This window comes from Sporolactobacillus nakayamae (assembly GCF_900113325.1).
GTDB lineage: Bacteria > Bacillota > Bacilli > Bacillales > Sporolactobacillaceae > Sporolactobacillus > Sporolactobacillus nakayamae.
The window spans coordinates 346,030-461,372 of sequence record NZ_FOOY01000003.1 but is presented as its reverse complement, the minus strand read 5'-3'; the positions used below and the strand labels follow the sequence as shown (position 1 = coordinate 461,372).

114 protein-coding genes and 1 pseudogene (2 of these 115 only partly in view) are annotated in these 115,343 nt (G+C 43.8%); 108 read left to right on the top strand and 7 right to left on the bottom strand.

Annotated features, from left to right (window positions below):
* The 3 genes from rsgA to spoVM all read left to right on the top strand — a co-directional run.
* Positions 1-334 carry the end of a ribosome small subunit-dependent GTPase A gene (gene rsgA / locus BM003_RS02260; protein ID WP_093669625.1) on the top strand. It extends 554 nt beyond the left edge of the window, so 334 of the gene's 888 nt are visible here — the last part of the coding sequence; its start codon lies off the left edge, out of view; its stop codon occupies positions 332-334.
* Positions 335-454: 120 nt separating this feature from the next.
* The gene (locus BM003_RS02255; RefSeq protein ID WP_093669623.1) at positions 455-1,096 is read left to right on the top strand and encodes a thiamine diphosphokinase; all 642 of its coding nucleotides are present in this window, start codon (positions 455-457) and stop codon (positions 1,094-1,096) included.
* Between the two features lie 100 nt (positions 1,097-1,196).
* Entirely contained in the window at positions 1,197-1,277 is an 81-nt protein-coding gene (spoVM, locus tag BM003_RS02250) for a stage V sporulation protein SpoVM (protein ID WP_010023251.1), read from the top strand.
* Positions 1,278-1,411: 134 nt separating this feature from the next.
* On the opposite strand, the gene rpmB is transcribed toward spoVM, so the two are convergent.
* Complete coding sequence (gene rpmB, locus BM003_RS02245) at positions 1,412-1,600, bottom strand: 50S ribosomal protein L28 (RefSeq protein ID WP_023508941.1); 189 nt, start codon at positions 1,598-1,600, stop codon at positions 1,412-1,414.
* Positions 1,601-1,856: 256 nt separating this feature from the next.
* Between rpmB and BM003_RS02240 the strand changes: the two genes are divergently transcribed.
* From BM003_RS02240 to BM003_RS01755, 98 genes and pseudogenes are all read left to right on the top strand, one after another.
* Positions 1,857-2,255, top strand: coding sequence for an Asp23/Gls24 family envelope stress response protein (locus tag BM003_RS02240; protein WP_093669622.1), 399 nt, complete (start codon positions 1,857-1,859; stop codon positions 2,253-2,255).
* Between the two features lie 15 nt (positions 2,256-2,270).
* On the top strand, positions 2,271-2,933 hold the full coding sequence (gene sdaAB / locus BM003_RS02235) for an L-serine ammonia-lyase, iron-sulfur-dependent subunit beta (RefSeq protein ID WP_093669620.1): 663 nt from the start codon (positions 2,271-2,273) through the stop codon (positions 2,931-2,933).
* Between the two features lie 33 nt (positions 2,934-2,966).
* A complete protein-coding gene (sdaAA, locus tag BM003_RS02230) occupies positions 2,967-3,869 on the top strand; it encodes an L-serine ammonia-lyase, iron-sulfur-dependent, subunit alpha (RefSeq protein ID WP_093669618.1) in 903 nt (300 codons plus the stop codon).
* The gene (recG, locus tag BM003_RS02225) at positions 3,866-5,914 is read left to right on the top strand and encodes an ATP-dependent DNA helicase RecG (RefSeq protein ID WP_093669616.1); all 2,049 of its coding nucleotides are present in this window, start codon (positions 3,866-3,868) and stop codon (positions 5,912-5,914) included. The genes sdaAA and recG overlap by 4 nt, the downstream gene beginning before the upstream one ends.
* 177 nt (positions 5,915-6,091) lie before the next feature.
* A complete protein-coding gene (gene fapR / locus BM003_RS02220; protein WP_093669614.1) occupies positions 6,092-6,667 on the top strand; it encodes a transcription factor FapR in 576 nt (191 codons plus the stop codon).
* An 84-nt stretch (positions 6,668-6,751) separates the two neighbouring features.
* Positions 6,752-7,696, top strand: a complete 945-nt coding sequence (gene fabD, locus BM003_RS02215; RefSeq protein WP_093669612.1) for an ACP S-malonyltransferase — start codon at positions 6,752-6,754, stop codon at positions 7,694-7,696.
* A 5-nt stretch (positions 7,697-7,701) separates the two neighbouring features.
* Positions 7,702-8,448, top strand: a complete 747-nt coding sequence (fabG, locus tag BM003_RS02210; RefSeq protein WP_093669610.1) for a 3-oxoacyl-[acyl-carrier-protein] reductase — start codon at positions 7,702-7,704, stop codon at positions 8,446-8,448.
* A gap of 166 nt (positions 8,449-8,614) precedes the next feature.
* Positions 8,615-8,857: an acyl carrier protein gene (acpP, locus tag BM003_RS02205; RefSeq protein WP_093669608.1), complete on the top strand. Its 243-nt coding sequence runs from the start codon at positions 8,615-8,617 to the stop codon at positions 8,855-8,857.
* A gap of 112 nt (positions 8,858-8,969) precedes the next feature.
* A complete protein-coding gene (rnc, locus tag BM003_RS02200; protein WP_093669606.1) occupies positions 8,970-9,698 on the top strand; it encodes a ribonuclease III in 729 nt (242 codons plus the stop codon).
* 146 nt (positions 9,699-9,844) lie between these two features.
* The gene (gene smc, locus BM003_RS02195) at positions 9,845-13,417 is read left to right on the top strand and encodes a chromosome segregation protein SMC (RefSeq protein WP_093669604.1); all 3,573 of its coding nucleotides are present in this window, start codon (positions 9,845-9,847) and stop codon (positions 13,415-13,417) included.
* Between the two features lie 45 nt (positions 13,418-13,462).
* Positions 13,463-14,464 (top strand): signal recognition particle-docking protein FtsY, encoded by a 1,002-nt coding sequence (gene ftsY, locus BM003_RS02190; protein ID WP_093669602.1) that lies wholly within the window; start codon positions 13,463-13,465, stop codon positions 14,462-14,464.
* 152 nt (positions 14,465-14,616) lie between these two features.
* Entirely contained in the window at positions 14,617-14,952 is a 336-nt protein-coding gene (locus tag BM003_RS02185) for a putative DNA-binding protein (RefSeq protein WP_093669600.1), read from the top strand.
* Between the two features lie 12 nt (positions 14,953-14,964).
* Positions 14,965-16,308, top strand: coding sequence for a signal recognition particle protein (gene ffh, locus BM003_RS02180; RefSeq protein WP_093669598.1), 1,344 nt, complete (start codon positions 14,965-14,967; stop codon positions 16,306-16,308).
* Positions 16,309-16,407: 99 nt separating this feature from the next.
* Entirely contained in the window at positions 16,408-16,680 is a 273-nt protein-coding gene (gene rpsP, locus BM003_RS02175; protein ID WP_093669596.1) for a 30S ribosomal protein S16, read from the top strand.
* 20 nt (positions 16,681-16,700) lie between these two features.
* Positions 16,701-16,931, top strand: coding sequence for a KH domain-containing protein (locus BM003_RS02170; RefSeq protein WP_093669594.1), 231 nt, complete (start codon positions 16,701-16,703; stop codon positions 16,929-16,931).
* Between the two features lie 98 nt (positions 16,932-17,029).
* The gene (gene rimM, locus BM003_RS02165; protein ID WP_093669592.1) at positions 17,030-17,557 is read left to right on the top strand and encodes a ribosome maturation factor RimM; all 528 of its coding nucleotides are present in this window, start codon (positions 17,030-17,032) and stop codon (positions 17,555-17,557) included.
* The gene (trmD, locus tag BM003_RS02160; RefSeq protein ID WP_093669710.1) at positions 17,547-18,293 is read left to right on the top strand and encodes a tRNA (guanosine(37)-N1)-methyltransferase TrmD; all 747 of its coding nucleotides are present in this window, start codon (positions 17,547-17,549) and stop codon (positions 18,291-18,293) included. The genes rimM and trmD overlap by 11 nt, the downstream gene beginning before the upstream one ends.
* Before the next feature lie 143 nt (positions 18,294-18,436).
* On the top strand, positions 18,437-18,778 hold the full coding sequence (gene rplS / locus BM003_RS02155) for a 50S ribosomal protein L19 (protein WP_093669590.1): 342 nt from the start codon (positions 18,437-18,439) through the stop codon (positions 18,776-18,778).
* Positions 18,779-18,894: 116 nt separating this feature from the next.
* Positions 18,895-19,764 carry a ribosome biogenesis GTPase YlqF gene (ylqF, locus tag BM003_RS02150; RefSeq protein ID WP_093669588.1) on the top strand — a complete coding sequence of 290 codons (870 nt, stop codon included), beginning with the start codon at positions 18,895-18,897 and terminating at the stop codon, positions 19,762-19,764.
* 68 nt (positions 19,765-19,832) lie between these two features.
* Positions 19,833-20,594, top strand: coding sequence for a ribonuclease HII (locus tag BM003_RS02145; RefSeq protein WP_093669587.1), 762 nt, complete (start codon positions 19,833-19,835; stop codon positions 20,592-20,594).
* Between the two features lie 24 nt (positions 20,595-20,618).
* Positions 20,619-22,139: a hypothetical protein gene (locus BM003_RS02140; protein WP_093669585.1), complete on the top strand. Its 1,521-nt coding sequence runs from the start codon at positions 20,619-20,621 to the stop codon at positions 22,137-22,139.
* Positions 22,139-22,423, top strand: coding sequence for an EscU/YscU/HrcU family type III secretion system export apparatus switch protein (locus BM003_RS02135; protein WP_093669583.1), 285 nt, complete (start codon positions 22,139-22,141; stop codon positions 22,421-22,423). The genes BM003_RS02140 and BM003_RS02135 overlap by 1 nt, the downstream gene beginning before the upstream one ends.
* 181 nt (positions 22,424-22,604) lie before the next feature.
* Positions 22,605-23,477 (top strand): DNA-processing protein DprA, encoded by an 873-nt coding sequence (gene dprA / locus BM003_RS02130; RefSeq protein WP_093669581.1) that lies wholly within the window; start codon positions 22,605-22,607, stop codon positions 23,475-23,477.
* A gap of 167 nt (positions 23,478-23,644) precedes the next feature.
* Entirely contained in the window at positions 23,645-25,729 is a 2,085-nt protein-coding gene (gene topA, locus BM003_RS02125; RefSeq protein WP_093669579.1) for a type I DNA topoisomerase, read from the top strand.
* A 47-nt stretch (positions 25,730-25,776) separates the two neighbouring features.
* Positions 25,777-27,084 carry an FADH(2)-oxidizing methylenetetrahydrofolate--tRNA-(uracil(54)-C(5))-methyltransferase TrmFO gene (trmFO, locus tag BM003_RS02120; protein WP_093669577.1) on the top strand — a complete coding sequence of 436 codons (1,308 nt, stop codon included), beginning with the start codon at positions 25,777-25,779 and terminating at the stop codon, positions 27,082-27,084.
* A 490-nt stretch (positions 27,085-27,574) separates the two neighbouring features.
* Positions 27,575-28,351: a GTP-sensing pleiotropic transcriptional regulator CodY gene (codY, locus tag BM003_RS02115; RefSeq protein WP_093669575.1), complete on the top strand. Its 777-nt coding sequence runs from the start codon at positions 27,575-27,577 to the stop codon at positions 28,349-28,351.
* Positions 28,352-28,722: 371 nt separating this feature from the next.
* Positions 28,723-29,103 carry a flagellar basal body rod protein FlgB gene (flgB, locus tag BM003_RS02110; protein WP_093669573.1) on the top strand — a complete coding sequence of 127 codons (381 nt, stop codon included), beginning with the start codon at positions 28,723-28,725 and terminating at the stop codon, positions 29,101-29,103.
* Position 29,104: 1 nt separating this feature from the next.
* The gene (gene flgC / locus BM003_RS02105) at positions 29,105-29,551 is read left to right on the top strand and encodes a flagellar basal body rod protein FlgC (RefSeq protein ID WP_093669571.1); all 447 of its coding nucleotides are present in this window, start codon (positions 29,105-29,107) and stop codon (positions 29,549-29,551) included.
* Between the two features lie 9 nt (positions 29,552-29,560).
* On the top strand, positions 29,561-29,860 hold the full coding sequence (fliE, locus tag BM003_RS02100) for a flagellar hook-basal body complex protein FliE (RefSeq protein ID WP_093669569.1): 300 nt from the start codon (positions 29,561-29,563) through the stop codon (positions 29,858-29,860).
* 37 nt (positions 29,861-29,897) lie between these two features.
* The gene (fliF, locus tag BM003_RS02095) at positions 29,898-31,490 is read left to right on the top strand and encodes a flagellar basal-body MS-ring/collar protein FliF (RefSeq protein ID WP_093669567.1); all 1,593 of its coding nucleotides are present in this window, start codon (positions 29,898-29,900) and stop codon (positions 31,488-31,490) included.
* 13 nt (positions 31,491-31,503) lie between these two features.
* A complete protein-coding gene (fliG, locus tag BM003_RS02090; RefSeq protein ID WP_093669565.1) occupies positions 31,504-32,520 on the top strand; it encodes a flagellar motor switch protein FliG in 1,017 nt (338 codons plus the stop codon).
* Positions 32,513-33,271: a flagellar assembly protein FliH gene (fliH, locus tag BM003_RS02085; protein WP_093669563.1), complete on the top strand. Its 759-nt coding sequence runs from the start codon at positions 32,513-32,515 to the stop codon at positions 33,269-33,271. The genes fliG and fliH overlap by 8 nt, the downstream gene beginning before the upstream one ends.
* Positions 33,268-34,596, top strand: coding sequence for a flagellar protein export ATPase FliI (gene fliI / locus BM003_RS02080; protein ID WP_093669561.1), 1,329 nt, complete (start codon positions 33,268-33,270; stop codon positions 34,594-34,596). Before fliH ends, fliI begins: the two co-directional genes overlap by 4 nt.
* Positions 34,586-35,023, top strand: coding sequence for a flagellar export protein FliJ (gene fliJ, locus BM003_RS02075; RefSeq protein WP_093669559.1), 438 nt, complete (start codon positions 34,586-34,588; stop codon positions 35,021-35,023). Before fliI ends, fliJ begins: the two co-directional genes overlap by 11 nt.
* Before the next feature lie 17 nt (positions 35,024-35,040).
* Positions 35,041-35,649, top strand: coding sequence for a MotE family protein (locus BM003_RS02070; protein ID WP_093669557.1), 609 nt, complete (start codon positions 35,041-35,043; stop codon positions 35,647-35,649).
* Positions 35,650-35,684: 35 nt separating this feature from the next.
* On the top strand, positions 35,685-37,223 hold the full coding sequence (locus tag BM003_RS02065) for a flagellar hook-length control protein FliK (RefSeq protein ID WP_093669555.1): 1,539 nt from the start codon (positions 35,685-35,687) through the stop codon (positions 37,221-37,223).
* A 1-nt stretch (position 37,224) separates the two neighbouring features.
* Positions 37,225-37,695, top strand: coding sequence for a flagellar hook capping FlgD N-terminal domain-containing protein (locus BM003_RS02060; RefSeq protein ID WP_093669553.1), 471 nt, complete (start codon positions 37,225-37,227; stop codon positions 37,693-37,695).
* The gene (locus BM003_RS02055; RefSeq protein WP_245733986.1) at positions 37,688-38,086 is read left to right on the top strand and encodes a TIGR02530 family flagellar biosynthesis protein; all 399 of its coding nucleotides are present in this window, start codon (positions 37,688-37,690) and stop codon (positions 38,084-38,086) included. Before BM003_RS02060 ends, BM003_RS02055 begins: the two co-directional genes overlap by 8 nt.
* A gap of 74 nt (positions 38,087-38,160) precedes the next feature.
* A complete protein-coding gene (locus tag BM003_RS02050; RefSeq protein ID WP_093669706.1) occupies positions 38,161-38,964 on the top strand; it encodes a flagellar hook-basal body complex protein in 804 nt (267 codons plus the stop codon).
* A 60-nt stretch (positions 38,965-39,024) separates the two neighbouring features.
* Positions 39,025-39,261, top strand: a complete 237-nt coding sequence (locus tag BM003_RS02045; protein WP_093669551.1) for a flagellar FlbD family protein — start codon at positions 39,025-39,027, stop codon at positions 39,259-39,261.
* Positions 39,240-39,674: a flagellar basal body-associated FliL family protein gene (locus tag BM003_RS02040; protein ID WP_093669549.1), complete on the top strand. Its 435-nt coding sequence runs from the start codon at positions 39,240-39,242 to the stop codon at positions 39,672-39,674. Before BM003_RS02045 ends, BM003_RS02040 begins: the two co-directional genes overlap by 22 nt.
* 31 nt (positions 39,675-39,705) lie before the next feature.
* A complete protein-coding gene (gene fliM, locus BM003_RS02035) occupies positions 39,706-40,704 on the top strand; it encodes a flagellar motor switch protein FliM (protein ID WP_093669547.1) in 999 nt (332 codons plus the stop codon).
* Positions 40,697-41,890 (top strand): flagellar motor switch phosphatase FliY, encoded by a 1,194-nt coding sequence (gene fliY, locus BM003_RS02030; protein WP_093669546.1) that lies wholly within the window; start codon positions 40,697-40,699, stop codon positions 41,888-41,890. The genes fliM and fliY overlap by 8 nt, the downstream gene beginning before the upstream one ends.
* A gap of 102 nt (positions 41,891-41,992) precedes the next feature.
* Entirely contained in the window at positions 41,993-42,355 is a 363-nt protein-coding gene (locus BM003_RS02025) for a response regulator (protein ID WP_093669544.1), read from the top strand.
* 6 nt (positions 42,356-42,361) lie between these two features.
* Positions 42,362-43,051 carry a flagellar biosynthetic protein FliO gene (locus BM003_RS02020; RefSeq protein WP_093669542.1) on the top strand — a complete coding sequence of 230 codons (690 nt, stop codon included), beginning with the start codon at positions 42,362-42,364 and terminating at the stop codon, positions 43,049-43,051.
* Positions 43,048-43,722, top strand: coding sequence for a flagellar type III secretion system pore protein FliP (gene fliP, locus BM003_RS02015; RefSeq protein WP_093669540.1), 675 nt, complete (start codon positions 43,048-43,050; stop codon positions 43,720-43,722). The genes BM003_RS02020 and fliP overlap by 4 nt, the downstream gene beginning before the upstream one ends.
* Before the next feature lie 15 nt (positions 43,723-43,737).
* Complete coding sequence (gene fliQ, locus BM003_RS02010; RefSeq protein ID WP_093669538.1) at positions 43,738-44,007, top strand: flagellar biosynthesis protein FliQ; 270 nt, start codon at positions 43,738-43,740, stop codon at positions 44,005-44,007.
* An 18-nt stretch (positions 44,008-44,025) separates the two neighbouring features.
* The gene (fliR, locus tag BM003_RS02005) at positions 44,026-44,799 is read left to right on the top strand and encodes a flagellar biosynthetic protein FliR (protein ID WP_093669536.1); all 774 of its coding nucleotides are present in this window, start codon (positions 44,026-44,028) and stop codon (positions 44,797-44,799) included.
* A gap of 4 nt (positions 44,800-44,803) precedes the next feature.
* On the top strand, positions 44,804-45,892 hold the full coding sequence (gene flhB, locus BM003_RS02000) for a flagellar biosynthesis protein FlhB (RefSeq protein WP_093669534.1): 1,089 nt from the start codon (positions 44,804-44,806) through the stop codon (positions 45,890-45,892).
* A gap of 18 nt (positions 45,893-45,910) precedes the next feature.
* Positions 45,911-47,944 (top strand): flagellar biosynthesis protein FlhA, encoded by a 2,034-nt coding sequence (gene flhA, locus BM003_RS01995; protein ID WP_093669532.1) that lies wholly within the window; start codon positions 45,911-45,913, stop codon positions 47,942-47,944.
* Positions 47,941-49,044 carry a flagellar biosynthesis GTPase FlhF gene (gene flhF, locus BM003_RS01990; RefSeq protein ID WP_093669530.1) on the top strand — a complete coding sequence of 368 codons (1,104 nt, stop codon included), beginning with the start codon at positions 47,941-47,943 and terminating at the stop codon, positions 49,042-49,044. The genes flhA and flhF overlap by 4 nt, the downstream gene beginning before the upstream one ends.
* Positions 49,037-49,924: an AAA family ATPase gene (locus BM003_RS01985; protein ID WP_177184580.1), complete on the top strand. Its 888-nt coding sequence runs from the start codon at positions 49,037-49,039 to the stop codon at positions 49,922-49,924. Before flhF ends, BM003_RS01985 begins: the two co-directional genes overlap by 8 nt.
* Positions 49,921-51,003, top strand: a complete 1,083-nt coding sequence (locus tag BM003_RS01980; protein WP_093669526.1) for a protein-glutamate methylesterase/protein-glutamine glutaminase — start codon at positions 49,921-49,923, stop codon at positions 51,001-51,003. Before BM003_RS01985 ends, BM003_RS01980 begins: the two co-directional genes overlap by 4 nt.
* Positions 51,004-51,005: 2 nt before the next feature.
* A complete protein-coding gene (locus BM003_RS01975) occupies positions 51,006-53,090 on the top strand; it encodes a chemotaxis protein CheA (RefSeq protein ID WP_093669524.1) in 2,085 nt (694 codons plus the stop codon).
* 13 nt (positions 53,091-53,103) lie between these two features.
* A complete protein-coding gene (locus BM003_RS01970) occupies positions 53,104-53,577 on the top strand; it encodes a chemotaxis protein CheW (protein ID WP_093669522.1) in 474 nt (157 codons plus the stop codon).
* Between the two features lie 3 nt (positions 53,578-53,580).
* Positions 53,581-54,195: a chemotaxis protein CheC gene (locus tag BM003_RS01965; protein ID WP_093669520.1), complete on the top strand. Its 615-nt coding sequence runs from the start codon at positions 53,581-53,583 to the stop codon at positions 54,193-54,195.
* A complete protein-coding gene (locus BM003_RS01960) occupies positions 54,192-54,674 on the top strand; it encodes a chemotaxis protein CheD (RefSeq protein ID WP_093669518.1) in 483 nt (160 codons plus the stop codon). The genes BM003_RS01965 and BM003_RS01960 overlap by 4 nt, the downstream gene beginning before the upstream one ends.
* 30 nt (positions 54,675-54,704) lie before the next feature.
* Complete coding sequence (locus BM003_RS01955; protein WP_093669516.1) at positions 54,705-55,475, top strand: FliA/WhiG family RNA polymerase sigma factor; 771 nt, start codon at positions 54,705-54,707, stop codon at positions 55,473-55,475.
* A gap of 22 nt (positions 55,476-55,497) precedes the next feature.
* On the top strand, positions 55,498-56,088 hold the full coding sequence (locus BM003_RS01950) for a hypothetical protein (protein WP_093669514.1): 591 nt from the start codon (positions 55,498-55,500) through the stop codon (positions 56,086-56,088).
* 155 nt (positions 56,089-56,243) lie between these two features.
* Positions 56,244-56,996 carry a 30S ribosomal protein S2 gene (rpsB, locus tag BM003_RS01945; RefSeq protein ID WP_093669512.1) on the top strand — a complete coding sequence of 251 codons (753 nt, stop codon included), beginning with the start codon at positions 56,244-56,246 and terminating at the stop codon, positions 56,994-56,996.
* Between the two features lie 94 nt (positions 56,997-57,090).
* Positions 57,091-57,972 (top strand): translation elongation factor Ts, encoded by an 882-nt coding sequence (tsf, locus tag BM003_RS01940; RefSeq protein WP_093669510.1) that lies wholly within the window; start codon positions 57,091-57,093, stop codon positions 57,970-57,972.
* Positions 57,973-58,134: 162 nt separating this feature from the next.
* Positions 58,135-58,860 carry a UMP kinase gene (gene pyrH / locus BM003_RS01935; protein WP_093669508.1) on the top strand — a complete coding sequence of 242 codons (726 nt, stop codon included), beginning with the start codon at positions 58,135-58,137 and terminating at the stop codon, positions 58,858-58,860.
* A gap of 3 nt (positions 58,861-58,863) precedes the next feature.
* Complete coding sequence (gene frr, locus BM003_RS01930) at positions 58,864-59,424, top strand: ribosome recycling factor (protein WP_093669506.1); 561 nt, start codon at positions 58,864-58,866, stop codon at positions 59,422-59,424.
* A gap of 100 nt (positions 59,425-59,524) precedes the next feature.
* The gene (locus BM003_RS01925; RefSeq protein WP_093669504.1) at positions 59,525-60,313 is read left to right on the top strand and encodes an undecaprenyl pyrophosphate synthase; all 789 of its coding nucleotides are present in this window, start codon (positions 59,525-59,527) and stop codon (positions 60,311-60,313) included.
* Positions 60,310-61,101 carry a phosphatidate cytidylyltransferase gene (locus BM003_RS01920; protein ID WP_093669502.1) on the top strand — a complete coding sequence of 264 codons (792 nt, stop codon included), beginning with the start codon at positions 60,310-60,312 and terminating at the stop codon, positions 61,099-61,101. The genes BM003_RS01925 and BM003_RS01920 overlap by 4 nt, the downstream gene beginning before the upstream one ends.
* A 13-nt stretch (positions 61,102-61,114) precedes the next feature.
* Complete coding sequence (locus BM003_RS01915) at positions 61,115-62,263, top strand: 1-deoxy-D-xylulose-5-phosphate reductoisomerase (RefSeq protein WP_093669500.1); 1,149 nt, start codon at positions 61,115-61,117, stop codon at positions 62,261-62,263.
* A gap of 19 nt (positions 62,264-62,282) precedes the next feature.
* A complete protein-coding gene (gene rseP, locus BM003_RS01910; protein WP_093669498.1) occupies positions 62,283-63,545 on the top strand; it encodes an RIP metalloprotease RseP in 1,263 nt (420 codons plus the stop codon).
* A gap of 61 nt (positions 63,546-63,606) precedes the next feature.
* Entirely contained in the window at positions 63,607-65,250 is a 1,644-nt protein-coding gene (locus tag BM003_RS01905) for a proline--tRNA ligase (RefSeq protein ID WP_093669496.1), read from the top strand.
* Positions 65,251-65,399: 149 nt separating this feature from the next.
* A complete protein-coding gene (locus BM003_RS01900; protein WP_093669494.1) occupies positions 65,400-69,710 on the top strand; it encodes a PolC-type DNA polymerase III in 4,311 nt (1,436 codons plus the stop codon).
* 121 nt (positions 69,711-69,831) lie between these two features.
* Entirely contained in the window at positions 69,832-70,302 is a 471-nt protein-coding gene (gene rimP, locus BM003_RS01895) for a ribosome maturation factor RimP (RefSeq protein WP_093669492.1), read from the top strand.
* A 33-nt stretch (positions 70,303-70,335) separates the two neighbouring features.
* A complete protein-coding gene (gene nusA, locus BM003_RS01890) occupies positions 70,336-71,490 on the top strand; it encodes a transcription termination factor NusA (RefSeq protein WP_093669490.1) in 1,155 nt (384 codons plus the stop codon).
* A 13-nt stretch (positions 71,491-71,503) separates the two neighbouring features.
* Positions 71,504-71,788 carry an RNase P modulator RnpM gene (gene rnpM / locus BM003_RS01885; protein WP_093669488.1) on the top strand — a complete coding sequence of 95 codons (285 nt, stop codon included), beginning with the start codon at positions 71,504-71,506 and terminating at the stop codon, positions 71,786-71,788.
* Complete coding sequence (locus tag BM003_RS01880; RefSeq protein WP_093669486.1) at positions 71,778-72,095, top strand: YlxQ family RNA-binding protein; 318 nt, start codon at positions 71,778-71,780, stop codon at positions 72,093-72,095. The genes rnpM and BM003_RS01880 overlap by 11 nt, the downstream gene beginning before the upstream one ends.
* Positions 72,096-72,099: 4 nt before the next feature.
* Positions 72,100-74,358: a translation initiation factor IF-2 gene (gene infB, locus BM003_RS01875; RefSeq protein WP_093669484.1), complete on the top strand. Its 2,259-nt coding sequence runs from the start codon at positions 72,100-72,102 to the stop codon at positions 74,356-74,358.
* A complete protein-coding gene (locus tag BM003_RS01870) occupies positions 74,355-74,636 on the top strand; it encodes a DUF503 domain-containing protein (protein ID WP_093669482.1) in 282 nt (93 codons plus the stop codon). Before infB ends, BM003_RS01870 begins: the two co-directional genes overlap by 4 nt.
* A 17-nt stretch (positions 74,637-74,653) precedes the next feature.
* Entirely contained in the window at positions 74,654-75,001 is a 348-nt protein-coding gene (gene rbfA / locus BM003_RS01865; protein ID WP_093669480.1) for a 30S ribosome-binding factor RbfA, read from the top strand.
* Between the two features lie 73 nt (positions 75,002-75,074).
* Entirely contained in the window at positions 75,075-75,992 is a 918-nt protein-coding gene (truB, locus tag BM003_RS01860; protein WP_093669478.1) for a tRNA pseudouridine(55) synthase TruB, read from the top strand.
* A gap of 47 nt (positions 75,993-76,039) precedes the next feature.
* Complete coding sequence (locus BM003_RS01855; RefSeq protein WP_093669476.1) at positions 76,040-76,990, top strand: bifunctional riboflavin kinase/FAD synthetase; 951 nt, start codon at positions 76,040-76,042, stop codon at positions 76,988-76,990.
* Positions 76,991-77,586: 596 nt separating this feature from the next.
* The gene (rpsO, locus tag BM003_RS01850; protein ID WP_010023317.1) at positions 77,587-77,856 is read left to right on the top strand and encodes a 30S ribosomal protein S15; all 270 of its coding nucleotides are present in this window, start codon (positions 77,587-77,589) and stop codon (positions 77,854-77,856) included.
* Between the two features lie 123 nt (positions 77,857-77,979).
* The gene (pnp, locus tag BM003_RS01845; protein WP_177184588.1) at positions 77,980-80,121 is read left to right on the top strand and encodes a polyribonucleotide nucleotidyltransferase; all 2,142 of its coding nucleotides are present in this window, start codon (positions 77,980-77,982) and stop codon (positions 80,119-80,121) included.
* Between the two features lie 333 nt (positions 80,122-80,454).
* Positions 80,455-81,690, top strand: a complete 1,236-nt coding sequence (locus BM003_RS01840; RefSeq protein WP_093669472.1) for a M16 family metallopeptidase — start codon at positions 80,455-80,457, stop codon at positions 81,688-81,690.
* Positions 81,691-81,867: 177 nt separating this feature from the next.
* Positions 81,868-82,764 (top strand): dipicolinic acid synthetase subunit A, encoded by an 897-nt coding sequence (gene dpaA, locus BM003_RS01835; protein ID WP_093669470.1) that lies wholly within the window; start codon positions 81,868-81,870, stop codon positions 82,762-82,764.
* A complete protein-coding gene (locus BM003_RS01830; RefSeq protein WP_093669468.1) occupies positions 82,761-83,360 on the top strand; it encodes a dipicolinate synthase subunit B in 600 nt (199 codons plus the stop codon). Before dpaA ends, BM003_RS01830 begins: the two co-directional genes overlap by 4 nt.
* Positions 83,361-83,500: 140 nt before the next feature.
* Positions 83,501-84,559, top strand: a complete 1,059-nt coding sequence (gene asd / locus BM003_RS01825) for an aspartate-semialdehyde dehydrogenase (protein WP_093669466.1) — start codon at positions 83,501-83,503, stop codon at positions 84,557-84,559.
* A gap of 91 nt (positions 84,560-84,650) precedes the next feature.
* Entirely contained in the window at positions 84,651-85,898 is a 1,248-nt protein-coding gene (gene dapG, locus BM003_RS01820; RefSeq protein ID WP_093669464.1) for an aspartate kinase, read from the top strand.
* Between the two features lie 5 nt (positions 85,899-85,903).
* Entirely contained in the window at positions 85,904-86,803 is a 900-nt protein-coding gene (dapA, locus tag BM003_RS01815; RefSeq protein WP_093669462.1) for a 4-hydroxy-tetrahydrodipicolinate synthase, read from the top strand.
* A gap of 76 nt (positions 86,804-86,879) precedes the next feature.
* The gene (pcp, locus tag BM003_RS01810; protein WP_093669460.1) at positions 86,880-87,521 is read left to right on the top strand and encodes a pyroglutamyl-peptidase I; all 642 of its coding nucleotides are present in this window, start codon (positions 86,880-86,882) and stop codon (positions 87,519-87,521) included.
* A 139-nt stretch (positions 87,522-87,660) separates the two neighbouring features.
* Complete coding sequence (locus BM003_RS01805; RefSeq protein WP_093669458.1) at positions 87,661-89,328, top strand: ribonuclease J; 1,668 nt, start codon at positions 87,661-87,663, stop codon at positions 89,326-89,328.
* A gap of 272 nt (positions 89,329-89,600) precedes the next feature.
* The gene (locus BM003_RS01800; protein WP_093669456.1) at positions 89,601-91,910 is read left to right on the top strand and encodes a DNA translocase FtsK; all 2,310 of its coding nucleotides are present in this window, start codon (positions 89,601-89,603) and stop codon (positions 91,908-91,910) included.
* 29 nt (positions 91,911-91,939) lie between these two features.
* Positions 91,940-92,668, top strand: a complete 729-nt coding sequence (ymfI, locus tag BM003_RS01795; protein WP_093669454.1) for an elongation factor P 5-aminopentanone reductase — start codon at positions 91,940-91,942, stop codon at positions 92,666-92,668.
* Positions 92,669-92,804: 136 nt separating this feature from the next.
* Positions 92,805-93,005, top strand: a pseudogene (locus tag BM003_RS18185) (DUF3243 family protein); the annotation flags it as partial.
* A 209-nt stretch (positions 93,006-93,214) separates the two neighbouring features.
* Positions 93,215-93,997, top strand: coding sequence for a DUF3388 domain-containing protein (locus BM003_RS01785; protein WP_093669704.1), 783 nt, complete (start codon positions 93,215-93,217; stop codon positions 93,995-93,997).
* Between the two features lie 15 nt (positions 93,998-94,012).
* On the top strand, positions 94,013-94,891 hold the full coding sequence (locus BM003_RS01780; protein WP_093669450.1) for a helix-turn-helix domain-containing protein: 879 nt from the start codon (positions 94,013-94,015) through the stop codon (positions 94,889-94,891).
* A 122-nt stretch (positions 94,892-95,013) separates the two neighbouring features.
* Positions 95,014-95,592: a CDP-diacylglycerol--glycerol-3-phosphate 3-phosphatidyltransferase gene (gene pgsA, locus BM003_RS01775; RefSeq protein WP_093669448.1), complete on the top strand. Its 579-nt coding sequence runs from the start codon at positions 95,014-95,016 to the stop codon at positions 95,590-95,592.
* 85 nt (positions 95,593-95,677) lie between these two features.
* On the top strand, positions 95,678-96,925 hold the full coding sequence (locus BM003_RS01770) for a competence/damage-inducible protein A (protein WP_093669446.1): 1,248 nt from the start codon (positions 95,678-95,680) through the stop codon (positions 96,923-96,925).
* 92 nt (positions 96,926-97,017) lie between these two features.
* On the top strand, positions 97,018-98,067 hold the full coding sequence (recA, locus tag BM003_RS01765) for a recombinase RecA (RefSeq protein ID WP_093669444.1): 1,050 nt from the start codon (positions 97,018-97,020) through the stop codon (positions 98,065-98,067).
* 710 nt (positions 98,068-98,777) lie between these two features.
* Positions 98,778-100,346: a ribonuclease Y gene (gene rny / locus BM003_RS01760; protein ID WP_425441031.1), complete on the top strand. Its 1,569-nt coding sequence runs from the start codon at positions 98,778-98,780 to the stop codon at positions 100,344-100,346.
* A 223-nt stretch (positions 100,347-100,569) separates the two neighbouring features.
* On the top strand, positions 100,570-101,367 hold the full coding sequence (locus tag BM003_RS01755) for a TIGR00282 family metallophosphoesterase (protein WP_093669442.1): 798 nt from the start codon (positions 100,570-100,572) through the stop codon (positions 101,365-101,367).
* 155 nt (positions 101,368-101,522) lie between these two features.
* Here BM003_RS01755 and BM003_RS01750 read toward each other — a convergent pair whose 3' ends face one another.
* Positions 101,523-101,783 (bottom strand): stage V sporulation protein S, encoded by a 261-nt coding sequence (locus tag BM003_RS01750; RefSeq protein ID WP_093669440.1) that lies wholly within the window; start codon positions 101,781-101,783, stop codon positions 101,523-101,525.
* A gap of 506 nt (positions 101,784-102,289) precedes the next feature.
* On the opposite strand from BM003_RS01750, the gene BM003_RS01745 reads away from it, so the two are divergent.
* Together BM003_RS01745 and BM003_RS01740 are read left to right on the top strand one after the other, a co-directional pair.
* Positions 102,290-102,466 (top strand): type II toxin-antitoxin system antitoxin, encoded by a 177-nt coding sequence (locus tag BM003_RS01745; RefSeq protein WP_093669438.1) that lies wholly within the window; start codon positions 102,290-102,292, stop codon positions 102,464-102,466.
* A gap of 83 nt (positions 102,467-102,549) precedes the next feature.
* Positions 102,550-103,011, top strand: a complete 462-nt coding sequence (locus BM003_RS01740) for a CBS domain-containing protein (protein ID WP_093669436.1) — start codon at positions 102,550-102,552, stop codon at positions 103,009-103,011.
* 126 nt (positions 103,012-103,137) lie between these two features.
* Here the strand turns inward: BM003_RS01740 and BM003_RS01735 are convergent, their stop codons facing one another.
* Complete coding sequence (locus BM003_RS01735) at positions 103,138-104,409, bottom strand: MFS transporter (RefSeq protein ID WP_093669434.1); 1,272 nt, start codon at positions 104,407-104,409, stop codon at positions 103,138-103,140.
* 289 nt (positions 104,410-104,698) lie between these two features.
* Between BM003_RS01735 and miaB the strand changes: the two genes are divergently transcribed.
* The 3 genes from miaB (at position 104,699) to cotE (ending at position 107,254) form a co-directional block, all read left to right on the top strand.
* Complete coding sequence (gene miaB / locus BM003_RS01730; protein WP_093669432.1) at positions 104,699-106,183, top strand: tRNA (N6-isopentenyl adenosine(37)-C2)-methylthiotransferase MiaB; 1,485 nt, start codon at positions 104,699-104,701, stop codon at positions 106,181-106,183.
* Positions 106,180-106,557: a YlbF/YmcA family competence regulator gene (locus BM003_RS01725; protein WP_093669430.1), complete on the top strand. Its 378-nt coding sequence runs from the start codon at positions 106,180-106,182 to the stop codon at positions 106,555-106,557. Before miaB ends, BM003_RS01725 begins: the two co-directional genes overlap by 4 nt.
* 142 nt (positions 106,558-106,699) lie before the next feature.
* On the top strand, positions 106,700-107,254 hold the full coding sequence (gene cotE, locus BM003_RS01720; RefSeq protein ID WP_093669428.1) for an outer spore coat protein CotE: 555 nt from the start codon (positions 106,700-106,702) through the stop codon (positions 107,252-107,254).
* 89 nt (positions 107,255-107,343) lie between these two features.
* On the opposite strand, the gene BM003_RS01715 is transcribed toward cotE, so the two are convergent.
* The 4 genes from BM003_RS01715 to BM003_RS01700 form a co-directional block, all read right to left on the bottom strand.
* Positions 107,344-108,555: an MFS transporter gene (locus BM003_RS01715; protein WP_093669426.1), complete on the bottom strand. Its 1,212-nt coding sequence runs from the start codon at positions 108,553-108,555 to the stop codon at positions 107,344-107,346.
* A 98-nt stretch (positions 108,556-108,653) separates the two neighbouring features.
* On the bottom strand, positions 108,654-109,865 hold the full coding sequence (locus BM003_RS01710; protein WP_093669424.1) for a hypothetical protein: 1,212 nt from the start codon (positions 109,863-109,865) through the stop codon (positions 108,654-108,656).
* Positions 109,858-111,054, bottom strand: coding sequence for a DUF58 domain-containing protein (locus BM003_RS01705; RefSeq protein ID WP_093669422.1), 1,197 nt, complete (start codon positions 111,052-111,054; stop codon positions 109,858-109,860). Before BM003_RS01705 ends, BM003_RS01710 begins: the two co-directional genes overlap by 8 nt.
* Positions 111,051-111,995, bottom strand: coding sequence for an AAA family ATPase (locus BM003_RS01700; protein ID WP_093669420.1), 945 nt, complete (start codon positions 111,993-111,995; stop codon positions 111,051-111,053). Before BM003_RS01700 ends, BM003_RS01705 begins: the two co-directional genes overlap by 4 nt.
* A gap of 187 nt (positions 111,996-112,182) precedes the next feature.
* On the opposite strand from BM003_RS01700, the gene mutS reads away from it, so the two are divergent.
* Positions 112,183-114,810, top strand: a complete 2,628-nt coding sequence (gene mutS, locus BM003_RS01695) for a DNA mismatch repair protein MutS (protein ID WP_093669418.1) — start codon at positions 112,183-112,185, stop codon at positions 114,808-114,810.
* Positions 114,811-114,832: 22 nt separating this feature from the next.
* Positions 114,833-115,343, top strand: partial view of a DNA mismatch repair endonuclease MutL gene (gene mutL, locus BM003_RS01690; RefSeq protein WP_093669416.1) — the 5' end (the start) only. It continues 1,355 nt past the right edge of the window; only the first 511 of its 1,866 coding nucleotides appear in the window; it begins with the start codon at positions 114,833-114,835; the stop codon falls past the right edge of the window.

The following is a 115,343-nucleotide window of genomic DNA, read 5'->3' as shown; positions in this document are numbered from 1 at the left end:
TGAAACGCAAGCCATCTCGCATGCTTTAGGAAGAGGCAAGCATACCACAAGGCATGTTGAGCTTATCCCGGTTTCTGAGACAGGTTATGTTGCTGATACACCAGGTTTCAGTTCGCTGGAACTTCCGGACCTTGAACCAATTGAGTTAGAACGCTGTTTTCCTGAATTCGACGCGTATCGTGCAAGTTGTCGCTTTCGTGGCTGTACGCATTTAGCTGAACCGAATTGTAGGGTAAAGCAAGCACTTGAAGAAGGGGAAATTGATCAGTCCCGTTATGAAAACTATAAGGTTTTTTTTCATGAACTAACTGAAAGACTGCGCAACAAATACTGACCGTTTCGTTCATCTCTCACCCATTCAGAATACCAATGATGACAGGACTGACTAAAATGGAAGATACACAAATAGATGATGTGTATCTGATTGAATACATTATAGAAAGCAGATGTATCAATGAACTTAGCAATTGTTGCCGGCGGACCTGAAGAACTCGTGCCCGATTTAAATGCGCCGGAGTATGCGAACTACGAATGGATTGGGGCCGATCATGGCACCATTGTCTTGTTAAAAAATCAGATTATACCGACGCGTGCATTTGGCGATTTTGACTCGCTCTCTGAACAAGAGCGCGACGAGGTGGACGGAAAAGGATTGAAGCTCTGCAGCTATCCACCGGAAAAAGATAAGACCGATCTTGAACTGGCGCTTGATTGGGCACTCAGTCAGAATCCGGATCATTGTCTTTTGTTTGGTGCAACGGGTGGTCGGATGGATCATGCGCTTGCTAGTGTTCAACTGTTGATGAAAGCTGTAGAACGGCATGCAGAGCTTGAGATTATCGACCGGAATAATCGAATCACTTTATTAACTCCGGGCGCATACCCTATAGAGAAAAATCCATCCTACCGTTATCTTTCATTTCTTGCTATGACTGAAAAGGTGACCGGGCTGACTCTGTCTGGTGTGAAGTACCCGCTTCATGATGCGGTATTGCCTCTTGGATCAAGCCTTTGCATCAGCAATGAAGCTGAGGAAAACCTGTTTACTGTCAGCTTAAACCAAGGGTATTTGCTGATGATGCTCTGTCGTGACTAACTTGGCCGTAATGGCTGGTCATAGTTTCCGTCATCGTCTCATATATTCTAGAAGCACGTGATAAAGGATGACGGCGCTTGAGACAAGGAGGAGCAGTGCAATGAAATTTTATACGATTAAATTGCCAAGATTTCTGGCCAGTATTGTGAGAGCCCTCCTCGGTTCGTTTAAGAAGGGGTAAGCTAACTCGCATGTCAAAAAAGACATCTTTTATGGGGTGTCTTTTTTGAATGTGCCACAAAAAACACCCCCCTTCACTGAAGGGGGGTGTTTTTTGTGGTTCACGTTTAGTCAAATCCATTGGTTGAGTACGCGTTAAACGCGTTCAACTTTACCTGCTTTAAGCGCTTTTGTTGATACATAAACGCGTTTTGGTTTTCCGTCAACAAGAATACGGACTTTTTGCAGATTTGCTTTAAACGTTCTTTTCGATTTATTTTCAGCAAATGAACGGTTCTGACCGAACTTAGTTGTTTTGCCGGTAACAAAGCATCGACGTCCCATTTAGATGACCTCCCTGACCATGCAATTCATTAACACAATAGTTTTATACTAACACGTTCGGTGCCCGCACGCAACTAGATGTCATCTGAAAAATGAATCGGCAGGCGTAATTTTGTGCGTCGCTTTAAAATTAAGGATAGCTAGTGTAAAATAACGATAAGTCGACTATGTTTACGGATAGAGAATAATCGTTTATCGCATTGCCAATTCTTCTGTGCCCTCACAAAAAATGAAGTTTATTCAGGAGGTTTTATACATGTCTGTTTCAATTAGCAATAACTATGGACAAATCGATATATCTATTGACGTTATCGCCAAAATCGTCGGCGGCGCGGCGATGGATTGCTATGGGATCGTTGGCATGGCTTCGAAAAATCAATTAAAAGACGGTTTTGCAGAACTGCTGAAAAAAGATAATTTCAGCCGCGGAATCATTGTCCGATTTGACGATGATCAGAATCTGCTCATTGACATGTATATCATTGTCAGCTACGGAACGCGTATTTCAGAGGTAGCGGGAAATGTTCAAACAAAGGTTAAAGAAACCCTGAATGAAATGCTCGGGTTAAACGCGGCATCAATTAATATTTTCGTGCAAGGCGTTCGTTTAAATGATGAAGAAGTGTCACCTGATGATCAACCATTACAAGCATAAGGGGCGTGTCGCATTATGAAATATCGGAGCGTCTTTGATATTATCGGGCCGGTTATGGTTGGACCATCGAGTTCGCATACTGCTGGTGCTGCAAAAATTGGGCGTATGGCTAGAAAATTGCTAGGAACCGCACCAGTACGTGCGAAAATAACGCTTTATGGATCTTTCGCCGAAACATATCGCGGACATGGAACCGATGTCGCCATTGTTGCCGGTCTCCTTGATTTCGATGAAAGTAACACAAGTCTTCCTGATTCACTTTCAATAGCGAAGCAGAAGGGCATGGATATTGAGTTCTTCATCGACAAAGAGACTCCGATGGAGCAGCCGAATACCGCGCGTATTTTTTTATCGAGCGGCAGCAACGAACTTGAATTAGTCGGTGTATCCATTGGTGGAGGAAAAATTGAGATTACGGAAGTCAATGGTTTCTCGATATCCTTGTCCGGGAGCAATCCCGCACTTCTTGTGCTGCACCATGATAAATATGGTGCGGTTGCTGAGGTAGCGGGCTTGATTGCTAAATATGAAATGAATATTTCCTATATGGAAGTTTCTCGTCAGGATAAGGGGCGTTTAGCCCTGATGGTTATTCAAACGGATGAAGAAATTGGTGAAGGACTTGCTGCCGAAATTTCCGGACTTCCCAATATCTTAAATGTCGCTGTTTTATCCTAAAAAAGCAATTATTCCGGAAAAGGAGGTGCCTTTATGTTTCAGACAATTAAGGAATTAGTAGACATCGCAAATAGTCGGAAGCTTCCAATCTCTGAGGTAATGATCCAAACCGAGATGGAAACCACAGGGAAAAGTCGGAAGGATATTTTAGATAAAATGTCCGGACAATTAGAAGTTATGGAAAAGGCTGTAGAGAGAGGCATTCGTGAAGACATAAAGTCGCGCTCAGGCATGTCCGGCGGGGATGCCCGACTTTTGCGGAATTACTTGGAACAAGGAAATACATTATCAGGTTCGGTACTGTTGGATGCGGTGAGTAAGGCAATGGCGACGAATGAAGTAAATGCGGCGATGGGAACCATTTGCGCCACACCGACTGCCGGTTCAGCAGGTGTCGTGCCGGGGGTTTTGTTTGGCTTGAAATCAAAACTGAAGCCGAACCGAGATCAAATGGTCGCTTTCTTGTTTACCGCAGGTGCTTTTGGATTTGTCGTCGCCAATAATGCCTCGATTTCCGGTGCGGCAGGCGGCTGCCAGGCAGAAGTGGGTTCGGCGACAGGAATGGCTGCGGCTGCGGCGGTTGAAATGGCAGGCGGTACACCGGAACAATCAGCACATGCGATGGCCATTGCGCTCGGTAATATGCTTGGATTGATTTGCGATCCTGTGGCAGGGTTAGTAGAAGCACCTTGTGTGAAAAGGAACGCAATCGGCGCTTCAAGTGCAGTTGTTGCGGCAGATATGGCGCTCGCAGGAATTAAAAGCATTATCCCGTGCGATGAAGTGATTGAGGCCATGTACCGTGTCGGACGCATGATGCCTGCTGCTTTAAGAGAAACCGCGCTTGGCGGTCTTGCAGATACAAAGACCGGTCGTGCACTGAAAAAGAGAATTTTCGGCTCGGATGCGCAGCCATCCATGATAAAAGAACGATGAGAGAATCCTACTCGCTTTTACCAATTACAGAACTTAAAGGCGTCGGGGCCAGACTAGCTGAAGAACTCGAACAATTAGGAATCGCGACGGTTGATGATTTATTTGCCTATTTTCCTTATCGGTATGACAACTATGAATTAAGAGATCTCACTGATGTACAAGATCAGGAACAGGTGACGATTTTAGGAAAAGTGCAAAGTGAGCCATTATTGAATTACTATGGGAAGAAAAAATCGCGCTTGACCGTGCGCGTATTGTCCGGGCGATATCTTATTACAGTTATCTTATTTAACCGTCCTTATCTCAAAAGAAGTTTAAAGCTTGAGGATACAGTGACCGTAACGGGAAAGTGGGATCGGAACCGTGCGACACTGACCTCGTCTGATTTTCATATAGGCCAACCTGATCAGAATGCTCAATGGGCTCCTGTCTATCCTGTGAAGTCGGGTGTATCCGTGAAAAAATTAAGAGTGCTGATTAGCCAGGCGTTCACCCAATTTCCTAATCGCATCAAAGAGAATCTACCAAAGGAATTGCTTACATCTTATAAACTAATTGGCCGGGAGCAAGCGATTCGAACGATTCATTTTCCAGATGGCCAAGCGAACCTGCACCAGGCAAGAAGGCGGCTCGTCTATGAAGAGTTTCTAATCTATCAATTGAAAATGCAAGCCTATAAACGAATGAAACGTTCGTCGTCTGATGGAATCCGCATTCCCTTGGATCAAAAACGGATTCGCGAGTTTGTTGGCTTGCTTCCTTTTTCAATGACACATGCGCAAAATCGAGTGATTGATGAAATTCTAAAGGATATGGCCTCATCTTCACCAATGAATCGCCTGCTTCAAGGCGATGTCGGATCGGGGAAAACCATAGTGGCTGCCATCGCCTTGTATGCCGCTGTTTCAGCGGGCTATCAAGGAGCTCTGATGGCGCCTACTGAAATTCTAGCCGAACAGCATGCTGAAAATCTTCATAATCTGTTCCAGCCATTTTCAATTTCTGTCGGACTATTGACAGGAAGCGTTCGCGGAAAAAAGAGAAGAGAACTTCTGGAAAATTTATCGAACGGTAAAGTTCATATTCTTATTGGCACGCACGCGTTAATCCAGCCGGAAGTGGTGTTTCAGAATCTTGGTCTCGTTGTGACGGATGAGCAGCATCGCTTTGGCGTAGGGCAGCGGGGAGCATTACGGCTCAAGGGGAAGGAACCGGATGTTCTGTACATGACCGCCACACCAATTCCGCGCACGCTTGCGCTGTCGGTTTTTGGGGACATGGATGTGTCGACTATTGATGAACTTCCCGGTGGAAGAAAACAAATCAAGACTTACTGGGTCCAGGAGAATATCATAGATCGTGTGATTCAATTCATGAAGAAAGAACTTGACCAGGGAAGACAGGCATATGTTATTTGCCCGTTGATTGAGGAATCCGAGCAGCTCGATGTCCAGAACGCGCTTGATGTTCATGCGCAACTTTCACAAGCGCTTCCGGGTTATACAGTCGCCCTAATGCACGGAAAGCTGACGCCTGAAGAAAAAGATGAGGTCATGAATTCATTTAAAAAAAGGGACGATCAAGTGTTGGTCTCCACTACAGTAGTTGAGGTTGGAGTCAATGTTCCGAACGCTTCGTTAATGATCATATACGATGCGGATCGCTTCGGGCTGTCTCAATTGCATCAGCTGCGCGGTCGTGTCGGCCGTGGTAACGCCCAATCTTACTGCATCCTGCTCTCAGACGCTAAATCGGAGACAAGCAGAGAAAAAATGCGGATGATGACTGAGACCACTGATGGATTTAAATTATCCGCTTATGACCTTAAACTTCGTGGCCCGGGTGACTTTTTTGGAAAGAAGCAGAGCGGGCTGCCTTCTTTTAAATTGGCAGATATCGTTCATGACTATCGCACCTTGGCAACAGCCAGAGATGATGCGGCAAGGCTGGTGCAATCTCCTCAATTTTGGCAAGAAGATCGTTACGAGCAATTGCGCAAACCATTAATTGAATCAGGGCTTACACAGACACTGCATTTGGATTGAAAAATGAAACCGTAATAATGGACACCTCGTATGTTATGGGTCGTGTATGCGATTCTTGAACATAAATCACCCAAGCTACCCGTTGAAGGTAAGTTATGATATACTAACTAATATTACCTAGTCTTAATTGCTAAACTTAGCAATTAGTGACGATCACAAGACGGCGGTGTCCAGTTTATGAGGAAAAGCAAGAAGGACAGACAGGCCTCCCTACATCAGACAATTGATGAGAATCCATTTATTACAGACGATGAACTGGCGAAAAAGTTCTCAGTTAGTGTTCAAACGATCCGGCTTGACCGGCTGGAATTATCCATTCCTGAGTTGAGGGAACGAATTAAACATGTAGCCAAACGGCAATTCGATGATGTCAAAGCGCTCCATAAAGAAGAAGTAATTGGGGATATTCTTGATCTTCAATTGGATACGAGCGCGATTTCTATTCTTGAAATAACACCGGATTTTGTTTTTTCAAGAACCGGAATTGCCCGCGGCCATCATTTGTTTGCACAAGCGAACTCGCTCGCAGTGGCTGTAATTAATGATGATCTCGCCTTAACATCAAAGGCTGAGATCCAATTTATTCGTCCGGTTAAGTCTGGTGAGCGAGTGGTTGCGAAAGCGAAAGTTATGCGCAAGGAACGGGTGCGCACAATCGTTGAAGTGGACAGCTATTCTGGACATGATCATATTTTTACAGGTGTGTTTACGATGTATCGAGCGCACGGAGGAAAAGATAAGTCGGAAGTATGAGCGGCGACGTGAATTGCCTCCGCCTTTTCTTTAGACATTTTCAAAAACTAGTGTATTGAATTAGGTCGCGGAGGTTGATGTATTTTGGGTAAGATCGCATTTGTTTTTCCCGGACAGGGCTCTCAGACAGTTGGTATGGGCGCAGATCTGATTGAGGCTTATCCTGAAGCAAAAAAAATGTTTGAAGCAGTGGATCAGCGCTTGGCTTTTCCGTTAACAGAACTGATTATGAACGGTCCCGATGATGCGCTGAAGAAGACAGAAAATACGCAACCGGCGTTGCTGACAGTAAGTGCTGTGCTTTGCACGTTGCTGGAGAAGCAGGGGATTAAGCCGGACTATCTTGCCGGACATAGTCTTGGTGAGTACAGCGCATTATTTGCGGCTGGTGTGCTTGGTTTTGAAGATGCGGTATACGCGGTACGTAAAAGAGGAAAACTGATGGAAGCAGCAGTTCCTGCCGGAAAAGGCACGATGGCGGCAGTGCTGGGGCTGGAAGCAGAACAGTTGAAAGCAATTTGCGCCAATGTCTCTGAACAAGGCGATTCCGTACAAACCGCGAATCTAAATTGCCCGGGGCAGATTGTCATTTCCGGAACGGTTGCCGGAGTGGAGCAGGCATCACAACGTGCCTCTGAAGCGGGTGCGCGCCGAGTGGTTCCACTTGCAGTAAGCGGACCTTTTCATTCATCATTGATGAAACCTGCTGCCGAGAAAATGAGGACGGTGTTGCAGGCGTTGTCTGTCCGTAATGCCGACATTCCCGTAATCGCGAACAGCACGGCTCAAGAAGAGCAGACGGCTGCAGAAATTTGTGATCATTTAATTGAACAACTCTATTCGCCTGTTCGCTGGACTGAATCCGTGGAACGGCTGATTGAACTTGGTGTCGATACTTTTGTTGAAGTCGGCCCCGGTAAGGTGCTCTCAGGATTAATTCGTAAGATTAACCGGAAATCTACAGTTTTTCAGGTCAATAATGTACAGAGTTTGATTGATGTGTCTGAGAAGCTGAAGGAGCGTGTATAATACTGATGGGACTCGAAGGAAAAACAGCACTGGTCACCGGCGCTTCCAGAGGAATTGGACGCTCCATTGCCATTAAGTTAGCTCAGTTAGGTGCCTCTGTAATTGTAAATTATTCAGGCAATAAAGTTCGTGCTGAAGAAACAGCCGCTCAAATCCAATCGGTTGGGAGCGAAGCACTTATTTGGCAGTGCGATATTTCTGATGAAAAAGCAGTTCAGGAAATGGTGAAAGAATCAATCGCTCATTTCGGAAAACTAGATATTGTTGTGAATAATGCGGGCATTACACGTGACGGTTTGCTGATGCGCATGAAAGAAGAGGACTGGGACGCGGTGCTGAATACAAACCTCAAAGGTGTATTTCTGGTTACGAAAGCGGTTCTTCGTCCAATGATGCGGCAAAAAAAAGGTAGAATTATTAATGTGGCTTCTGTTGTAGGTATATTAGGTAATCCGGGTCAAGCCAATTATGTAGCTGCCAAAGCTGGTGTGATCGGATTGACAAAAGCGACCGCGCGGGAAGTGGCATCCCGAGGAATCACAGTAAATGCGGTTGCTCCAGGTTTCATTGTTACGGATATGACCGATCAATTGTCTGATGACGTGAAGAATAAAATGAAACAGGAGATCCCGCTTGGACAACTGGGATCACCTGATGACGTTGCCGGCGCTGTCGCATTTCTAGCTTCGGATGACAGTAAATACATGACCGGACAAACATTAAGTATTGACGGCGGTATGTCAATGCAATAAAATAGTCTAGGTATGCTTTGAATAGAGGCTTTTCGCTAAGTGCACGATTTTTTGCCAAAGATGCACGATCAGTGAAAATTTTCTTAAGTATTTTGTTCCTTCTTACTTTTGAAGGGCGAATGAGCTTTTTTACAAATTGTAAATACCCTCGAGAGGAGGTGAAGACATGGCAGATGAAGATGTTTTGACACGTGTCAAGAAAATCGTTGTTGACCGATTGGGCGTAGATGAAGCAGATGTTAAACTTGAAGCTTCGTTTAAAGAAGACTTGGACGCAGATTCTCTTGACATTGTAGAACTTGTCATGGAACTTGAAGATGAATTTAATTTGGAAATCTCCGATGAAGATGCGGAAAAGATTCAGAGCGTTGGTGACGTCGTATCTTACATAGAGAACCACAAATCCTGACAATCTAACCATGAGTCCCGTTTTTATAAATCCGTTTATAATGACGGGACTTCTTATTTATTTGGGGATATATGGAAAAATGGATTTTGGTTTAGTTAGCGGAGGTGCAGGCATGACAGGTTCAAAGAAAGTACAAGATCAAGAAGTAGTTGTTACAGAGAGGCTTCATCAATTTCTTAAAGACTTCTCTTTTTCATTTAAAAATGAAGAATTGTTAAAACAAGCATTCACTCATTCATCTTATGTGAATGAGCACCGTCGCGAATCAAAAGATGACTATGAGCGGCTCGAATTCCTCGGAGATGCCGTACTTGAACTGCTTACGTCACAGTATCTGTTCAAGCATTATCCGGATCTGAGTGAAGGGGATATGACCAAGCTTCGTGCGGCAATTGTCTGCGAGACCGGATTGTATCAATTCGCTTCCTCATTATCCTTCGAGGACAAGATTTTTCTGGGACGCGGAGAAGAAGTAACTGGAGGAAGACAACGTCCTTCGCTTTTGGCCGATGTGTTTGAGGCCTTTATTGGTGCCTTGTATCTCGATCAAGGCTTGTCGGAAGTCGACCGGTTTTTGACAACCGTTGTCTACCCGAGGATCAGCGACGGTTCTTTTTCCCATGTGATGGATTATAAAAGTCAGCTGCAAGAAACGATTCAGCGAAATAATTTGGGTGAACTCGATTATGAGTTAGTTACTGAAAAAGGACCAGCTCACCAACGTGAGTTCACGTCAAACGTGTTGCTGAACGGCGAAGTGATCGGAATGGGAAAGGGACATTCAAAGAAAGACTCGGAACAAAGCGCCGCACGCAAAGCGCTAAAGAATCTCGCCGAGTAACAAAAGCAGCCGGGGCTCTCGGCTGTTTTTGTTACTCGTCTTGCTACGCTCAACGTTGAGCGCAGCAGCCAAAAGTGAACGAACGAAGATCAATATATGGAACGATCATGATGAACGAACGATAGGTATGAAACGGAGGGAATGGGATGTTCCTCAAACGATTAGATGTCTCAGGCTTTAAGTCATTTGCCAACAAAACATCTGTAGAATTCGTCCCTGGTGTGACCGCTGTTGTCGGCCCTAACGGAAGCGGAAAAAGCAATATTACAGAAGCGATCCGCTGGGTGCTTGGTGAGCAGTCGGCGAAATCATTGCGCGGCTCAAAAATGGAAGACATCATATTCTCCGGAAGTGACGCGAGAAAAGCGGTTAATATGGCCGAGGTGACGCTCACCTTGGATAATAGCGACCGCTACATCGCTATGGATTTTAGTGAAATCAGCGTCACGCGACGAGTGTTTCGCTCGGGTGAAAGCGAATTTCAGCTGAATCGCCAAAGCTGCCGATTGAAGGATATCGTAGATTTGTTTATGGATTCCGGATTAGGCAAAGAAGCCTATTCAGTCATTGGTCAGGGGAAAATCGATGAAATTTTAAACAGTAAAGCAGAGGATAAACGTAAAATATTCGAAGAAGCTTCAGGCGTGCTCAAATACAAATTGCGCAAGCAGGCTGCTGAAAAACAATTGAATGAATCTGAAGACAACCTGAATCGTGTCGAAGATATTCTTCATGAGCTAGAAGCTCGGCTTGATCCATTGGAACAACAGGCATCGATCGCCAAAGACTATTTGGAGAAAAAGGGCGAGCTGGAGGAAGTTGACATTGCTCTGCTTGCACATGATATAGACGACCTCCATGGTCAATGGGAAGAAAAAAAGAAACGCGTGGAAGCATTGACTCTTAAGAAAAAGATGCTGACCGATGAAATTGAGCAGTTTGATCAAGAATATCGTTCCAAACGATCAGCACTTGAAGAACTTGACCATTCAATTGAAGTGAGACAAACGGAATGGGCAGAATCTGCGGAACAGCTGGAGAAGCTGCTCGGAACAAAACAAGTGTTGAATGAGCGTAATAAGCACGCACAAAGCAATGCGGAGGAATTAAGAGAAAGAATTGCTCACTTAGGAGAGCAGTTAAACCAAGAACAACGCATACGTGCAGAGGCGCTCAAAAACGAACTAACCGAAAAAAGCGCATTGACGAAAATACGGCAAAATCTAGTAAAAAAGCAAAAAGAGTTTGGTAGTTTTGAGCAAAATTTGGATGAATTGATTGAGCAATTGAAAGAGGACTATATTGAAGTTTTAAATCAGCAAGCATCGATGCGAAACGAGCGACGTTATTTATCTGATCAAGAGAAAATATTGGAGTCCAAAAAAAAGCGTATTTGGACAAACACTGAAGAAATGAAAACTGCGGCAGAAAAAGCGGGCGAGCAAAAAAAAGCGCTCACGTTGCAGCTTGAGAAAATAGGCGCCAATGGGAATGTGTTGAAAGAACGCTTTGAAGCATTTCAATCACGCTCGGAGGAAGAGAGAAATCGCTACGCAAAGGAAAAAGACGCAGTTGATAAAATTAATCATTTTATCGAGCAGGCGCATTCTCGAAAGGAACTGCTGGAGGCGTTAAAGGAAGATTATGCCGGTTATTATCAAGGAGTCAAGATGGTGCTGAAGAACCGGAAAAGACTCTCTGGAATTCACGGCGCCGTCGCGGAACTGATCCAAGTTGCTAAAGACTATGGAACAGCGATTGAAACGGCTCTAGGCGGTTCTTCGCAGCATGTAGTCGTGTCTGATGAGTCTGCGGGAAGGCAGGCCATTCAGTTTTTGCGCCGGAATAAAGCAGGGCGTGCGACGTTTTTACCTATTTCTGTAATCAAGCCCAAATCGATTTCTCCGGCGGAACGCAGCCGTTTACAGAGACATTCTGCTTTTATCGGTACAGGATCCGAGTTGCTTACCTGTGATCCGCAGTATAAACAGATCGTTGCTTTTTTACTGGGATCAGTTATCGTAGCGAGAAATTTGGAAGGTGCTAATGAAATTGCCCGTCAGATCAATTACCGCTATAGAATTGTTACCTTAGAAGGTGACAGTGTTGCCCCAGGCGGCGCGATGACTGGAGGCAGCACGAAGCAGCATCAGGCAAGCTTGATTGGTCGAAGCACTGAGATCGATGAACTGGATCGGCAGCTCAAGGAAATGCGGGAGAAAAGGGCGCAGCTTCAGCACGATTTCTCGAAGCTCAAGAATCAAATTGCGGCCGATGAAATGGAAACAGAGAAAGTGCGTCAGGAACTGCAAGAAACGCTGAATCAATACCGCGAGATTGAAGCACAAAAACGAGAGGCTGAAACTAAAGAGACAGCAAGTCTTGAGAAATATCATTTGTTCACACGAGAGAATGGCGATTTCAATGCGGAACAGGAAAAAATAACAGCACGTCTCCGCGAAATTGATGGCAAAGTTTCCGAAAATGAGAAGAAGGGAAAGAGCCTCACAGATCAAATCAGTCGCCTGACCAAGAATAGAGAGGATATTGATTCGTCGAAAGAGGCACTTCAGGCTGAAATCACATCGCTAAAAGTAAAGGTAGCAGAGCAAAGTCAAATTGTGGCGCACCAAGAAGAAAAAGCGCTGCAATCCAAGGCGAGGGTCGGTGAACTTGAATCATCACTTGAGGCGCTTCGATCATCGGCAAACGGAATTGATTCTGAAATTGAGAACCAACATGAAAATGTTGAACAACTTGATCAACGTATTCATGATGCTCAGTCAAGAAAAGAAATACTAATGGATGAACTGATGAAAATGCGTACATCCCGCCATGACCGGCAGCACGCGCTTTCAGACGAGGAAACCAGAATGTCAAAGCGCCGCGCTGAATTGAACGAGGTTAGTATAGCGTATCAGGAAGAAAATGTGGTTCTTGGACGGATGGATGTTCAGCTTGACCATCTTTTGGATACATTAAGAGAAGACTATAAATTGACAATTGAAGCGGCGAGAGAAAATTATCAGCTGACAATGGAGCTAATGGACGCGCGCAAAAAGGTGAAATTGATTAAAATGGCTATCGAAGAGATGGGAACAGTGAATCTTGGTGCCATTGATGAGTACGAAACCGTTCTTGAACGCAAGAATTTTCTCTCAACGCAAAGAGCAGATCTTTTAAAAGCCCGAGATACATTGAACCATGTTATGTCAGAGATGGATCAAGTCGTTGAGCAACGGTTCACCGAAACCTTCAATAAAATACGAACACATTTTCAAAGTGTCTTTCGCGAATTGTTTGGAGGCGGAAGAGCCGACCTTCAACTCATTGAACCCGAGAATATGCTAACAAGCGGAGTAGACATTCTGGCCGAGCCTCCAGGTAAAAAGCTGCAGAGGCTGTCTCTTTTGTCTGGTGGCGAACGGGCACTGACAGCTATCGCGCTGCTCTTTGCTATTCTAAAAGTCCGACCGGTTCCCTTTTGCGTTTTGGATGAGGTGGAGGCAGCTTTAGACGATGCGAATGTCGACCGATATGCAGCTTTCCTAAAAAAATTCAGCCTTGAAACTCAGTTTATTGTAGTCACTCACAGACATGGAACGATGGAGCGTTCTGATGTACTCTATGGTGTCACGATGCAGGAATCAGGTATCTCACGACTTGTATCTGTGCGCTTGGAGGAGACAACAGATTTGCTGACCGCAGGTAATGGTTGATGAGCAGTAATAGTAGGTTCAGTCTAAAAGATAGGGGATGAACAAATGAATTTCTTTAATAAACTAAAGGATCGGATTACCGGAAGTACAAATACTGCTACAGACAAGTTCAAAGATGGTTTGTCAAAGTCGAGAAAGTCATTTGCCGAACGCATGAATAATTTGGTCAAGCGCTATCGGAAAGTAGACGAAGATTTTTTTGATGAATTGGAAGAATTGTTGATTGAATCTGATGTCGGCATGACAACGGTTATGGATCTGGTTGACAGGCTTAAGAATGAGTCACGTACGCGTAATATCAAAGATACCAACATGTTAAAGGACGTCATTGTCGAAGTCCTATCTGAATTTCTGACGAAGCATAAAGAAGAAACCCGGTTGAATTTAAATCCATCCGGACTCACAGTCATCCTTATGGTAGGCGTCAATGGTGCTGGTAAGACAACGACAATCGGCAAGCTTGCCGGCAGATTAAAGAATGAAGGGAAAAGCGTATTACTTGCGGCGGCCGACACATTTAGAGCCGGCGCAATTGATCAATTACAGGTTTGGGGCGATCGAACAGGTGTCGATGTGATCAAGCATCAGGAAGGTTCTGATCCGGCCTCAGTTGTCTTTGACGCAATGCAAGCGGCGAAATCACGTAAAATAGATGTACTGCTTTGCGATACAGCGGGACGATTGCAGAATAAAGTTAATTTAATGAAAGAATTGGAGAAGATCAAACGTGTAATTTCTCGTGAATGTCCCGGCGCACCCCATGAAGTACTGCTTGTTTTGGATGCTACTACGGGGCAGAATGCGTTAAGTCAGGCTAAACTATTCCGACAGGCATCAGAGGTCACTGGTATCGTCCTTACCAAATTAGATGGTACAGCAAAAGGAGGCATCGTACTTGCGATTCGCAATGAATTAGACATACCTGTTAAATTAGTAGGCCTAGGCGAACAGCTTAACGATCTGCAAACTTTTGATGCGGATGCCTTCGTTTACGGACTGTTTTCGGAGTTGTTCCAGACTGACGAGCAAGGAGCGAATCTTGAATAACGAATGGAAGACGATATCGATTAGAATTTGGACATTTATGAAGCTTTTCTTTTACTGTTTTCGGCATTTGGGGAATAACTTGACACATGCGAGAAAAACCTGTAATATTTATCGCGTAAAGTAAAATGCCTTTACAACCAAGGGGATTTGCTATGCTTGAGAAGGTTTTGAGAGTTAATGCCCTATACGATTTTTATCAGCCGCTTCTCACCCCAAAACAGCAAGAGTATTTGAACCTTTACTATCTCAATGACTTTTCTCTTGGTGAAATTGCGGAAAGAAGTCAAGTTACAAGACAAGCTGTTTATGATAACCTGAAACGGGCTGAGAGCGCTCTTGAGGCGTTCGAGGATAAGTTAGGGCTGTTTCATAAATACGAGATTCGACTTTCTGTTCTTTCAAAAATGAGAGATCTTTCTGATCATATGAGTAGTGAAGAAAGCCAAAAACTAGATTCTTTTATCGATGAACTGGAGAATTTAGATTAGGAAGTGAGAAGTATGGCATTTGAAAGTCTGTCGGATAGACTGCAGGCGACGATGAAGAAGATTCGCGGCAGAGGCAAGGTCTCTGAGAACGATGTCAAGCAGATGACGCGTGAGATTCGTTTGGCACTTCTTGAAGCGGACGTCAATTTTAAAGTGGTAAAATCGTTTGTCAAAAGTGTTCAGGAGCGTGCCATCGGTCAGGATGTCATGAAAAGTCTCACTCCGGGACAACAAATTATTAAAGTTGTTCAGGAAGAACTGACCGAGCTGATGGGCGGCGAGCAAACGAAGCTGAACCTCGCTCTGAAGCCGCCGACTGTTCTGCTCTTTGTCGGACTGCAAGGTGCCGGTAAAACGACATCCGCTGCTAAGCTTGCCAATTATATTCGAAAAACCCATAATAAGAAGCCGCTGATGATCGCGGCCGATATTTATCGGCCTGCAGCGATCAAACAGCTGCAAACCTTAGGCGGCCAATTGAATATTCCTGTTTTCTCACTTGGGGATCAAGTAAGCCCGGTCGAGATTGTGCGTCAGGGGATGGAGCAGGCCAGGGCGGATCATCATGATCTGATTTTGATTGATACCGCCGGGCGTCTTCATATTGACGAAGGACTCATGGAGGAACTTGATCAAATCAAGGCTGTCAGCCATCCGGATGAGATCTTTCTTGTTGTCGATGCGATGACTGGACAAGACGCGGTGAACGTAGCCACCTCATTTAATGAGCGGCTCGACTTGACCGGTGTCATCATGACAAAACTTGATGGCGATACGCGCGGCGGTGCTGCCTTATCTATCCGCTCCGTTACCGGAACCCCAATTAAGTTTGTGGGTATGGGCGAGAAGATGGATGCACTTGAACCTTTTCATCCGGATCGTATGGCATCGCGCATTCTAGGCATGGGCGATGTGCTTTCTCTCATTGAGAAGGCTCAGGCGACGATTGATGAAGAGAAAGCGCAGGATATGCAGCAAAAGTTGCTTTCCGCCAGTTTCACGTTGGATGACTTTCTTGATCAAATCGGACAGATCCGTAATATGGGACCGTTGGAAGATTTGCTTGCAATGATGCCTGGGGCGAATAAGTTCAAAGGTATGAAGAACATGCAGGTTGACGAGAAGAAAATCGGGCAAATTGAGGCGATTATTCGCTCCATGACATCCCAAGAAAAAAACGATCCGGATATCATCAATGCGGGCCGGAAAAAACGGATCGCACTTGGCAGCGGCACATCTGTCGCCGATGTCAATCGATTGCTCAAGCAGTTCAAAGACATGAAAAAAATGATGAAACAGTTTATGGGCAAGACAAAGGGCAAGAAGCGCAATCCTTTTAATTTACCATTTATGTAAAACCATTTAGAAGAGTATTCTTGAAAAATGGGATAAACGTTCATTCCCAACTTTTTGAACACCCTCAAAAAAAACATTAAATTTAGGAGTTGTTTTACTATGTCAGTTAAAATTCGTTTAAAGCGCATGGGCGCAAAGAAACGTCCTTTTTACAGAGTTGTTGTTGCCGATTCACGTGCACCTCGTGACGGCCGTTTTATTGAAGAAATCGGCACGTACAATCCGGTTGTTACACCAAAAGCATTCACTGTTGATGAAGAAAAAGCGCTCGATTGGCTTCAGAAAGGTGCGCAACCGTCTGATACGGTGCGCAACCTGTTCTCAAAGCAAGGTCTTATGGAGAAATTTCATCTTTCTAAGCTGCAAAAATAAGAGCAAAGGGCGGCAGATAAATGGAGGAATTAATCAAAGCCATTGTATTCCCGCTCATTGACGATCATGAACATGTTCAGATTGAGAAACAGGAGATCCCTGGTCAGGTTACCTATATTCTGACTGTGAACAAACCGGATATGGGGAAAATCATCGGCAGACACGGTCAGGTGGCCGAAGCAATACGGACGGTCATTTCTGCCACGGGTCATGCTAAGAGGGTTAAAACACGTTTCTTAGTCCGCGAATAACATAAAAAAGAGAAGGGGGATCTTTTACCCTTCTCTTTTTCAGCTTACATAGCTATGCGGATGAAGATGATGTGATTCATGAATAAGGAGGTTCTAGGATGACTGAACAGTGGCTTTACGTTGGGAAAATTGTGAATACCCAAGGAATTAGAGGAGAGGTACGAGTAGTGAGTGTCACAGATTTTCCGGAAGAGCGCTACGCGAAAGGAGCGGTCCTATATGTACGGGATCAGAAGAACAGTACATATGAACCACTTAAGGTCGCAAGTTATCGCCGTCACAAACAATTTGATTGTCTGATGTTTGAAAACTATAACTCAATAAATGATGTAGAAAAGTACAAGGGTTGCTCACTTTTCGTCACAAAAGAACAATTGTCCCCACTTGAACAAGGCGACTTCTATTATCATGAAATCATTGGTGCACAGGTAGTCACTGACACTGGCGCGAAAATGGGAACTGTTAAAGAAATATTATCTCCGGGTGCGAATGATGTATGGGTTGTGGACACAGGAAAAAAGGATGTTCTTATCCCGTACATTTCCGACGTCGTGAAGAACGTTGATGTTGTGCATAAAACGGTGATTGTTCACCTGATTCCGGGGTTGGTCGATGATGAAGATTGATATTCTATCTCTGTTTCCAGAGATGTTTGAAGGTGTTCTGAATACATCAATACTAGGAAAAGCGGCTGAGAAAGGCGCTGTTTCATTCAAGGTCACCAACTTTAGGGACTTTACAACCAATAAGCATAATAAAGTAGATGATTATCCATTTGGTGGTGGCGCAGGGATGGTATTGATGCCTCAGCCTTTGTTTGATGCGGTCGATGCCGTCCGTAAAGAAGAAAACGCCAAGCCACGCATCATTCTTACCTCGCCGCAAGGAAAGCCGTTTAAGCAGCAGGACGCGGAGATGCTGTCAAAGGAATCCAGTCTGATTTTTATCTGCGGTCATTATGAAGGATTTGATGAACGGGTACCGGAACATTTGGTCACGGATGAGTATTCCATAGGAGATTTTGTCATGACTGGCGGAGAACTGGCGGCAATGTCGATGATCGACAGTATTGTCCGATTGCTTCCTGGTGTTCTTGGTAATGATACATCTGCAGTTACGGATTCATTTTCTACCGGCTTACTTGAACATCCACACTACACACGACCAGCCGATTTTCGCGGCATGAAGGTACCGGATATTTTACTGTCGGGAAATCATGAAAAGATCGCTGAGTGGCGCCTTCGAGAATCACTGAGACGTACTTATGAACGCAGGCCGGATTTATTGATTGATCTTGAACTGAGTGAACAGGAAAAGAAATGGCTCAACCAATTTGAATGTGAGTCGGAAGAGAAACACTAGTTGCTTTGGCGTAGCCGAAAAAGCTTGCATCAAAGCGTTTAAATGTGGTAAGATATTCTTCGTGGCAATTGCCAGTGAATACGATGTTCCGCTGTGTTCCTTGGGAATGTAAGAGCATTTGTACGGAAGGAGGCCATTCTATTATGTCTAATATCATTGATGAAATTACCAAAGAACAATTGCGTACGGATCTTCCGGATTTCAGACCTGGCGATACGTTAAAAGTGCACGTGAAGATTACTGAAGGTTCACACGAGCGTATTCAGGTATTTGAAGGCGTTGTGATCAAGCGTCACGGCGGCGGAATCAGCGCAACCTTTACGGTACGAAAGATTTCTTATGGTGTCGGTGTTGAACGCGCATTCCCTGTTAACTCGCCGAAGATCGATAAGATCGAAGTGGTACGTCACGGTAAAGTGCGTCGTGCGAAACTGTATTATCTGCGTGCACTGCGTGGTAAGAAAGCGCGTATTAAGAGCAGATAAGCATGATTTGAAATTAAATGTACGCAGTAATGAAAAGGAGGGGCTTGGGATGACCAAGCCCCTTCCGTTTTTTTTATGCGGAGAATCCATATATGGAATGAAATGAGGAAATCATTATGACGATCCAGTGGTATCCCGGTCATATGGCGAAGGCAAAGCGGCAAATGATTGAGAAGATTAAACAGATTGATGTTGTCATTGAACTTGTGGACAGCAGAATTCCTTCTTCTTCAAGAAATCCACTTGTCGAAGAAATATCTTCAGGTAAGCCAAGGCTTATGATCTTGAATAAAATCGATATGGCAGATCGTAAGGCGACCAAGCTGTGGAAAGAGAAATTCGAAAGTGATGGATTGAAGGCACATCTCATCAACAGTCAAACAGGACAAGGTGTTTCAACGTTGCCTGATGCGGTACATGAGTTGACAGCCGCACGACGAAAAAGAATGGAAGATAAAGGGTTCCGTCCTCATGCAGATCGCGCGCTGATTTTAGGTATTCCGAATGTCGGCAAGTCAACATTGATTAATCGTCTCGCAGGAAAAAAGATTGCCAAAATCGGTGATCGACCAGGTGTCACTAAAGCCCAGCAGTGGATTAAAGTTGGGACAACAATGGAATTGCTCGACACACCGGGAATTCTTTGGCCAAAATTTGACGATCCGCGTGTGGGACTTTGCCTTGCCGCAACCGGTGCGATTAAAGAAGAACTGCTTGATTTTCAAGAGATCGCTTTTTTCTTATTAAAAACCATGTTGAACTACTACAGAGAGTCCTTGGTCAAGCGCTATAATCTAACCGAACTTCCCGTGCTCACAGGCACAGAGGAAGACCAGCAGCTGCTGATTGGATTATTTGATCAGATTGGTAAAAAAAGAGGTTGCTTGATGAGCGGCGGATTCATTGACTATGACCGGGTATCGGAAATCATTTTACGTGATTATCGCAGTCAGAAACTTGGTCCGCTCACGCTCGAATGGCCGTAATGTATGTGTAAACGTTAAATTCAAAAAAATAATAATTGCACCGATATAAATAACAGGGGAAGAAGAGTATGAAGCAAGCGACAATTGCCGAAATAAAAGCGAAACTATCTGAAGTGACGTGCTTGTCTGAACAGGAACGGGAACAGTTCGAATCAGATTCACGGATCGGTGTCCGCCGATTGCTCCACAGGTGGGAGGCGCGTAAAGCCCATTTACAGGAGCTTGTTGATAAATACCATGTGATGAATCAGTTTGAGGATGAGTTGCGGCTTGCTGGAGCACAGCATGTTGCCGGTATTGACGAGGCTGGAAGAGGGCCGCTTGCCGGACCTGTTGTTGCGGCTTGCGTCATTTTGAAGTCGGATGCAGTGATTCCGGGAATTAACGACTCTAAGCAATTATCCGCAGGAAAGCGCGACTATCTATTTGACAGAATTCGTGAATTGTCAGTTGCGTGCGGAATAGGGATCGTCTCAGCCCACGAGATTGACAGGATAAATATCTATCAAGCAGCGAAAAGGGCGATGGTACTCGCGGTTAAACAGTTAGATGTCCAACCGGATCATCTTCTGATTGACGCAATGGAACTACCGCTTGATATTCCACAAAATTCTTTAATCAAAGGAGATGCGCGAAGCAATTCAATTGCTGCCGCATCTATCTTAGCAAAGGTGACACGTGATCGCATGATGTGCGATTTAGATCAAATTTATCCAGGCTATAATTTTGCTTCACATAAAGGCTATGGTACTGAAGCGCATCTACAGGCGATTGAACGATTGGGCACTTGCCCGGAACATCGAATGACCTTTGCGCCCCTGAAAGCTTGAAAAGACGCTCAAGAAGGTGATCATGTGAATTTTCAACCTTACGCGATCAATCAGAGTCAACTTATTGGCACATACGCTCCGGAACAGATTCTTCGCGGGAAAGTACTTGATATTTTGCCGGACAGGACAGCGCTTGTGCAGCTTGGTGCAAAGCAGGTAGTAGCTAAAGTGGCTTCTGTGGACCCGCCTCTAAAAGTTGGTCAGGATTATTTGTTTCAAATCCAACAAGGCGCAAATCCACTCCTTGCAAAGCTGGTTGATCGAAAACCGGCCAACAGCGGATCTATGCCAACGATGGCCGATGACGTCTTAAGTACGCTTCAATTAAAAAATGATTCATTGAATAAGCAAGTGATTCAAGCGTTTCTTGATCATGGTGATCCTATTTCGCGCGAGTCTATCCTTAATGCGCGCGCATTGTTAAAAATGAGCGGCGACTTTTCAGGAGATATCCAGACGATACGCTGGATGATGAACCGACAGCTTCCTCTTACGGAACCTTTTTTCAGGTTGGCAAAAGATGTTAAAACATCCGAACATCTAGGCTCTCAATTTGGCTCAATGCTTCTTGAAATTCAGCGCTCAGGTGCTCAAACGGAAACAGTAGAGCGATTGAAAACTGCGCTGAATACTTTTTCTCAATCGCAAAATGCAACAGGTCTCACTTCTCTTGTTCATGGAATGGGTTCTAAAAAAAACGCTGAACTACTGCGTTCATTCTTTGACACGCATATTCCCAATCTTCCGGAGAAGAGTCAGCATAAGGTCGACAGCTTTCTGTCGAGTTCGATGTCGCTGAAGGATGTTGCGATTTTGTTAAAAGACTTGAAAATAAATCGCTCATCACAAGCGTTTATCAATGAAGTAAAAACCTTTGCTGCGGAACAGATTGCAAATGCCGGATCCCGATTAAATGAGACTGAGCACTCGAATTTATTTCTTAAAGCATTGAAAAAATTGGGTTTCGATTATGAATTTCAAATTAGCGATTCTGTAAAGCATGGAACATTAGCAGCGAAACCATTTGATTCATTAAAAGGGCACCTGCTCGCTGTTGTTCAGGATCAGGGCGCGCCGCCTACAGTGCGAAAAATGGCTCATGAAATGGTTCAAAAGATTACTGGAGAACAAATTCAGATGGCTTCCGCTGATCCGTTTGTGGCGCAATTTTCATTGCAAATTCCCATTGCCTTTCAAAAAGAACTAACCAATGTATCCGTGTATTGGGAAGGAAAGAGAGACCGAAAAGGATCTCTGGATCCGAATTCTTGTACGATCGTTCTTTGGCTTGAGCTGACTCATTTAAAAGAAACATTGGTGAATATTCGCGTTCAAAATCGTTCGGTGACACTGAATATTCAGAATAAACAGATGGATTTGCGTAGATGGATGAAATCCGGAGAATCTATTCTTAAAAAACACCTTGCTGAAATGGGTTATGATCTTGTCTCGCTTTCGCAATCGGAAAAGATTGACCGTAATCTTATGAAGAAAGCGACCGATCCACTTACTGAATCAAATTACCGTATGGATGTGAAGGTATAATGAATTCTGAAAAGAAGAAAAAAGCTGTCGCGTTAACGTACATGAACGGTATTGATCAAGCCCCTTATGTTACCGCAAAAGGGGAAGGCTTAATTGCTGAAAAAATTATTTCACAGGCGGAGCAGCATAAAATCCCGATTCAAGAGGATCCTGCACTCGTTTCGATGCTTGGAAAACTTGATTTGAACCAGATCATTCCGCCTGAACTTTACCAAACAGTTGCGGAAATCTTTGCATTTATTTATAATATTGACAAACAAGTTGGGAAAAATATCCCCAAGTAGATTAGACAATTCCACTTGATCTAGCTTCCTCTATACCCAGCTACCCGTTGTTCCATTCCAACGATCAAAGTATCTTTAGTCACACTCCATTTGTTTGATCACGATTTCCGCTTTTGCTGTTATAACCAAATAGCCTAGATAGGTATAAGCAGTCAACACTATGAACTGAAGAGGTGAATCTATGGATCACTTTATGCTTCAATTAATGCTGCTGAATCATTGTCGCGGCATAAGCAGACGTACCATTTGGAAAATGATCAAGATAGATCCGTCGCTGACTCGTATTCAAAATTATTCGCTTGAAGAATTGCAAGTCGGATTTCATCTTACATCAGTCAATGCAAAGCTTTTCATTGAGGATCGTCAAAAAATCAACCCTCAAGCGCTGTTCGAAGCTTGTCAGGCTGAAAAGATCACGCCAATTTCCTTTCACCACCCAATGTATCCTCAATTATTGAAGAACATTTATGATCCACCCTATCTAATTTATACCAAGGGAAAACTTTCGCTCTTAAAGGAAAAGAAGATGCTTAGCGTGGTTGGAACAAGACATCCAAGCGCAGAAGCGGCAGGAGTCCTGAGACGCATCCTTAATCCTTTGATTGAGGACGGATGGACGATTGTCAGTGGGATGGCCATGGGCATTGATGGGATGGCACATCGACTTGCTTTGAATGGTCGAACCGTCGCGGTTTTGGGTTCCGGATTAAATCGCCCTTATCCAAATCAGCATGGTCAGTTATTTAAACAATTATGCGACTCACAGCTTGTGATCAGCGAATATCCGCCCACGGCCCCACCGGAACGTTGGCGGTTTCCGGAGCGGAATCGAATAATAAGCGGGCTGACATTGGGTACATTAGTTATTGAAGCGAAAGAGAAGAGCGGTTCCTTGATCACTGCTGATCAAGCTTTGGAACAGGGCAGAGAGGTACTCGCAGTTCCAGGATCAATTCTAAGAGAAACAAGTGGAGGGACGAACCGTTTGATCCAGCAAGGCGCTAAACTAGTGTACGACTGGCTGGATGTGGTTCATGAGCTGATGCAGGGTTAGGAGCGGAGATGAAGAAACACAATTAAAGAAAATAATTTTTATTACGCCTTATTTCGGTGTAAATAGATTTATTATCTGCCATTCTATTTGTTAAGGTTTGACAAAGCTTTCATCAATCATTAAGATTAGTGAAGATTTGAATATTCACAGAAAGGGGGAGAAACATCATGAATGATTATTTAGTCATTGTGGAATCTCCCGCTAAAGCAAAAACCATAAAACGTTATCTTGGTCCGAAATTTGACGTTAAAGCATCAATGGGTCATGTCCGAGACCTGCCTAAAAGCCAGATGGGCATCGATGTTGATGATCACTATAAACCACGCTACATTACAATTCGTGGTAAAGGACCCGTTCTTAAAGAACTAAAAAGCGCGGCCAAAAAAGCGAAAAAAGTCTACCTCGCAGCTGACCCCGATCGTGAGGGAGAAGCTATTGCATGGCATTTGGCACACAGTCTTGATATTGATGACCATTCGGCATGCCGGGTAGTTTTTAACGAAATCACGAAACCAGCAATAAAGGACGCGTTTAAAACACCACGGAGAATAAACATGGATTTGGTAGATGCGCAACAAGCGAGGCGTGTCCTTGACCGACTTGTTGGCTATAACATCAGTCCGCTCTTGTGGAAGAAAGTAAAAAAAGGGTTGAGCGCCGGACGTGTACAGTCCGTTGCATTGCGAATGATTATTGAACGTGAGAAGGAAATTAAGGCATTCATCCCAGAAGAGTATTGGTCAATTAACGGTAAGTTCCGTGTTGATAAGGAAATCTTTGAAGCTGCGTTTTACGGTTTAGACGGGAAGAAGAAGGCACTTAAGACTGAGAGTGATGTTAAAGATGTTCTCGCTAAACTTACAAGCAAAAATTTTACTGTTCAAAACGTGCAAAAAAAAGAGCGTTTGAGGTATCCGGTTGTTCCGTTCATTACTTCCTCATTGCAGCAGGAAGCAGCTCGAAAGCTGAACTTCAGGGCGAGAAAAACAATGATGATTGCGCAGCAGCTTTATGAAGGCATTGCACTTGGAAAGCATGGGAGCACCGGTTTAATTACCTATATGAGAACGGATTCAACGCGTATTTCCGACGTCGCAAAGGCTGAGGCCAAGGGTTTTATTCTTGATAACTATGGTGATCGTTATTATAATAACCACCCACATAAAGCAAAAAAAACGGAAAATACGCAAGATGCGCATGAAGGTGTGCGTCCGACCTCTGTGCTCAGGCAGCCGAAAGAAATTAAAGAATATCTGAGCCGCGACCAATTTAAGCTTTACAAACTCATCTGGGAGCGTTTTGTCGCAAGTCAAATGGCCCCTGCAGTCTTGGATACGGTACGAGCGGATCTTGAACAAAACGGGGTGATCTTCAGAGCTTCAGGATCAAAGGTTAAGTTCCAAGGATTTATGAAAGTGTACATTGAGGGAAACGATGATCAAAAGAAAACAGATTCAGTGTCTCGAGAAAATTTCCTGCCTGAACTTGAAAATGGGATGACAGCGGTTCAAGATCAAACGGATCCAAAGCAGCATTTCACGCAGCCGCCGCCACGCTATACTGAAGCGACGCTTGTGAAATCAATGGAGGAAATTGGAATTGGACGGCCATCGACTTATGCGCCGACGATTGATACGATACAAAGGCGCAACTATGTGACAATGGATGCGAAACGTTTCGTACCTACTGAATTAGGCGAAGTGGTATTGAATCTGATTGTGGAATTTTTTCCGGAAATCATTAATATTGATTTTACCGCACGAATGGAAACCGATTTAGATGAGGTTGAGGATGGCAAGAGAAATTGGATCACGTTGATTGATCTATTCTATCAAGATTTTTCAAAACGTTTAGCCACAGCTGAAAAAGAAATGCAGTCCGTCTCAATTAAAGATGAACCTGCAGGAATTAAATGTGAAAAATGCGGCCATGAAATGGTTTACAAAATGGGCAGATTTGGTAAATTTCTCGCTTGCTCCAATTTTCCGGAATGCCGCAACACGAAACCAATTTTAAAAAAGACCGGTGTGCCATGCCCGAAATGCGGCGAAGGAGAGGTCGTAGAACGTCGCAGCAAAAAGCACCGCATTTTCTACGGTTGCGACAGGTATCCTGATTGTGACTTCGTTTCGTGGGATAAACCTATTCAGCGAAAGTGTCCTAAGTGTGATTCTTATCTTGTGGAGAAGAAAACAAAAGGCGGAAAAACCGTTGAATGTCCGAAATGTGATTATAAAGAAGAGCCGCAATAAGTTGATTTATGATAAATTGTTTTTTAGGAATGAGGAGAGGAAAAGAAATGGCAGGACATTCGGTGAATGTAATTGGTGCGGGACTTGCAGGGAGTGAAGCGGCTTGGCAAATTGCCAAACGTGGTATTTCAGTCACTTTATTTGAGATGAGACCGAAGAAACAGACACCTGCACATCATACCGATCAATTTGCGGAACTCGTATGCACGAATTCGCTGCGTTCGAACAGCATAACGAATGCAGTAGGCATATTAAAGGAAGAAATGCGTCGGCTTAATTCGCTCATTATGAAAGCTGCAGACACAGCATCCGTTCCGGCAGGCGGAGCACTCGCTGTTGACCGTCATGATTTCTCTGCAATCGTCACGACGACACTTAAAGAGATGCCGAATGTAACGATTATTGATGAGGAGGTTGACTGTGTCCCCGAGGGTCCGACAATTATTGCGACCGGACCGCTCACATCGGAAGCGCTCTCAAAGAATCTCCAACAATTAACCGGTGAGGATTACTTCTATTTTTATGATGCGGCGGCACCCATCATATCTGGTGAAACCATTGACCGAGACAAGGTTTATTTGAAATCTCGCTATGATAAAGGGGACGCGGCTTATCTGAATTGTCCCATGGATAAAGAGGAATTTGAATCCTTCTTTCATGCGCTGACGACTGCAGAAACGGCTCCGTTGAAAGACTTTGAGCAAGAGAAGTATTTTAGCGGGTGCATGCCTGTTGAAGTGATGGCACGGCAGGGGGCAAAAACACTCTTGTTCGGACCGTTGAAACCTGTTGGGCTAGAAGATCCGAAAACCGGAAAACGTCCTTATGCTGTCGTACAGCTTCGACAGGATAACACTGCGGGCACGCTCTTCAATATCGTTGGTTTTCAAACGCATCTAAAATGGGGTGAACAAAAAAAGGTATTTCAAATGATTCCCGGACTGGAAAATGCGGAAATCGTTCGGTATGGTGTCATGCATCGCAACACTTTTTTGAACTCACCTTCGCTGCTAGAACCAACTTACCAAACTAAGTTTCGACATGACTTGTTTTTCGCTGGGCAGATGACCGGCGTTGAGGGGTATGTTGAATCCGCGGCGTCAGGCCTTATAGCGGGTATCAACGCCGCCCGTTTAGTTTCCGGTGAGCATCCGGTGGTTTTCCCTGAGGAAACGGTGATTGGCAGCATGTCCCATTACATCACAACTGCAAACGCTAAGAATTTTCAACCGATGAATGCTAATTTTGGTTTGTTGCCCCCGCTTAATCATCGAATCAAAGATAAAAAGGAGCGTGCGGAGCACTATGCAGTACGCGCTCTGGACGCAATTCAGAATGTTGTTATAAAATTGTAAATATTATTGCTACTTCAGATCACATGTGCTAACATAGATGAGCAGGACGAACCAAACCGTTCATGTTGTCAAGAAGGATGATTGTAATAAAATATGAATCAATTTTTTAGGATTAAATGGGTGAATCATTAAAAAATTCGGCTTTTTTTACCGACATATTAAGTGAAGAGGCTCAGAACGATGCTGCTCAATCGTACTGCAGCTTTATTTTATGAACATGTATAAAGATCTAATATTCTGACGATAATGCAGGCAACACACTTGATTCTTGCATATCTTGTCGGCATCGGATAATCTTGGTAAGAGAAAGGTTACATACAATTTTGGGAAAATTGCTTAAAATTTGCCCATTTGAGGCAGGCAACCGATCATTAGTAACAAAATGAGTTGCTTGATTTGTGGACACTTTAGTTTACAATCGTTGTACAAGCCATAATCTTAACCAGTTTATTTATAAATATGAAACTTATGTTTCGCAGGAGGTACACTAATGACATTATTAGAAAAAACAAGAAAAATTAATCAATTGCTTCAAGGAACAAAAACACAGGTAGATTTCAACGAAATGGCGCAGACATTGCGCGATGTTATTCAAACGAATACATTTGTTGTTAGCAGGCGTGGAAAAATTCTTGGTCTGTCACTAAAACTTGAATTTGAAAATGAGCGTATGCAAGAGATGTTCGAAAGCAGACAGTTGCCGGATTCGTACACACAGAACTTGTTCATGGTCGCTCAAACATCTCCAAATCTTGATGTTAACAGTGATTTCAGTGTTTTTCCAGACGAAAACAAGGACTTGTTTGCCAACGGATTGACAACGGTTGTTCCAATTGTCGGCGGCGGAGAACGATTAGGTACATTAATTCTCTCTCGTTTAAATGATACATTTACAGATGAAGATTTAATTCTAGCGGAATACGGAGCGACTGTTGTAGGCATGGAGATTCTCCGCGAAAAGACGGATGAAGTTGAAGAAGAAGCGCGTGAAAAGGCAATTGTACAAATGGCCATCGGTTCTCTCTCCTATAGTGAACTTGAAGCGATTGAACATATTTTCGAAGAGTTGGATGGCAAAGAAGGTCTGCTTGTTGCAAGCAAAATTGCTGATCGAGTAGGCATTACCCGCTCTGTGATCGTCAATGCACTTAGAAAGTTGGAAAGTGCCGGTGTCATTGAATCTCGATCACTTGGCATGAAGGGAACCTATATTAAGGTACTTAATGACAAATTTCTGTATGAACTGAATCGTATCCAAGGCGAATAAATACCCGAACAGGATAATCGAAATATAAAAAAGGACTTTTGGTCACTGACTTTGTGACTAGGAGCCCTTTTTTTGCAACCTTTTTTGTCTCATTGATCGATTCTATTTATTAATTTCTAAATGATAGTTCTCATGACCTGTTTTTTATATATGTAATAATAATGTATCCGATTACAATTAGCGGTAATTAAGTTTTCGATTAGGAAATACTGAAAAATTATGGGACTAAATAACTATCACGAAGATGAGAATAAAGTTGAAACAAGTCGAATCCTGTATATCGACGTAGACAATGGTCAAAAAGTTGATAAAATAGACTTAGGTACCTAAGATGAGTTAAGCGCTATTTGGTAAAGAAAGGATGTCGATCATTGTATTCAATAACTCCGTTAACAGCTATTGAACGTGCACTGAATGGATCGATGGCACAGCAAAACGCGATCGCTCAAAATATAGCAAATGTCGATACGCCTAATTACAAAGCAAAAAAGGTCGTTTTTAATGACGTCCTGCAGAATGAACTGAAAGCTAATCGTACCAACGAACGGCAGGTCAATTTTTCATCTTCCGATCATTCCGGTTTTAAAAGCGTAACGGATACCTTTGGCACAGTTCAGAATAATGGTAATAATGTTGATGTTGATCACGAAATGTCCGAATTGGCTCAAAATCAATTACTCTATCAGGCACTTAGTCAAGCGGCAAGCGACCAATTTCAAAGATATAACATCGTGCTAGGAGGATCAAGATAATATGGGAATGTTTAACGGACTAGATATTTCCGCTTCCGGGTTAACTGCGCAGCGATTTCGAATGGATGTTGTTTCGTCAAACATCGCGAATCAAGATACAACGCGCGGACGTTTCGTTGATGGAAAATGGGTGCCGTATTCACGAAAAGTGGTCAATCTGAAAGCAATTGGTTCAAACTCGTTTGATTCACTATTACAAAGATCGCTAGGCACTTCATCAGGGGGAGTTGAAGTTTCTTCTGTCAGTGAAGATCCTACGCCTTTTCCGGTTAAATACGATCCGCAGAACCCGGATGCGGATGAGAACGGTTATGTTCAACAATCTAACGTTGATCCACTTAAAGAAATGGTTGACTTAATGGATGCTAACCGCTCTTATGAAGCTGGGGTTACTGTTATGAATGCGAACAAAAACATGCTGACACATGCTCTAAGTATAGGAAGGTAGGTTTAGGCGTTGAACATAAATTCCATCAATTTTAAAACGGCAGCTGATGCGATTTCATCTGGAAAACAAACGGTTGCTCAAACACAAGACGGGTTTTCTGAAGCACTAAAAAATGCTTTAGGGGCAGTTAATTCGTCACAACAGTCGGCCGATCAGATGGTCACCCAGCTGGCGAATGGAAGCAGTAATGTTGACTTACATAGCGTTATGATTGCCATGCAGAAAGCCGATGTGCTGTTAAAAACTACTGTTCAAGTTCGTGACCGGGCGGTTGAAGCCTACCAAGAAATCATGAGAATGCAAGTTTGATTGGTTACCGGCGTGTCAATGAACGGGGGAAACAGCAATGAAAGAACGGTTATCATCATGGCTTAATCGAATAAAGATTTTTTGGACTCAATTGCCGAAAAAAAATAAAGCTTGGATTATCGGGGGAATAACAGCGATTCTCATCGCTGTTATCCTTATTGTTCTGCTTACGAATGTGAAGCACTATACACCATTGTACAGTAATCTATCCGAAAGTGAGGCAGGTCAGATCACTGATACACTGGACAGCAAGAAAGTTTCTTATAAACTTTCGGATGGCGGAACAACGATCAGCGTACCTAAGGAGCAAGTGGATCAGCTTAAGGTCGAACTAGCTTCACAAGGTCTCCCGAAGACCGGTCAGATTGACTATTCCTTTTTTGGTCAGAACGCAGGTTTTGGTATGACGGACAAGCAGTTTGATGTACTCCAACGAGCCGCAATGCAAACAGAACTTGCCAATCTCATAACCAATACAAAAGGAGTAAAATCCGCTAAAGTTATGATCACTTTACCAGAGAGTGATGTTTGGGTGAGTGATCAGGACAAGAAGAACTCAGCTTCCGCATCAATTGTGCTCAATATTTCGCCAGGCAGTCAGCTTAGTTCCGACCAGGTGGATGGTCTTTATCATTTGGTATCGAAGAGCGTTCCTAATTTGTCTGTTACTAATATCGCGATAATGGATCAGTATTATAACTACTATGACTTTAAAAATAATGAAACGAACGGATCGACCTTATCAGCATACGATCAACAACAATCAATCAAACGAGACATTGAAAGTAATGTGCAGCGTCGTGTCACACAAATGCTGACAATGATGATGGGTGAAGGAAAAGTCATGGTTAATGTTACCGCTGATGTTGACTTCACACAATCAAAAGAAAAGCAGGATCTGGTAGAGCCTGTGAATCAGCAAACAATGGAAGGTCTTCAAACCAGTACGGAACATATTACTGAAACGTACACTGGTCAAGGAGCCGCAGGTCAGGCAGGCACCACCACAAATGACGTGCCAAGCTATCAAGCAGGAACAGATGGCAACGGCTCATATAAGAAGGTGGAAGACCGCGTCAATAATGAATTCAATAGAATCCATCGAGAAGTAGTCAACAGTCCATATAAGGTGACAGATCTAGGCATTCAAGTGATGATCGAACCGCCGACCGCAAACAACAATAATTCATTATCGGCACAGCGTGTCAATGATGTTCGTCAGATTCTTAATTCGATTATCAAAACATCGATATCAGATAAGCAAGGTCAGGAATTGACAAATAATGTAATAAACCAGAAGACTGCGGTTACGGTTGGCCGTTTCAATGGAAAGGCTGCTGTTCAAACTCAAAGCGGTGGATTTAATTGGTGGTACCTCATCGGCGGTGTCCTTTTGGCACTAGTAATTGGTCTAATTGTTTGGTTGGTACTGCGCAGAAGAAAGAATGCGGATGAACTGGCTGATGAGCAGACTGTTGTTCAGGACATACCGCAACAGGAAGACTACGAAGACATGCTTAATAAAGAAAATCCGGAACAGAAAAAATATCATGAGCTTGAAAAAATGGCGAAGCAAAAGCCGGATCAATTTGTTAAACTTTTGAGAAGCTGGATGGCTGAAGATAAGTGAGGGGTTGGCCGTTATGCCTGAACGAAAAACCAAATTAAGTGGAAAACAAAAAGCAGCTATTCTGATGATCGCGCTTGGGACGGAAGTATCCGCAAATATATTTAAACAATTTACGGAACAGGAAATTGAAGACATGACATTGGAAATCTCTAATGCCCGAAAAATAGATCCTGAAACCAAGGCACAAGTGATCGACGAATTTTTTCAGACCGCATTAGCTCAAGAATACATATCTCAAGGCGGAATTGGTTACGCCAAACAAGTCCTAGAGAAAGCGTTGGGATCTGATGAAGCAAACAAGGTGATCCAAAGGCTGACTTCGACCCTTCAGGTTAAGCCGTTTGATTTCATGAGGAAAAGTGATCCACAACAAATTTTGAATTTTATCCAAAACGAGCATCCGCAGACCATTGCACTCGTTTTGTCGTATTTAGATCCTGATCAGGCAGGCGCTGTTCTGTCGGCATTGTCTGTTGAATCGCAAGCTAATGTGGCACGTCGAATTGCGCAGATGGACCGTACATCGCCCGAAACGATCACGCAAGTTGAAAGGATTCTTGAGAAAAAGATCTCCAGTTCTTCGGTGAACGAAGATTACACGCAGACCGGTGGTGTTGCTTCAATCGTAAGCGTGCTGAACGGAGTTGATCGAACGACTGAACGCAACATTTTAGAGAAACTTGAGAAAAACGATCCTGATCTTGCAGAAGAGATCAAAAAAAGAATGTTTGTCTTTGAAGATATCATTGTTTTGGATGATCGTGCGATTCAACGCGTTATTCGCGAGAGCGAGAATGAAGACTTGATTCTCGCAATGCGGACTGCGAGCGATGAAGTAAAAGAGCTGTTGTTTAAAAATATGTCGGAACGTATGGCCGCAAGCTTCAAAGAAGAGATGGAATACATGGGGCCGGTTCGTTTGCATGACGTTGAAGAAGCGCAAACCCGAATCGTCAATACAACAAGAAAACTGGAAGATGCGGGAGAGATTGTGATTGCGCGCGGCAAGGGGGACGACGTGATTGTCTAACCTGATTAAACAAGTACAGTCGGATGGAAAGGCAAAAGTCGTGCAACTTTCAGCTGTAATTGACCCTCGCCTTGATGCATTAAATGACAAAATGGATCAAGAAGCCATTGAAAAAACGCTCCATGAAAAAATTAATGACGCGAAATACGAAGCGGATCGCCTTGTCAGAGAAGCTGAAAAAAAGTGTGCTGAAATGAATCTTCAGATTGCGAAAGAGGAAGAAGAGGCAAAACATAACCGAGAAGCAGCGTATGAGACGAAAGTCAAAGAAGGGTACACAACCGGTTTTAACAACGGGACAGCAGCAGCAAAGGAACATTTTGCCTCCCTTATCGAGCAAGGCAATCGATTTGTCGATCAGGCGAAAAACTATTTTAATGATTCAATCAAGCAGGCTGAACCTGAAATTTTGAAACTTGGAATGGCGGTAGCAGAAAAAATTATCGGCACATCAGTTGCACTTGATGAAGATAAATGGTTTGCACTTGTGGCAAAGGCGGTTCGAGAAGTCAGAGATCAAGAAACAATAAAAATTACCGTTGCGCCGATTCATTTTGACCACTTGAATCAGCATCGGCCGGAATTCGATCAGCTTGTTCAGGATGCCAAGATCTTCATTTACGCAGACAGTGATTTTTCAGATACCGATTGCACGATTGAGACGTCATTTGGAAAAATAGATGCCGGTGCAGCAAGTCAATTACAGGTGGTTAAGGAAAAATTAACTGAATTGATGGAGGAAAAAGGATGAACGTGGATCAGTTGATTGATGAACTTGCAACAATCGACAGCTATCGGCGTTATGGAAAGATCAATCGGGTTGTAGGGCTCTTGATTGAATCCAAAGGACCTTCAGCCTCTGTCGGTGATGTTTGTCTTATACATATCAAAAACGGACGAAAAAAAGTAATGGCTGAAGTTGTCGGTTTTAAAGATGAGAACATATTGCTGATGCCCTATACATCGGTAGCACAAATTTCACCGGGATGTTTGGTCGAGGCGACAGATAAACCGTTAGAGGTAAAGGTCAATGATGAAATGATTGGTGAGGTCTGTGACAGTTTAGGTCGCCCAGTTTCCGGCATGAACTTCACCAAGCCGGTAGACAGTGTGTTAACGAATCAAGAGCCTCCTGATCCAATGACACGGCCGCGAATATCTGATCCGATTGAGCTGGGCATCCGGTCGATCAACGGATTACTCACTGTTGGAAAAGGACAACGCGTTGGAATTTTTGCCGGCAGCGGTGTTGGCAAAAGTACATTGATGGGTATGATCGCGCGAAACACTTCAGCTGACTTGAACGTCATTGCTTTGATTGGTGAACGTGGCCGCGAGGTCAAAGAATTCCTTGAAAAGGATCTCGGGTCAGAGGGTATGAAGCATTCCATTGTCATTGTGGCAACGAGTGATCAACCGGCATTGATGAGAATTAAAGGAGCACTTGTGGCGACGGCAATTGCCGAGCATTTCCGGGGAAAAGGAAAAGATGTGCTGCTGATGATGGATTCATTGACACGTGTTGCAATGAGTCAGCGTGAAATTGGACTCGCGATCGGTGAACCTCCGACAACGAAAGGCTACCCGCCTTCCGTATTTGCCTTGCTTCCAAAACTTTTGGAACGTACCGGAACCGACGCTAATGGAACGATTACCGCATTTTATACCGTTCTTGTTGATGGCGACGATCTTGATGAACCGATTTCCGATACGGCACGAGGCATTCTTGATGGTCACATCGTTCTTGATCGAGCTTTGGCGCAAAAAGGGCAGTATCCAGCGGTTAATCTATTAAAAAGTGTCAGCCGAGTCATGAATGAAATTTGCGTCGCGGATCATTTGCACGCAGCACAAAAATTTCGTTCCATGTTGTCTCAATACACAGAATCTGAAGACCTTATCAATATTGGCGCATACAAACAAGGAAGTTCATCCTCGATTGACGCGGCGATTCATTATCATCCCAAGATACTCAGCTATCTGCGTCAATCCGAAAAGGAACGTGTAAATCTGCACGATTCAGTAAGCCAATTGATTCATGACTTCGGACAGGAGATGAACGCGAATGGCATTTGACTATCGATTTGAACGCGTGATGAAGCTAGCCGAGAGTGAAAAACAAAGTCTTGAAGTGCAGTACAAAAAGCTATTTGACGATTTCGAGAACCTTGCACACATTCTGATCAACATGGTTGAAGAGAAGCAAAGAGTGCAGACGGAGCTTCAGGAACAGATGAGTCAGGCGATAACAATCGATCAAATGAAGATGGGATTCTCAGATGTTGATAAAATTGACTTTCTCATTAGCGAAACAAACAAAAATTATTTGAATGCAAAAGCTCGTCTCGAAGTCTTTCAGGCCAAGCTGCAAGAAAAAGCAATTGAAGTTAAGAAATATGAAAAAATGAGAGAAAAACAGCAAGTTATCTATCACAAGTTAATCAATAGGGCTGAAACGAAACAGATGGATGAAATTGCGGGACAACGAACGATAAACCATTAAAAGGAGAATCGAGGTGTATGGATGAGACAAAAAGAACCGGTTTTGGTTTGAAACTGCTCAAGGTTAGTTTAGCTATTCTCGTTCCGGTTGTTTTCTTAGTACTTCTGGCTGCTTTATTTCTAAAGTTGTCCGGCCTTGATCCTGTAGAGGAAGCAAAAAATCTTGTTTTCCAAGACAAAACCTCTTCTCAGAATCAGCAAGCGGCATCCGGCTCCTCACAAATTGCTCAGTTGAAGCAGGAGAATACTGATCAAAAAACTCAAGTTAAGCAGCTTCAAAGTGACAATAATAAGTTGAAAGATCAAGTCGCCGAATTGAAAAACCAATTGAAGCAAGCGCAAAATGACGCCAATGAAAAAAATAGTCAGGCGAAAAGTCAGACGAAGGCGGCACGCCAGGCGGTTTACGCCCAAACTTATAAATCAATGGACTCAGCCAAGGCTGGCGCAATCTTTGACAAATTGTCAGTGAAACAAGCAGCCGAATACATAAATTTGCTTGATGATAAAACAAAAGCAGCAATTCTTGAAAATATGGATGTCGAGAAGGCTGCAGCTTTGACACCATTATTGAAAGCACACGCAACGAGTACAGAATCATCATCAACAGCACCGACAACGCCTTAATCCGATAAAATCTGCATTGAAAGGAGGTGAGAAACATGAGCACGAACGTGAGCACTATTAAATCTAATAATGCTGAGCAGGTACTTTCTGGGAATAATTCGAAGAAAAAGAAAAAGGGAGCGAAACCAGAAGACTCTTTTTTGTCGGTCATCCATTTGATTCAACATTCGGGTAACAATCCGATTACGTTAAATGTAGAAAATGGGCAAAACAAGCGTTTAGTGACGGATCATTCGTTGACAGCAAGTCCTGTTCACCAAACAAATATGGAATCTCGTGAAGCCATAACAGCACAAAAAATGGAATCTCTGGTTAAAAAGGCGCAGTCTTTAGCAGCACAATCAGGCAAGACGAAAGTTAACGGCGTGTTTGAGACTAAGGCCATTGATCCGTTGAAGCCAATTGGTGATTTAATGATCACTAATAAAACAAACATATCCGAAAAAGGTATCACGGATCATTTTGTCCATCAGCTGCATGAACCTTTACGCGCGGATAGTCAGCAGAAAAATCAATCGATTCATATGAGTAAACAAAGAAGAGTCGGCCAAACTTTTTCAAATAACGTTAACCAATCATTGGGTGAATCGTTGCTTCAGCATACGGATGATCATACACACAAATTAAACGCAGTTCAGGGCAGACAATTGGTGGTCAGTTCGCAGGTTGTCGAGGATCCAATAAATGTGACTGAACAGCAATCCGAGCTGCTCACTCGTGTTGGTGGTAAGCAGAACTCAGATAAAGGTCGGTTACCTGACTATCTAAATGATGTTCAGCCATTAACTTCGAGATCTTCTTTGGGTAATCAGAAAGGGCTAGGTGAACCGCTGTCTTCTCAGGCAAATGGATTTGAGCAAGCCTTATCAAGATCTTCAGAAACGCGCTTAATACGCCAAGGAAATCAAGCGTCTCCAAAGGCAACGCCCGGTCGTCTGACCGATCACGCCGCTGACAGTGAGGAGACATCGTTTAAAAAAATGATTTCATCCGAGGAGCGCAATTCAACTAACCAAACACGTCCGGATCATCACCGTGCGGTCTCAGGACAAATGAATAAATTGGAACTATGGGCAACGTTCCAATCAGAGAAAAATCCTGGAAAGCAAGCTTCTTTGCACGAGCAGGTTGCTGATCATCTAAATGAATGGTTAGGAAAGTCATCATTTAAACTTGATAAAAATGGCGTTCAGTCCTATACAGTTACCCTTTATCCTGAGCATCTGGGCAAGCTTGTCATTTCTGTAAGCCGCGGTGAACAAGGCTTGACTGCTCAATTAACTGCGGAGACGCAAAAGGCGAAAGACCTACTTGAAGGCAATTTAGGACAGCTGAAACATGATTGTGCGGGTCGCGGAATACCCTTGACCCAGATTGATGTCAATCGACAACTTCATCAGGCGTCTGTTGACAATAGCCAGTATCAGGGACAGGATCAAAGCGCATTTCAGCAAAATACTGATCAACAAGAGGAAAATCAAAAGCAGCATCGGGAAAATCATCATTCCTCAGCTCCGGATCAAGACCAACAGGAACATTCGTTTAGTGAATGGATGACAGGAGGCGTGATTTGAAATGAGTATTACGGTAAACTCGGGATCAACGGCAACTAATAGTTCGACTTCTTCAACGTCAAGTGTTAATAGTGCGCTTGACAAAAATTCTTTCTTGAAACTGCTCATTGCCCAGCTAACAAATCAAGATCCGACATCGCCGATGGACAGTGCTCAATTTGTTTCACAAATGGCAGACTTTACAACATTGGAACAGACTCAGAATATGAGTAATGCTATTGATAAACTAGTAGCGAGTCAATCGGACCAATCGCTTTCTGAACAGGCATCCATGATTGGAAAACAAATTAGTTGGAGCGAAACAAGTACAGATAGCAATGGAACGTCGAACACACACTCGATTAGTGGAGTTGTACAGGCAGTGAGTCTGAAAGATGGGGCGGTTACTTATCAAACGGATAATGGATATGAAGTAGATCCTTCTTCGATTAGCGAGATCAGCAATTCTGAAGAGGCGGGTCAGAGTGACTAAGATAAACACTTTTTCCTATCAGCCATTACCGCGGGTGCCGTCGAAACAAGTAAAGGGCGATCCTACTAAGAAGAAGGAAGAAAGGCCGCATCTATCCTTCTCTCAAAATCTTAGGAATGAATGTGACAGGTTGCCTGTGAAACTATCAAAACACGCGCGTGAACGTATGGATGTACGCAATATTCACATATCGCAGAGTGAATGGCAGTTGATTCATACGAAAATGCAAGAAGCAAAAAAAATGGGAATTAATGACTCACTCGTTTTAACCAAGGACGCGGCGTTGGTGGTCAATACATCAAATCAAACGGTTATTACGGCAATGGGCATCGATGAAGCGCGAACAAGAATTTTCTCAAATATCAATGGGACAATCGTGATTAATCAGTAAACCAGCTGGACCTTTTTAAGGAGAGCTGAGGCTGTGGAATGACTGAAGCAGTCAAACAAAAGGAGGAAATCATTATGTTATTACGCTCATTAGGATCAGGTGTTTCAGGATTGAAGAACTTCCAGACAAGCTTGGATGTCATCGGAAACAACATCTCCAACGTCAGCACAACCGGTTATAAGAAAGCAAGAATCAACTTTGAAGATTTGTTTAATAACAACATCCAAGGCTCAAGTACAAATAAAAATGCCGTTCAGGTTGGTCTTGGCGCGCAAACAGGCTCCATTGACAACATTGTGACAAACGGTGTGGTGAATCCGACAGGAAATCCTTATGACGTAGCAATTAATGGTGAAGGTTATTTTCAGGTAACTGATGGGACGAATACCTATTACACAAGAGCCGGTGATTTGAAATTGAATACTGCCGGTACACGATTAGTTACATCCCAAGGAATGCAAATTACAATGGTTAATGAAAATACAACGTATGATTTAACTGATTGCAGCGCGTTTACTATTAACGGTCAGGGGGAGATCATTGGTACACTTAATAATGCCATTGATAACGGCGACGGCACGACAACTTCCAGTGTAAACTTAGGACGAATCGAAGTATTTACATTTCCTAATCCGGCTGGCCTTGAAAAAATTGGCAATTCGCTTTTTCAACCAAGCCAAGCATCAGGGAACTATAGAGTCGATCCAACTACAAACGGTCAAGGCAAGATTGTTCAAAATGCTCTTGAAGGTTCGAACGTTGATTTGACGGATGAAATGACTGCATTGATTGAAGCGCAGCGTGCGTACCAAGCGAATGCACGAACGGTAACAACAGCGGACCAGATTCTTCAAGAATTAGTGCAGTTGAAACGATAAATAAATAGAGGAGATGAATGAGCTGGGCGGTCTCGTTGCCCAGCGCATTTTGTGGCGAGGATGATTCAATTAACCCATTTTAATAACCAATCCTTTGTACTTAACCCATTTTTAATTGAGCAGGTGGAATCGCTTCCGGATACAACGATCACATTGACAAACGGGAAGAAGCTGATTGTCAAAGAATCTCCGGAGGAAGTCAGCCAGATTGTGATTAAATTTCTAAAAGAAATCTCTTTACTGTCGGGCTTGAATGCAGAAGAAGGTGTGTTTAGATGTTCAAAAGCCGAGGAATGAATGTACTCTTTATTTTAATGGTCCTTATGATCATCGGAACGATCGCAGCCTTCTTCATTATGTCAAACTTAGGTCGTGGTAGTGAAGTGGAGAAAGATCCGGATATTGATGAGATTGTAAAAAATCTTACAGTTGCTACCGGAGAAATCACCACCAATATAAAAGGTGATCACTTCATCAAATTGGATTTTAATATTCAGGTCTCAAGCAAAGAAACGAAAGAAGAACTTGAAAAACGATCGTATCAAGTGAAGAACGCAGTTATTTATACCGTTTCAGGAATGTCTCCGAGTGATTTACAGGATCAGCAAGGCATATCCAATTTGGAAGACATGGTAAAAAAAAGAATTAATGCGTTCCTTAAGAGCGGCACAGTAGTTCATGTATATACGACAGAAAAAATTGTGCAGTAATCTCTGGCGAAATTGGAGGTGGTGAAGAAAAATGGCCGACGTACTTTCACAATCTGAGATTGATGCGCTGCTCTCCGCACTGTCAACAGGCGAAATGGATGCAGAAGAATTAAAAAGCGAGGAAAAAAAATCAAAAATACGTGTTTACGATTTTAAACGCGCGCTTCGCTTTTCGAAGGATCAGATTCGCAGTTTGACACGCATACATGAGAATTATGCGCGGTTGCTGACTTCCTATTTTTCGGCACAGCTGAGAACTTATGTTCAAATATCTGTTGCTTCGGTTGACCAATTGCCCTATGAGGAATTTATTCGCTCAATTCCATCCGCGACAGTCCTGAACATTATTGAGGCACCGCCGCTGGAGGGGCATTTGATCGCTGAAGTTAATCCGAACATCGCTTATGCAATGCTTGATCGATTGCTTGGCGGAAGCGGCGAAAGCATGAACAAAATTGAAAATTTAACTGAAATCGAAACAGATTTGATGAAGGGGCTTTTTGAAGGCAGCTTACCTGCCTTAAAAGAAGCATGGTCCTCTGTTGAGCACGACATTGATCCTATCTTGATTGAACTTGAGACCAACCCTCAATTTCTTCAATTGGTTTCACCGAATGAAACGGTGATTGTTATCTCACTATCCGCAATGATTGGAAAATCAAGCGGAATGATTAATCTTTGTCTGCCACATGTGGTACTTGAACCGATAATACCTAAATTGTCTATGCATTATTGGATGAGCGAGAAGAAAAACGATATCACAACGGAAGAATATCAATCTCTGAAAAAGAGTGTGGAACATTCATACGTCACATTGACTGCAAATCTTGGTCATTCACAAATAACGGTCAATGAGCTATTAAACTTAAACGTTGGGGACGTCATCAAATTGGATCAGCATTTAAATCAGCCGTTGAGGATTGATGTCGGCGAATTCTCTAAATTTATTGCACAGCCGGGAAAACGTCAAAAAAGAATTGCTGTCCAAATCATAAAAACCATAACAGAGGAGGATGACGTCGATGAGTGACGGACAACTTTCGCAAGAAGAAATTGATGCGCTTCTTGGAAACAGTCAGAGCCAAAATTTAGAACAAATGAACGCATCTGAGTCAGATACGCAACTGGATCGCAAAATTGTAGAAGATATGTCCGATTTAGATGAAGATGTACTTGGTGAAATCGGTAATATTTCTTTCGGTAGCGCGGCAACTGCATTATCCACCATATTGAATAAGAAAGTCGAAATCACAACACCGCAAGTACATTTAGTTAATCGTAATAATTTGTCTGAAGAGTTTCCCGTTCCACATGTTTCTGTGCTTGTAAATTATACGGAGGGCTTTCAGGGTTCCTGCATGCTTGTCATTAAGACACGTGACGCCAGTGTCATCGCAAACCTAATGATGGGTGGAGATGGAACGAATCCAGCCGAACAGATCAGTGATATGGAAATGAGTGCGGTACAGGAAGCAATGAACCAGATGATGGGCTCTTCGTCTACCGCTATGTCGACCGTTTTTAATCGGCGAATCGATATTTCACCACCAAAGTTGAGTCTGATGAATGTTAAAACGAATCAAGGAATTGAAAATCTGCCAAAGGATGAGATTATGTTTGAAATCTCATTTCAATTAAAGATTGGCGATCTTGTGGATTCACATATCATGCAGTTGATTCCAATTGATTTTGGTAAGCAACTCGTCAATTTACTTGTTAAAGAAACGGGTGGACAAAACTCCGTACCTAATGAGCCAAGCGAACGTGCAGAAGAGATGATACCAGCTATGTCCAAGGACATGAGCAACGATTCAGCTCGAAAAGAGGCGGCTGTGGCTTTGGCCCCTGAGGCGCCTGCGGCGAGTCATGCTCAGGAGCGTGCAATACCTCATGAGGACGTCCATCCCGTACGCTTTTCCGATTTTAATGAAGAACCTCCGTCAAGAGAACAACCGATGCCGAGAAATCTTAATCTGTTGATGGATATTCCACTTGACGTTAGTGTTGAACTTGGCCATACAAAGAAAACAATTAAAGATGTTTTGGAACTTGGTCCCGGTTCAATCATTGAATTAGACAAGCTCGCCGGTGAGGCGATTGATATCTTGGTTAATCAAAAGTATATCGCAAAGGGCGAAGTTGTCGTGGTCGACGAAAATTTCGGTATCCGCATTACAGAGATACTTGACCAAAGCGACCGAATTAAAAATCTGTAAGACGAGCATGGAACTGTTTGTATCGCTTTTTTTCCTGGCAGATTCGCTTATGCGCTCTGGCAGATTAATATATTTCTGATAAATGAAACCGGAGGGATTAACGTGGCAGGACGCATACTTGTTGTTGATGACGCTGCTTTTATGAGAATGATGTTAAAAGACATTTTAACCAAAAATGGTTATGAGGTTTGCGGCGAAGGAGCTAATGGTAACGAAGCGGTAGCTAAGTACGAAGAATTTAAACCTGATTTGGTGACTTTGGATATCACGATGCCTGAAATGGATGGGATCAACGCGCTTAAGAAAATAAAAAGCATTGACCCTAATTGCAAAGTAATTATGTGCTCCGCCATGGGTCAGCAGTCAATGGTTATTGACGCGATCCAAGCGGGTGCGAAGGATTTTATCGTTAAGCCGTTTCAACCTGACCGTGTCATCGAGGCAATCAAGAAAGCGATTGGATGAGTATTTGTGAAGAGAACTCATTGGTTTAAATTAGCGCTTGCTTTTTGCTTGATCTTATTCTTTTTAATCGATCCTATTTCGATCTCCCATGCGGAATCAGAGGATAATACGGTAAAAGAGTGGATTGAAAATGGGCAAAAAACTCAAAAAACAGACAATCAACCGACGAGTAACAGCACGAGTACTCAAAAGACAAAATCGGTTAATTATGGAAACTCAAACCTATTTGTAACCTTTATCAAATTGTTCTTTGCTTTGCTGATCGTACTCGCATTGATTTACTTACTTTACCATTTTGTTGTGAAACGCACCGGGAAATTCACTCAAGTTCATTCGCTGAAAAACATGGGCGGTGTCTCATTAGGAGCAAATCGCTCCTTACAGCTCATTCGCGTTGGTGATGAGGTTCTTGTTGTCGGTGTTGGTGAAACCGTTCAGTTACTTAAGGAAATCAAAGATCCAGATGTGATTCAATCGCTGACACGTCATTCTGATTCTCCCGATCCATTTGAAGAGAATGTGCTCAAAGCACTCAAATGGACGACTGATCACGCACTACGCCGTTCAAAATCAACAACCGATGGACAAGACAGAACGACACCGGTACAAAATGAATTTCAAAAACAGCTCGATGTACTGAACAAAGAGCGTTCCAATCAATTAAGTGCTTTGATTCAGGAGGTCAGGAAAAAATGAATAGCATACCTGGTATTCCTGCCGACTTTTTCACGAGTCAGCCTCAGGATGTGGCAACAACACTGCAATTATTGCTTGTCCTGACGGTGCTCTCACTCGCGCCGGCGATTCTGGTACTCATGACCTGTTTTACCCGAATCATTATTGTACTTTCTTTTGTGAGGACATCGTTGTCAACCCAGCAGATGCCTCCTAATCAAGTGTTAATCGGTCTCGCTTTATTCCTTACTTTCTTTGTTATGGCGCCGGTGTACGGTCAAATTAATACTGATGCCATTCAGCCTTATATGAAGAAAGAAATTTCACAAAAACAGGCATTGTCGAAAGCGCAGATACCGATAAAGGAATTTATGGCGAAGGAAACACGGGAGAAGGACTTGCAGCTGTTTCTCAGTTACGGAAATTATAAGTCTCCGAAAAAGGTGAGCGAGATTCCGTTAACGGCGCTTATTCCGGCTTTCACAATAAGTGAACTGAAAACTGCTTTTCAGATGGGATTTATGATTTTTATCCCGTTTCTCGTCATTGATATGGTGGTGGCCAGTATCTTGATGGCGATGGGTATGATGATGCTGCCGCCGGTAATGATTTCACTTCCATTTAAAATCTTACTCTTTATCATGGTGGATGGCTGGTACCTAATCGTTGAGTCTTTGCTTAAGAGTTTCTGAGAAAGGTGATACCGAATGAGTTCTGAAATGATTTTATCGATCGCCGATCAAAGTGTCATGGCCGTCTTAATGATTGGCGGTCCTATACTGGTCCTGTCACTAGTCATTGGACTGATCGTCAGTATCTTTCAGGCGGCGACGCAGATTCAGGAACAGACGCTGGCCTTCATTCCGAAGATTGTCGCAGTACTCTTCGGATTGATCCTGTTCGGACCATGGATGCTTTCAAAGATGCTCGCGTTTACCGAGAATATTTTTGCGAATCTACCGAACTTCATTCGATAGAAAGGGAATAGATGAATCTTGTCATTATTTAATGCACTTCCCTTATTGTTATTAATCTTTGCACGACTGATCAGCTTCATTGCCACCATGCCAATCTTCTCATATCGGACGATACCCGCACCGGTGAAGATTGGACTTGCGGCTGTGCTTGCTTTGTTAGTTGACGTGACGATGCTTGAGAGTCAGACTGTCCCGCTTGACGGACGATTTGTTCTACTTTTGCTCAAAGAGATTCTTGTTGGTTTGTCCATGGGATTTGTCGCAGGAATTATCACTTATGGAGTCCAGCTTGCCGGTGCGTTTATCGATATGCAGATCGGATTTGCTATTGCAAATGTTATTAGTCCGGAGAGTGGTGTTCCAACACCCTTGACCGGTCAGTTCTTGTATCTGTTGCAATTGCTCTTTTTTCTTGGTGTCAATGCGCACCACATGCTGATTAACGGGATCTTATCAAGCTTTCAAATGATTCCTGTCAATGATTTAAGTGTTGCATTCGGATCAGGAGCAACTGCTGAATTTGTCGCTCGAGTAACCGCGCAAATGTTCTTGATTGGGGCACAGTTGGCACTGCCGATCGTTGGCTGTCTCTTTTTAGTCGATGTCGCAGTAGGTCTCGTTGCGCGCACTGTGCCACAGGTCAATGTGTTCGTGGTTGGGCTGCCGCTCAAAACACTTGCGGGCTTTGCAGTTTTGCTGGTTGTATTTCCATCGCTTATTGGGCTGTTTCGGGTTATTTTTGAATCCATGACCTCAATTTTTAGCGACTTTATGCGTTTGTTAGGGAGTTAAGATGATGACGAAGCTGCGCTATTCGCTTGATCTACAATATTTTGCGGGAGAGAAAACGGAGAAAGCGACTCCACATAAACGCGAGGAAGGAAGGAAAAAGGGACAAGTCTTTAAAAGTGCGGATTTGTCGACAGCAATCAGTATGCTTGCTTTTTTCCTTTATTTTCGACTTGCTGGCGGAGGAGTTGTGAAGCAGCTGGCTGAAATGATGGGGCAATTTTATACGATGAATTTGGGTATGTCGGTTACTGAACTTAATTTACATCGAATGCTGTCGGACTTATCTGTTCAGGTACTTAAACTATTGCTCCCCATTCTCATCATCGCATTGGTTGTAGGGGTTGCGACTCAGATTTTTCAAGTCGGATTCATGTTCTTGCCGGAAACACTCTTATTTAAAGGTGAACGGATTGATCTGCTTAAGGGATTGAAAAGAACCTACTCGTTACGGGCAATCGTTGAACTGCTGAAATCAATGCTTAAGATTATTTTTATCGGACTCATTGCATTTTCAATTCTTTGGATGAATCGCCAATCCATTGCTCAATCTGCGAGTCAGCCCATTTTAGAGAGCATTCGCTCACTGTCGCAAATCATGCTCAATATGGGGATCGCCGTTTCAATCGCTTTGATTGCGCTATCCCTGCTCGATTATCTTTATCAGAAATATGATTATGAGAAAAACATGAGGATGTCCAAGCAAGATATTAAGGACGAGTTCAAAACAATTGAAGGTAATCCGCAAATTAAATCCAAGGTGAAGGAACGCCAAAGACAAATGGCATTAAACCGCATGATGCAGGAAGTACCCAATGCGGATGTTATCATTACAAATCCGACACACTTTGCCGTTGCACTGCACTATGACGCAGAAGAAATGAATGCGCCCATAGTCATTGCCAAAGGCGCGGATCTCATTGCTCTTCGAATTAAAGAGATTGCCAAAGAACATCAGATTGTCATTGTTGAAAAAAAACCGCTGGCGAGAGCACTCTATCATTCTCTTGAAATAGGGGATAGTATCCCGGAAGAATTCTTCAAGGCGGTTGCTGAACTATTGGCATATGTTTATCGGTTGAAAGGAAAAGCATGATTGGAAAGGAGGAATACGATGAAAACGAGAGATTATATTGTGATGGTTGGTGTCGTTTTAATTGTTATGATGCTGATCATCCCGTTACCTGCAGCATTGCTTAGTTTTCTAATCGTCATGAATATATCGCTCGCTCTTGTTATTCTTCTTGTCACACTGAACGTCACGGAATCTCTCGAATTCTCTGTCTTTCCTTCGTTACTTTTGATTATGACTTTATTCCGTATCGCTTTGAACGTGTCGACAACCCGACTGATCCTTTCTGAAGGTGATGCGGGCCGCGTCATTGAAGCGTTCGGACAATTCGTTGTTGGAGGAAATATTATTGTTGGTCTTGTGGTTTTCTTAATCCTTATTATCGTTCAGTTTCTTGTCATCACAAAAGGCGCGGAACGGGTAGCGGAAGTGGCAGCCCGCTTCACGCTTGATGCGATGCCGGGAAAGCAAATGAGTATTGATGCAGACATGAACGCTGGATTAATTAACGATCAGGAAGCCAAAAAACGTCGAGAGAAAATAACGCGTGAAGCTGATTTTTATGGCGCTATGGACGGTGCCAGCAAGTTTGTCAAAGGTGACGCGATCGCCAGTATGATCATTGTCGCGATAAATTTAATCGTCGGCATGATCATCGGGGTGGCGCAGCAAGGAATGGATCTTGCAGATGCGGCACAGAATTTTAGTTTGCTTTCTGTAGGTGATGGAATTGTCAGCCAGGTCCCGGCACTTCTCATTTCGACGGCAACCGGCATTATTGTCACACGATCATCTTCAGAAAACAATATGGGTAAAGAAGTATCGGATCAGTTACTCTCCTATCCGATCATGCTCATTATTGCAGGATGCGTCATTTTTATTTTAGGGCTGACACCTATTGGTATGATGGCAACTCTGCCAATTGCGCTGATTCTGGTGATCGCCGGTTTTATGATTCGAAGAAGACGCGGAACAGAGCAGCAGGATGTTGCGGAGGAAGAGAATAAGAAAGCGGAAGAGTCCTTTAAAAGTCAGGAGAACGTGATGAATCTCCTGCATATGGATCCGGTTGAATTTGAATTCGGCTACGCGCTTGTTCCGCTTGCCGACAGTTCACAGGGCGGAGATCTTCTTGATCGAATCGTAATGATTCGCAGGCAACTTGCACTGGAACTTGGTTTTGTGCTTCCGGTTGTGCGAATCCGTGATAACATTCAGCTCGAACCAAACAGCTATCGAATTAAAATCAACGGCAGTGAAGTTGCCAAAGGTGAATTGCTCCCCGATCATTATCTCGCGATGAGTCCGGGAATTGAAGATTCGTCAATAAAAGGAATTGAGACAGTTGAACCAGCATTTGGCCTTAAAGCACTTTGGATCGATGAGCAAACAAAGGAACAAGCAGAACTGTCAAGTTATACGGTTGTCGATCCCCCGTCCGTTGTATCAACCCATCTGACTGAGGTGATGCGGCGACACGCCTATGAACTGGTTGGCAGACAAGAAACTCAGCAATTAGTTGATCACTTGAAAGAGCAGTATCCCGCCCTCGTTGACGCAGTGATTCCGGATCCTTTGACGGTTGGCGATATACAAAAGGTTCTTGTGAATTTATTGAAGGAAAATCTGTCCATTAGAAATTTACCGATTATCTTTGAAACATTGGCAGATTACGGACAAATGACCAAGGAAACCAATTTGCTCACTGAATACGTCCGGCAAGCGCTCTCGCGTCAGATTACAGAGCAGTTCACAACGCCTGGCGAAACATTAAAGGTCTTGACGCTCAGCCCTGATCTTGAACGAAAAATATCTGATTCCATTCAGAAGACAGAGCATGGGAACTTTCTCGCTTTAGATGGTTCGACCACATCACAAGTATTGAAAAATCTTTCTTCTTCTGTTGAAAAATGGGCGGATTTGGAGAGTGATCCAGTTATTCTCTGTTCACCTGCCGTGCGCATGTACGCGCGTCAATTAACCGAACGATATTTTCCAAATATTAGAATTCTATCTTATAATGAACTCGAGACAAATGTTGAAGTACAAAGCATTGGGGTGCTGAGCGCGGCATGAAAATGAAGAAAATTATTGCGCCTACTATGGCTCAGGCAATTGAAAAAGTGAAACAAGAACTGGGCAGCGATGCGGTCATTTTTCATACGAAAAAAGTGACGACCGGCAGATTTTTTAATTTGTTCAAAAAAGAAAATGTTGAAGTTCTTGCTGCCAGTGATCCTGAAATTAATGCGCCATTAAAAAAAATAAGAAAAAAAGCCGAAGAACAAAATGAGGCTATTCGGTTCAATCATCATTCGGTTGCGACTAACAAAATGCCCTTCAGACGTGTAAGTGAAAAGGTTGATCAACTTTTTTCCGCACCTCAATTAGTTCAAGAATTTCGCGATAAACTATTGAGTCAGGGAATGCTGCGCGAGGACACGGATCCCTTGGTACAAAAATTAATCAAGAAGTGGTATCAGAGCGATGAGCACATGAACCAAGAAGAAATGAAGCGTGCTTTGAAGGAAGAACTTGTTCAAAGTCTTGATCCGACTCGTTTTATGCCCTCGGTTCTGCACGAGCATTTTGTTATGTTGGTTGGCCCAACTGGCGTCGGCAAGACGACGACTTTGGCAAAGATCGCAAGTCGTGCCGTTCTAAATGAAGGAAAAAAAATAGCGTTTATCACTTCAGATACGTATCGAATAGCGGCGATCGATCAATTGAAGATGTATGCCAATATCCTAAATGCACCAATTGAAATTGCTTACACAGAACACGATTTTCATGAACTGATTCGAAAGTTCGCGCATTTTGATCATGTTTTTATTGATACGGCAGGGCGAAATTTTCAAGACAATTCCTATATAAACGAATTGATCAAACTGATTGATGGCGAGTCTCAGATTGGCTTGTATTTAGTTTTATCCGCAACATCAAAATTGGAGGATATGGACATGATCATTAATCAATTTGAGGCATTACACCTTTCACGAGTCATTCTCTCGAAAATTGATGAAACCTTATCCTTTGGCGCGATTGTCAGCATTTTGTTGCGCCATCGACAATTGAGTATTTCATACATAGCAAATGGGCAAGACGTTCCTGATGATTTACGTCATCCTAATGTACGCGAGCTCATTAATCGGCTATTTGGTGATTCACATGGCTAATGATCAAGCAGAACAACTAAGATTACGTATACTTCAAGGAAAAAATGAGGAGCGCTGCGCCCAAATTGTTGGCATTGCCAGTGGCAAAGGTGGCGTTGGCAAATCTGTTTTCTGTGTCAACTTTTCTCTAGCACTGGGCGAAATCGGCAAAAAGGTACTGATTATTGATCTCGATGTCGGTATGGGGAATGTTGAACAATTAATGGGGAAGTCGGCTCAATTAAATATTGTGGATGCAATTGTCAATGAGGTTAATTTTCAGAACGCTTTGGTAAATGTTACATCAAATGTTTCGTTTATCGCGGGAGGAACAGGTCTTTCCTCCTTGTTTCATCTAGATCATGGCCATTTATCTTTTTTTATAGAACAACTTAGTTTAATTAAAAGAGACTATGACTTTATCATTTTTGATTTTGGCGCGGGGGCATCAGATGACATGTTCCACTTTATGCTTGCGGTAAATCGTTTGATTCTCATTACAACGCCAGAACCGCCTGCGATGGCAGACAGTTATTCATTAATAAAAATGGTGTATGCGATGAAAAAAAACCTTGATATATCTTGCGTTGTCAATCAGACATTTGGTCGCAAAGAAGGCTGGGCAACTTGGCAACGGTTATCATCGGTATCAGAGCGGTTTTTGGGGGCGTCCCCGTCATGGCTTGCTTCATTACATAGAGACAACGATCTTTTAATGTCCGTGCGAAATCAAATACCTTGCATGCTGAATCGTCCACAAGCTAAGTACTCTGTGGAAATGAGAATTCTTACTCGCGCTTTTCTTGCTCAATGCGGGGAGCAGGTTGCACGCAGACATCAATCATCATTTGGAGATAAAGTTAGAAAATATTTAAAATTGACAAGGAGGGATGAGGAATGAATCCGATCAAAGTACTCGTGGTTGATGATTCTGCTTTCATACGTCAAACCATAAAAGCGATGATTGAAGAGGATTCAAGACTTAAAGTGGTAGCGACGGCACGAGATGGTAAGGATGCACTAGAAAAATTATTTCGCTATCAGCCGGATGTCGTAACACTTGACATCATCCTTCCGGGAGACAAAGATGGGCTCGGTGTTTTACACGACATCATGAGTTTTCAACCCACGCCCACGATAATGGTCAGCGGGGCTTCTGATGAGAACGCAAATTACGTTATTGAAGCGATAAGCAGTGGGGCGTTCGATTTTATTTTTAAACCATCAGGCAGACCATCTGATGTTGAGCGAATTGAGCATGAACTTCAACAGAAGATTAAACAAGCGGCAGTATCAAAGATTAAAGTGGGAGACAACAAACAAATTTATGAAGGAAAACATGAGCGGGCTGAACCTGCAAGGCAACCCGTTCATCCTTCACTAATTAATGCTCGGATTGTGCTCATCGGTACATCCACCGGTGGACCGAAAGCCTTACAGACCGTAGTTCCTGGGCTGAGCAAGCAGTTGCCTGCTCCTATTCTTATCGTGCAGCATATGCCGTCTCGTTTTACGAAATCGTTGGCGGAACGTCTGAATCGCTTGTCAACGATAACTGTGACTGAGGCAAAAGAAGGAGAAATCCTTGAAAAGGGGCATTGTTATGTTGCTCCCGGCGGTATGCATATGTGTATTGAAAGCGATGAGCAAGCCCGCCTCAGGTGTCATTTATCAAATTCTGCTCCGGTAAACGGTGTTCGGCCTTCGATCGATGTGACGCTGCGATCACTTGCCAAGCTTCACGGATATTCCTATGTAGTATCTATTTTGACAGGAATGGGAAAAGACGGCGCACAAGGCGTTATCGATTTATGCGCGGCAGGGAAGAATGTGCACACCATCGCTGAATCTGAAGAGACATGTACAGTGTTTGGTATGCCAAAAGCATTGATTGAAACTGGAAAAGTGAATGATGTTCAACCTTTATATCATATTGCCAAAGCAATCTGCGGCGAATTCGGATTACAGGGAGATGAATGACCATGGATATGAGTCAATATTTGGGCGTATTTTTGGATGAAGCACGAGAACATTTGCAGAATCTGAATGATAAACTGATGACTCTAGAGCAAAATGCCGAAGATCCTGAATTAATTAACAGTATTTTCAGATCTGCACATACACTGAAAGGAAGCTCGGGTCAGATGGGCTTTCAAAACATGATGGAACTCACACATATCATGGAAAATGTATTTGACGCACTCCGACATCAGAGTATCAAAGTCAGCTCAGAAATGATTGATGTTCTTTTCGAGGGCTTGGATCATCTCGAAGCGATGGCTGACACCATCGAACAAAATGGGAGTGATGTTCGTGAAGTGTCTGGAACCATAAAGAAACTTCAAACGCTCACTACAGATGGCACACCGGATAATGATGCTCCTTCGAGCGACCAAAAAGTCACAGTATCAACTGTCTCAGAACCAGTGAATACGAAAGCCATGGAACTTACGGACTATGAAAAAGAATTTATTTCCCAGGCGCAGTCGCAAAAACTCCATGTATTTGAAACGGTTGTGAATCTCAACAAAGATTGCGTGCTCAAAGCGGCTCGAGCGCTGATGATTTCAAATGCCTTGGAAGAATCCGGAACAATAATCGGGACAAGGCCATCAACTGAAGAAATTGAAAAAGAAGCGTTTGATCAGCAACTGGTTTTTCTGATTGCAACAGAATCCGAAAATCAGGAGATTCAGAATAAAATAAATCAAATTTCAGAAATCGAGAACGTTACTGTTTCCCCCATAAATAATTTAGAAGAGAATTCACCAGTTGTACAGAGGCAACAGGCGCAGGATATAGGTCCGAAGAAACAAGCTCAGAAAGAAAACGAGCCGAGCAAACCGGCTGCCGCTCATCCGGCTGTCACCGTGGCTAAGACAATTCGTGTAAATCTGGATCGAATAGATCAACTTTTGAACCTTTTTGAAGAATTGATTATTGATCGCGGACGACTTGAGAAAATCGCATCCGATATTGATAATACGGACCTGAAGGATACAGTAGGAACGATTAAACGTATTTCCAATCAATTACAGGAAACCATTCTTAATTTGCGCATGGAGCCAATTGAGCAGGTCTTCAACCGATTCCCAAGGATGGTCCGCAATCTCTCAAAGGAATTGAACAAGAAAGTTAATTTTGTAATCAATGGAGCGGAAACCGAACTGGATCGTACGGTAATTGAAGAACTGGGCGACCCGCTCATGCATATGATTCGGAACTCCATGGACCATGGAATTGAGACACCTGAAGTTCGAAAGGCGAAGGGAAAAGATCCCGAAGGTACGTTGTCCCTTAGTGCATATTACAGCGGAAATCATGTCATTGTTGAAATTGTGGATGACGGCGCAGGCATCAACAAAGAAAAAGTACTTGCGAAAGCGATTGAGAAGAATGTTGTAACCAAGGAAGCTGCACAAAAGCTTACCGACAAAGACATCTACCATTTACTTTTTGCCTCGGGGTTCAGTACCGCTGACAAGATTTCGGATATATCGGGACGAGGAGTCGGACTCGATGTCGTTGAAAGTAAAATTCATTCGCTCAGCGGAAGCGTCGAGGTAGATTCCGAGCGGGATAAAGGATCGAAGTTTACAGTGAGACTGCCTTTGACGCTCTCCATCATCAATGCTTTGCTCGTTCAGTGCAGTAAGGAAATTTACGCGATTCCAATCAATTCCATTGCTGAAACAGCGCTGAGGCGTCATATTGAGGTGATGAGCATCCATAACCGGAATGTGATGCAGTATCATGGACAAGTTGTCCCTATTATTAATCTCAGCGACTACTTGTCGATTACCTCTGCAGAAAAGAACAACACTAATGAAGTCGATCAAGGGAGTTCCGTTGTGATGGTTAACCATGGTGATAAGATTGTTGCATTAGTCGCAGATAAACTGCTTGGCTATCAGGACATTGTCGTCAAACCGCTTGGCAACTATTTGAAAAATGTGTCTGGTTTTTCTGGTGCAACGATTCTCGGCGATGGCAAGGTTGCGTTAATTATCGACTGTCAAGCGATCATCACGACACAGAAAAAACTATTCTTAAAAGAACAGGCTTGAGGAGGAACACATGATGACAAATCAGAAAGAAACAAATATGAAGGTCATTTTGTTTGAAATAAATTCTGAATCATACGGTGTGCCGGTTGAGCAGGTATTGTCAATCGAGAAAGTAGATGACATTACTCGTCTTCCTAACGCTGCCTCATTTGTCAAAGGGGTAATGAATCTGCGTGGGTTGATCGTCCCAATTATTGATGTCCGCAATCGGTTCCAGATGGGCGAATCTGTCGTGACAAAAGAAAGTCGGATCATTGTCGTCGATGTGGAGGATATGAAAGTAGGATTACTGGTCGACTCGTCCAAAGAGGTCTTGGACATTGAATCAGCTAAGATCGAAAAAGCTCCTGAAATCATTGGCGGGCCGTCAGCGAACTATTTGAATGGTGTCGCACAAATCGGAGACAATGAACTGCTTCTTTTGCTCAATCTTGATCGGGTACTGAATCAAGATGATGTTGCCGACTTACTGAAGATCGAGGGATGATTTATGAACAATTTAAAGGAATTACGTGCCTCACATCTTGATTTACTAAAGGAATCGGGCAACATCGGCGCCGCTCATGCCGCCTCGTCATTATCCATGCTGTTAAATAAGTCTATTGATATGAACATACCCTCTGTGCGTGTGCTGCCGATTTCAGATTTAATTGACAAGGATGCGGAAAGGCAGGTTGCCGCTTCTTATATCCAAGTAGATGGCGGACTCAAAGGCTTCTTTTTCATGATGTTTGATATGGAGCAGGCTAATGCATTGATTCAAGAACTAGTACCCAATGGGAATGTCCTTGATGACGAAATGGGAAAATCAGCATTTTGTGAAATCAGCAACATCCTTTGCGGCTCTTATTTGTCAGCACTAGCTGCTTTTCTCAAAATTTCATTAACGCAAGCTCCGCCAAATTATGCAGTGGATATGGCGGGGGCAATTCTAAGTGAGGGACTCGTTGAACTCTCGCTTTACGACGAATCAGCTTTGCTAATCGATGCTGTTCTTTTTGATCGTCAGAAGGGGAACAGGCTAAATGGCGAATTTTTATTTCTTCCATTCCCTGATTCTCTTGACGTTATCTTCAACATCGCTGAAGGGAAGTCTTTCCATTGATTCACGTCGGTCTTTCAGAGATTAAATTTGCCGAATCGCCGGAGACATTGAAGACACTGGGTCTTGGATCATGCGTGGGCGTTGTGATCTATCATGCACAAAGGAAGGTTGCGGGAATGGCGCACGTGATGCTGCCTGATTCAGCGCTTGCGAGAACGATGACGTATCCGCTTGGCAAATATGCGGATACAGCCGTTCCAGAGCTGGTAAAGAAGATGACAGAGTATTATTGTTGTCCTCTATCCCAGCTCAGGGCAAAGATCGCAGGAGGTGCCGAGATGTTCAAGTCAACGCGAACACTACCTTTAGGGAGCATTGGAAAGAGAAATGTCGAGGCTGTAAAAGACCAACTGACCAACTATCATATACCGCTCATCGCAGAAGAGACTGGTGCAGATTATGGACGCACTATAGAATACTTCATAGACAGCTGCGAGTTGACGATTCATGCTATATTTAAAGGGAAAAGTGTTATTTAAGTTTGGCTTGTTACAAAGGAGGGGAGACAATTGGGAAAATCTGAAGCCGTAGAATCGAAATATTGGGATCACTGGATTCAGTCTCATGATGTAGAAGCAGCAAATTGTCTTCTCGAAATTTATATGCCACTTGTCAATTACCACGTGCAGAGAATTGGGGCAGGATTGCCCCGAAATATTGATCGAGGAGAGCTTCAAAGTTATGGGTTGCTTGGTCTCTACGATGCACTAGAAAAATTTGATCGTAAGAGAGATTTGAAATTTGATACATATGCATCGTTTCGAATTCGCGGAGCGATTTTAGATGGATTGCGGAAAGAAGATTGGATGCCACGCTCAATGCGGGAGAAGAGTAAAAAGATTGAAAAGGCTGCCGAGAAAATTGAGCAAGAACAAATGCGCTCCGCCACAATTGATGAGGTCGCCGCAGCTTGTAAATTGTCTCCTGAAGATGTTTCACAAATATTGTCTGAAAGCCTGCTATCTAATTTACTCTCACTTGATGACAGTGCTTCGAGTATGAGCAGTGAATTTCCGGCCGCCATAATCGAGGATGTTCGAGCTGTTTTGCCGGAGAAAAGGTTAGTGGATCAAGAAAATAGAGCCCAACTCGCCAAAGAAATTGACAAACTAAGTGAAAAAGAGCGTCTTGTCGTGTCACTTTTCTATTTTGATGAACTTACTTTGACTGAAATCGGACAGGTGTTAAACCTTTCAACATCACGGATTTCCCAGATCCACAGCAAAGCGCTTTTTAAGTTGAGACAATACCTCAACGCTACTGAAAGTAAATCTATATAACTTGAGAAGCGAGGTGAACGTTTTGTCAGCTTTTTGGATTACGCTTAATTTTGTATTAGTGCTTTTAGCCTTATATCTTACTGTGCATCTTTATCAGAGAATCCGACTGCTTCAACAGAAAGGCTCAGGACAAAGCGCTCAAGAAGCGCAGCAGCTTCTTGCTGAACATATTGAGGCAGTTCGCTTGGAAAATGAACAATTTTTGGCAGAAGTACGTGGATTATTGGCAAAACAGGCGATCGAAATTGAGAAAGCATCTACATCGAAACGTACTGAGAAAATGAATGCACAAGTAAAAGCAACTGAAAAAAAGACAGAACCCGAAGCTGTGAGCGGCAATCATTCTTTTGCAGACACGCTCAACGATCAAAAAGAACAGTTACATAAGGCTGTGAAAAGCAAGCCGCCACTATCTTCAGTATCTGGAACGGAAATACCTGAGAATGAATGGATGCCGCCAATTGACAATGTTAAGGATCAAGTGGAGGAATCTCCCTTTTTACACGCGATGAAATTGAAAGAAAAAGGATATTCGACTACCGAGATAGCGAAAGAAATGAATCGAGGAAAAGGCGAAATCGAACTATTACTTAAATTACATGGAAAAGTTTAATTCGAATCTTGCCATGCCGTTTAGAGTATGGTATATTTACGTTTGGTGTCAATCACACACGTCTGTTGATTTATGCGCGGGTGCTGAAGCAATTCAGCCGCACACGAAAATGATGCAGGCGGAGGGAATAAAACCAAACTAGGAGGAATTTTTTAATGTCAGTTATTTCAATGAAACAATTATTGGAATCCGGCGTTCATTTCGGTCATCAGACCCGTCGTTGGAATCCGAAGATGAAGCCGTATATCTTTACGGAAAGAAATGGTATCTACATTATCGATCTGCAGAAAACCGTAAAAAAAGTTGAAGAAGCTTATAATTTCGTCAGAGATATTGCTGCTGACGGCGGTAAAGTTCTATTTGTAGGTACAAAGAAACAAGCTCAAGAGTCTGTAAAAGCAGAAGCGGAACGTTCCGGCCAGTATTTTGTAAATCAACGTTGGCTCGGCGGAACGCTCACTAATTTCGAGACAATCAGAAAGAGAATCAAACGTCTTAAAGACATTGAAAAAATGCAAGCAGACGGAACTTTTGATGTTCTTCCTAAGAAAGAGGTTGTCGGTCTTAAGAAAGAATGGGCGCGTCTTGAAAAATTCTTGGGCGGTATCAAGAATATGGAAAGCCTTCCTCAAGCGCTTTTTGTTATTGATCCGCGTAAAGAAAGAATTGCGATCGCTGAAGCACATAAGCTGAATATTCCGATCATTGCGATCGTTGATACAAACTGTGATCCGGATGAAATCGATGTTATCATTCCTGGTAACGATGACGCGATCCGTGCTGTTAAATTGCTGACAGGCAAGATGGCTGACGCTGTTTTGGAAGCAAACCAAGGCGAAGAAACGGAAGAAGTAGCAGAACCGGAACAGACTGAGGCTGCTGTTGAAGTGCCAGTTAAAGCAGAATAATTTTGAATTAAAGCATGACACGGGGTGATAAGGGGCTTGCCCTTTATCACTCTTTTAGCGAAAACTTTGGAACGACATAAAAGGAGGACTCCTATTGGCTGCAATTAGCGCAAAACAAGTAAAAGAATTACGTGAACTGACAGGTGCAGGTATTATGGACTGCAAGCGAGCACTCGCTGAAGCGGAAGGTGACATTAAGAAGGCTATCGACGTACTCCGTGAAAAAGGCATGGCAAAAGCCGCAAAGAAATCCGGTCGTATTGCTGCAGAAGGCTTAGCGGAAATCAAGACCGATGGTAATCGAGCTGTTGCACTTGAAGTCAACTCAGAAACCGATTTTGTGGCAAAGAATGCTGAATTTAAGGCTTTGATTGACACACTTGCACAACATCTTCTTGACAACGAACCTGCTACTGTAGAAGAAGCACTTAACCAGAAAACAGCAGCTGGTGAAACCATTGCAGATACCATCACTGCAGCTATTTCTAAAATTGGTGAAAAAATCACTTTGCGTCGATTCTCAATTGTTGAAAAAACAGATGACGAAGTATTCGGTGCTTATCTGCATATGGGTGGCCGTATCGCTGCTTTGACAAAACTGTCGGGCACGGATGAAGCAACGGCAAAGGATATCGCGATGCATGTGGCAGCGATTCGCCCTCAATATCTAAAGGAAGATGAAATTCCTGCTGATGTTGTCGCACATGAAAAAGAAGTTCTTACTCAAGAAGCACTCAGCGAAGGCAAGCCAGCAAACATCGTTGAAAAGATGGTTGTCGGCAGAATAAAAAAATTCTTTAAAGAAATATGCCTCGTTGATCAGCCTTTTGTTAAAGACGGCGATGTGACTGTTAAAGAATTCTTGAAGAGCAAAAACGCTGATGTTCTTGCATTTGTGCGTTTTGAAGTAGGCGAAGGTATCGAAAAGAAGGAAGATAACTTCGTTGATGAAGTAAAAGCACAAATGAAACACTAATTGCGCCTGTAACGTGACTGTTGAAAGACGATAATGATAAATAACCGTCACATAGCCGTTTTGCGGTTTTCAACACCTGATGAAACAGAGCAAGGAATCACAATGGGGCACGGGTCACGTGTCCCATTTTTTAAAATAATCCAATGTGAGGTGCGGTGGAATATGCCGGAAAAGGCGAACTATAAGCGGGTCATTTTAAAACTAAGTGGAGAAGCACTGGCGGGCGCTGGCGGTTTTGGAATCGAGCCAAGCATTATTCGTTCGATTACAAAACAAGTCAAAGAGGTCGTGGATCTAGGCGTAGAAGTTGCAATCGTTTGTGGTGCCGGAAACATTTGGAGGGGCAAGGCAGGCAGCGAAATGGGAATGGACCGGGCACAAGCTGACTACATGGGTATGCTCGCTACTGTGCTTAACGCTCTCGCACTGCAGGATTGTTTAGAAGGTATCGGTGTCGAGACACGCGTTCAGACATCCATTGAGATGCGACAAGTTGCTGAGCCCTATATTCGCAGACGCGCAATTCGTCATTTGGAAAAAGGACGTGTGGTCATTTTTGCTGCGGGAACCGGTAACCCTTATTTCTCCACGGATACGACGGCTGCACTGCGTGCCGCGGAAATTGAAGCGGATGTAATATTAATGGCGAAAAATAATGTCGACGGCGTTTATTCAGCGGATCCTAAGGTTGATAAAACGGCGAAAAAATATAAAGAAATATCCTATCTGCGTGTTCTGAACGAAGGGCTTCAAGTGATGGATTCCACAGCGTCTTCACTAAGCATGGACAACGATATTCCGTTGATTGTTTTTTCACTATCAGAAGAAGGCAATATAAAACGTGCTGTTCTTGGTGAAGATATCGGCACAGTTGTAAAGGGGCGATAATTAATGGGTCAATCAGAACTTTTTAAAGGCGCTGAAGAGCGCATGGAAAAGGCTGTTAAAGCCTTCCAACGCGAGTTAGTGACGGTTCGGGCAGGAAGAGCAAATCCGTCATTGCTTAATAAAGTAACGGTCGAATATTATGGTGCGGAGACACCGATCAATCAAGTGGCTTCGATTACAGTTCCGGAAGCACGTCTTCTGCTTGTGCAGCCATATGATCGAACGGCGCTTGCAAACATTGAAAAAGGCATTTTGAAGTCCGACTTGGGCGTAACGCCGACGAACGATGGCTCTGTGATTCGAATTGCAATTCCTCCTCTGACCGAGGAAAGACGGACAGAGTTAGTGAAACTTGTTCGAAAGATGGCTGAAGAAGCAAAAATTGCTGTACGCAATGTACGTCGTGATACCAATGACCAAGTTAAAAAGATGGCAAAAAACAATGAATTAACTAAAGATGACGTTCGCGAAGCAGAAGAAGATGTGCAAAAACTAACCAACGAAACGATTAAGAATATTGATCAAATCGCATCTGAAAAAGAAAAAGAAATGATGGACATCTAAAGAAGGATATTAACCAAACTGACACCATATTCAAGAATTTTAGATCCTATTTTTGTAGGCTGCCCTAGGGATGTTCAGTATCAGTAATGGGGGAAAATCAATGTTTGAAAAATTTTCCTTTAATATGGGAAAAACGGATACGTCAAAACAACAAAAAGATATAAATACAGGTAAAATTCCGCGGCATGTGGCAATTATTATGGATGGTAACGGTCGTTGGGCAAAAAAAAGGGGACTGCCGAGAATTGCCGGTCATCGCGAGGCTTTGAAGACCATTAAGCGCGTAACAACAGAGGCGGATCGGCTAGGTGTAAAGGTTCTCACGTTATATGCTTTTTCCACTGAAAATTGGAAACGGCCGAAAGCGGAAGTCGAGTTCCTAATGAAATTACCGCAACAATTCCTAAATACCTATTTGGCTGAGCTTGTTGAACAAAATGTTCAAGTTCAGGCAATGGGGGATTTGTCGCGACTCCCATCTTACACGTTAAAAGCGGTGGAAAGCGCAATTGAGCGAACGAAAGAGAATACAGGCTTGATTTTGAATTTTGCGCTGAATTACGGCAGTCATGCGGAAATTGTCACCGCGGTGAAGAACATTATTTGTGAAGTGAACGACCAGCAGCTTGAACTCGATAATGTGACCGAAAAGGTTATTGCTGAGCATATGATGAGTCGATCATTACCTGATCCAGACCTTTTGATTCGAACTGGGGGAGAGATTCGTCTAAGCAATTTCATGCTGTGGCAGCTTGCCTATACTGAGCTTTATTTTTCAGATGAATTTTGGCCGGATTTCAATGAGCTCAGTCTTCAGGAAGCGGTGCAGACATTTGCGACAAGACAACGCAGATACGGCGGATTAGAGGAAGGAAGCGAGAAAAATTGAGACAACGAATAGTTACAGGCGTGCTTGCCGGTGCCTTTTATCTTGCCCTGCTTTGGATCGGCTCCTTTCCTTTCGCGTTGCTTGCAACAGCAATTGCTGTGATAAGCTATCTTGAACTTGCCGAAATGAACAAACTGCGTGCCTATTCGCCGGAAGTCATGATCGGCGCTCTTGCAGTAGCCGTCATAGTGATTGGCGCAATGTTTTCTCTATCTTCTTTTCATGACATTTGGCTTAAACTCTTCGCTCTTTTAGCATTGCTGTTCGTAAGTGCAGCTGTCGTGACAAGAAACCGTATTTCGTTTGCGCATTCCGCTTACTTGTTTTTATCTGTTTTCTACATAAGCATTCCCTTCTATTTACTCGTTCGGATTCGACTGGATAGTCTCATACTCGTTTTGTTTGTTCAGATTATCATTTGGTCGACAGACAGCGGTGCCTATTTTGTCGGACGGAAATTTGGCAAGAATAAACTCGCTCCCTATATCAGTCCAAACAAGACACGAGAAGGGTCTATTGGCGCAGTACTGGTTGCTGTACTGATTGCCATCATCTATCGATTGATTGTCGGAGGGGCATTCCTTGGTACATGGCCTGCTTTGATTGGCATCACCTTGCTCATTTCCATCTTTGGACAGCTTGGAGACTTGACAGAATCGGCAATTAAACGATTCTATGGTGTTAAGGATTCAGGATCGATTTTGCCGGGACATGGCGGTTTGCTTGATCGTTTTGACAGTTTAATTTTTGTGCTGCCTATGCTGTATATTCTGGGTTTGATTGGATAAGGGGGGAAGCGCTATGAAGAAGATCAGTTTGCTTGGCGCGACGGGATCAGTTGGAATTCAGACGCTAAAGGTTATTCGTGAACATCCTGATCAATTCTCGGTTGCTGCTCTGGCGTTTGGTGAGAATATTCAAGTGGCGCTGCCGATCATTAATGAATTCAAGCCTCAATTAGTATCAGTTAAGAACAAGCAGGTTGCGGATAGAATACGAATTCAATTAGATGACCAAACACGTTTGGTATATGGTATCGAGGGCATGATTGAAGTATCGGCGTTCCCCGAAAGTGACATGCTCGTTAATGCAGTTCTTGGCAGTGTGGGGCTTGAACCTACACTTGCAGCGATTGAGGCAGGTAAAACCATCGGTCTTGCGAACAAAGAAACGTTAGTAACTGCAGGCCACATAGTAATGAAACGGGCAGCAGACTGTGGTGTCCGGGTTCTCCCAATCGACAGTGAACATTCAGCTATTTTTCAATCAATGCAGGGGCAAGATCGTTGCGCAATCTCGCGCCTCATTATCACCGCGTCAGGTGGAAGCTTCAGAGACAAGAATCGTGAGGAACTTATTGGAGTGACGATCAAAGACACTCTAAATCATCCGAACTGGTCGATGGGCGCAAAAATTACTGTTGATAGTGCGACTATGATGAATAAAGGTCTAGAAGTTATTGAAGCGCATTGGCTTTTTGACATGCCTTATGAAAAAATTGACACAGTAATTCATAGAGAAAGTATTGTTCATTCTTTAGTTGAATATGCTGATCATAGTGTCATTGCACAGCTTGGTCTCCCAAGTATGCTTGCTCCCATTCAATATGCACTTACGTATCCTTCCCGAATGGAACTGAAGCAAACTAAATCATTAAATTTATGGGAGATTGGGAGTCTGCACTTCCAAAAAGTGGACACGCGGCGATTTCCTAGCGTATCATTAGCATATCAAGCAGGAAAGGCCGGCGGTTCTATGCCAACCGTATTGAATGCGGCAAATGAAACAGCGGTTCAAGCGTTTCTTTCTGAAAAAATTACGTTTCTGGATATCGAACGATATGTTGAAACGGCTCTTAATCGGCATCACGTTATTCAAATGCCTGATTTGGAAACCATCGAGGCTGTTGATAAGGAAACGCGCGCTTTTGTCAAGAATCAAATAAACTAAGGGCAGAGGTGTCACGCACGTGGAAACTTTGATTATCGTTGTTATCATTTTTGGACTGCTTGTCTCAATCCATGAATTTGGCCACCTGATCGTTGCCAAGCGTTCCGGTATCCTATGCCGGGAATATGCAATCGGATTTGGTCCGAAAATTTTCGCGGTTAAAAAAGGAGAGACGGTGTATACATTGCGCCTGCTTCCTATCGGAGGCTATGTGCGAATGGCGGGAGAGGATCCGGAGACATTTGATGTGAAACCCGGCCAGAGTATCGGAATTTTCCTGAACCGACAAAATCGTGTATCGCGAATTGTCAGTGATCATCTTGAGAAATACCCTAACGCTCGGTTCATAACTGTTGAACATTGCAATCTTGACAGCGAGCTTGTCTTATCGGGCTATGAAGAGGAAGATGGTCCGCTGGTTCGTTATGATATTGATCGCGATGCGACTTATGTATCGGACAATCAGGATTTTCAAATCGCGCCGTGCGATCGTCAGTTCGCATCTAAACCATTACTTTCCCGATTTCTCACCATTTTTGCGGGACCTTTTATGAACTTGATTTTAGCGGTAGTCATCTTTGTCATTTATTTCAGTATCCAAGGTGTTCCCTCAGACGCGCCGAAACTTGGAAAGGTGATTCAAGGTTATCCCGCTGAGAAGTCCGGTTTGCTTGCTGGTGATCGTATCATTCAGATTGATGGGGAACAAACAAGCAGTTGGCAGGATATTGTCAATTATGTGAGCAAACATCCTAAAGAACGAATCAGTCTGACGGTTGTTCGTGATGGCAATCAGCAGAAAATGGATCTGACGACAGGTCAGCGCAAAGGAGCAAATGGAAAAACAGAAGGGGTTATCGGTGTTTATCAACCGACCCGACATTCTTTTGCGGCCTCTATTGGCGCCGGATTCAGCCAAACCTATTATTGGATTAAAATGGAATTTGTCGGTTTGAAAATGCTTGTTACCGGCGGATTTGATTTAAATAAATTAGCTGGCCCTGTAGGCATTTACAATGCGACCGGAGAAGTGGTTGCACAAGGCCTGTTCTTTGTATTGAATTGGACCGCCTTTTTGAGCGTTAACCTTGCTGTCATTAACTTATTGCCGCTCCCCGCGCTTGACGGAGGACGCTTAATGTTTATCATTCTTGAAGCGCTGCGAGGAAAGCCTGTTGAGCCTCAAAAAGAGGCGTTGGTTCATTTTATCGGTTTTGCATTGCTTATGCTTTTAATGCTGCTTGTCACGTGGAATGATTTGCAAAATTTGTTTACGCGATAGACAGCATCCCATTAATACAAGGTATATTTTGAACCATTTTAACGAGTTGAGGTGTTCAGTAATGAAACAAAGCCAAATGTTCATTCCAACGATGAAAGAAACTCCTGCCGACGCAGAATCCGTAAGTCATCGTCTGCTTTTGCGCGGCGGATTTATTCGTCAGAATGCGGCCGGAGTCTATTCATACCTGCCGCTTGGTTATAAAATCATTAAGAAAATTGAAACAATTATACGTGAAGAAATGGATGGTATCGGTTCACAGGAATTATTAATGCCGGCAATGCAGCCTGCTGAATTATGGCATGAGACAGGGCGCTGGGATGTCTATGGACCTGAATTGATGCGGCTTAAAGACAGGCACGGACGTTATTTTGCGCTTGGTGCGACCGGTGAAGAACTGATTACGAGCCTAATTCGTGATTACCTTAATTCATATAAAAAATTGCCCATGAGTCTTTATCAGATTCAAACAAAATTTCGTGATGAAAAAAGGCCGCGCTTCGGTCTGCTTCGCGGACGGGAATTTATCATGAAAGACGCTTATACTTTCCATGATTCAGCAGAAAGCTTGGATAAATCATACTGGGAGATGTACCATGCTTATTGCCGTATTTTTGAGCGATGCGGCTTGAAATATCGCGCTGTTCTTGCTGATTCCGGTGCTATTGGCGGTAAGGATACACATGAATTCCAGGCGCTTGCCGAAATAGGTGAGGATACCATTGCTTATTCAGACAGCTCTGATTATGCGGCAAATCTGGAAATGGCTGCTGTACTTGATACAGATGATGCAATTAAAGGAAAAGCACTGCCTCTGGAAAAAGTTTCCGGCAATCAAGAAATTGCTCAAGATACAGCATTAACCGCGCATTGGTTTAAGACAAGAACGGATACCGTTGTTGTTTTTATAAAGACTGGTGACGAGATTAATGACGTAAAGATTAAAAACGTACTTGGGACTGATCTCATCGAACCACTGGAGACATCGAACAAAGACGCAATCCATCCTGATAAAGGAGTTCGTGTACTGGCAGATAACGCTTTGAAACATTTGGCGCAGACTTCTGTCTATAACGAAGCAGAAAATCTTACCTATTTTCATCTTGACCCGGACCGTGATCTTGCAATTGAGCGTTATGATGATTTGCGCTTTATTAAGGAAGGAGATCCGTCTCCGGATGGAAATGGCGTCATTAAATTTGCTCGAGGTATTGAAATTGGACAAGTCTTTAAGCTTGGAACAAAGTACTCCGAAGCAATGAATGCGACTTATTTAGACGCTGATGGAAAAGCGAAACCGCTAATCATGGGTTGTTACGGTATCGGGGTGTCACGCACGCTTTCGGCAATTTGCGAACAGTATCACGATGATGAAGGAATGATTTGGCCGAAATCACTAACGCCATTCACGATTCACTTGATCACTGTTAACCCCAAAAATGAGGAGCAGCTGAAGTTGTCCGAAAAGCTCTATACGCAATTTAGCAATCAGGGTTATGATGTGCTCTGGGATGAACGGAAGGAACGTCCGGGTGTTAAATTTGCCGATAGTGAGCTTATTGGTTGCCCGGTACAAGTCATTGTTGGGAAAAAGGCTGCGGATCAGATTGTCGAACTTGCTTCGCGTAAGCAAAAAGAACGCATTGAGACTAAGGTTGGACAATTGTCTGATGCAGTCACTGAATTACTGAAAACACTTGACTAATGAAACAGTTTTGAGGAGCCGTTTGTGCTCCTTTTTTCTTTTTGCGGTGAAAAAATAGCGTTCTCGTTTCCGTAATCATTCAAATAATACAACGGATAGCAATTCTTAACTTGTTTTAGTAGAATTATAGAGAGAGGAGACGATGATTGATGAGTGATGCAACATCCAAAGCGGAGCGTTTTGCGATGCTTCTTGAGCATATTGACGCACCACAAGAATGGATCGAACGTTATTTTAATCATGGCGAAATTGAAAAACTGTCTGTCTTCCGCTCGGAGCGACGCTGGCATTTTGAACTGCAGCTTGAGGGCATTTTGCCATTTCAGGTTTATGAATGGCTTGATTCTCACCTAAAGCAGCATTTTCAATCGGTTGTTTCCAACGTAACATTTACGATTCATGCACGTGAAGCAGAGGAAGCAGATAATTATTTTGCTGAGTATTGGAGTGCGGTCAGTGGTGAATTAAGCCAAGACTTTCCAGCGTTGAAGTTGTGTTTAAGCAGACAGCAGCCAGAGCTTCACGATCGGCAGCTTGTCCTTTCAGCAAACAGCGAGACAGAGGCAGGTTTGATTAAAAGAAAAATTCCTAAAGTATTGAATGAAAAAATACGCGACTTTGGTTTTCCCCCCATATCGCTTGATGTAAAAATTAATTCCGAAGATCGATCAAAAGCTTATGATTCTTTCGTTAAACAAAGAGAAGCAGAGGATCAGCAAAAAGTGGTTCAAGCAATGATTGAACGGCAAAAGCAGAAGGATGCCAATGAAGCGGCTGGGGATATTCCCCAAGGACCATTTAAAGTTGGCTATGATATTCATGATGAACCCGTGTCTATTGAGACCATTCAAGATGAAGAGCGGCGGATCACGATTCAAGGCTATATTTTTGATTCGGAGACTCGTGAACTGCGCAGTGGACGCACTTTGCTGCTCTTTAAAATTACGGATTACACGGATTCGTTAATAGTTAAAGTCTTTTCGCGTGATAAAGAGGACGCTCAAAAATTTGGCATGCTGCATAAAGGCATGTGGGTAAAAGTGCGCGGTGGCGTGCAAAATGACAGTTTCGCCAGAGATTTGGTTATGATTGCTAATGATATTGAAGAAATTGCTCCGAATAAAAAAGAAGATACCGCTCCAGAGGGGCAAAAACGTGTCGAACTTCATGCACATACAGTTATGAGTCAGATGGATGCCGTTGTGACAGCTTCGGCATTGATTAAACGCGCAAAGCAATGGGGGCATCGTGCGATAGCGATTACTGATCATGGTGTCGCACAATCCTATCCTGAAGCTTATACTGCGGGTCAAAAGAACGGTATTAAAATCCTGTACGGTGTTGAGGCAAATCTGATTGATGATGGCGTGCCGATCGCCTATAATATGGCGCATCGTTTGCTGGCTGAAGATACATACGTCGTATTCGATGTTGAAACAACGGGTTTGTCAGCGGTATACGATACAATTATTGAGCTTGCAGCCGTTAAGATTAAAAACGGTGAGGTGTTGGATAAATTTGATCAGTTTGCCAATCCCCACCACCCATTGCCGCAAAAGATCATTGAATTAACCAGTATCACAGACGAGATGCTCGCAGATGCTCCGGATGCGGATCAGGTTGTTGAGGAATTCAAAGCGTTCGCGGGCGATGCGATACTTGTCGCTCATAATGCTACATTCGACATGGGATTTTTAAATACGGCTTATCAGAAATTGGGCCATGGGAAGGCAGAAAATCCGGTTATTGATACCCTGGAACTCGGCCGTTTTCTTTACCCAGAATTCAAAAATCACAAGTTGGACACGCTTTGCAAAGCCTTTAATATCGAATTGACTCACCATCACCGAGCAATTTATGATACGGAAGCCACTGGCTATCTTGCTTGGAAGATGTTGAAGGATGCCGCTGAAAAAGGAATGAATTATCACGACCAGCTCAACGACAATCTTGGAAAGGGAAATCTGGATCGAATCCGCCCGTCGCACATCATTCTACTTGTAAAAAATCAAACAGGGCTTAAAAATCTTTACAAACTAATTTCCCTGTCCCATGTCGCCTATTTTTTTCGAGTGCCAAGAATCCCACGTTCGCTCTTGAACAAGTATCGTGAGGGACTGTTAGTAGGTTCAGGCTGCGAGAAAGGTGAACTGTTCGAAACGATGATGCAGAAGTCTGCCGAGCTTGCAGAGAAGGTCGCTGAATTCTATGATTACATCGAAATTCAGCCGCCTTCTAACTACCAACATCTCGTTGAGAGAGGAATTGTCCGAGATGAACTGGCTCTTAAAGATGTGATGATTAAGTTAGTAAAACTCGGTGAAAAAATGGATAAGCCTGTTGTCGCTACTGGAGATGTTCATTATCTGGATAAGCATGACAAAATCTATCGGAAGATCTTAATCAGATCTCAAGCGGCGAATCCGCTGAACAGACAAACCCAGCCAGATGTTCATTTTCGAACAACAAATGAAATGCTGGAGTGTATGAGTTTCCTTGGTGAAGAAAAAGCAAAACAGGTTGTTGTGGACAATCCGAACCTTATTGCGGACCAAATCGACGCCGTCCTTCCGGTTAAGGATAAATTGTATACGCCAACGATTGACGGTGCCGAAGATGAGGTGAAAGAAAAAACATATAGCCGTGCACATTCGCTTTATGGGGAACAGCTTCCTGAACTAGTAGAGAAAAGGCTCGATAAAGAATTAAAAAGTATCATTGGTCATGGTTTCTCGGTCATCTATCTGATCGCGCATAAACTGGTAAAAAAGTCACTCTCTGATAACTATCTTGTTGGTTCGCGTGGATCAGTCGGTTCATCTTTAGTTGCGACGATGCTTGAAATTACCGAGGTTAATCCGCTGCCGCCGCATTACTTGTGCCCATCATGTCAACATGTTGAATTTTTCACGGATGGATCAATTGCTTGTGGTTTCGATTTACCAGACAAAGAGTGTCCGGAATGTGGAACGGCAATGAAAAAGGAAGGACATGATATTCCTTTTGAAACCTTTCTTGGATTTAAAGGTGATAAGGTTCCGGATATCGACTTGAACTTCTCCGGTGACTACCAACCGGTGGCACATAACTATACTAAAGTGCTTTTTGGTGAGGATAAAGTGTTTCGAGCCGGAACTATCGGCACGATTGCTGATAAGACAGCTTATGGTTACGTTAAAGGATATGAAGAAGATATTGGCGGCAGCTTTCGAGGTGCGGAGCGAGATCGGCTTGCAGCGGGCTGTACGGGCGCAAAAAGGACAACCGGTCAGCATCCGGGTGGGATCGTTGTTGTTCCGCGTGATATGGATATCTACGATTTTACGCCAGTGCAATTTCCGGCCGACGACAAGACAGCAGAGTGGAAAACAACACATTTTGATTTTCACTCAATTCACGACAACATTCTGAAACTTGATATTCTCGGACACGACGATCCAACCGTTATTCGTATGCTTCAGGATTTGAGCGGCATTGATCCGAAAACAATTCCTACAGACGATAAGGAAGTTATTAAGATTTTCAGCACCACGGAATCACTAGGTGTTACCGGAGAACAAATTCGATGTAAGACAGGGACACTTGGCATTCCCGAATTCGGCACACGGTTCGTTCGCCAAATGCTTGAAAGTACGAAACCGACAACCTTCGCCGAACTCGTGCAAATTTCGGGATTGTCACATGGGACTGATGTGTGGCTAGGTAATGCACAGGTTCTGATCGAAGACGGAACATGCGTGCTTCGCGACGTTATTTCCTGTCGTGATGACATTATGATTGACTTGATGCATCAAGGCCTGGAACCGTCACACGCTTTCAAAATCATGGAATCTGTTCGAAAAGGGAAAGGCTTGAATGATGATTGGATCAATGAAATGAAGGAAAATAATGTGCCGGGATGGTATATGGATTCATGTCTTAAAATAAAGTACATGTTCCCAAAGGCGCACGCGACTGCATACGTTCTAATGGCCATCCGCATTTCTTATTTCAAAGTACACTATCCGATTTTGTTTTACGCGACCTATTTTACTGTTCGAGCCGATGATTTTGATGTGGACGCGATGAAGCGCGGATCCGATGCAATACGAGCGAAAATGGATGAAATTGAGAAGAAAGGAAACGATGCGCTTCCTAAAGAGAAGAGTTTGCTGACAGTTCTTGAAGTCGCATTGGAGATGTGTGAACGTGGGCTCAGTTTTCAGTCTGTAGATCTTTATCGTTCTGACGCGACACAGTTTCTTGTCGAGGGAGATACGCTTATTCCACCATTCAATGCGATTCCCGGTGTTGGGACCAATGCTGCCAAAGCGATTGCAAAAGCGAGAGAAGACGGAGAATTTTTGTCTAAAGAAGATCTGCAAAAGCGTGCTAAAATATCGAAGACTGTTCTTGAATTCCTTGATGGTCAAGGTTGTCTTAAAGGCATGCCGGACGCGAACCAACTGTCTTTGTTCTGACTTCTTGCAATTCTTGCCTTGAGTACATGGGTATGATATAGTGTTTATGGAAATACTGGAAATAGTTCGTCTGCAAAGAGTGGGAAATTCCCACTCTTTCATTTTCAAAAGGAGGCTGAAAATGGCTAGCGTTATCGCGAAGATGACAGATGATTTGATTTCCCCGATTTTGCGCGAAATGAATCTGGAACTCGTTGATATCGAATACGTCAAAGAGGGAAAGAACCGCTTCTTGCGTGTTTTTATTGATACTCCTCAAGGTGTAGATCTAGATACATGCGCCGCTGTCAGCGAAAAATTGAGTGAAGCTCTCGATGAGAAAGATCCAATAAAAGAAGCGTATTTTCTTGAAGTGTCTTCACCCGGTGCAGAACGACCGTTGAAGAAGTTCGGAGATTTCGAGAAAGCCGTGGGAAAAGATGTTCATCTAACCACCTATGAACCTATTGATGGTGACAAAGTATTTGAAGGTAATCTTACTGAAGTGAACAAGGATTATATTGTACTCGCTATCAAGAACAAGACAAGAGTAACTCATGTGACTCTGCCTTTTGACAAGATTGCGAGCGGTCGACTTGCGATCATTTTTTAAGATAGAACTGCCTAGAAAAAAGGGGAGAACAAAATGAGCAGTGATTTGTTAGAAGCGCTCACCGCATTGGAGAAAGATAAAGGAATCAGCAAGGAAGTGTTGCTGGACGCTTTGGAAGCAGCTCTGATTTCCGCTTATAAACGAAACTTTGACCAGGCGCAAAATGTGCGGGTTGATATCAATGAAGGCTTGGGACAGATCAAGGTATTCGCCAGAAAAGAAGTTGCTGAAGCAGTAGAAAATGGTAACTTACAGATTTCTCTCGAACAAGCGAAGAGCCTGAATCCTCACTACCAAGTCGGCGATACTGTTGAGATCGAAGTAACGCCGCGTAATTTTGGTCGTATCGCCGCTCAGACAGCAAAGCAGGTTGTGACACAACGTGTTCGAGAAGCGGAACGAGGTGTGATTTATTCGGAATTCATTGACCGCGAAGACGATATTATGACAGGTATCGTTCAGAGGATCGACCATCGATTTATTTATGTTGATCTTGGCAGGGTTGAGGCATTATTGCCACAAGCGGAACAGATGCCAAATGAAACCTACCGCCCTCATGATCGCATTAAAGTTTATCTCACAAAGGTAGAAGACGCGAAAAAAGGACCGATGATTACCGTATCACGAACGCATCCGGGTCTCCTAAAACGTTTGTTTGAATTGGAAGTTCCTGAAATCTATGATGGAACGGTTGAGATTAAATCAATTTCTCGAGAAGCCGGCGACCGTTCGAAAATAGCGGTGCACGCGGCGGATCCGGCAGTAGATGCTGTCGGCGCATGTGTCGGACAAAAGGGTGCTCGCGTTCAAACCATCGTAAATGAACTCAAAGGCGAGAAAATTGATATTGTGCGGTGGTCTGAGGATCCTGTAACCTATGTTGCCAATGCACTCAGTCCTTCGAAAGTAGTAAAGGTTATTGTTCATGAAGAGGATAAGGCGACAACTGTTGTCGTTCCTGATTACCAACTTTCCTTAGCGATCGGCAAGCGTGGTCAAAACGCTCGTCTTGCTGCCAAGCTGACCAGTTGGAAAATCGATATTAAGAGTGAATCTGAAGCAGAAGAAATCGGACTCTTTGATGATGATCCTGTTTCAGAAAGTGCCGACGCTCAAACAGAGAATCCGTTATCTGAAGACCATACTGAAGTCGGCGCTGAGGATTCATCTGAATCTGAGCAAGACTAAGGAGGCTTTTTAGATGCCTAAACAGCGGAAAATTCCGTTACGCAAGTGTATTGCCTGTCAGGAATCCACTGAGAAAAAAGCGCTCTTCCGCATCGTTCGCTCCCCTGAAGGAGACGTTTCTCTTGATTTGACGGGAAAGAAAAACGGACGAGGGGCGTATCTCTCAAAAAAAGCGGATTGCATAAAAAAAGCAAAAGACAAAAACCTGCTCTCCAGACATTTAGGTGTTACTGTGCCGGATCATGTTTTCGAAGAGATGACCGACTATTTAGAGGCGCATTCTATCGATGCCCACTAATGGATGGACATCATTTTTGGGACTTGCGCAACGGGCAGGGAAAGTAAGTTCCGGAGAAGAAACGGTTATGCGATTGATTCGTCAGGGAAAGGCCAAAGCAGTTATTTTGTCTGCGGACGCTTCTGAACGAACACGGAAAACGATTAGTAATAAGTGTAGTTTCTATCACGTTCCGCTTTTGACCGTACCGGATAGAGAGGTGCTCGGCCAGGCGATTGGTCAGCCTTCACGCGTGATCATCGCGGTCACGGACAGTGGTTTCGCAGGCCAGCTGATCGGAAGGATCGGACCATCATCACGGGGGTGAATATATGAGTAAAATGCGTGTATATGAATATGCTAAAGAGCATCACGTATCCAGTAAAGTGATCATAACGAAGTTAGAAGAACTTGGCTTTGATGTGAAAAGCCATATGTCGATTATTGCAGATAATGCGATTAACCAATTGAATCGGAAAATGAACGGCGGGGCGGCTTCACCCGTTCAAAAGGTAACTGCAAAGCCAAATAAAAACAAAGCAGAGGGTCCAGTGAATCAAACAAAAACCAAAGAAAAGAAACCAACTCAGACAACGTCAAATTTAAGGAATACTGATAGGAATACAAATTCAAGACCGGCGAAAGCGCGATCCGGTGAAACGGGAAGCGGCAGAAAATCAACTGGAAGCAATCCAAACAACAATGAACGCAATCGCTTTGGCGGCAATGGAAACAATAATTATGGCGGACGCAGAAGTTATGGCAACAGAAATCGGAATAATAGAAGGAGAGGCGCAGCGCAGCAAGCAAATCGTCAGCGTCTCGAAATCAAGCTTCCGGAAAAAATTATGTTGTCCGGATCGCTGACAGTCGGTCAATTTGCTGAAAAATTAGGCCGTCCTTCAACAGATATAATCAAAAAACTGATGGCGTTAGGTGTTATGGCGACCAAAAATCAGGATTTGGATAAGGATACAATCGAACTGCTTGCAAACGACTATGGTGTTGCGGTAGAAGAAGAAGTGTTTGTTGACGAAGCAAGCTTTGAGGATGATGTACCTGAAATTGATGAAAAGACAGCCGTTATTCGTCCTCCGGTTGTCACCATCATGGGGCATGTTGACCATGGTAAAACGACTTTACTTGACTCGATCCGCCACACGAAAGTGACTGCAGGCGAAGCTGGCGGTATCACCCAGCATATCGGCGCGTATCAAATCGTGCACAACGACAAGAAGATTACATTCCTAGATACACCAGGCCATGCGGCGTTTACAACAATGCGTGCGCGCGGAGCGGAAATTACCGATATTACAGTCTTAGTTGTTGCCGCAGATGACGGTGTCATGCCGCAAACTATCGAAGCTATTCACCATGCTCGTGCAGCCAAGGTGCCGATTATTGTTGCTGTCAACAAAATTGACAAGCCTAACGCAAATCCTGATCATGTCATGCAGGAACTTTCCGATCAAGGACTTGTGCCTGAAGATTGGGGCGGGGATACCATCTTTGTTAAGATCTCCGCAAAAAAAGGCACGGGTATTGACGATCTATTGGAAATGATTTTGCTTGTCGCTGAAATAGAAGAGTTTAAAGCCAATCCGGAAAATGTGGCAAGAGGCGCGGTTATTGAAGCCGAGCTTGATAAAGGAAAAGGCCCGATCGCGACTTTACTTGTTCAAAATGGCTCGCTTCATATTGGAGATCCGATTGTTGTCGGCAACACGTTTGGACGTGTCCGGGCGATGGTCAACGACCTTGGTCGGCGAGTGAAGAAAGCAACACCATCAACACCGGTTGAGATCACAGGTTTAAACAATGTTCCGCAGGCAGGAGATCAATTCGTTGTTTTTGATGATGAGAAGAAGGCGCGTCAGATTGGTGAAATTCGCGCAGAACGCGCGTTGATTACGGAACGTAAAGAAACGAAAAGCAAGGTTAGCCTTGACGATCTGTTTGAACAGATCAAGGAAGGCGATATGAAGGAGATCAATCTAGTCATCAAAGCAGATGTTCAAGGTTCTGTAGAAGCATTGTCCGGATCCTTGAAGAAGATTGATGTCGATGGTGTGAAAATAAATATTATTCATGCCGGTGCCGGCGGAATCAGCGAGTCGGATATCATTCTTGCTTCTGCTTCGAATGCGATCATCATTGGATTTAACGTACGTCCAGATAACCACGCTCAAAAAGTCGCTGAAGAAGAAAAAGTGGATATCCGCTTGTATCGTGTGATCTATGACGCTATTGATGAGATGGAAGCGGCCATGAAGGGTATGCTGGATCCTGAATTCAAGGAAAAAGTGATCGGGCAACTTGAAGTCCGTACGACTTTCAAAGTTTCTAAAATTGGAACCATTGCCGGCTGTTACGTGACGGACGGTTTGATTTCCAGAGATGCTGGAATTCGCCTTGTACGCAACGGTGTTGTTATTTATGAAGGACATGTCGATACATTGAAACGGTTTAAAGATGATGCCAAAGAAGTTAAGGCTGGTTTCGAATGTGGCCTGACACTCGAAAATTTCAATGACATCAAAGAAGGCGACACGATGGAAGCTTATGTGATGGAAGAGATTAAGCCTAAATGATCATCGGCGTCGTGCGCTGTGAATGTATGCTTTTTTGCGCCCATTCATTGAAGGAAAAGCGATCGGTTATTAAGAGTATCCTTCGAAAAGCTGCGGATGGACACAATCTATCAGCCAGTGAAGTGGGTTATCAGGATACATGGCAGCGTGCTGAACTCGCATTTGTTTGTGTGGGTTCTTCCAAGGTTCCGGTTGAACGCGAACTGGCACGTGCGCTTGTGATTATTGACTTTCGGACAGAGATTGAACGTGTTCATACAGAATACGAATGGTTGTAAAAAGGAGGGTGGACTCCATGGCTAATTTGAGGGTTCATCGCGTCGCAGAGCAGATGAAAAAAGAAATGAGCGACATAATTGGAAATCGGATCAAGGATCCGCGCGTCGGTTTTGTGACGGTTACCGGCGTTGAAGTGACTGGCGATCTTCAGGAAGCCACGGTTTATATTAGTGTATTTGGCGATGATGAAAAGAAACAAGCGTCACTCGAAGGATTGAATAAAGCTAAGGGGTTTGTTCGCAGTGAAATCGGCAAGCGAATTCGTTTACGTAAAACCCCTGAAATTTCATTTAAAATCGATGAATCTGTTGAATATGGCAGCCATATTGACCAATTAATTAACAACTTACATCGAAAAGATTAACCGGTGCGTGAAATAAGTATGCTACGTGAACGTTTGTTCTTAGAAAAGCTAAGAGAATTTGGGAGGATGAACGATGCCGGAGTATAACGGCTTGTTGCCTCTCTACAAGCCAAAAGGTATGACTTCTCATGATTGCGTCTTTCAGATGCGAAAATTGCTGAAGTTCCGAAAAATCGGTCATACAGGGACACTGGATCCTGCTGTAGAAGGTGTTCTGGTCTTATGTTTAGGGAAGGCGACTAAAATTGCCCAGTATTTATTAGATTACAGCAAGGCATATCAAGGCGTCATACGTCTTGGCACGTCAACGACAACAGAAGACGCCGAGGGTGAAGTTATTGACAGCAAGACGGTTAGCGAAAGCTTTGCTAAAGAAACCGTTGAGCAAGCGATGCAATCGTTGGTTGGCGAAATCGAGCAATCCGCGCCAATGTACAGTGCTGTGAAAGTTAATGGCAGAAAACTATACGAATACGCACGTGCGGGCATCCCGGTTACGCCTCCGATTCGCAAAGTCTCGATTTATCAATTTGAAGTAGACAGCGACGCGTCTTCATTTTCAACGGATCTTCCGTTTAAAGTGTCATGCAGCAAGGGAACCTACATTAGAACGTTGGCAGTCGCTCTCGGGCAACGGATGGGGTACCCCGCACATTTGCATCGCATGACGCGGATTCAGGCAGGCCCTTTCTCACTTGCTGATTGTTTCACTTTCGAACAGATTGAGCAGCAGCTTGCGGAGGACCGTTTTGCTGATACTTTAAAGCCATTGGCATATGGTTTAAGTCTTATGGATCGTTGGGTTGTTAGTGATGAACTTGTGGAAAAAATTGCGCATGGCGCAATACTTCCCGCTCCGGAACAGTTCGGGGCGGGACCTCATGCTGTTTTTACAGAGCAGGATGAATGTCTCGCAATCTATCGTCGTCATCCCGAAAAACCAGGTATGGTTAAGCCTGACAAGGTCCTTGCGAGCGATCCGAATAGTTAAACGTATCGATCAGAAACATGAGTTTACAAGAATTGAAGGTGCCTGTTATGGAGCGCGTTTTTTTAGACGGGCGGCCATTTATTGAACAAATGGACAGCCATGAAAGAGTTATCGCGTTAGGTTATTTTGATGGTGTGCATCTTGGTCATCAAAAAGTCATTAAGACTGCGGTCAAGATTGCAGAAGAAAAAGGATTGTCAGCTGCAGTCATGACGTTTTACCCGCATCCGTCCGTTGTCCTGCGTCCGGATTCAAAGCGAGAGACGGAATTGACTCCAAATGCGATAAAAGCCGAACTGATGGAAAAATTAGGGGTGCACACACTCTATTTTGTCAAATTTGACCGAACGCTTAGCCGTTTGTCACCACAGGATTTTGTTGACCAGTATCTGATCCAGTTGCATGCCAAGCATGTCGTTGCGGGATATGATTTTACTTTCGGGCGCAAAGCTATGGGAACTATGCAGAATATCGGTGACTATTCACGCAGTATGTTCAGCTATACGATGGTGCCCAAAGTTGAATTATTTGGAGCTAAAATCAGTACGAGTCATATTCGTTCATTAATTGAACAAGGTGCTATAGAAGAAGCTGAAGAATTGCTCGGAAGGCCTTATCAGACGACAGGGGTTGTCATCCATGGTGATAAGCGCGGCCGCACCCTAGGATTTCCTACAGCCAATGTAGATAAGGATGAGGCTTTTCTTATTCCTGCGAATGGCGTCTACGCGGTTCAGCTAATTGTTGATGGCAAGCCGCTAGATGGCGTTTGCAGCGTTGGTCTTAGACCCACCTTTTATAATAAAGATGAAGCGATTCAAACAGTTGAGGTTTACGTGCTCGACTTTAAAGGCAATTTGTACGATAAAAAAGTGAGCATCAATTGGTATAAGCACTTGCGGCCAGAATTAAAATTCAACAGTGCTGAAGAACTAATTATTCAAATGGACAAAGATAAAGAAGAGACACGGAACTTTTTTACACTGGTAAGAAAGTAAAAGAATAGAAAATTTAAGGAAACGAGTGTAGGTGGCCGGATAGATAAAGGGATCTTCGACTAATGGCGTTCACTTCCTGTGAGTAACGTCGAAGCCGCCGTATCCTGTGGCACATCCGACATTTAGCCGTCCATAGCCGGCACAACGTCAGGGGCTTGGCAAAGCCAAGTTTTCTAACAAGTAAAGAAAGTTTATTATTTTGCACGTTTTCAAACCAATAGACCAGTGTCTTGGCCGAGAATCAAAACGGAGGTCGAGACGCCTGCGGGATTAGCGTTGCCGGCGAGACCCCGCAGATTTCTGCCTGTTTGAGGAGGCGCGCGGTGCGCCCGCGGCAAGCGAGTAACCGAAGCGACGATTCAGCACTGAAAAGACACAAAACCATCACACATGGCTGGAGATTAAGGACCGGGCTGTGCCTGGTTTTTCTAATGGCAAAGTAACCTTATACTATTCACCTAAATGACTTGAATTTCGTTTAAAAAAAGTGTATTATGATCCAGTACGATTTGATTGTACAAGAACCTAGGCTTGGCTGTTTGCTCCACCGGCGACAGCGAAGCTTATGGGGATTTTAGATTAGGAGGTGAACGCAAGTGGCTTTAACAAAAGAAGAAAAAACGAACCTGATTCATGAGTTTGCGACTCATGAAAACGATACGGGTTCACCGGAAGTACAGATCGCTGTACTAACCAAACAGATTAATTCGTTAAATGATCATCTGAAGCAGCACAAGAAAGATCATCATTCACGCCGCGGACTTCTGAAAATGGTCGGCAAACGCCGTAACCTTCTCACATATCTTCGTGAAAATGATGTCAAGAGATATCGCGAGCTCATTAACAAATTGGGCCTGCGCCGATAAGGAAAAAAAGAAGCGGGAGCATTCCCGCTTTTTTATTCATATATGGAGATTTGCGTGCCAAAAAGATTAGATTTTTGAGGACGCTCAGACAGATTCATCATGGGGAAAGAGGTGTTAAGGATGGTGCAAGCAGAGAAAAAAGTATATCAATTTGACTGGGCAGGTCGGAACCTTCGCGTTGAAATTGGTGAAGTTGCCAAGCAGGCGAATGGTGCGGCACTGGTTTATTACGGAGACACAGTCATTTTGTCAACAGTCACGGCTTCTAAAGAACCTAAGGACGGATCATTTTTTCCTCTGACGGTCAATTATGAGGAGCGGGCATACGCAGTTGGGAAAATACCTGGCGGTTTTATCAAAAGAGAAGGGCGTCCGAGTGACAAAGCAACACTGTCTGCTCGAATGATCGACCGCCCGATCCGGCCATTATTTCCCGAAGGTTTTCGAAATGAAGTGTTGATCGGGAATATGGTGCTCAGTCTTGACCTGAATAATAGTGCGCAAATGGCAGCAATGGTTGGTTCCTCAATCGCTCTTTCCCTATCAGATGTACCGTTTAATGGACCAATCGCCGGTGTCATTGTGGGTAGAATTGACGGTGAATTCATTGTTAATCCGACCGTAGAGCAAGAAAAACAGAGTGACTTGCATCTGACTGTTGCCGGAACAAAAGACGCGATTAATATGGTAGAGGCTGGTGCCGATCAGATTCCTGAAGAAACGATGCTTGACGCGATTCTATTCGCACATGAGCAGATCAAGAAGCTGATTGCCTTCGAAGAAGAAATTATTTCAGAGAACGGCAAAGAAAAGATGAACGTGAAACTCTACAAAGCGGATGAAGCGCTTGTGCAGCGGATTCGCAGGTTAACCGGTAATAAGCTTAACCTCGCAATGCGAACCGAGGAAAAGCAAGCGCGTGATGCGGCGATTCAATCGGTGAATGCATCGGTAGTTTCCATCTTTGAGGAAGAAAATAAGAACGCTGAGATTCAGGTCGACCTTGCTCTTGTTGCTGATGTTTTACATACAATTCTTAAAGAAGAGGTTCGGCGTATGATTGTCAAGGAACATCTTCGTCCGGATGGACGGGCAATTAATGAGATTCGTCCTTTATCTGCGCGCGTCGGCTTGCTTCCGCGTGCTCATGGATCAGGGTTATTTACGCGCGGTCAAACGCAAGCGCTCAGTGTGTGTACGCTTGCGCCAATTGGCGAGGCACAAGCATTGGATGATTTTGATGCTGAAGACTCGAAGCATTTCCTGCATCACTATAATTTTCCAGGGTTCAGTACCGGCGAAGCAAAGGCGTCGCGTTCCCCTGGCAGGAGAGAGATCGGACATGGAGCACTCGGCGAACGCGCGCTTGCCCCGGTTATTCCGAGTCCGCAAGATTTCCCGTATATGATCCGTTGCGTGTCTGAAGTGCTTGAATCAAATGGCTCTTCATCTCAAGCAAGTATTTGTGGGAGTACCTTAGCCTTGATGGATGCCGGAGTGCCGATCAAAGCGCCCGTGGCTGGTATCGCGATGGGCCTCGTGAAGCATGGCGATGATGTTGTCGTTCTAACCGATATTCAAGGTATGGAGGACTCTCTGGGCGATATGGATTTCAAATGCGCGGGAACGGAAAAAGGTGTGACTGCCTTGCAGATGGACATCAAAATTTCAGGTGTGACACGTGAAATTTTGAGTCGTGCGTTGGAGCAGGCAAGAGAGGGACGGATGAAAATTATGGAAACGGTCCTTTCGACGATTGCGGCACCTCGTGAACATCTTGCACCATATGCGCCCAAAATCATCCAATTGACCATTAATCCGAACAAAATAAGAGACGTTATTGGACCTAGCGGCAAGATGATTAATAAGATTATTGATGAAACCGGCGTGAAAATTGATATTGAGCAAAACGGATCAATTATGATTTTTTCCGTTAATGAAGATAGTGGGAAAAAAGCAAAGGATATCATTGAAAATTTAGTTCGAGTCGCACATGTCGGCGAAATATTTGTCGGCAAGGTGAAACGAATTGAAAAATTCGGCGCTTTTGTTTCTTTGTTCGGACATACAGATGGATTAGTTCATATCTCTGAATTAGATTCGAAACGAGTTGACAAAGTGGAGGATGTTGTATCGATTGGCGATGATATCCGTGTAAAGGTGATTGAGGTCGATCATCAAGGTCGAATAAAACTTTCGCGTAAACTGCTGCTTGAACAAGGTGATCACGCAGCCGAAAAGACTCAGGAATCAGCTTCTCAGTAAACTAAATGTAGTGATGTATTGAGCGGGATTCCCTGTTTTTTTTCGCATACTATTTTAGAAAGAATCAGTATAAGCAATCTAAGGATTCGCCTGCGCCATTGCCCTGACTCAGGCGAATTTTCTAATTCTGAAATATAGCCGGCAATCTTTCTAGTGTTGCATTTTTTTCTGATTAACAACATATAATTTTCCAATTGAGTGATGGTAAAAGTTACGCCAACGTGAATAAAGTTGGAAAATGTCGAATCTATTTGTGTGCTTATTTTCATCGTGATATAGTAGATAGTAATTTGATAGATTAACGAATTGATAAGCTAGCAGGAGGATTCGTTTGTGGTTATAAAAAAAAGTTTGTCAAACGGTGTGCGCATTTTGCTGGAGAACATTCCTACGGTACGATCGGTTACCATTGGCATTTGGGTTGGTACGGGTTCCAGGTATGAAAATGAATCGAACAACGGGATCTCTCATTTTATCGAACACATGCTGTTTAAAGGCACGGAAACACGTAGTGCACGTGAAATCGCTGAAGCCTTTGATATAATTGGCGGACAGGTGAATGCATTCACCTCTAAAGAAAGTACATGTTATTATGCGAAAGTGATGGATAAAGATGCCGGTTATGCGATTCAAGTGCTTGCCGATATGTTTTTTCATTCGCGTTTTGATAAAGAAGATATGGAAAAGGAAAAACAAGTTATCGGCGAGGAAATTAAAATGTACGAAGATACGCCGGATGATCTTGTTCATGATCTGCTCAGTGCGACAAGCTTCGCACATCATCCGCTCGGATACCCGATTCTTGGAACACAAAAGACGCTGGCAGATTTTGGGCCGGATGATTTAAGAGCTTACATGCGGACGCATTACACGCCAGACAATATTGTTATTTCTGTCGCAGGTAATGTAACCGAAGACTTCATTGATGATATAGAAGCGATCTTCTCAGAATATGAAATTCCAGATGCGGATGAACGTCAGCCCGCTCCTTCATTCAATCCTGGGAAGATTGCCCGCAAGAAAGAAACGGAGCAGGCACATATCTGTCTCGGTTTTGCCGGTTACAGCAGCCGAGATCAGGCTATGGCGCCATTAATGGTGATGAATAATGCACTGGGTGGTGGTATGAGCAGCCGGTTGTTTCAGGAGATTCGCGAGGAACGCGGTCTCGCATATTCTGTTTTTTCATTTCACACGGCGTTCAAGGACAGTGGGTTGCTCACCATTTATGGCGGAACGGGTGCGAACCAAATTGAAGATCTTGGGAAAACGATTCTTGAGACGATTCATCAATTAGTTAAAAAAGGAATCTCAAAAAAAGAACTTGAGAGCAGCAAGGCACAAATAAAGGGCAATATGATTTTTGGCCTTGAAAACACAAACAGTCGAATGGGAAGAAATGCGAAGAATGAACTCATCCTTGGAAAAGACCGATCAATTGACGAAACAATTGCGTCGATCGACGCAGTCACTTTAAGTGATGTTGATGATGTGGCGAAAGAAGTATTTGAGAAGCCTTATTCGTGTTCTGTTGTCAGCCCTACAGGAAACCTTCCTATTGCCCTTTAAAGAAAATATTCTTAAGTAAATAGCCAGATTTAAACCGACTCGGATTCATTTGACTCCGGGTCTTTTTGTTGCGCCCAATGATTTCACACTACCGGGTATTTGTCATACCATAAAGTGTTGAAGAAAATACGGCTATGCACGAAAAAGGATGTAAATAGCCAAGCGGAGGGACAGTCGATGCTGACAAACAGACATATTGTGATCATGGGAGGGGACGCCCGACAGATTGAAGTAATCAATAAATTAACTGCGCTTGATGCTCATCTGTCGCTTGTCGGTTTCGATCAGCTGGATAGAAATTTTAATGGTGCTGCAAAAATGAACATGGATGAGATTAATGCAAAAGATGTAGACAGCATTATTCTTCCTGTGAGTGGAACTGATGGTGAGGGCGTTGTTGAAACGACCTTCTCGAATGAAACGGTACGACTTACAAAAGAGTGGCTGGCTGAGACACCAGAACATTGTGCGATTTATTCTGGAATTTCAACCCCTTATCTCAATGATATTACTCATGAAACACAACGCGAGATTGTGAAACTATTCGCCAGAGATGATGTGGCGATTTACAATTCCATTCCCACTGTTGAAGGAACATTGATGATGGTCATTCAGAATACAGATATCACGATACATCATGCAAATGTAATCGTGCTCGGTCTTGGGCGAACAGGTATGAGTATCACACGTGCGTTTCACGCGTTAGGCGCACATGTAAAAGTTGGATCACGCAATCCGGAACAAATCGCACGTGCAGTGGAAATGGGTGTCAACGCTTTTTATCTGAAAGATTTGGAAACCGAAGTGGAAGGCAATGAGATATGCATAAACACAATTCCAGCGATGGTGCTGACAAGCAAAGTCTTATCAAAAATGCCGGCAAGCAGTTTTATCATTGATATCGCATCGCTCCCAGGTGGTACCGATTTTCGCTATGCCAAAAAAAGAGGCATTAAAGCAATGATTACTCCGGGTTTACCGGGTATGGTAGCACCAAAGACTGCCGGAAGGATTATAGCAAACGTTCTCGCTGAATTATTGTTAACTAAATTCTCAGAGGAGGATGGGGAATGAGTCTAGAAGGAAAGCATATAGGCGTTGGCATCACAGGCTCACATTGCACGTATAGTCAAGTTGTCCCCCAAATTGAAAAGCTGGTAGCAGCTGGTTGCAATGTATCAATATTTGTTACGTACACAGTTAAGACGACGGATACCCGTTTTGGAAAAGCAAATGATTGGATCAGCAAGGTTGAAGAAATAAGTGGTAAAAAAGTGGTTGACTCGATTGTTGATGCTGAGCCGTATGGACCCAAAACGCCTCTTGATTGCATGGTTATTGCGCCGCTGACCGGAAATTCAATGAGTAAATTTGCCAATGCCCAAACAGATAGTCCGGTATTAATGGCAGCAAAGGCAACGCTGAGAAACGGAAGCCCAGTTGTTCTTGGCATCTCAACGAATGACGGCTTAGGCTTGAACTTGCAGAACATCGCTAAATTAATTGTCGCAAAGAATATCTATTTTATCCCATTTGGTCAGGACGATTCGGTCAATAAACCGAATTCGCTCGTTTCTCACATGGAGCTGCTTACAGATACCGTTGAAAACGCCCTGCTTGGAAAACAGACACAACCAATACTCCTCGAAAAATCCAGAGGAAATAAATAATCTCGACTTCTCCTTGATTTAATGTGATAAAATAAAACTGTATTTTTCGGTAAGAAGGACATTTTTAAGAATTGTCCTTTTCTTTAAGCCGCTATTGATTATATAATAGTAGAAAAAAGCAGTTAGTTTATAGAGGAGAGATGGTTTTGCTTAAATCAGAAGGTTTAAATGTAGCAGTCGTCGGTGTCACTGGCGCTGTTGGTACGCGAATGCTTAAAATGCTCGAAAGTTCACCATTGCCGGTTAAATCTCTTTTTCCGCTTGCTTCGGTGCGATCCGCCGGGAAAAAGGTACTATTTTGCGGTAAAGAATGGACGATTGAAGAAGCGAAGCCTGAATCATTTGAGCATATAGATATTGCTTTGTTCAGCGCAGGGGGCTCGGTTTCGAAACAGCTTGCGCCAGAAGCAGCAAAACGAGGCGCGATTGTTATCGACAATACGAGCGCGTTTCGTATGGATAAAGATGTGCCGCTTGTTGTGCCTGAAGTTAATGAACAAGCGCTATTCAAACATCATGGCATTATTGCCAATCCGAACTGCTCGACCATTCAAATGGTCGCAGCCTTGGAACCAATTCGAAAGGCTTATGGTTTAACCCGAATTATTGTTTCCACCTATCAGGCGGTCTCCGGCGCGGGCGCTAAAGCGATCGCGGAACTTGAAAGTCAGTCTAAGGCAGTGCTTGACGGAGAGACCCCGGAAGTTGCGATTATGCCGGTTAAAGGCGACAAAAAGCATTACCAGATGGCATTTAACGCAATTCCACAGATTGATTTGTTTCAACCAAATGATTATACTTTTGAAGAAATGAAAATGATAAATGAGACAAAAAAGATTATGGACGATCAGGAGATCAAAGTGTCTGCGACTTGCGTACGAGTGCCGGTAAGTATTAGCCACGGTGAGTCCGTATACATTGAAATCGACAAAACAGACGTTGCATCGGCTGATTTGAAACATTTGCTCGCCGATGCACCAGGTGTTATTTTGGAAGACGATCCTGCAAATCAAGTCTACCCAATGCCGGCTAGCGCTACCGGAAAAAAAGAAGTTTTTGTTGGGCGTATTCGGCGTGATCCGGATGTAGCAAACGGGTTCCATATGTGGATTGTTTCGGACAATTTACTAAAAGGTGCCGCATGGAATTCAGTACAAATTGCGGAAAGCCTTCTTAAGCTTGGTTTGGTAAAGGTCTGACCACTAGTAACAGCTCCAATTGCTTTTCTGAATGGTCTGCTGGCGGGTCTTGTTTCATGGCGATCTCCCTTATTTGAAAGGGTGGAAGAATTTGAAAATCATTGTACAAAAGTTTGGCGGTACTTCTGTCCAAACGAAAGAGATGAGAGAACGCGCGGTTCATCATGTCGCGCGAGCAGTTGAAAAAGGTTACAAAGTTGTTGTTGTCGTTTCCGCCATGGGACGCTCGGGTGATCCTTATGCGACCGATACGCTGCTTGGACTTGTTGGCCGAGGAGCGACTTCCGCCCGTGAAAAAGACATTTTGATGTCTTGCGGCGAAACCATATCAATGATTGTTTTTTCAAACTTACTGAAGCAGGCAGGCATTCATTCGGAAGCAATGACAGGTGCCCAGGCCGGTTTTCGAACAAATACTGCGTTCAATGAGGCGAAAATCATTGAAATGAAGGTCACGCCACTCTTGAGACGACTGGAAACATGTGATGCGGTTGTTGTTGCCGGTTTTCAGGGCAGGACTGCAGATGGCGAGATCACAACACTTGGGCGTGGCGGCAGTGACACCTCGGCTGCGGCACTTGGCGCGGCTGTCGATGCTGAATGGATCGATATTTTCACGGATGTCAACGGCGTGATGACTGCCGATCCACGAATTGTCAGCGACGCGCGCAGATTGTCCGTGCTTACCTACAATGAAGTTTGTAATCTCGCTTATCAGGGTGCGAAAGTGATCCATCCGCGTGCGGTAGAAATCGCCATGACATCGAAAATACCGATTCATATCCGGTCGACGATGTCCGATGGTCTTGGAACACTCGTCACAACGATGAATCGCTCAGGCAGAGGACAGGATCTTATCGAGCGCCCGGTTACGGGAATAACTTATGTACGCGATGTCACACAAATCCGTGTGCGCGCAGGTAAAAATGAATTTGGTTTACAGTCAAAAGTGTTCAAAGCGATGGCCGAAAAGGGCATTAGCGTTGATCTGATTAATATTAGCCCAAATGGTGTCGTATACACGGTTAGTGAGCAAGCGACTGAAGGAGCTGTGAACATACTGAAACAGAAAGGCTATTTGCCTGAAGTTCAGATTGGATGCGCAAAAGTTTCTGCGGTTGGGGCAGGTATGGCGGGTGTTCCCGGTGTCGCTTCGAAAATTGTCAATGCATTGACAGAAGAGGGCATTCAGATTTTACAATCCTCTGACTCTCACAACACCATTTGGGTTCTGGTTGAGCAGAAAAAAATGAATGAAGCGGTAAATGCGCTTCATAAAGCCTTTCATCTTGAGGCAGAACAAGAAGAATCAACTTTGAAACATCCTAAACAGGAGTGAAAAATATGGACTTTGGACGATTATTGACTGCTATGGTCACACCTTTTGATGAAAATGGAAAAGTAAGTTTAGATCGAACAACGGATCTCTTAGAGCATTTAATAAAAACGGGTTCGGACGGCGTCGTTGTCGCAGGAACCACTGGGGAATCCCCCACATTATCGCAAGAAGAAAAATTAGCCTTGTTTGAGCATGTGGTTCGCGTTGTTGACGGACGGATTAAAGTTATTGTTGGAACAGGCGGCAACAATACTAATCTATCAGTCGCATTCTCGAAGGAAGCGGCAAAGCTGGGTGTCGATGCAGTCATGGCGGTCGCTCCTTATTACAATAAACCGAATCAGGCAGGATTGTACGCGCATTACAAAGCGATTGCTGAAAATATTGCCATTCCTTTAATTGTCTATAACATTCCTAGTCGTTCAAAAGTAAACATCTCGGCAGACACGATTATTCGACTTTCGAAAATCGACAACATCGTCGCAGTTAAAGAGGCAAGCGGTGACCTTGATCAAATGGCAGCCATCATCAGCGGTACGAGCGATGACTTCCATCTCTATAGTGGCGATGACGGTTTAACATTACCGATTTTAGCCATTGGTGGTCATGGTGTCATCTCGGTTTCATCGCATGTCATCGCACCTGAGATGAAACGAATGATGGATGACTTCGATAAAGGACGAAATAGTGAAGCCGCTCAGCAACACCAAAGGATGCTTCCGTTTATGCGGGAATTGTTCGCAGCGCCGAGCCCCGCACCAGTGAAAGCGCTTCTTAATGAATTGGGCATTTCAGTAGGAAGCGTTCGCCTTCCAATGGTCGATCTTACGAAACAGGAGCTTGCGTCTTTAATTAACATTTATCAGTCGTTTAAAGAAAGTAAGGACTTGAGGGTAAGTAAATAAATCAGAGAAAAGGTGAATCAGAGCGCTGTTGCTTTCAATTCACCTTTTTATTTTCATAACTGGAGGAATCGGAGAGATGAGAGTATTATTAAGCGGCTTCGCGCCATTCGGGGGAAGTGAGCTAAATCCTTCTTGGGAAGCGGTAAGACGCCTAGATGGCATTCAGGCTACTGACACAGTTGAGCTTTTCGCAACGAAGCTTCCGGTTTCATACAGAGAGGCGGCTGACCGGCTCTTCGCATCAGCACGCGTGATTTGTCCTGACGTCATTATTGCAGTTGGACAAGCCGGTGGCCGCAAGGCAATTACTCCAGAACTTTACGCGACAAATATGAGCGATTCGGAAAATGCGGATAATGAAGGAGTTGTTCTCAGCGGACAGCGGATTTTAGAGGATGGTCCGCAACACTATGGATCGAGCTTACCAGTCCATGACATTGTAGTTTCGCTTACAGAATTGGGCATACCTGCCGAGCTGTCGGAGAATGCGGGATCTTTTGTCTGCAACCATGTTTTCTATAAATTGATGCATGAGCTGCAAAAGTCAGGAAAACCGATAGTCGGCGGTTTTATTCATGTTCCTTTTTTACCGGAACAGATTACAGTTGACGACGCGCCGAGCTTGGACATTGATTTGCTGACAGAGGCGATCAGGCGAACCGCAATTATTTCAGCAAACGCTTTTTCGCAAATAAACGACCTTAGCAAGTCCATCTGACTCATTCTAAGTAATTGAACCTGTTGCAAAAAGAACGATTAGAAAAATTGTACTTTGCGATAGGGATTGGGTATAATAAAATCAATGATTAGTTCGGGTCAATAGCGATGACTGCTCAACTTAATAGGAGGAATGCCCATTGACACATGCTAAGAAAGACAGCGTGAAAATTTATGCAATGGGCGGCGTTGGCGAAATTGGGAATAATATGACAGTCATTGAAGTAAATCATGACATTTATATTATTGATGCGGGATTAATGCATCCACATGAAGACATGCTTGGAGTTGACACGGTAATTCCCGATGTTTCCTATCTGGTTGAAAGGCGTGATCAGATTCAAGGTTTGTTTCTGACACATGGCCATCAGGCGAACATCGGCGGTCTGCCTTATCTAATGAAAGAGCTAAAGGTTCCGATTTATGGAACCCGGTTGACGCTTGCACTTGTGTGGGAGAGTCTCCGAAAAGTGGGTGTAAGTCTCCCAAAAGATTTATTTAATACGATCAATCCAGACAAGCGTTTGAAAGTGGGACAATGTATGATTGACTGCTTCAGAACCTATCATAGTGTTCCTGACGCTGTCGGCTTTGCCATTCAAACTGCGCAAGGATATATTGTTCATACTGGAGATTACAAATTCGATTTCACACCGGTCGGAGGAATCCGAACAGATGTCAGCAAAATTTCGGGATTCGGAGATCGAGGAGTTCTATGCTTGCTTTCCGACAGCAAACACGCAGAGATCCCTGGCAAAGCGGCTTCCGATTCACTAGTTGGCGATCGCTTCAACCATATTCTCTACTCTGCGGAAGGACGAGTGATCGTTGCGATTCATGCAACCAACATTCACCGCATTCAGCAATTTTTCAATGCATGCGCGATTCATAATCGCAAGGTTGCATTAGACGGAAAATATTTGGAGCGGGTCGTTTCAATTGCTGCTAGAGAAGGATTTCTTGACATTCCCCAAGACATGTTAATTAATTGGGAAAAATCACTCAAGCATCCGAAAGAGGAACTTGCGATTTTGACAAGTGGTCCGGACGGAGATCCATTGACACCATTGTCGAATATTGCCAATCACTTGCATAAGAAGCTGAGACTTAAGGAGCACGATCTGATTATTTATGCTGCATCTTTGACACCAAGTAATGAAAAAACAGTAACGAACGCGATTGATCAACTGATGAGTGAAGGCGCGCAAGTTGTTTTTGGTAAAGATGTTCATGTCTCGGGTCATGGTTCTGTGGAAGATATTAAATTGATGCTGCAGCTGACTCGGCCGAACTATGTGATTCCAATTGATGGTGAATTTAAGATGATGAAAGCCAATCAGGCTATTGCTGAATCAATGGGCATACCTGCAAGTCACACGTTCTTGTTAGACAAAGGCGATGTAGTCGAATTCATTAATGGAGAGGCAAGGTCGTCTGATTCAGTTCCGGCAGGGCAACTGCTTGTTGATGGGCTTGGTGTTGGCGATGTTGGAAATATTGTGTTAAGAGACCGCCGCCTGCTCTCTCAGGATGGTACAGTAATCGTCGTGGTCACTTTAGGACGCAGAACGAAAAAAATACTTGCCGGACCTGAAATCATCACCCGTGGATTTGTCTATGTGCGTGAATCAGAAGATCTTTTAGATCAAGCTAATCATATCGTTTCCGATGTGCTGTCCAAATCTTTGACACAGCACGTATCTGAGTGGTCATCGCTAAAGAGTGGAATAAGAGATTCGTTAAGTCGTTATTTTTTTGATAAAACCAAACGCCGTCCAATGATATTGCCAATTATCATGGAATTCTAAAAGCCGGGCTCTAAAGCCCCGGCTTTTTTGCACGAAAAAATCCTAGATAAAATGAGTATTTGCTGGTCGGCGATAAAAAGTGATTTTCACTAAAGACATGTACCGTCTGCATGCAACGAAACTCGGAGTACCGGTGGCTCAGCCTTTGTCTAAGCATGAATACCTATATCAGTAATGCTTTGCCAAAAACATACATTTAGAGTAAATTAAAGACAGAAAGTCTGTAGGACAAGCAAGGCTTGGATAAGAAATGAATGAGGTGCGAGGAAATTATGGCTAAGAAGAAAAGGAAGCGCACGCGCGCGAGTATTGGTTGGAAGGAGACGCTGATCTATGAGGTAGGCGGTCTCTGCATGTTTGCGCTGACCTGTATCGGGATAAGCAATTTAGGCGTTGCCGGAGAAGTTATTAAAGAAGCGGCACGGTTGTTCACCGGTGATTGGTGGGTGCTTCTCCTCCTCTACTTCCTTGTGCTCTCCGTTTATTATATTTTTTTTAGAAAACAGCCGGAATTCTTTACACGAAGACTTTCAGGAATGTATTTGCTCACATTCACATTACTTCTGGTCAGTCATGTACGTCTATTTGAGGCGTTGTCTGCAACTAATGTCTGGCAAAATCGGTCGGTAATTTTCAACACCTTTTTATTGTTCCGCGGCGAGTTGTCCGGAGCCATTCCGAGTCAGGGACTTGGCGGCGGATTGATCGGTTCGATTGGCTTTGCTTTTTTTTATTACCTCTTTTCCACAACCGGAACTTATTTTATGACAGCATTCCTTGTTCTTGTTTCCATAATCCTGATTACCGGACACTCCCTGCGTGATCTTACGCAAAAGCTGTTTGGTGGTATGTTCCGTTCAATGAAGAAAAGTGGAACGAATTGGCGAAATTCATTAAGCCAGTTTTTTAAAAGGGAGAAAAAGGAAAAGAAAAAACCTGAAACTCATCCGGAAGCAGATCCTTCTGCGGACATTGAGGAATCCATTGAATCGCATGGCCAAGAGCCGGAAATCCATGACTTTAATGAGACGTCAATGGAAGTACCTGACCCTGCGCCAATAGAGAGCAAACAGCTGTCTGCGGAGGATTATGAAGAAAGTGAAGATGCGGATGCTCCTCCTGACTTTTCACAAATTCCTGTCGAAAATGAAGACTATCAGCTGCCGCCGCTAACATTACTGCGCATGCCTGGAAAAAACGCGCAAAATACAGAACGCAGGCATATCGCTGAAAATGTCCGGACACTCGAAAGAACTTTTGAAAGCTTTGGAGTGCGCGCGACTGTTAAGGAGGTTCATCTCGGCCCGGCGGTCACGCGCTATGAAGTTTACCCTGAAGCAGGGGTGAAAGTCAGTCGTATACTCAGTCTCAGTGATGATTTGGCGCTTGCTCTTGCCGCCAAAGATATTCGTATTGAAGCGCCAATTCCGGGCAAGTCGGCCGTCGGTATCGAAGTGCCTAATCAGGAAGTCGCTATGGTTTGTCTTAGAGAAGTGTTAGAGTCAAAGAATGCGAAGCGTGCGCTGTCAAAACTGACAATAGGACTTGGACGGGACATTTCCGGAGAGCCCATTCTGGCGGATCTTAACCGAATGCCGCATTTGCTTGTTGCCGGAGCAACAGGCAGCGGCAAAAGCGTGTGTATCAATGGTATTATTATTACACTGCTCATGCGCACCAAGCCGAGCGAAGTGAAATTGTTCATGATCGATCCTAAAATGGTCGAATTAAATGTCTATAATGGAATACCACATCTTCTAACACCGGTTGTGACCGATCCGGCCAAAGCGGCTTTAGGACTTAAAAATGTGCTTGGCGAAATGGAAAGGCGTTATGAACTTTTTTCAGAGAGCGGCACACGAAATTTGGAAAGCTATAATGACGCTGTTCGAAAATTTAATCAGGATCATGAAGAGAAACAGCCACTGATGCCCTACATCGTCGTGATTATTGATGAACTTGCCGATTTAATGATGGTCGCATCAAAGGATGTTGAAGAAACCGTGACGCGACTCGCTCAAATGGCCCGCGCAGCTGGAATTCATCTGATTATAGCGACACAGCGTCCTTCTGTGGATATCATTACCGGCGTCATCAAGGCGAATATTCCATCGCGTATCGCTTTTAGTGTATCATCTATGATGGACTCGAGAACCATTCTTGATTCCGGCGGGGCGGAAAAGCTGTTGGGAAAGGGAGATATGCTCTTTCTGCCCATTGGTGCTTCGAAACCGGTGCGCATTCAAGGCGCGTTTTTGTCGGACGAGGAAGTTGAAGCTGTCGTTAATCACGTAGTTGGACAACAGAAAGCAAATTACAGGAAAGACATGATTCCTTCTGAACAACCGGAACAACCTCAAGAGAAGGTAGAAGACGATCTGTTTGACGACGCCGTGCAGCTCGTAGTCAGCATGCAGACCGCAAGTGTTTCCATGCTGCAACGAAGATTTCGGATTGGCTACACTCGAGCCGCGCGATTAATAGACGCTATGGAAGATCGGCATATTGTCGGGCCATATGAAGGAAGTAAACCGCGTTCGGTTCTTGTGCCGAAGCAGAGCGATGAAGTAAGCGGAAGATAAGGTGAGTCACTGATAACGGAGTGGAAAAGATGAAGAATATATTGGTTACCGGGGCAAGTGGAGCGATTGGCGGTGCGGCAGCACGTGCGCTTGCACAGTCAGGTGCTTCGCTTTATTTGCATTATCATTCGTCAAAAGAAGCAGCAGAACAACTTGCTTGCGAACTTAGAGAAAACTATGCAAATCAGAACTTTATTTGTGTTCATGCGGATCTCTCGGATGTAGGCGGACCGGATCAGTTGATTGAGCAGCTTCATAATCAAGTAACTGGAGTCGTATATGCCTGCGGCAACAGTGAAATCAGCCTCTTTCAAGACACAAATGCAGAGACGATCAAGAAAACCATTCAACTGCAGCTGACCAGCCCGTTTCGACTTTTGCAGCAACTGATTCAACCAATGATTCATGAGAAAAAAGGCAAGATCCTGCTTGTTTCATCAATATGGGGATTAGAAGGGGCAGCTACCGAAGTACTTTACTCTATGGTTAAAGGTGGACAGAATGCTTTTGTTAAAGCATTGGCAAAAGAGGCTGCACCAAGTGGAATCACAGTGAATGCAGTTGCTCCAGGAGCGGTGGATACACCGATGATGGATCTGTTCAGCGCTGAGGATATTCAGCTTGTGAAGAATGAAATTCCAATGGGACGAATGGCGGCGCCTGAAGAGGTTGCTTCATTAATTAATTTTCTCATGAGTTCTTCTGCCGATTACATCAGTGGTCAAGTGATCTCGATCAATGGTGCGTGGCATTGCTGAACATTTATTTGGATAGTGGTGCCCTTTTTGGAATCCTAAACAGGATCACACAAAAGGGGTGGGCACGTCATCATGGGATAACTGGAACCTTTGGACAGAACTTCTTGGTGATCGGGTCGAATAAGCAGAAAATCTTGGCACGAGTGAGGATACCATCGCGTCTTTTGCCAAGATAGTTGGTGACTATTTAGGTGAACATGTAGATCCGAAAAACGATCCGGATCGCGTGTTAATGGATCTATGGACGGCGGCAGGTAAACTTGAACATCTTGTCCTCGCACGGTTTATCAGGAAAATGCTCATTTCAGATTCCGTACGTGTATGTCAATCGATGTGATCATTAAGCGATTCGCAAAAAGAGACGTCATGTGCGTTTCTTTTTTTATTGATCGTATCGTTAAAATAGTGAAGATATGATAATATTAATAGCATAGGTATTGATTTTATGATATGTTTTTTTATTTGTGTCGTGACCTTTGAACTTGAAATGACTGTTCTGATAAGGATACCCGCAAAACACGTTAAATCGAAGGAGGAAACTTCTTGGTGTCCGACGGTAAAGAATGGTATTTGGAATACGAAATACATAAGAACAGGCCTGGATTACTCGGAGAAGTTTCCTCGCTACTCGGGACGCTCGGAATCAATATTCTTACCATCAACGGGGTTGATCACGAGCGCCGCGGGCTGCTGGTTGTCTCTCAAGACGATAAGCAAATGGAACAGTTCCTGATTGCAATTAAGAAAATGGAGACCATTTATCTGACCAAAGTCCGGCAACCGACGCTTGGAGATCGTCTGGCAGTACGCCATGGACGCTATATAGAGAGAGATACAGGAGACCGCAAAACATTCCGCTTTTCTCGTGATGAAATTGGTTTGCTTGTTGATTTTATGGCAGAGGTATTTAAAATGCCAAATCATCCCCTTCTCGGCATTCGGGGCCTCCCTAGAGTAGGTAAATCGGAGTCGATCATAGCAGCAAGTGTGTCTGCAAATAAACGCTGGCAATTTATCTCATCAACACTTTTGAAGCAAACAATCCGAACAAGACTGTCTGACGATGAACGTTCTCAAGAGCATATTTTTGTCATCGATGGAGCTGTTTCCAAGAGATCCGGCTCAGAAAGTCATTGGTCGTTGATAAGAGAACTGATGAGACTACCCGTTACCAAAGTCATCGAACATCCGGATACCTTTGTAACAGGAACAGAGTTTTCTATGAATGATTTTGATTATATTATTGAGCTTCGAAGCCATCGAGAAGAGGAAATTTCACATGGAGTTTCACCGACTCCGTATTTTTCATGGCCTTATTTTAATTCATAATGGCAGGTGTTAGGATTGAGTGAACTAGGTCAAGTGCTTAAAGAAGCTCGTGAGCAGAAAAATCTGTCTCTGGATGAACTTCAAGAGCAAACAAAAATTCAAAGACGTTATTTGAAAGCAATTGAGGACGGCGATTATGGCAAACTCCCCGGCGAATTTTATACGAGAGCGTTTATCAAGAGCTACGCCGAGACTGTGGGGTTGGATTTTAAGAGCTTGACGGAACAGTATCCGAGCGATATGCCCAAGGTTGAACGCCAACACGTCGAAACGCATGTGAAACCACCGGATGGAAGTGAGAATGAACATTCACCGAAATCACTGCGTGGACGTGCAGTGAGAGCGAAAAATTGGTCTTCATTCGTCAATAAGGCGATCGTTGTTGTTTTCATCTTAATCGCGCTGATGATTGTTTATATTTTGGTGACTCATCTCGCAGGAAACCAATCGAAGTCATCCGCGGATCAGAGCAGCAGCAATTCTGTTCAATACAAAGGGGATAGTGCTCCTCCAAGCAGTTCATCATCTAGTTCTTCGGATTCAGCGAGCAGTTCAGACTCCTCTTCCGAACAGGTACTGAAGAAGGACAAAGAAGAAGGAACGACGACTACCTATACGTTGTCTGGAACTGATAAATTTGATGTTACCGTCACAGCTAAATCCGGTTCTCCCGCTTGGTTTGCAGCACAAGACAACCAGACACATAAACAAATTGCTGAAGGTACCGTCACTACGAACGGCAAAAAGTCGTATCACTTTGATGCTGCCGACGTTCAGACACTGTATCTCAAATTCGGCAATGCACCGGGTACAGAGCTGAAGGTTAACGGGAAAACGGTCGAGCTTCCAAATGAGAACACAGTGCAGATCCTTTTAATTAATTTCAGCAAGTGAACAAACATTCTTATTGGAGCCAGCCCACTGCGGCGGCTCACTTTTTTTGATTATGCGACAGGCATACTTTGTCAGAGGTATCGTCACGTATTCTGATCATTTACTTTTAGGAGGACTTCTAAATGAATATCGCCAATAAGTTAACTGTGACTCGAATGATCATGATCCCAATCTTTTTAGTTCTGCTATTGGCCCCAATTCCTATGGGCAGTCTTGGTTCGGGAAGCTACCAGCTTCCGGTAGCGCAACTTCTCGCCGCGGTTATTTTTGTACTCGCTTCATTCACCGATTGGCTTGACGGTCAACTGGCGCGTAAGTACCACTTGGTTTCTAATTTTGGGAAATTACTTGACCCGCTTGCGGACAAACTGCTTGTCATGAGCGCGTTTGTTGCCTTTGTCGGACTGGGCAGAATGGATTCATGGCTGGTTATTCTGATTCTCGCGCGTGAATTTGCTGTAACCGGACTCCGTCTTGTCGCAGTTGAAGAAGGTGAAGTGATCGCTGCGAGTAAGATTGCCAAGTGGAAGACATTCTCCCAAATGGTCGCTATTATTCTCTTTTTGTTTAATAATGTGCCTTTTGGAGTCAACGGTTTCCCGCTGGATCAGATAGTACTTTGGATTGCCGTAATTCTTACGGTGCTTTCAGGTGCAGATTATTTCTATAAAAACCGCGAAATTGTTTTGCGTTCCAAATAAAGTTGCACCTTGCTTTGCGGGTTTCTGTGCTTGATAATAATGAGAGAATAATAGATGTGAAAACGGATGATAGGAGTTCTTGTTCATGAATGCAGAAATTATTGCCGTCGGTTCGGAGCTTTTACTTGGACAGATTGCTAATACGAATGCTCAGTTCATTTCTGAACATTTGGCCGCGCTAGGTATTGATGTTTATTTTCACACAGTATGCGGCGACAACGAAGGGCGAATGATCGATGTAATTAAGAACGCTGAAAAAAGAGCTGATCTGCTGATTTTCACAGGAGGGCTTGGACCTACCAAAGATGATCTCACAAAAGAGACTGTCGCTCATGTACTAGGAAGAAATTTGGTCACGGATCAGGAAGCGATGGAAAGTATACTTGAGTACTTCAAAGTGACCGGCCGCGAGATGACAGAGAACAATAAAAAGCAGGCGCTTGTGGTTGAGGGAAGCCATGTGCTGCCCAATCATCATGGCATGGCTCCAGGCATGATTGTGGATACAGGTCGGCATTTGTACTTGCTGATGCCCGGTGTTCCATCGGAAATGAAACCGATGTTTCTTGATTTTGCGCGTCTTTACTCAGCGAGCCGTAACGAAGAACATATTCAGTCGCGTGTACTCCGTTTCTTTGGAATCGGCGAGTCTCAGTTGGAAACCCAAATCATTGATTTGATCGACGCGCAGTCAAATCCAACGATCGCACCGCTCGCCAAAGAGAGTGAGGTCACATTAAGATTGACCGCAAAGCATGAACAGTTAGATCAAGCAGAAGCTATGCTTGATGCGATTGAAGCCAAGATTGACGCGCGTGTCGGTCAGTATTTATACGGCTACAATGAAGAGTCGCTTCCAGAAATTGTTTTTGAACTGCTGCGCGAGCAGAAAAAAACGATTGCTTTCGCTGAAAGTCTGACCGGGGGGATGGCAGCCGATTGGATGGCAGCTTTCCCAGGCGCATCGTCTATTTTGAACGGCGGTATTGTCTGCTATACGAATCAAGTGAAACATCAGGTGCTTGCTGTTCCTCAAGAGGTGCTGAAGACGGATGGGGCTGTAAGCGCGAGTTGCGCGAAGCATTTGGCTGCGTCTGTAAGAAAGCTGTGCGGATCGGATTTTGGTGTTTCATTCACAGGCGTCGCAGGCCCTGACAAAAGTGAGGGAAAGGATGTCGGAACCGTTTATATCGGTTTTTCAGATAGTAATGGATCGGAAAGCTACCGCTTCCAATTTAACGGATCACGGCAAAAGATCAGAATTCAGTCGACGAAGACAGGCTACGACATCGTGAGAAGGCATTTAAGAAATCTTCCGATTATCGGCTGTTGACAAAAACGAATAAACATTCGCAGAACACTTGTACTTATAAAGAAAAAACGGTATGATTAGGAAAAGAATGTTGAAGGAGATGAACCACAATCATGGCTGAAAAAAACGAACGAAAAGCAGCACTTGATAGTGCACTGCGTCAAATTGAGAAACAGTTTGGCAAAGGTTCAATTATGAGGTTGGGAGAAAGGCCGGAACAGCGTGTATCCACAGTATCCAGCGGTTCCTTGGCTTTAGATATAGCATTGGGCGTCGGCGGTTATCCGCGCGGACGTATCATTGAAATATACGGACCTGAATCTTCAGGTAAAACAACAGTTGCCCTTCATGCAATTGCCGAAGCACAGCAGGGCGGTGGACAAGCGGCATTTATTGACGCTGAACATGCACTTGATCCGGTTTATGCTGAGCATTTAGGTGTGAATATTGATGAGTTGCTTCTCTCTCAACCGGATACCGGGGAACAAGCACTTGAGATTGCCGAAGCGCTTGTCCGCAGCGGTGCGGTTGATATTATCGTTATTGATTCGGTAGCGGCATTAGTGCCGAAAGCGGAAATTGAAGGGGAAATGGGCGACGCACACGTCGGTCTTCAAGCGCGTTTGATGTCACAAGCGTTGAGAAAACTTTCGGGAGCGATCAGTAAATCGAAGACAACGGCTATTTTCATCAACCAAATCCGTGAAAAAGTGGGTATTATGTTTGGAAATCCCGAAGTAACCCCCGGCGGTCGTGCGCTTAAATTCTACGCTTCAGTGCGGCTTGAAGTGCGCCGCGCCGAACAATTGAAACTTGGCAATGACATTGTCGGGAACAGAGCGAGAATTAAAGTAGTTAAGAACAAGGTCGCTCCTCCGTTCAAACAAGCTGAAGTTGATATCATGTATGGGCAAGGCATTTCTCAAGAAGGTGAAATTCTTGATATCGGCGCAGATCTTGATATTGTTGAGAAAAGCGGATCATGGTATTCCTACAATAAAGAACGCTTAGGTCAAGGTCGTGAGAATTCGAAGCTATATCTGAAGGAAAACGAATCGGTGAAGGCGGAGATCAAGCAGCAAATTCGCGCGCATTATAATCTGGACGGCAGTGCAAGCGAAGAACCTGCGGCAGAAGCCGAACCGCTGCCCGAAAAAGAATGAATGCTAAAATAAACAACCTTTTTAAACTTGTGCCTTGATATGTGGGCACAAGTTTTTTTTACGGGCAAAGAAAGTGTAAGATTCTGCCTTGTAGTATACGAAAAGCGGCATTTTATCAATAAATCCGTTCGAGAGACGTCTGCGGGAGCGTCTCTGTTGATCGCGAGACAAAGAGACCCCGCAGATAATTGTTTGTTTGAGGAGGCTCCCGGTGCGCCCGCGGCAAGCGAGTAACCGAAGCGACGATTCAGCACTGAAAAGATACAAAACCATCACACATGGCTGGAGATTAAAGACCGGTCGCTCTTTGCCCGGTTTTTCTTATACTGTCATCACGTGCTTGATCATATCATGCAATTGGTAAGCAAGGTCACAACAATCTGTATAGAATAATTGGCAGATCAATTTACATTCTTTCAATCCAATGGCACAAGGTTGACAACCCAAATAGGCAATTATACAATGAACTTGTAACTACAAAGTTATTGATTGCCTGATTATGTAAACTTTGCGCATGAAAATGCTTAAAAGGACGATTAAGAGAGTAACTAAAGCTACCATGTTCCTTTCAAGCAACTCGTTTTTTACGAGCAATAGGGATATCAAGTCGAAATGCCCTTCTTACCTATCGTTTCTTTGTTAAGCATCATTCAAAAGTAAAAAGCATCTGTTTTACTGGTGACGATATGGAAAAGCAAGGAGGTGAAATGATGACATTTATTACTGTTGTGATCATCTCCATTGCGCTACTGATCTCTGTAGTTTGTCTGTTTGTTGGCTATTACATTCGAAAGAAATTTGCTGAGGCGAAAATAACTTCTGCGGAAGCTGCGGCACATCAAATTGTTGAAGATGCCCACCGGGATGCGGAAGCCTTGAAAAAGGAAACGCTGTTGGAAGCGAAGGACGAAATTCATACGCTTAGGAACCAAACGGAAAATGAAGCGCGTGAACGGCGTAACGAACTCCAGAGGCAGGAGAATCGTCTGTTGCAGAAAGAGGATCTGCTCGATCGAAAAAGTGAATCTCTTGATAATAAAGAAAGTTCTTTGGAAAAAAGGGAGGAAACTCTTAGCAAGAAACGAAGACAAATTGAAGAGATGGAAAGCAAAGTGGAGGAATCGCTGCGAAAACAGCAGTCGGAACTTGAACGGATTTCCGGATTAACCAATGATGAGGCGAAGGAATTGATCCTGAACCAGGTGAAGCAGGAAACCATTCACGAGGCTGCTCAGATCGCAAAGGATATCGAAGCAAAGGCGAAAGAAGAAGCGGAAAAGAAAGCGAAAAGTATCCTTTCACTTGCGATTCAGCGTTGCGCTGCCGATCATGTGACTGAAACCACAGTCTCTGTTGTTAATTTGCCGAATGACGAGATGAAGGGACGTATAATCGGACGTGAAGGTCGGAACATCCGAACGCTTGAAACGCTCACCGGAATTGATCTAATCATCGATGATACACCGGAAGCGGTTATTCTGTCAGGATTTGATCCGATCAGGCGCGAGGTTGCGCGTATTGCTCTCGAAAAGCTTGTTCAAGACGGACGTATTCATCCGGCTCGTATTGAAGAGATGGTTGAAAAATCGCGTCATGAGGTTGACGAGAAGATTCGAGACTATGGCGAACAAACCACCTTTGAGGTGGGGATTCATAGCCTGCATCCGGATCTGATCAAGATATTGGGACGACTCCACTTCAGAACAAGCTACGGCCAGAATGTGTTAAAGCATTCTATGGAAGTCGCTTTCTTGTCAGGTATGATGGCAGCCGAGCTGGGTGAAGATGAAAACCTGGCGAGAAGAGCCGGATTGCTGCATGATATCGGTAAGGCGATTGACCATGAAGTTGAAGGCAGTCATGTTGAAATTGGTGTTGAATTGGCAACGAAGTACAAAGAACATCCCGTTGTTATTAACAGTATCGCTTCACACCATGGAGATACGGACGCAACTTCTGTCATCTCGGTTCTCGTTGCAGCAGCAGACGCATTATCTGCCGCTAGACCGGGAGCGAGACGTGAAACGCTTGAAACGTATATTCATCGTTTGGAGAAATTGGAAGAGATCTCGGAATCTTTCGAAGGTGTCGAGAAATCCTATGCGATTCAAGCCGGACGAGAAATTCGAATCATCGTTCAACCAGATCTCGTAGACGATGCAAAATCGTTCCAGCTTGCCCGCGAAATTACCAAGAAAATTGAGAATGAACTGGATTATCCGGGAAATATCAAAGTAACGGTAATTCGTGAAACTCGAGCTGTAGAGTACGCAAAATAAAAAAGAAGGGTGTTTCAAAGGTTCGTTTTTTACTTTGAGACACCCTTTTTGTACGACAAGAAAAGTATAGTTATGAACCCCAAACGTGCAGATACGAAACTCTTGCGGAGCGAACTAGTTGTTTGCGAATAATCGGGGTGCAGTATAAGTTTAATGTGATGAACCTTTTGGGACAGCTTCTTCTAATACCCGGAGGTAAAAGCACTAGAAAAGAGCGTGTACAATGAAAATTTTATTTGTCGGTGACGTTTACGGACGTACCGGAAGGCAAATGATTGAAGATTATTTGCCTAAAGTGAAAAGTAAGTATCAGCCTACGATAACCATAGTGAACGCAGAGAATGCGGCACACGGTAAAGGATTGACCAGGAAAATCTACAGGCAATTATTAGAAGCTGGGGCAGATATGCTCACCATGGGAAATCATACTTGGGATAACCGTGAAATCTTTGAATTTATTGAAGATGCGAAACAACTTGTTCGACCTGCAAATTTTCCTGAAGGTACACCGGGCACGGGCATCCGCTATATTACCCTGCCGCACAATACGCAGGTAGCCGTGATTAACATACAGGGGCGTGTGTTCTTGCCGGCGCTTGATGACCCGTTTCGTGTTGTGAGTCAGCTTGTCGATGAAGCAAGGCAAAAGACGCCGATTATTTTTGTTGATGTACATGCGGAAACGACAAGTGAAAAACTGGCATTAGGCTGGTACCTGGATGGCAGTGTTTCAGCGGTCATTGGCACACACACACATGTGCCAACTGCGGATGAACGAATCCTTCCGCGAGGCACTGCTTATCTCACAGACGTCGGTATGACTGGCCCATACAATGGGATTATCGGCGTGCAAAGAGCATCCGTGACGAAACGGTTTCTGACCTCCATGCCTGTTCGTTTCGACAGTGAGGATGGCCCGGGTCAGCTTGGTGCTGTGCTCATTCAAATTGATGAAAAAACAGGTAAGGCGACAAAGATCAATCGTATTTTAATTAATGATGATCATTTGTTCTTTGATTGACATTGGTTTTAAGGACAAAAAAAGCCTCACGGGTTGAGGCGAGGCAATAATGAATAGGCTACGCATTAATGCGTGTTTGTTATAAGGCATAAAGTATGACTGTTGTCATTTTTATGTCTTTTTGTATGGAAAAACGCTCTTGCATCGCCAAAAGCTCATCGCGGCTCAACAATGAGTTTTATTGCGGTTCTCTCCTCGCCATCGATCGTAATATCTGTAAATGCCGGGATGCAAATTAGATCAAGGCCACTTGGCGCGACAAAGCCTCTGGCGATGGCAACAGCTTTGACCGCTTGATTGATCGCTCCTGCTCCGATCGCCTGTATTTCTGCTTTTTTTTGTTCCCTCATTGCATGTGCAAGGGCACCGGCAACAGAGTTAGGTACAGATCTTGCTGAAACTTTTAATACATCCATTTCCGCTTGTCATCTCCTTATGAGGATCGCCCATAAATTACTATATTCTTGGATAAGATGACTATGCCTGTTTTGGGACACGAGAGACGCTGGATACATTCGCCAACCTAATGTGGAGAATGCAACCGGTAATTAATACAGGAAGCCTCTATTAGAGGGTGTTCAAAAAGTCCGGGAAAAAGGCAATGAGGATCTTCTGCTAACAGCATGCACGTCCTGTGCAAAACGCAGAAGTCACCGCATCCTGCGGAAGTTCTGTGTCAGCTTGTTTCTCCGCTCCTCACGTATTAGCAGGGGAACTTCAACTAACAACGTGCACGTCCTGTGCACAACGTTGAAGTCATCACATCCTGTGAAAGTACGCTCTGATGCTCGAAACTGCGCTTCCTTGATCTTCGACGCTCAGGACGAGCTAGTGTCAGGCATGCCACAGGACGTGGCGATTTGCCTGACCTCGGCTCTTTTTGTCCTCCTTTTTGAACAGATTCTATTAAAGAGGTACTATTATGGCAAAGAAAAAAAGTTTTTTACTCAGAATTGATCCGGAAGTCTATGACCAACTTCAAAGATGGGCGGATGATGAGTTTCGAAGTGTTAATGGGCAAATCGAATTTCTGCTGCGTAATGCATTAAAAAAATCAGGCAGAGGTAACGGAAAGAAGAAAGATGAATCCGATCAGTAAATTTACTATATAAGCGGTTACATGATCATGGTATACTAAAGAGAGAACGGCATGATTGTAGGATTCCGAGGAGGTGCATCTCTATGATTGTTGAACAATTGATGCTAAAAGATGTTGTGACCGTCCGCGAGAGCGACACGGTCAAGACATTGATTGAAACCATGATTGATCACAAGATTGGTGGCGCTCCGGTTGTGAATGATCAAAATCAGCTTGTCGGCTATATCAGTGACGGAGATCTATTAAGAGAGATTTCTCCGAAACAACAAACCATTTATGATCTATATTCGCTGATTTCAGCGATCCGTGTTGATCTATCAAAAGAAAAACTGAAAGATCTGTTGACTAGGCAAGTGAGAGATTTGATGAAGAAAAAGAATTTGCGGACAGTAGAGAAGGATAAAGAATTAGATGCTGTTTTGAAGCTGCTTTCTCACGATCATATCAAACGGATCCCGGTTATTGACGATGAGCGGCATGTGATCGGCTTGGTGACGAGAAGCCATATCATTCGCCATATCGGTGAACAACTATTGAATGAATAAACAGTAAAAAGAGCATAGCCTGCAAAAGGCAATGCTCTTTTTACTGTTTTATAATTGAAGTCATTTATTACATAAATAGATGCAGCCGTATCATGTCTATGCACAGTTTTTGAAACCTTTCATTTTTCAAACATGTTCATTCATCGTTTCTGTTTCTTGTTGGAATCCATAGTTTTCCGGTCTTACGGTACCCGCAGAGGGCAAGGTGCGCAGTACGGGCATGAGCAGAACATAGACGGCATAGAATAGAAACCCGCAACTTGTGGCAATGAATATGATATTCGGTCCGAACACAGAGCTAAGAGCACCACCGACAAGCGATCCGAGCGGCATGATACAGGTTGCGAGACTTGCCACAAGTGACATGGCGCGAGCAAGCATGGTTCGTGGCACCACATTCTGAATGAGTGTAAAATTGAGGACGTTATTGCATCCGGGAAAAATCAAACTTGCTGAAAATAAAACGACTGTAAGAACGGGAAATGGTGCAACTGCTGCCGCAACCCAGAAAAGAAATCCAATAAAATAACCGGTCATAAGCATTTTGCCAATAGGCTTACGTTGAAAATTACGCGCCATTAGCGCACCGATTAATGTACCAATAGCCATTCCGGCCATCATCAACCCATACATGCTTGATCCGCCTAATTGGTCTGAGTAGGCCGGCAGTACCGCGACCAACGCACCGAGTGCAAAATTAGTCATCAATGAACCCACCATCATTTTTCCTATTAACGAATGAATAACACTATGGAAGCCTTCGCGCAAATCAGAGAAATAACGTGTACATTGCGCTTTAATAGATAGATTTGTATGGGTTTGATTAACCTGAGGCAATTTGAGCATTGAGAAAAGCACGATAGCAATTAAAAATGAAACAATATCGGCACTAAACAGTGAAATCGCTCCGATTACCGTAACCAAGACACCGCCAATTGCCTGAAATACTGCTTCGGTTCCCTGATAGGCAAGCGTCATTAAACCATTACCTTGAACACGCTGTTCTTTATTTAATATGTGTGGAATAAGCGCGCTCTCTGCCGGGAAAGAAAACTGATTAAAAAACGATACTATGGGCATGACGGTAAGAATGAGTGGAACGGTGAGGATGTTAAACCAAGCAGCTGCAGGAATCGTGATCAGAAGAAGAGCCTGAACGAGTTGAGTGACTACAATTAATCGCTTGATTGAATAACGGTCGATAATTGGACCAATGACGAATTGCAAAGCTCGTGGAACCATGATAAGAAAGCCGGCGAGTCCGGAGTAGAATGATGATCCGCTCATCTGGTAGACAAGCCACATTGCGGCAATAAAATAAATGCTGTCACCAACATTCGTGATCATGCGTGCCGAGAACAAGAAGCGAAAATTCCTATTTTGTTTTAGTAAATTCATTTGACTTAAATGCCCCCATGTTAAAGATAAATGATTCTTTGTTTAATTTGCAAAATCATAGCATAAATTCCGATTCATTTTTCAAAATGTTGATTATGTTATACACAAATTACTATAAGAAATTAGCGGTATATACGGTTATATTAAACGAACGTTTAATAATATTGACTCGTTTAGTGGATCTGTGATCATGTTCTTGGGATTTTATCATCCAACAATGGATCATTCTTTCATAACATCAATGAGTTTGCTATAATTTAGGGATGAGATTTGAAGGAGAGGTTGCTCTGTGGCTGATAAAACAATCAGCAAAGTTGATTTTTCGAAGTACTTTCAGCCGCCCTCTCTGAAAGACGCACGCAGGCGTCGCAGAGAGGCGGTACAAATTATAAATGATTTTAGTATTCCGGAAGATATGCAGCATGTTGGTAAAGGTAAAAAGTATCTGATTGAAACGTATGGTTGTCAGATGAATGAACATGATACGGAAGTCATGGCCGGTATCTTAGAAGAAATGGGCTATCAGGAGACATCTGAGCCGATCGATGCCGATGTGATTTTGCTCAATACGTGCGCCATCCGTGAAAATGCAGAAAACAAGGTGTTCGGACATATCGGTACATTGAAAATGTTGAAACTGGAAAAGCCCGGATTAATTCTTGGCGTTTGCGGATGCATGGCTCAAGAGGAAGTTGTCATAAACAAGATTCTCGCCAAACACCCGCAAGTCGATCTGATTTTCGGTACGCACAATATTCATCGCCTGCCACAGCTTTTAAAGGAAGCTTTGTTCGGTAAAGAAATGGTTGTTGAAGTTTGGTCGAAAGAAGGAGACATTGTCGAGAATCTCCCGCAATCCCGCAGGGGGCATTTTCAGGCCTGGGTCAATATCATGTACGGTTGTGATAAGTTCTGCACCTACTGCATTGTTCCCTATACACGAGGCAAGGAGCGAAGCCGTCATCCGGAAGAGATTATTCAGGAGGTGCGTGATCTTGCCCGCAAAGGATACAAAGAGATTACGCTTCTCGGGCAGAACGTTAATGCTTATGGTAAGGATCTGCCTAACATGGAAAATTACGGACTAGGAAATCTAATGGATGAAATGCGTACGATTGGTATTCCGCGCGTTCGCTTTACGACAAGTCATCCGAAAGATTTTGACGATCATCTGATTGAAGTCTTAGGTAAGGGCGGCAACCTTTGCGAACACATCCACCTTCCGGTTCAGTCAGGAAGCTCTGAAATCCTAAAGATTATGGGCCGCGGATACACTCGGGAACGCTACCTCAGTCTTTTTCACAAGATTAAAGATACGGTTCCCAATGCTTCGTTTACGACCGACATTATTGTGGGCTTTCCTAACGAAACGGATGAACAGTTTGAAGAGACGATGTCCCTTGTACGAGAATGTCAATTCGACGGTGGCTTTACGTTCATCTATTCACCAAGAGCAGGCACTCCTGCAGCGCGCATGACAGACAATGTTCCGATGGAAGTGAAGAAGGAACGGTTGCAGCGTTTAAATAAACTGATGGATGAATTATCGGCAAAGAGTAATACCAAGTATCAAGATAAAATCGTGGAAGTGTTAGTAGAAGGTGAGAGCCGCAAAAATGCCGAGGTTCTTTCCGGTCATACACGTACCAATAAAGTCGTCAATTTTAGCGGCCCAAAATCTCTGATCGGACAATTGGTCAAAGTTAAAGTGACGAACACCAAAAAGTGGTCGCTTGATGGTGAATTGCAGGAAGCAGAGGTTTTCAATCAATGACGCAGTACTATTCAAAGGAAGAAATTCTTGCTCAGGCAGAAAAAATAGCAGAACGATTATCCGAATCGGACCAGATTCGTTTTTATAAGCAAGCTGAAACGAAAATTAGCGCAAATAAAAAAGTTCAGCGATTAATTGAGCAAATCAAACACTATCAGAAGGAATCTGTGAATCTGCAGCATTTCGGGAAAACAGAAGCGTATCATCAAAATGAAGCGGTGATTAATCAGCTGCAAGCAGAACTTGACGCGATTCCTGTTGTCCAGGAATTTAGGCAGTCTCAAGAAGATGTCAATGATTTTTTGCAGCTGCTTACGAAACTTGTGTCGCAACGTGTTACCGATGACAAGACCCGTTCTGATATCCGTCCATGAATTCAGAAGACTCACGAACCTGTTCCAATCATAAACTCCTAATATAGGAGTTTTTTTTGTTGCTTACGCCCTCTTTTTGTTTCACACGTGTCATTTGCCCTGCATAACATGAAGATGAAGAAGGTAAAGGAGGTTTGGACTTTTGGCAGAGAATGCATATAGGGAAATTATCACAAAGGCCATTTGCGGGAAAGGTAAAAAATTCAGCCAATCCGCACACACAGTTACACCGACGCATAAACCATCGAACATCCTTGGATGCTGGGTCATTAATCATAAATATAAAACCAACTATCATAAGGATGCGGTTATCGTCGAAGGAACGTATGACATTAACACTTGGTATTCCTATAACAACAACACAAGAACTGAAGTTGTATGCGAGACCGTAAATTATCGCGATCGTGTACCGCTGACACTTCGTGACAAACAAGTTGTTTCGGACCAGGTAGATGTTACTTGCCGAGCACTGCAGGAACCAAATTGTTTGGAAGCGAAAATTTCGCCAAACGGCAACAAAGTGGTCGCTCAGGTAGAGCGCGAGTTTCTTGTTGAAGTGATTGGAGAGACTAAAGTTAAAGTCCAAGTGGATGACGATGGTTTGATTGAAGCTGCAGATGATGATGATGATCTAGATAAAGAATTGGACGGTCTGGATTCAGAGTTTCTAACTGAAGATGACAAGGAAGAGGATTGAGAAGAAGAGCGCGCCTCTTCTTTTTTTTGCATAGGTTCCCAGTAAAAAACCATGATCTTTTGGACAGATCATGGTTTTTGAGATGCGAATTATTTTTTGAAGACGATGTGTTTTCTCGATGTGAACAGAACTAGAAAAGCGAGAAACAGCAATGCGGCAGAAATATAAAACACGGAACGGACGCCGAGCGTATCGGCCAAATAGCCCAGCAGCAAACTGCCGATACCAAACAGAATAGATTGTATCGCGTCTTGTGCAGCGAAAACGTTTGCGAGGTGATTTGGAGATACTGTTTTCTGTTCAATGGTAAGAAAAATAACAGATTGGAGTTGAAACGCAATCCCATAGAATAGGGTAAGGACGAGCGCTGCCCAAGGTAATGAATTCATGCCGAATAAAAATGTGACAATACATCCTAAAAGTGTTCCGACTGTTACGAAAGGTGCCGAGTGTTTTTTAAGATGTGCGCTCCAACGCATACCATAAAAACTAGTTAGAATTAACCCAACAAAAAAGATAAAGTTAATATACCCCCACCAAGAAGCGTCCACATGTAATGCTTGATCAACAAAAACGTATATGATCGCGGCAATCCATACGACATCGGCAAACGACCATAAGGATTCGGTAAGAAAGATGATACGCAATACCGGTGTTTGCCAGACGGTTCGCCAACCGTTTTTCAAAAGTGACCATTTTGATTGGCCGCCTTGACTCTTTTTCCTAAGATCTTTCTTTGGGGAACGGATCAATCCCATACACAGTGACGCTGTGCAGTAAAGGATGAGTGTGACAGCAATCAGAGAAGTGCTTCCCCATTTAGCTGCGAAAAGGCCACCGAGCGCCCAGCCGCTCATGGTCATACTTTGATCCATCAGTGCAAGAAAACTGTTTTTTGCAATCAACTTTTTTTCCGGGACAAGCACAGGCACAAGTGCGCCTCTTGCCGGTGTTGCCCATCCATCAAGAAAACTGACCAAGACAACCACTAAGAATACGATCGGTACACGTGCAGAGTCCAGTGAATAAAAGGTAAGACCAAAGAAACCCAGTAAAAGTAAGGTCTTGCAGGCTTGAGAGATCACGAGACTCCGTTTGAGCCCCATCCATTCCATCACAAGTGGCGCCATTAAAGCACTCAAAAAGCGAGCTATCGTACTGATGAATGGTACCAATGCCATGTACATGGCCGATTCGGTCAACCCGTAAAGAAATGTCATCAACCCGACAATATAAAAAACATCACCGAGATTCGCAAGGGACTGTCCGATCCAGAGGTACTGAAATCCTCTGTTTTTCATGACGCATTCACTCCTATTCAATTAGTTATGAATTTGGCGAGAAATGCGTCAATCACATATTTGGATGTTCATCCCTTCGAGTTTATGATTTCATCCTATCATGTTTCACTGCTCTTTACATCATTTTCCTGATGTTCAGGCTTGTTTAATTGCTGTTCCGCTTTTTTAGCTGTTTTAAGAAATGCGTTGAGTTCCGATTCAGTGAGCTCTTTTCCACCATAACGAACTTTTTCATAAGCGGTCATTAACACATCCTTGTCGCTCAGGTTCAATCTCTTCAACCAATCCGACAATGTTTCCGATGCGCCGCGTCCGCATTTATGCTTTGATGCCAGCTTTTGAAGCTTGTAAATGGCACGTCGGACAGGATGCTTCGGCGGAAAAAAGCGATTGACACTTCGTTTACGATCCTTATCGGCAAAAAGGAGGTTTTCTCGGGTTTTGAACTCAGTAGTCATGGCAGGCGCGGTGTGCTTACTTATTTTAATCCGCCGCAGTTGCCGGAAAACGATGAAAACTAATACAACAGCAATCAATAGTCCAAAGAGCAATCCAAAATTAACCAGTGGATGACCATCGGGAGGCAGGCCTTGACTCGGATGCTTGTTTGTGTTTGATCCTTGAAGTGCTTGTTGAATTCTTCTGCCGGTTTGTTTATTAGAAAAACCATTTAGCCAACCAAAAAGTACAGTTGAAATACCGTACGTAATTGGACGAATGATAAGATAAAAAAGAAAATCGTAAACCGCCGCGACAAGTGGTTTTAACATGCCTGCGACTAAGGTTAAAATCGCCGCTACAGTTATGAAGGAAGTCGATAGGATAGATAGCCATCGGTTGCCCAACCCATTGTTCAAACTAATCCACGTAATTGCCGCCGCAAGCTCAGCAAGCAGCAATAGAAAAAGGGCGTTCGGATGGTTAATCCGCGCAAACAGCGCGTAGATAACAACAATGCTCGAGAATACCAGAACGAATCGCCAAAGTTTATCGGCACTTTTGCCTTCATCATTTCTAAGCGAAAAATAGGTAAGCATGGCTGTTAATAGTGCGCTGGCAAAGAAACTCAGGTCAAGAATAAATAATGCAAGCAAACCGGTAACTACGGCGACAAGGAGAAAACTGGCAAGACTTGAATGTTTCATCTGTCTCAATAGAAGAAGCATGGAACAGTGAATAAGCGCGAGCACGATAAAAGGGATCAGTAACGCCCATTGCCCCGCCATTATCGGAAGGAGGACGAGAAAGCAGAACAGCCACTCGCAACTAAAGTAGAGAGCGAGCGACACAATTTCTTTTGATTTAGTCAACCATGATCGCTCCTTTCTCAATCCGTTCCAATGCACATCCCTGATCGGATACATGCAGTTTAAATATAATATGACCATCTCTTAGCCATTTAGAAAGAAATGGAGACGCGAGCTCCGGTTGATCAAGAGCTGCAATAATCAGGATGCGCGTCTGATTCAGTTTGCGATCGATAATTCGCATCGCCTGCGGGATCGGTGTCTTGATTTGCCATTTCTGCAAGAAGGCAAGCATTTCCCATGTTTGCCTTAAGTGATCACCGCCTTCTTCAGGATCGAGTCCCAATAGCTTTCTTCCAATCGTTTTTGTATTACAGTAAAGCGAGAATTCAATATGACGCTTTCGCGCATCCTGCGTTAACCATGCTGCCGCAGAGATGCGTTTTTCAAGATCCTCAGAGCGTTTATGACTCATGTGGCTTGACGCATTGAGAAAAAGGAATGTCCAGCTTTGTTGCGAGACATGTTCAAATGTTTTCGTCTGAAGTCGCCCTAACCGCGCGCTAGCCATCCAGTGTATCTGCTTAAATGGATCAGAAGTTGCGTAATCGCGAATTCCAGCGGGCGCTGTATAGTCCTGAAAAAGCGAACGCGCGGATGGAAGACTGCCTAAATTCTGTGGCGCGACAAGTTTCAGATGGTTTACAACTTCAGGTTGCGGAAAAACGATGAGCCTGCTTTTCAACAATTCATTAAAATGAAGGGAACAGGTAACTACATGAAGCGGATCTGAGCAGGTCAATTCAAACGAACGCATGCGTGCGGTTCCACGTTCAAGCGCTTTTACCGGACAATGCACAAGGATCTTTTTCTGAGCGGGCAACGTAAGGGTAAATTGATACTCTGATTCATTTACGTGACTGCTTTCGTTTGAAAAGGAAACAATCGGGTCGGATACGATGCGGCCTTTTAATGAAAAGAAGGGCAGCTTTGATGGATTGACAAAAGTGATGATCAAATCGCCTGTATCACCAATGGACAAGCGCAAACTGCGATCCGTATTTTCAATAGACAAGGAGCGAATCATATGTACTAAATACCATTTTGACACAAAGGCGAGTGCAATAAAAACTAACCCTGTTAGTGCCAGTAAAAATGTATTCCTGATGAAGCCAATGAAAAAGACAATGAAGCCGAATAAATAAAAGAGTGACTGATTACGCGTTTGCCACCCGGTTGCATATCCTTTCATTTCTGCGACGCTCCTGCCTCAACAGGTACATCGATATGCTCAAGCACGGCATTAATAACGCGTTCCTTAGTGGCGTGCAATTCCCCTTCCATTGACAGCACAAGCCGGTGAGCGAGAATGGGTGCTGCCATGGCTTTTACGTCTTCAGGAACCACGTAGTCGCGACCATGGATCAAAGCTTTGGCTTGGGCTCCTCGCATGAATGCTAACGTACCTCGAGGACTGACACCGTTTGCCACCCAGTCATGTGCGCGTGTTGCGCGAACGATATGAAGCAGATAGTCTTCGACCGGTTCGCTCATTTTTACCGCTTTGACTTGCTCTTGCAAGTGGGCAATCGTTTCTTGTTCAATGACTGCTTCAATTTTTTCAAGGGGATTTCCCATTCGATGGAGACGAAGCATTTCCTTTTCTTCATTGAAATCTGGATAACCGGAGGAAATCTGCATAAAAAAACGATCCATTTGCGCTTCAGGAAGCGCAAATGTGCCTTGGGATTCAATCGGGTTCTGTGTGGCGATAACGAGAAACGGTTTGTCAATGGCGAACGTTTCGCCTTCAATCGTCACTTGGCGTTCTTCCATAACTTCGAGCAGGCTTGATTGTGCGCGCGGTGTCGCGCGATTAATTTCATCGGCAAGAAGAATATTGGTCATCACCGGTCCCATCTTCAGTTCGAAATTCTGCGTTTTCGGATTGAAAAATCGGATGCCGGTAATGTCGGAGGGAAGCAGATCCGGCGTGAATTGCACGCGTCGAAACTTGCCTTTTATCGATTTGGCTATGATTTTGGCCATCATTGTTTTACCGGTACCTGGAACATCCTCCATGAGCAGGTGGCCTTCGCAGATCATCGCGATAAAAATGAATTCAACCATTTTATCCTTGCCGGTGAGTACAGTTCTGACATTATTCTTTAAAGATTCTAAATTCTTATTCATGAATCAGGTCCCTCTCAATTACGATTTTGTCTATTATATCATTTATTCTGAAATGCAAACCGAAAAAATGATCGATAACTTGGAAAGGGATACACTACATGAATCGACTCAAGCGGGTATGTCCCTGTGCTATAATAATAGAATGATAAATTGTATATAAACATAGGCAAGGTGGAGTGGGAAGACAATGAGCTATACACCTATGATTCATCAATATTTGGCGATTAAGGCGCAGTACCAAGATGCGTTTCTCTTTTTCAGGCTTGGAGATTTCTATGAAATGTTTTTTGAGGATGCGAAGAAGGCATCGAAGGAGCTTGAAATAGCGCTCACCTCTCGGAACGGTGGTAAGGATGAATACATACCGATGTGCGGCATTCCTTATCACGCGGCGAAACAATACATTAAGGTACTAATTGATAAAGGCTACAAGATCGCAATATGCGAACAGATGGAAGATCCAAAGCAGGCAAAGGGCATGGTTCGCCGCGAAGTGATCCAGTTAATTACTCCAGGGACAATTATGGAGGATGAATCACTGCAGCCGAAAAAGAATAATTATCTTGCCGCACTGAACGCTTCCTCCGATGGCTCCTATGGGTTTGCCATGAGCGATTTGACTACCGGTGAAACTCGGGTCACGTTGATCACAACTTGGGACGGCGTTATCCAAGAGATGGATGCGAACGATGTACGTGAACTTGTCCTCACGCCGGATTTCGATCCAACAAAAAAAGAGGAATTGGTTGAACGGCTGAATACGACTTTCTCAGAAAGCAAAGAAGACCAAGTACCTGATCAACTAAAAAGCATTACTGAAGGGATCGAACAAGAAAAGCTGCTCCGTCCGTTAGGCAGATTGTTGAATTATTTGCTGAGCACGCAGAAACGTTCGCTCGATCATTTGCAGCCGGCGGATGTCTACCATATTAATGAATACATGATGATTGATCAGCATTCCAGGCGCAATTTGGAATTGACGCACACCAATCGTGAGAAGAAAACGTACGGTTCACTTCTTTGGCTGCTCGATGATGTGAAGACAGCGATGGGCGGGAGGCGCCTGAAGCAATGGATCGAGAAACCGCTGCTTAATCAGAAACAAATTGAGAAAAGAATGGATGCCGCCGAAGCGTTGAAGGAACATCTATTGGAACGTGAGACGTTGCGTTCGCTGCTTGGCAATGTTTATGATCTCGAACGCTTGGTCGGCCGCGTATCATTTGGTAACGTCAATCCACGTGAAGTCGTGCAGCTCAAGCGTTCTCTGGAACAGATTCCTGAAATCAAGCGTACCTTGGCGGAGCTTGGCGAAGCGTCGCTTTCCAAGTATGAACAAGAGATGGACCCGTGTGCCGAAGTTCGGGAATTGATTGCTGGGGCAGTTGTCGATGATCCCCCTTTCTCAACAGCGGACGGTGGAATGATCAAATCAGGCTATAACGAGACATTGGATCAATACAGAGATGCGTCGAAAAATGGGAAACGCTGGATCGCCGAACTTGAAGCTAAGGAACGCGAAGAAACCGGCATTAAATCGCTGAAAATCGGCTATAATCGAGTGTTCGGCTACTACATTGAGGTTTCCCGCCCGAACTTGAAACTGATTCCAGAAGGACGTTATGAGCGCCGACAGACGCTTTCAAATGCAGAGCGATTCATCACTCCGGAGCTGAAAGAAAAAGAACGGGTTATTTTAGAGGCGGAAGAAAAACGCGTCGGTCTTGAATTTCAATTGTTCGGCGATGTCCGTTTAAAAATAAAAGAACAATCAGCACGTCTGCAGAAGTTGGCGCGGCTGGTCAGCAGCTTGGATGTTCTGCAAAGCTTTGCTTCTGTTAGCGATCGCAACGGCTATGTGCGCCCACAATTTTCAAAAGATCGCACACTGTCGATTAAGAACAGCAGGCATCCGGTAATCGAACGCGTCATGCGCCGAGGAACCTTCGTTGCAAACGATTTTAATATGGACAAGACTTGTGATCTTTTAATGATTACCGGCCCGAACATGGGCGGAAAAAGTACCTACATGCGCCAAGCCGCACTAACAGCGATCATGGCTCAAATCGGATGCTTTGTACCAGCAGATCAAGCAACACTGCCGGTCTTTGATCAAATCTTCACGCGCATTGGAGCCGCTGATGATCTTGTATCCGGCCAAAGTACGTTCATGGTGGAAATGGACGAAGCGAATTACGCGCTTAGTCACGCCACACAGAACAGTCTGATTCTGCTTGATGAAATCGGCCGCGGAACGTCGACTTACGACGGGATCGCGATTGCTCAGGCAATTGTTGAGTACATTCATGATCATATCGCGGCCAAGACTTTTTTCTCCACACACTATCATGAGCTGACCTTTCTCGAGGAGAAATTGGATCGGCTTAAAAATATTCATGTTGGTGCAATGGAGGAAAACGGTACGGTTGTTTTTCTTCATAAAGTGCTTGATGGTCAGGCAGACAAAAGCTATGGCATTCATGTCGCTAAGCTGGCCGGGCTGCCGGATAATTTGATCGATCGCGCGGACGAGATTTTGCAGGGACTTGAACAGTCGTCTCCGGAATCGGTGGAAAGCACGGCTTCAACGATTCAAGAGGAAGCTGAACAGGAAGTTGCGGCAGCTGAGACTGTGGAAGAAGAGCCGGAGCAATTGGCACTCTTTGCCGACGTGAAACAAGAAGATACGGCACCGTCGCTCAGTAAGCGTGAACGAAAAGTGCTGCATGAGTTGGGTAAAATTGAACTGTTAACGATGAATCCGATGGATGCGATGAATAAGCTCTATCAGCTGCAGAAAGCATTAAAGAAGTAAGCATGTGAAAGGGGAGATTCACATGGGCGTAATTAAACGGCTCAGTGAGACACTTGCGAATAAAATAGCCGCCGGAGAAGTGGTTGAACGTCCGGCATCGGTTGTCAAGGAACTGGTGGAAAATGCGATTGACGCAGATGCGTCCTCAGTATTGATTGACATAGAAGAGGGCGGATTGAAATCAATCAAAATTACAGATGACGGCCGCGGATTCGCTCCCGAAGATTGCAAAATAGCTTTTGAACGGCATGCGACGAGTAAAATTCATGAGGATTCCGACCTCTTTCATATTGCAACACTAGGCTTTCGCGGCGAAGCGTTACCTAGTATCGCGGCGGTATCGCATCTGGAACTGTCCACATCCGATGGTGAACACCCTGGCACGCATCTTGTTTTGCAAGGCGGCCATGTGATCTCATCGGGTCTCGCTCAAAGCAGGAAAGGCACGGAAATAAAGGTGGAACGCCTTTTTTACAATACCCCGGCGCGATTGAAATATTTGAAGAGTATACATACGGAACTCGGAAAGATTA

Coding starts and splice junctions, on each gene's coding strand:
- topA (WP_093669579.1), top strand. CDS start 23,645: ATGAATGATTATTTAGTCATTGTGGAATCTCCCGCTAAAGCAAAAACC.
- sdaAA (WP_093669618.1), top strand. CDS start 2,967: ATGTTTCAGACAATTAAGGAATTAGTAGACATCGCAAATAGTCGGAAG.
- dprA (WP_093669581.1), top strand. CDS start 22,605: ATGGATCACTTTATGCTTCAATTAATGCTGCTGAATCATTGTCGCGGC.
- BM003_RS01705 (WP_093669422.1), bottom strand. CDS start 111,054: ATGAAAGGATATGCAACCGGGTGGCAAACGCGTAATCAGTCACTCTTT.
- rimP (WP_093669492.1), top strand. CDS start 69,832: ATGGCTAGCGTTATCGCGAAGATGACAGATGATTTGATTTCCCCGATT.
- BM003_RS01800 (WP_093669456.1), top strand. CDS start 89,601: ATGGCTAAGAAGAAAAGGAAGCGCACGCGCGCGAGTATTGGTTGGAAG.
- fliM (WP_093669547.1), top strand. CDS start 39,706: ATGGCCGACGTACTTTCACAATCTGAGATTGATGCGCTGCTCTCCGCA.
- BM003_RS02050 (WP_093669706.1), top strand. CDS start 38,161: ATGTTATTACGCTCATTAGGATCAGGTGTTTCAGGATTGAAGAACTTC.
- BM003_RS01725 (WP_093669430.1), top strand. CDS start 106,180: ATGACGCAGTACTATTCAAAGGAAGAAATTCTTGCTCAGGCAGAAAAA.
- acpP (WP_093669608.1), top strand. CDS start 8,615: ATGGCAGATGAAGATGTTTTGACACGTGTCAAGAAAATCGTTGTTGAC.
- BM003_RS02145 (WP_093669587.1), top strand. CDS start 19,833: ATGAAGCAAGCGACAATTGCCGAAATAAAAGCGAAACTATCTGAAGTG.
- fapR (WP_093669614.1), top strand. CDS start 6,092: ATGAGGAAAAGCAAGAAGGACAGACAGGCCTCCCTACATCAGACAATT.
- BM003_RS01735 (WP_093669434.1), bottom strand. CDS start 104,409: ATGAATTTACTAAAACAAAATAGGAATTTTCGCTTCTTGTTCTCGGCA.
- BM003_RS02185 (WP_093669600.1), top strand. CDS start 14,617: ATGCTTGAGAAGGTTTTGAGAGTTAATGCCCTATACGATTTTTATCAG.
- BM003_RS02255 (WP_093669623.1), top strand. CDS start 455: ATGAACTTAGCAATTGTTGCCGGCGGACCTGAAGAACTCGTGCCCGAT.
- ylqF (WP_093669588.1), top strand. CDS start 18,895: ATGACGATCCAGTGGTATCCCGGTCATATGGCGAAGGCAAAGCGGCAA.
- rpsP (WP_093669596.1), top strand. CDS start 16,408: ATGTCAGTTAAAATTCGTTTAAAGCGCATGGGCGCAAAGAAACGTCCT.
- codY (WP_093669575.1), top strand. CDS start 27,575: ATGACATTATTAGAAAAAACAAGAAAAATTAATCAATTGCTTCAAGGA.
- rpmB (WP_023508941.1), bottom strand. CDS start 1,600: ATGGGACGTCGATGCTTTGTTACCGGCAAAACAACTAAGTTCGGTCAG.
- BM003_RS01715 (WP_093669426.1), bottom strand. CDS start 108,555: ATGAAAAACAGAGGATTTCAGTACCTCTGGATCGGACAGTCCCTTGCG.
- rnpM (WP_093669488.1), top strand. CDS start 71,504: ATGCCTAAACAGCGGAAAATTCCGTTACGCAAGTGTATTGCCTGTCAG.
- fliF (WP_093669567.1), top strand. CDS start 29,898: ATGAAAGAACGGTTATCATCATGGCTTAATCGAATAAAGATTTTTTGG.
- ftsY (WP_093669602.1), top strand. CDS start 13,463: ATGAATTTCTTTAATAAACTAAAGGATCGGATTACCGGAAGTACAAAT.
- BM003_RS01830 (WP_093669468.1), top strand. CDS start 82,761: ATGAGTCTAGAAGGAAAGCATATAGGCGTTGGCATCACAGGCTCACAT.
- asd (WP_093669466.1), top strand. CDS start 83,501: ATGGTTTTGCTTAAATCAGAAGGTTTAAATGTAGCAGTCGTCGGTGTC.
- BM003_RS02040 (WP_093669549.1), top strand. CDS start 39,240: ATGTTCAAAAGCCGAGGAATGAATGTACTCTTTATTTTAATGGTCCTT.
- frr (WP_093669506.1), top strand. CDS start 58,864: ATGGGTCAATCAGAACTTTTTAAAGGCGCTGAAGAGCGCATGGAAAAG.
- BM003_RS01740 (WP_093669436.1), top strand. CDS start 102,550: ATGATTGTTGAACAATTGATGCTAAAAGATGTTGTGACCGTCCGCGAG.
- BM003_RS02045 (WP_093669551.1), top strand. CDS start 39,025: ATGATTCAATTAACCCATTTTAATAACCAATCCTTTGTACTTAACCCA.
- ffh (WP_093669598.1), top strand. CDS start 14,965: ATGGCATTTGAAAGTCTGTCGGATAGACTGCAGGCGACGATGAAGAAG.
- sdaAB (WP_093669620.1), top strand. CDS start 2,271: ATGAAATATCGGAGCGTCTTTGATATTATCGGGCCGGTTATGGTTGGA.
- rny (WP_425441031.1), top strand. CDS start 98,778: ATGACATTTATTACTGTTGTGATCATCTCCATTGCGCTACTGATCTCT.
- rimM (WP_093669592.1), top strand. CDS start 17,030: ATGACTGAACAGTGGCTTTACGTTGGGAAAATTGTGAATACCCAAGGA.
- BM003_RS02135 (WP_093669583.1), top strand. CDS start 22,139: ATGAATTCTGAAAAGAAGAAAAAAGCTGTCGCGTTAACGTACATGAAC.
- BM003_RS02060 (WP_093669553.1), top strand. CDS start 37,225: ATGAGTATTACGGTAAACTCGGGATCAACGGCAACTAATAGTTCGACT.
- recG (WP_093669616.1), top strand. CDS start 3,866: ATGAGAGAATCCTACTCGCTTTTACCAATTACAGAACTTAAAGGCGTC.
- BM003_RS01855 (WP_093669476.1), top strand. CDS start 76,040: ATGGAGCGCGTTTTTTTAGACGGGCGGCCATTTATTGAACAAATGGAC.
- BM003_RS02065 (WP_093669555.1), top strand. CDS start 35,685: ATGAGCACGAACGTGAGCACTATTAAATCTAATAATGCTGAGCAGGTA.
- rbfA (WP_093669480.1), top strand. CDS start 74,654: ATGGCTAATTTGAGGGTTCATCGCGTCGCAGAGCAGATGAAAAAAGAA.
- BM003_RS01770 (WP_093669446.1), top strand. CDS start 95,678: ATGAATGCAGAAATTATTGCCGTCGGTTCGGAGCTTTTACTTGGACAG.
- trmFO (WP_093669577.1), top strand. CDS start 25,777: ATGGCAGGACATTCGGTGAATGTAATTGGTGCGGGACTTGCAGGGAGT.
- pyrH (WP_093669508.1), top strand. CDS start 58,135: ATGCCGGAAAAGGCGAACTATAAGCGGGTCATTTTAAAACTAAGTGGA.
- truB (WP_093669478.1), top strand. CDS start 75,075: ATGCCGGAGTATAACGGCTTGTTGCCTCTCTACAAGCCAAAAGGTATG.
- BM003_RS01915 (WP_093669500.1), top strand. CDS start 61,115: ATGAAGAAGATCAGTTTGCTTGGCGCGACGGGATCAGTTGGAATTCAG.
- BM003_RS02170 (WP_093669594.1), top strand. CDS start 16,701: ATGGAGGAATTAATCAAAGCCATTGTATTCCCGCTCATTGACGATCAT.
- BM003_RS01700 (WP_093669420.1), bottom strand. CDS start 111,995: ATGAATAAGAATTTAGAATCTTTAAAGAATAATGTCAGAACTGTACTC.
- recA (WP_093669444.1), top strand. CDS start 97,018: ATGGCTGAAAAAAACGAACGAAAAGCAGCACTTGATAGTGCACTGCGT.
- smc (WP_093669604.1), top strand. CDS start 9,845: ATGTTCCTCAAACGATTAGATGTCTCAGGCTTTAAGTCATTTGCCAAC.
- BM003_RS01755 (WP_093669442.1), top strand. CDS start 100,570: ATGAAAATTTTATTTGTCGGTGACGTTTACGGACGTACCGGAAGGCAA.
- BM003_RS01880 (WP_093669486.1), top strand. CDS start 71,778: ATGCCCACTAATGGATGGACATCATTTTTGGGACTTGCGCAACGGGCA.
- ymfI (WP_093669454.1), top strand. CDS start 91,940: ATGAAGAATATATTGGTTACCGGGGCAAGTGGAGCGATTGGCGGTGCG.
- BM003_RS01980 (WP_093669526.1), top strand. CDS start 49,921: ATGAATCCGATCAAAGTACTCGTGGTTGATGATTCTGCTTTCATACGT.
- flhA (WP_093669532.1), top strand. CDS start 45,911: ATGAAAACGAGAGATTATATTGTGATGGTTGGTGTCGTTTTAATTGTT.
- fliG (WP_093669565.1), top strand. CDS start 31,504: ATGCCTGAACGAAAAACCAAATTAAGTGGAAAACAAAAAGCAGCTATT.
- fabG (WP_093669610.1), top strand. CDS start 7,702: ATGGGACTCGAAGGAAAAACAGCACTGGTCACCGGCGCTTCCAGAGGA.
- rnc (WP_093669606.1), top strand. CDS start 8,970: ATGACAGGTTCAAAGAAAGTACAAGATCAAGAAGTAGTTGTTACAGAG.
- flhF (WP_093669530.1), top strand. CDS start 47,941: ATGAAAATGAAGAAAATTATTGCGCCTACTATGGCTCAGGCAATTGAA.
- BM003_RS02070 (WP_093669557.1), top strand. CDS start 35,041: ATGGATGAGACAAAAAGAACCGGTTTTGGTTTGAAACTGCTCAAGGTT.
- BM003_RS01900 (WP_093669494.1), top strand. CDS start 65,400: ATGAGTGATGCAACATCCAAAGCGGAGCGTTTTGCGATGCTTCTTGAG.
- mutS (WP_093669418.1), top strand. CDS start 112,183: ATGAGCTATACACCTATGATTCATCAATATTTGGCGATTAAGGCGCAG.
- pgsA (WP_093669448.1), top strand. CDS start 95,014: ATGAATATCGCCAATAAGTTAACTGTGACTCGAATGATCATGATCCCA.
- dpaA (WP_093669470.1), top strand. CDS start 81,868: ATGCTGACAAACAGACATATTGTGATCATGGGAGGGGACGCCCGACAG.
- infB (WP_093669484.1), top strand. CDS start 72,100: ATGAGTAAAATGCGTGTATATGAATATGCTAAAGAGCATCACGTATCC.
- fliI (WP_093669561.1), top strand. CDS start 33,268: ATGAACGTGGATCAGTTGATTGATGAACTTGCAACAATCGACAGCTAT.
- spoVM (WP_010023251.1), top strand. CDS start 1,197: ATGAAATTTTATACGATTAAATTGCCAAGATTTCTGGCCAGTATTGTG.
- flgC (WP_093669571.1), top strand. CDS start 29,105: ATGGGAATGTTTAACGGACTAGATATTTCCGCTTCCGGGTTAACTGCG.
- fliP (WP_093669540.1), top strand. CDS start 43,048: ATGAATAGCATACCTGGTATTCCTGCCGACTTTTTCACGAGTCAGCCT.
- BM003_RS01925 (WP_093669504.1), top strand. CDS start 59,525: ATGTTTGAAAAATTTTCCTTTAATATGGGAAAAACGGATACGTCAAAA.
- BM003_RS01745 (WP_093669438.1), top strand. CDS start 102,290: ATGGCAAAGAAAAAAAGTTTTTTACTCAGAATTGATCCGGAAGTCTAT.
- nusA (WP_093669490.1), top strand. CDS start 70,336: ATGAGCAGTGATTTGTTAGAAGCGCTCACCGCATTGGAGAAAGATAAA.
- fliJ (WP_093669559.1), top strand. CDS start 34,586: ATGGCATTTGACTATCGATTTGAACGCGTGATGAAGCTAGCCGAGAGT.
- pcp (WP_093669460.1), top strand. CDS start 86,880: ATGAGAGTATTATTAAGCGGCTTCGCGCCATTCGGGGGAAGTGAGCTA.
- fliY (WP_093669546.1), top strand. CDS start 40,697: ATGAGTGACGGACAACTTTCGCAAGAAGAAATTGATGCGCTTCTTGGA.
- BM003_RS01965 (WP_093669520.1), top strand. CDS start 53,581: ATGAACAATTTAAAGGAATTACGTGCCTCACATCTTGATTTACTAAAG.
- BM003_RS01750 (WP_093669440.1), bottom strand. CDS start 101,783: ATGGATGTATTAAAAGTTTCAGCAAGATCTGTACCTAACTCTGTTGCC.
- BM003_RS01970 (WP_093669522.1), top strand. CDS start 53,104: ATGACAAATCAGAAAGAAACAAATATGAAGGTCATTTTGTTTGAAATA.
- BM003_RS01985 (WP_177184580.1), top strand. CDS start 49,037: ATGGCTAATGATCAAGCAGAACAACTAAGATTACGTATACTTCAAGGA.
- BM003_RS01870 (WP_093669482.1), top strand. CDS start 74,355: ATGATCATCGGCGTCGTGCGCTGTGAATGTATGCTTTTTTGCGCCCAT.
- rpsB (WP_093669512.1), top strand. CDS start 56,244: ATGTCAGTTATTTCAATGAAACAATTATTGGAATCCGGCGTTCATTTC.
- BM003_RS01905 (WP_093669496.1), top strand. CDS start 63,607: ATGAAACAAAGCCAAATGTTCATTCCAACGATGAAAGAAACTCCTGCC.
- fliQ (WP_093669538.1), top strand. CDS start 43,738: ATGAGTTCTGAAATGATTTTATCGATCGCCGATCAAAGTGTCATGGCC.
- BM003_RS01975 (WP_093669524.1), top strand. CDS start 51,006: ATGGATATGAGTCAATATTTGGGCGTATTTTTGGATGAAGCACGAGAA.
- trmD (WP_093669710.1), top strand. CDS start 17,547: ATGAAGATTGATATTCTATCTCTGTTTCCAGAGATGTTTGAAGGTGTT.
- BM003_RS02240 (WP_093669622.1), top strand. CDS start 1,857: ATGTCTGTTTCAATTAGCAATAACTATGGACAAATCGATATATCTATT.
- rplS (WP_093669590.1), top strand. CDS start 18,437: ATGTCTAATATCATTGATGAAATTACCAAAGAACAATTGCGTACGGAT.
- flhB (WP_093669534.1), top strand. CDS start 44,804: ATGACGAAGCTGCGCTATTCGCTTGATCTACAATATTTTGCGGGAGAG.
- dapA (WP_093669462.1), top strand. CDS start 85,904: ATGGACTTTGGACGATTATTGACTGCTATGGTCACACCTTTTGATGAA.